General features: G+C 55.5%; 96 protein-coding genes, 1 tRNA gene, 3 rRNA genes and 1 pseudogene (1 of these 101 only partly in view). 38 read left to right on the top strand and 63 right to left on the bottom strand.

Features of this window, described 5'->3' with window-relative positions; translation table 11 throughout:
- From VW41_01030 to VW41_01000, 7 genes are all read left to right on the top strand, one after another.
- On the top strand, nt 1-39 hold the final stretch of the coding sequence (locus VW41_01030) for a transcriptional regulator (protein AJZ87727.1). 852 nt of this gene lie to the left of the window's left edge; the window shows 39 of its 891 coding nt (coding positions 853-891); its start codon lies beyond the left edge, outside the window; its stop codon occupies nt 37-39.
- Nucleotides 40-94: 55 nt separating this feature from the next.
- Nucleotides 95-1,030: a D-allose transporter subunit gene (locus tag VW41_01025; protein ID AJZ87726.1), complete on the top strand. Its 936-nt coding sequence runs from the start codon at nt 95-97 to the stop codon at nt 1,028-1,030.
- Nucleotides 1,031-1,098: 68 nt separating this feature from the next.
- The gene (locus VW41_01020) at nt 1,099-1,281 is read left to right on the top strand and encodes a hypothetical protein (GenBank protein AJZ87725.1); all 183 of its coding nucleotides are present in this window, start codon (nt 1,099-1,101) and stop codon (nt 1,279-1,281) included.
- 143 nt (nt 1,282-1,424) lie between these two features.
- Nucleotides 1,425-2,957, top strand: a complete 1,533-nt coding sequence (locus VW41_01015; protein AJZ87724.1) for a D-allose transporter ATP-binding protein — start codon at nt 1,425-1,427, stop codon at nt 2,955-2,957.
- The gene (locus VW41_01010; GenBank protein AJZ87723.1) at nt 2,936-3,916 is read left to right on the top strand and encodes a D-allose transporter subunit; all 981 of its coding nucleotides are present in this window, start codon (nt 2,936-2,938) and stop codon (nt 3,914-3,916) included. Before VW41_01015 ends, VW41_01010 begins: the two co-directional genes overlap by 22 nt.
- Before the next feature lie 75 nt (nt 3,917-3,991).
- On the top strand, nt 3,992-4,687 hold the full coding sequence (locus tag VW41_01005; GenBank protein AJZ87722.1) for an allulose-6-phosphate 3-epimerase: 696 nt from the start codon (nt 3,992-3,994) through the stop codon (nt 4,685-4,687).
- Nucleotides 4,671-5,615, top strand: a complete 945-nt coding sequence (locus tag VW41_01000) for a sugar kinase (GenBank protein ID AJZ87721.1) — start codon at nt 4,671-4,673, stop codon at nt 5,613-5,615. The genes VW41_01005 and VW41_01000 overlap by 17 nt, the downstream gene beginning before the upstream one ends.
- On the opposite strand, the gene VW41_00995 is transcribed toward VW41_01000, so the two are convergent.
- Complete coding sequence (locus tag VW41_00995) at nt 5,548-8,130, bottom strand: histidine kinase (protein AJZ87720.1); 2,583 nt, start codon at nt 8,128-8,130, stop codon at nt 5,548-5,550. The two genes, VW41_01000 and VW41_00995, sit on opposite strands and share 68 nt — an antisense overlap.
- A 332-nt stretch (nt 8,131-8,462) precedes the next feature.
- Here VW41_00995 and VW41_00990 point away from each other — a divergent pair, with 332 nt between their 5' ends.
- The 4 genes from VW41_00990 to VW41_00975 all read left to right on the top strand — a co-directional run bounded on the left by VW41_00990 (nt 8,463) and on the right by VW41_00975 (nt 12,774).
- Nucleotides 8,463-9,986 carry a D-ribose transporter ATP-binding protein gene (locus VW41_00990; GenBank protein ID AJZ87719.1) on the top strand — a complete coding sequence of 508 codons (1,524 nt, stop codon included), beginning with the start codon at nt 8,463-8,465 and terminating at the stop codon, nt 9,984-9,986.
- Nucleotides 9,979-10,971, top strand: coding sequence for a ribose ABC transporter permease (locus VW41_00985; GenBank protein AJZ87718.1), 993 nt, complete (start codon nt 9,979-9,981; stop codon nt 10,969-10,971). The genes VW41_00990 and VW41_00985 overlap by 8 nt, the downstream gene beginning before the upstream one ends.
- Before the next feature lie 35 nt (nt 10,972-11,006).
- On the top strand, nt 11,007-11,951 hold the full coding sequence (locus VW41_00980; GenBank protein ID AJZ87717.1) for a transcriptional regulator: 945 nt from the start codon (nt 11,007-11,009) through the stop codon (nt 11,949-11,951).
- Nucleotides 11,952-12,090: 139 nt separating this feature from the next.
- On the top strand, nt 12,091-12,774 hold the full coding sequence (locus tag VW41_00975; GenBank protein ID AJZ87716.1) for a sugar ABC transporter: 684 nt from the start codon (nt 12,091-12,093) through the stop codon (nt 12,772-12,774).
- Here VW41_00975 and VW41_00970 read toward each other — a convergent pair.
- On the bottom strand, nt 12,771-13,880 hold the full coding sequence (locus tag VW41_00970; GenBank protein AJZ87715.1) for a hypothetical protein: 1,110 nt from the start codon (nt 13,878-13,880) through the stop codon (nt 12,771-12,773). The two genes, VW41_00975 and VW41_00970, sit on opposite strands and share 4 nt — an antisense overlap.
- 99 nt (nt 13,881-13,979) lie before the next feature.
- On the opposite strand from VW41_00970, the gene VW41_00965 reads away from it, so the two are divergent.
- On the top strand, nt 13,980-14,792 hold the full coding sequence (locus VW41_00965) for an AraC family transcriptional regulator (protein ID AJZ87714.1): 813 nt from the start codon (nt 13,980-13,982) through the stop codon (nt 14,790-14,792).
- Between the two features lie 3 nt (nt 14,793-14,795).
- On the opposite strand, the gene VW41_00960 is transcribed toward VW41_00965, so the two are convergent.
- Complete coding sequence (locus VW41_00960) at nt 14,796-15,530, bottom strand: histidine kinase (GenBank protein AJZ87713.1); 735 nt, start codon at nt 15,528-15,530, stop codon at nt 14,796-14,798.
- A gap of 294 nt (nt 15,531-15,824) precedes the next feature.
- Here VW41_00960 and VW41_00955 point away from each other — a divergent pair, with 294 nt between their 5' ends.
- Together VW41_00955 and VW41_00950 are read left to right on the top strand one after the other, a co-directional pair.
- Nucleotides 15,825-16,244 carry a spermidine/putrescine ABC transporter substrate-binding protein gene (locus VW41_00955; GenBank protein ID AJZ87712.1) on the top strand — a complete coding sequence of 140 codons (420 nt, stop codon included), beginning with the start codon at nt 15,825-15,827 and terminating at the stop codon, nt 16,242-16,244.
- A 48-nt stretch (nt 16,245-16,292) separates the two neighbouring features.
- Entirely contained in the window at nt 16,293-17,972 is a 1,680-nt protein-coding gene (locus VW41_00950; GenBank protein AJZ87711.1) for a formate dehydrogenase, read from the top strand.
- Nucleotides 17,973-18,114: 142 nt separating this feature from the next.
- On the opposite strand, the gene VW41_00945 is transcribed toward VW41_00950, so the two are convergent.
- Nucleotides 18,115-19,428 (bottom strand): glutamate:protein symporter, encoded by a 1,314-nt coding sequence (locus VW41_00945; protein AJZ87710.1) that lies wholly within the window; start codon nt 19,426-19,428, stop codon nt 18,115-18,117.
- Nucleotides 19,429-19,854: 426 nt separating this feature from the next.
- Between VW41_00945 and VW41_00940 the strand changes: the two genes are divergently transcribed.
- From VW41_00940 to actP, 3 genes are all read left to right on the top strand, one after another.
- A complete protein-coding gene (locus VW41_00940) occupies nt 19,855-21,813 on the top strand; it encodes an acetyl-CoA synthetase (protein ID AJZ87709.1) in 1,959 nt (652 codons plus the stop codon).
- A gap of 79 nt (nt 21,814-21,892) precedes the next feature.
- A complete protein-coding gene (locus VW41_00935; protein ID AJZ87708.1) occupies nt 21,893-22,207 on the top strand; it encodes a membrane protein in 315 nt (104 codons plus the stop codon).
- Nucleotides 22,204-23,853, top strand: coding sequence for an acetate permease (gene actP, locus VW41_00930; GenBank protein AJZ87707.1), 1,650 nt, complete (start codon nt 22,204-22,206; stop codon nt 23,851-23,853). The genes VW41_00935 and actP overlap by 4 nt, the downstream gene beginning before the upstream one ends.
- Nucleotides 23,854-23,888: 35 nt before the next feature.
- Here the strand turns inward: actP and VW41_00925 are convergent, their stop codons facing one another.
- Entirely contained in the window at nt 23,889-24,578 is a 690-nt protein-coding gene (locus VW41_00925; GenBank protein ID AJZ87706.1) for an LrgB, read from the bottom strand.
- Nucleotides 24,571-24,996 (bottom strand): LrgA, encoded by a 426-nt coding sequence (locus tag VW41_00920; GenBank protein AJZ87705.1) that lies wholly within the window; start codon nt 24,994-24,996, stop codon nt 24,571-24,573. The genes VW41_00925 and VW41_00920 overlap by 8 nt, the downstream gene beginning before the upstream one ends.
- Before the next feature lie 101 nt (nt 24,997-25,097).
- Between VW41_00920 and VW41_00915 the strand changes: the two genes are divergently transcribed.
- Complete coding sequence (locus VW41_00915; GenBank protein AJZ87704.1) at nt 25,098-25,997, top strand: transcriptional regulator; 900 nt, start codon at nt 25,098-25,100, stop codon at nt 25,995-25,997.
- A gap of 5 nt (nt 25,998-26,002) precedes the next feature.
- Here the strand turns inward: VW41_00915 and VW41_00910 are convergent, their stop codons facing one another.
- The 4 genes from VW41_00910 to VW41_00895 all read right to left on the bottom strand — a co-directional run bounded on the left by VW41_00910 (nt 26,003) and on the right by VW41_00895 (nt 31,094).
- Nucleotides 26,003-27,649 (bottom strand): sodium:proton antiporter, encoded by a 1,647-nt coding sequence (locus tag VW41_00910; GenBank protein AJZ87703.1) that lies wholly within the window; start codon nt 27,647-27,649, stop codon nt 26,003-26,005.
- Between the two features lie 148 nt (nt 27,650-27,797).
- Entirely contained in the window at nt 27,798-29,147 is a 1,350-nt protein-coding gene (locus VW41_00905; protein AJZ87702.1) for a permase, read from the bottom strand.
- A gap of 345 nt (nt 29,148-29,492) precedes the next feature.
- Entirely contained in the window at nt 29,493-30,161 is a 669-nt protein-coding gene (locus VW41_00900; GenBank protein ID AJZ87701.1) for a glutathione S-transferase, read from the bottom strand.
- Nucleotides 30,162-30,638: 477 nt separating this feature from the next.
- On the bottom strand, nt 30,639-31,094 hold the full coding sequence (locus tag VW41_00895) for a transcriptional regulator (protein AJZ87700.1): 456 nt from the start codon (nt 31,092-31,094) through the stop codon (nt 30,639-30,641).
- Between the two features lie 80 nt (nt 31,095-31,174).
- Here VW41_00895 and VW41_00890 point away from each other — a divergent pair, with 80 nt between their 5' ends.
- Nucleotides 31,175-31,498, top strand: a complete 324-nt coding sequence (locus VW41_00890) for a transcriptional regulator (protein AJZ87699.1) — start codon at nt 31,175-31,177, stop codon at nt 31,496-31,498.
- A gap of 65 nt (nt 31,499-31,563) precedes the next feature.
- A complete protein-coding gene (locus VW41_00885; GenBank protein ID AJZ91812.1) occupies nt 31,564-32,184 on the top strand; it encodes an esterase in 621 nt (206 codons plus the stop codon).
- On the opposite strand, the gene VW41_00880 is transcribed toward VW41_00885, so the two are convergent.
- On the bottom strand, nt 32,158-33,774 hold the full coding sequence (locus tag VW41_00880) for a signal peptide protein (protein AJZ87698.1): 1,617 nt from the start codon (nt 33,772-33,774) through the stop codon (nt 32,158-32,160). The two genes, VW41_00885 and VW41_00880, sit on opposite strands and share 27 nt — an antisense overlap.
- Before the next feature lie 440 nt (nt 33,775-34,214).
- Here VW41_00880 and VW41_00875 point away from each other — a divergent pair, with 440 nt between their 5' ends.
- Nucleotides 34,215-34,496, top strand: a complete 282-nt coding sequence (locus VW41_00875) for a membrane protein (GenBank protein AJZ87697.1) — start codon at nt 34,215-34,217, stop codon at nt 34,494-34,496.
- 45 nt (nt 34,497-34,541) lie between these two features.
- Here the strand turns inward: VW41_00875 and VW41_00870 are convergent, their stop codons facing one another.
- From VW41_00870 to VW41_00850, 5 genes are all read right to left on the bottom strand, one after another.
- The gene (locus tag VW41_00870; GenBank protein AJZ87696.1) at nt 34,542-35,246 is read right to left on the bottom strand and encodes a molybdenum ABC transporter substrate-binding protein; all 705 of its coding nucleotides are present in this window, start codon (nt 35,244-35,246) and stop codon (nt 34,542-34,544) included.
- On the bottom strand, nt 35,246-36,298 hold the full coding sequence (locus VW41_00865) for a hypothetical protein (GenBank protein ID AJZ87695.1): 1,053 nt from the start codon (nt 36,296-36,298) through the stop codon (nt 35,246-35,248). The genes VW41_00870 and VW41_00865 overlap by 1 nt, the downstream gene beginning before the upstream one ends.
- 102 nt (nt 36,299-36,400) lie before the next feature.
- On the bottom strand, nt 36,401-36,886 hold the full coding sequence (locus VW41_00860) for a hypothetical protein (GenBank protein AJZ87694.1): 486 nt from the start codon (nt 36,884-36,886) through the stop codon (nt 36,401-36,403).
- On the bottom strand, nt 36,886-37,479 hold the full coding sequence (locus VW41_00855; GenBank protein AJZ91811.1) for a hypothetical protein: 594 nt from the start codon (nt 37,477-37,479) through the stop codon (nt 36,886-36,888). The genes VW41_00860 and VW41_00855 overlap by 1 nt, the downstream gene beginning before the upstream one ends.
- 114 nt (nt 37,480-37,593) lie before the next feature.
- Complete coding sequence (locus tag VW41_00850) at nt 37,594-37,803, bottom strand: hypothetical protein (GenBank protein AJZ87693.1); 210 nt, start codon at nt 37,801-37,803, stop codon at nt 37,594-37,596.
- A gap of 201 nt (nt 37,804-38,004) precedes the next feature.
- On the opposite strand from VW41_00850, the gene VW41_00845 reads away from it, so the two are divergent.
- Both VW41_00845 and VW41_00840 read left to right on the top strand, forming a co-directional pair.
- Nucleotides 38,005-39,390 (top strand): diaminobutyrate--2-oxoglutarate aminotransferase, encoded by a 1,386-nt coding sequence (locus VW41_00845; protein AJZ87692.1) that lies wholly within the window; start codon nt 38,005-38,007, stop codon nt 39,388-39,390.
- 14 nt (nt 39,391-39,404) lie between these two features.
- The gene (locus VW41_00840; protein AJZ87691.1) at nt 39,405-40,877 is read left to right on the top strand and encodes a 2,4-diaminobutyrate decarboxylase; all 1,473 of its coding nucleotides are present in this window, start codon (nt 39,405-39,407) and stop codon (nt 40,875-40,877) included.
- A gap of 59 nt (nt 40,878-40,936) precedes the next feature.
- Here the strand turns inward: VW41_00840 and VW41_00835 are convergent, their stop codons facing one another.
- Both VW41_00835 and VW41_00830 read right to left on the bottom strand, forming a co-directional pair.
- Nucleotides 40,937-41,932, bottom strand: a complete 996-nt coding sequence (locus tag VW41_00835; protein ID AJZ87690.1) for an esterase — start codon at nt 41,930-41,932, stop codon at nt 40,937-40,939.
- A 19-nt stretch (nt 41,933-41,951) separates the two neighbouring features.
- On the bottom strand, nt 41,952-42,887 hold the full coding sequence (locus tag VW41_00830) for a 2'-hydroxyisoflavone reductase (GenBank protein AJZ87689.1): 936 nt from the start codon (nt 42,885-42,887) through the stop codon (nt 41,952-41,954).
- Nucleotides 42,888-43,030: 143 nt separating this feature from the next.
- On the opposite strand from VW41_00830, the gene VW41_00825 reads away from it, so the two are divergent.
- Together VW41_00825 and VW41_00820 are read left to right on the top strand one after the other, a co-directional pair.
- Nucleotides 43,031-43,942: a transcriptional regulator gene (locus VW41_00825; protein ID AJZ87688.1), complete on the top strand. Its 912-nt coding sequence runs from the start codon at nt 43,031-43,033 to the stop codon at nt 43,940-43,942.
- A 184-nt stretch (nt 43,943-44,126) separates the two neighbouring features.
- Nucleotides 44,127-45,260 carry a major facilitator transporter gene (locus tag VW41_00820; protein AJZ91810.1) on the top strand — a complete coding sequence of 378 codons (1,134 nt, stop codon included), beginning with the start codon at nt 44,127-44,129 and terminating at the stop codon, nt 45,258-45,260.
- On the opposite strand, the gene VW41_00815 is transcribed toward VW41_00820, so the two are convergent.
- Nucleotides 45,207-45,824, bottom strand: coding sequence for a hypothetical protein (locus VW41_00815; protein AJZ87687.1), 618 nt, complete (start codon nt 45,822-45,824; stop codon nt 45,207-45,209). The genes VW41_00820 and VW41_00815 overlap by 54 nt on opposite strands.
- A gap of 119 nt (nt 45,825-45,943) precedes the next feature.
- Entirely contained in the window at nt 45,944-46,474 is a 531-nt protein-coding gene (locus VW41_00810) for a single-stranded DNA-binding protein (GenBank protein AJZ87686.1), read from the bottom strand.
- Nucleotides 46,475-46,695: 221 nt separating this feature from the next.
- Between VW41_00810 and VW41_00805 the strand changes: the two genes are divergently transcribed.
- Nucleotides 46,696-49,521, top strand: coding sequence for an excinuclease ABC subunit A (locus VW41_00805; GenBank protein AJZ87685.1), 2,826 nt, complete (start codon nt 46,696-46,698; stop codon nt 49,519-49,521).
- On the opposite strand, the gene VW41_00800 is transcribed toward VW41_00805, so the two are convergent.
- The 5 genes from VW41_00800 to VW41_00780 all read right to left on the bottom strand — a co-directional run bounded on the left by VW41_00800 (nt 49,522) and on the right by VW41_00780 (nt 54,846).
- On the bottom strand, nt 49,522-49,875 hold the full coding sequence (locus VW41_00800) for a hypothetical protein (protein ID AJZ91809.1): 354 nt from the start codon (nt 49,873-49,875) through the stop codon (nt 49,522-49,524).
- Between the two features lie 138 nt (nt 49,876-50,013).
- Nucleotides 50,014-50,727 (bottom strand): acid phosphatase, encoded by a 714-nt coding sequence (aphA, locus tag VW41_00795; protein AJZ87684.1) that lies wholly within the window; start codon nt 50,725-50,727, stop codon nt 50,014-50,016.
- Between the two features lie 215 nt (nt 50,728-50,942).
- The gene (locus tag VW41_00790) at nt 50,943-52,136 is read right to left on the bottom strand and encodes an aromatic amino acid aminotransferase (GenBank protein ID AJZ87683.1); all 1,194 of its coding nucleotides are present in this window, start codon (nt 52,134-52,136) and stop codon (nt 50,943-50,945) included.
- A 58-nt stretch (nt 52,137-52,194) separates the two neighbouring features.
- Nucleotides 52,195-53,274: an alanine racemase gene (alr, locus tag VW41_00785; GenBank protein AJZ87682.1), complete on the bottom strand. Its 1,080-nt coding sequence runs from the start codon at nt 53,272-53,274 to the stop codon at nt 52,195-52,197.
- A gap of 165 nt (nt 53,275-53,439) precedes the next feature.
- The gene (locus VW41_00780) at nt 53,440-54,846 is read right to left on the bottom strand and encodes a DNA helicase (GenBank protein AJZ87681.1); all 1,407 of its coding nucleotides are present in this window, start codon (nt 54,844-54,846) and stop codon (nt 53,440-53,442) included.
- Between the two features lie 79 nt (nt 54,847-54,925).
- On the opposite strand from VW41_00780, the gene VW41_00775 reads away from it, so the two are divergent.
- Nucleotides 54,926-55,909 (top strand): quinone oxidoreductase, encoded by a 984-nt coding sequence (locus VW41_00775; GenBank protein AJZ87680.1) that lies wholly within the window; start codon nt 54,926-54,928, stop codon nt 55,907-55,909.
- 208 nt (nt 55,910-56,117) lie between these two features.
- On the opposite strand, the gene VW41_00770 is transcribed toward VW41_00775, so the two are convergent.
- From VW41_00770 to VW41_00760, 3 genes are all read right to left on the bottom strand, one after another.
- Nucleotides 56,118-57,122 carry a tRNA-dihydrouridine synthase A gene (locus VW41_00770; protein AJZ87679.1) on the bottom strand — a complete coding sequence of 335 codons (1,005 nt, stop codon included), beginning with the start codon at nt 57,120-57,122 and terminating at the stop codon, nt 56,118-56,120.
- Nucleotides 57,123-57,207: 85 nt separating this feature from the next.
- Nucleotides 57,208-58,515 carry a conjugal transfer protein gene (locus VW41_00765; GenBank protein AJZ87678.1) on the bottom strand — a complete coding sequence of 436 codons (1,308 nt, stop codon included), beginning with the start codon at nt 58,513-58,515 and terminating at the stop codon, nt 57,208-57,210.
- Between the two features lie 171 nt (nt 58,516-58,686).
- Entirely contained in the window at nt 58,687-59,190 is a 504-nt protein-coding gene (locus VW41_00760; protein AJZ87677.1) for a cupin, read from the bottom strand.
- A 95-nt stretch (nt 59,191-59,285) separates the two neighbouring features.
- Between VW41_00760 and VW41_00755 the strand changes: the two genes are divergently transcribed.
- The gene (locus tag VW41_00755; GenBank protein ID AJZ87676.1) at nt 59,286-59,798 is read left to right on the top strand and encodes a zinc uptake transcriptional repressor; all 513 of its coding nucleotides are present in this window, start codon (nt 59,286-59,288) and stop codon (nt 59,796-59,798) included.
- Nucleotides 59,799-59,869: 71 nt separating this feature from the next.
- Here VW41_00755 and VW41_00750 read toward each other — a convergent pair whose 3' ends face one another.
- The 4 genes and pseudogenes from VW41_00750 to VW41_00735 all read right to left on the bottom strand — a co-directional run bounded on the left by VW41_00750 (nt 59,870) and on the right by VW41_00735 (nt 62,813).
- On the bottom strand, nt 59,870-60,079 hold the full coding sequence (locus VW41_00750) for a hypothetical protein (protein ID AJZ87675.1): 210 nt from the start codon (nt 60,077-60,079) through the stop codon (nt 59,870-59,872).
- Between the two features lie 235 nt (nt 60,080-60,314).
- Nucleotides 60,315-61,648: pseudogene (locus VW41_00745) on the bottom strand (damage-inducible protein).
- A gap of 78 nt (nt 61,649-61,726) precedes the next feature.
- Nucleotides 61,727-62,335 (bottom strand): LexA repressor, encoded by a 609-nt coding sequence (locus VW41_00740; protein ID AJZ87674.1) that lies wholly within the window; start codon nt 62,333-62,335, stop codon nt 61,727-61,729.
- 109 nt (nt 62,336-62,444) lie between these two features.
- Nucleotides 62,445-62,813, bottom strand: a complete 369-nt coding sequence (locus VW41_00735) for a diacylglycerol kinase (protein AJZ87673.1) — start codon at nt 62,811-62,813, stop codon at nt 62,445-62,447.
- 131 nt (nt 62,814-62,944) lie between these two features.
- Here VW41_00735 and VW41_00730 point away from each other — a divergent pair, with 131 nt between their 5' ends.
- On the top strand, nt 62,945-65,374 hold the full coding sequence (locus VW41_00730; protein AJZ87672.1) for a glycerol-3-phosphate acyltransferase: 2,430 nt from the start codon (nt 62,945-62,947) through the stop codon (nt 65,372-65,374).
- 56 nt (nt 65,375-65,430) lie between these two features.
- Here VW41_00730 and ubiA read toward each other — a convergent pair whose 3' ends face one another.
- The 5 genes from ubiA to VW41_00705 form a co-directional block, all read right to left on the bottom strand.
- Nucleotides 65,431-66,303 carry a 4-hydroxybenzoate polyprenyltransferase gene (gene ubiA, locus VW41_00725; GenBank protein AJZ87671.1) on the bottom strand — a complete coding sequence of 291 codons (873 nt, stop codon included), beginning with the start codon at nt 66,301-66,303 and terminating at the stop codon, nt 65,431-65,433.
- The gene (gene ubiC / locus VW41_00720; protein ID AJZ87670.1) at nt 66,303-66,812 is read right to left on the bottom strand and encodes a chorismate--pyruvate lyase; all 510 of its coding nucleotides are present in this window, start codon (nt 66,810-66,812) and stop codon (nt 66,303-66,305) included. The genes ubiA and ubiC overlap by 1 nt, the downstream gene beginning before the upstream one ends.
- A gap of 438 nt (nt 66,813-67,250) precedes the next feature.
- A complete protein-coding gene (locus VW41_00715; GenBank protein ID AJZ87669.1) occupies nt 67,251-68,201 on the bottom strand; it encodes a maltose-binding protein in 951 nt (316 codons plus the stop codon).
- A 99-nt stretch (nt 68,202-68,300) separates the two neighbouring features.
- Nucleotides 68,301-69,623, bottom strand: coding sequence for a maltoporin (gene lamB, locus VW41_00710; GenBank protein AJZ87668.1), 1,323 nt, complete (start codon nt 69,621-69,623; stop codon nt 68,301-68,303).
- A 42-nt stretch (nt 69,624-69,665) separates the two neighbouring features.
- A complete protein-coding gene (locus VW41_00705) occupies nt 69,666-70,775 on the bottom strand; it encodes a maltose/maltodextrin transporter ATP-binding protein (protein AJZ87667.1) in 1,110 nt (369 codons plus the stop codon).
- A gap of 374 nt (nt 70,776-71,149) precedes the next feature.
- Between VW41_00705 and malE the strand changes: the two genes are divergently transcribed.
- From malE to malG, 3 genes are all read left to right on the top strand, one after another.
- Nucleotides 71,150-72,340 carry a sugar ABC transporter substrate-binding protein gene (gene malE, locus VW41_00700; GenBank protein ID AJZ87666.1) on the top strand — a complete coding sequence of 397 codons (1,191 nt, stop codon included), beginning with the start codon at nt 71,150-71,152 and terminating at the stop codon, nt 72,338-72,340.
- A gap of 544 nt (nt 72,341-72,884) precedes the next feature.
- Nucleotides 72,885-74,429 carry a maltose transporter membrane protein gene (gene malF, locus VW41_00695; protein ID AJZ87665.1) on the top strand — a complete coding sequence of 515 codons (1,545 nt, stop codon included), beginning with the start codon at nt 72,885-72,887 and terminating at the stop codon, nt 74,427-74,429.
- A gap of 10 nt (nt 74,430-74,439) precedes the next feature.
- The gene (gene malG, locus VW41_00690; GenBank protein AJZ87664.1) at nt 74,440-75,330 is read left to right on the top strand and encodes a maltose transporter permease; all 891 of its coding nucleotides are present in this window, start codon (nt 74,440-74,442) and stop codon (nt 75,328-75,330) included.
- Between the two features lie 102 nt (nt 75,331-75,432).
- On the opposite strand, the gene VW41_00685 is transcribed toward malG, so the two are convergent.
- The 6 genes from VW41_00685 to pgi form a co-directional block, all read right to left on the bottom strand.
- Nucleotides 75,433-75,840, bottom strand: coding sequence for a phosphate-starvation-inducible protein PsiE (locus VW41_00685; GenBank protein AJZ87663.1), 408 nt, complete (start codon nt 75,838-75,840; stop codon nt 75,433-75,435).
- A gap of 81 nt (nt 75,841-75,921) precedes the next feature.
- Nucleotides 75,922-78,018: a membrane protein gene (locus tag VW41_00680; protein ID AJZ87662.1), complete on the bottom strand. Its 2,097-nt coding sequence runs from the start codon at nt 78,016-78,018 to the stop codon at nt 75,922-75,924.
- Entirely contained in the window at nt 78,018-78,755 is a 738-nt protein-coding gene (locus VW41_00675) for a hypothetical protein (protein AJZ87661.1), read from the bottom strand. The genes VW41_00680 and VW41_00675 overlap by 1 nt, the downstream gene beginning before the upstream one ends.
- The gene (locus VW41_00670; GenBank protein ID AJZ87660.1) at nt 78,752-79,390 is read right to left on the bottom strand and encodes a hypothetical protein; all 639 of its coding nucleotides are present in this window, start codon (nt 79,388-79,390) and stop codon (nt 78,752-78,754) included. The genes VW41_00675 and VW41_00670 overlap by 4 nt, the downstream gene beginning before the upstream one ends.
- A gap of 62 nt (nt 79,391-79,452) precedes the next feature.
- Nucleotides 79,453-79,704, bottom strand: a complete 252-nt coding sequence (locus VW41_00665) for a hypothetical protein (protein ID AJZ87659.1) — start codon at nt 79,702-79,704, stop codon at nt 79,453-79,455.
- A gap of 367 nt (nt 79,705-80,071) precedes the next feature.
- A complete protein-coding gene (pgi, locus tag VW41_00660; protein AJZ87658.1) occupies nt 80,072-81,721 on the bottom strand; it encodes a glucose-6-phosphate isomerase in 1,650 nt (549 codons plus the stop codon).
- A 688-nt stretch (nt 81,722-82,409) separates the two neighbouring features.
- On the opposite strand from pgi, the gene VW41_00655 reads away from it, so the two are divergent.
- Entirely contained in the window at nt 82,410-83,759 is a 1,350-nt protein-coding gene (locus tag VW41_00655; GenBank protein ID AJZ87657.1) for an aspartate kinase, read from the top strand.
- Between the two features lie 53 nt (nt 83,760-83,812).
- On the opposite strand, the gene VW41_00650 is transcribed toward VW41_00655, so the two are convergent.
- The 3 genes from VW41_00650 to VW41_00640 are packed head-to-tail and all read right to left on the bottom strand — an operon-like array spanning nt 83,813 to nt 86,963.
- On the bottom strand, nt 83,813-84,601 hold the full coding sequence (locus VW41_00650; protein AJZ87656.1) for a nucleotidyltransferase: 789 nt from the start codon (nt 84,599-84,601) through the stop codon (nt 83,813-83,815).
- 3 nt (nt 84,602-84,604) lie between these two features.
- A complete protein-coding gene (locus VW41_00645; GenBank protein ID AJZ87655.1) occupies nt 84,605-85,831 on the bottom strand; it encodes an RNA ligase in 1,227 nt (408 codons plus the stop codon).
- 4 nt (nt 85,832-85,835) lie between these two features.
- A complete protein-coding gene (locus tag VW41_00640) occupies nt 85,836-86,963 on the bottom strand; it encodes an SPFH domain / Band 7 family protein (protein ID AJZ87654.1) in 1,128 nt (375 codons plus the stop codon).
- 430 nt (nt 86,964-87,393) lie between these two features.
- Between VW41_00640 and VW41_00635 the strand changes: the two genes are divergently transcribed.
- The 3 genes from VW41_00635 to VW41_00625 all read left to right on the top strand — a co-directional run bounded on the left by VW41_00635 (nt 87,394) and on the right by VW41_00625 (nt 90,437).
- The gene (locus VW41_00635; GenBank protein ID AJZ87653.1) at nt 87,394-88,971 is read left to right on the top strand and encodes a transcriptional regulator; all 1,578 of its coding nucleotides are present in this window, start codon (nt 87,394-87,396) and stop codon (nt 88,969-88,971) included.
- Between the two features lie 169 nt (nt 88,972-89,140).
- A complete protein-coding gene (locus VW41_00630; GenBank protein AJZ87652.1) occupies nt 89,141-90,073 on the top strand; it encodes a bile acid:sodium symporter in 933 nt (310 codons plus the stop codon).
- Between the two features lie 91 nt (nt 90,074-90,164).
- Nucleotides 90,165-90,437, top strand: a complete 273-nt coding sequence (locus VW41_00625) for a hypothetical protein (GenBank protein ID AJZ87651.1) — start codon at nt 90,165-90,167, stop codon at nt 90,435-90,437.
- A gap of 1 nt (nt 90,438) precedes the next feature.
- Here VW41_00625 and VW41_00620 read toward each other — a convergent pair whose 3' ends face one another.
- The 5 genes from VW41_00620 to metH form a co-directional block, all read right to left on the bottom strand.
- Nucleotides 90,439-91,317 carry a 23S rRNA pseudouridylate synthase gene (locus VW41_00620; protein AJZ87650.1) on the bottom strand — a complete coding sequence of 293 codons (879 nt, stop codon included), beginning with the start codon at nt 91,315-91,317 and terminating at the stop codon, nt 90,439-90,441.
- 65 nt (nt 91,318-91,382) lie between these two features.
- On the bottom strand, nt 91,383-91,697 hold the full coding sequence (locus VW41_00615; GenBank protein ID AJZ87649.1) for a taxon MazF: 315 nt from the start codon (nt 91,695-91,697) through the stop codon (nt 91,383-91,385).
- Nucleotides 91,697-91,960 carry a post-segregation antitoxin CcdA gene (locus tag VW41_00610; GenBank protein ID AJZ87648.1) on the bottom strand — a complete coding sequence of 88 codons (264 nt, stop codon included), beginning with the start codon at nt 91,958-91,960 and terminating at the stop codon, nt 91,697-91,699. The genes VW41_00615 and VW41_00610 overlap by 1 nt, the downstream gene beginning before the upstream one ends.
- A 36-nt stretch (nt 91,961-91,996) precedes the next feature.
- Nucleotides 91,997-93,628: a membrane protein gene (locus tag VW41_00605; protein AJZ87647.1), complete on the bottom strand. Its 1,632-nt coding sequence runs from the start codon at nt 93,626-93,628 to the stop codon at nt 91,997-91,999.
- A 144-nt stretch (nt 93,629-93,772) separates the two neighbouring features.
- On the bottom strand, nt 93,773-97,456 hold the full coding sequence (gene metH, locus VW41_00600) for a B12-dependent methionine synthase (protein AJZ91808.1): 3,684 nt from the start codon (nt 97,454-97,456) through the stop codon (nt 93,773-93,775).
- A 192-nt stretch (nt 97,457-97,648) separates the two neighbouring features.
- Here metH and VW41_00595 point away from each other — a divergent pair, with 192 nt between their 5' ends.
- Complete coding sequence (locus VW41_00595; protein ID AJZ87646.1) at nt 97,649-98,482, top strand: transcriptional repressor IclR; 834 nt, start codon at nt 97,649-97,651, stop codon at nt 98,480-98,482.
- Here the strand turns inward: VW41_00595 and aceK are convergent.
- The 10 genes from aceK to btuB all read right to left on the bottom strand — a co-directional run bounded on the left by aceK (nt 98,479) and on the right by btuB (nt 112,691).
- Nucleotides 98,479-100,221: an isocitrate dehydrogenase gene (gene aceK / locus VW41_00590; GenBank protein ID AJZ87645.1), complete on the bottom strand. Its 1,743-nt coding sequence runs from the start codon at nt 100,219-100,221 to the stop codon at nt 98,479-98,481. The two genes, VW41_00595 and aceK, sit on opposite strands and share 4 nt — an antisense overlap.
- Before the next feature lie 49 nt (nt 100,222-100,270).
- Nucleotides 100,271-101,578 (bottom strand): isocitrate lyase, encoded by a 1,308-nt coding sequence (locus VW41_00585; protein AJZ87644.1) that lies wholly within the window; start codon nt 101,576-101,578, stop codon nt 100,271-100,273.
- 32 nt (nt 101,579-101,610) lie between these two features.
- Entirely contained in the window at nt 101,611-103,209 is a 1,599-nt protein-coding gene (locus VW41_00580) for a malate synthase (protein AJZ87643.1), read from the bottom strand.
- A 245-nt stretch (nt 103,210-103,454) separates the two neighbouring features.
- A complete protein-coding gene (locus VW41_00575) occupies nt 103,455-104,384 on the bottom strand; it encodes a homoserine O-succinyltransferase (GenBank protein AJZ87642.1) in 930 nt (309 codons plus the stop codon).
- 265 nt (nt 104,385-104,649) lie between these two features.
- A 5S ribosomal RNA gene (locus VW41_00570) occupies nt 104,650-104,765 on the bottom strand.
- Between the two features lie 71 nt (nt 104,766-104,836).
- A 23S ribosomal RNA gene (locus tag VW41_00565) occupies nt 104,837-107,771 on the bottom strand.
- A gap of 203 nt (nt 107,772-107,974) precedes the next feature.
- Nucleotides 107,975-108,050 (bottom strand) — tRNA-Glu (locus tag VW41_00560).
- Nucleotides 108,051-108,126: 76 nt separating this feature from the next.
- A 16S ribosomal RNA gene (locus VW41_00555) occupies nt 108,127-109,681 on the bottom strand.
- The 16S, 23S and 5S rRNA genes sit together here with 1 tRNA gene alongside, the layout of an rRNA operon.
- 372 nt (nt 109,682-110,053) lie before the next feature.
- Nucleotides 110,054-110,836 carry a glutamate racemase gene (locus VW41_00550; protein AJZ87641.1) on the bottom strand — a complete coding sequence of 261 codons (783 nt, stop codon included), beginning with the start codon at nt 110,834-110,836 and terminating at the stop codon, nt 110,054-110,056.
- 13 nt (nt 110,837-110,849) lie between these two features.
- The gene (gene btuB / locus VW41_00545; GenBank protein AJZ91807.1) at nt 110,850-112,691 is read right to left on the bottom strand and encodes a vitamin B12/cobalamin outer membrane transporter; all 1,842 of its coding nucleotides are present in this window, start codon (nt 112,689-112,691) and stop codon (nt 110,850-110,852) included.
- Nucleotides 112,692-113,072: 381 nt separating this feature from the next.
- Here btuB and VW41_00540 point away from each other — a divergent pair, with 381 nt between their 5' ends.
- Nucleotides 113,073-114,173 (top strand): tRNA (uracil-5-)-methyltransferase, encoded by a 1,101-nt coding sequence (locus VW41_00540; protein ID AJZ87640.1) that lies wholly within the window; start codon nt 113,073-113,075, stop codon nt 114,171-114,173.
- 40 nt (nt 114,174-114,213) lie between these two features.
- Here the strand turns inward: VW41_00540 and VW41_00535 are convergent, their stop codons facing one another.
- Complete coding sequence (locus VW41_00535; GenBank protein ID AJZ87639.1) at nt 114,214-114,570, bottom strand: hypothetical protein; 357 nt, start codon at nt 114,568-114,570, stop codon at nt 114,214-114,216.
- A gap of 11 nt (nt 114,571-114,581) precedes the next feature.
- Nucleotides 114,582-115,226, bottom strand: a complete 645-nt coding sequence (locus VW41_00530) for a transcriptional regulator (GenBank protein AJZ87638.1) — start codon at nt 115,224-115,226, stop codon at nt 114,582-114,584.
- Nucleotides 115,227-115,343: the final 117 nt, after the last annotated feature.

Below are 115,343 nucleotides of genomic sequence, written 5' to 3'. Positions count from 1 at the left end.
GCTATTGTGGATTTCTTTTCACCTGGTGCGCTGAAGTAAAAAAGAGATCCCGCATCGGCGGGATCTGACTGTACCCTACACTGAGAATATTATTATGAATAAATATCTGAAAATATTCAGCGGCGCTGCTATGGGCCTGATGTTATCCACCAGCGCTTTTGCGGCTGCCGACTATGCGGTGGTATTAAAAACATTATCTAACCCTTATTGGGTGGATATGAAAAAAGGTATTGAAGATGAAGCCAAAACGCTGGGCGTTAGCGTAGATATTTTTGCTTCACCTTCGGAGGGTGATTTCCAGTCACAATTACAGCTTTTTGAAGATTTAACGAATAAAAAATACAAAGGTATCGCTTTTGCACCGCTCTCCTCGGTAAACCTCGTGGTGCCGGTTGCTAATGCCTGGAAAAAAGGCATTTACCTGGTCAATCTCGATGAAAAAATCGATATGGATAACCTGAAAAAAGCCGGCGGTAACGTCGAAGCCTTCGTCACTACCGATAACGTAGCGGTCGGCGCGAAGGGTGCAGGCTTCATCATCGATAAGCTCGGTGCCGCAGGCGGCGACGTGGCCATCATCGAGGGCAAAGCGGGGAACGCCTCCGGTGAAGCCCGCCGCGTGGGGGCCAGCGATGCGTTTAAGAAAGCCACCCAGATCAAACTGGTTGCCAGTCAGCCTGCCGACTGGGACCGCATCAAGGCGCTTGATGTAGCCACCAACGTGCTGCAGCGTAACCCGAACCTGAAAGCCTTCTACTGTGCGAACGATACCATGGCAATGGGCGTCGCTCAGGCGGTAGCCAACGCAGGGAAGACCGGGAAAATACTGGTTGTCGGCACCGACGGCATCCCGGAAGCCCGTAAGATGGTGGATGACGGACAGATGACCGCCACCGTGGCCCAGAACCCGGCAGATATTGGCGCGACAGGCCTGAAGCTGCTGGTGGATGCCGCGAAAACCGGCAAAGTGATTGCGTTGGATAAAGCCCCGCAGTTTAGCCTGGTGGATTCTGTGCTGGTGACGAAATAGTTAAGGTCTGAGTGGCTTTATCCCCTCACCCCGACCCTCTCCCCAAAGGGGAGAGGGAGAAAGAAGGAGTGGCCCTCTCCCATAGGGAGAAAGTGGAAAAAGGGGTAGCTCTCTCCCACAGGGAGAAAGTGAAAAAAGGGGTAGCTCTCTCCCACAGGGAGAAAGTGGAAAAAGGGGTAGCTCTCTCATACAGGGAGAAAGTGGAAAAAGGGGGCCTGCGCCCCCGGGCAAAGGTGCGAAAAGAGTACTAAAAGAAAAGCAGTGGCAGCAGTTATTCCCTCTCCCTTCCGGGACGAGAGAGAAAATCAACATCAGCTCGGTGCCGTCCCCTCTCCCCTGTGGGGAGAGGGTTAGGGTGAGGGGAAACCTTCGCTAAAAATGATTGAGGCTCGTCATGGTCACGCCATATATTGCAATGGCGGGGATCGGCAAATCCTTTGGTCCGGTTCACGCATTAAAATCGGTTGATTTAACAATATTTCCCGGCGAAATTCATGCGCTGCTCGGGGAAAACGGTGCAGGTAAATCAACCCTGATGAAAGTCCTGTCGGGTATTCACGAACCGACCACAGGCACCATTACGATTAATAACGTTAATTATGAGAAACTTGATCATAAATTAGCGGCACAGCTCGGCATTGGGATTATTTATCAAGAACTCAGCGTTATTGATGAATTAACGGTTTTAGAAAATCTTTATATTGGTCGCCACACAACCAAAAAAGTCTTCGGGATTAATATTGTTGACTGGAAAGAGATGCGTATTCGCGCCGCGATGATGCTTTTACGTGTTGGCTTAAAAGTGGATCTCGATGAAAAGGTGGGTAATTTATCCATCAGTCACAAGCAAATGTTAGAAATTGCTAAAACATTAATTCTGGACGCCAAAGTTATTATTATGGATGAGCCCACCTCTTCTTTAACCAATAAAGAAGTGGATTATCTTTTTCTGATCATGAACCAGCTGCGTACAGAAGGCACGGCGATGGTGTACATCTCCCATAAGCTCGCCGAAATCCGCCGCATCTGCGACCGCTACACGGTGATGAAGGACGGCAGCAGCGTCTGCAGCGGCCTGGTCAGCGAGGTCACCAACGACGACATTGTGCGCCTGATGGTCGGCCGCGAGCTGCAAAACCGCTTTAGCGCGATGAAAGATAGCGCCGGAAACGTTGAGCCTGACGTGGTGTTTGAAGTGAAAAACGTCAGCAGCCGTGATCGCAAAAAAGTGAAAGATATTTCGTTTAGCGTCAATCGTGGCGAGATCCTGGGCTTCTCTGGCCTGGTGGGCTCCGGGCGTACCGAGCTGATGGACTGCCTGTTCGGCGTGGACAAACGTTCGGCCGGGGAAATCCTGCTTAACGGCAAAAATATCTCGCCCAGTTCGCCGATGGACGCGCTGAAAAAAGGCATGGGTTACATCACCGAAAGCCGCCGCGATAACGGCTTCTTCGCCAACTTCTCCATCGCGCAGAACATCGCCGTCAGCCAGAGCCTCAAGCGCGGCGGTTATAAAGGCGCTATGGGTCTGTTTAACGAAGCCGAGGAGCGCCAAACCGCCGAAGATCAGCGCCAGTTGCTGGCGTTGAAGTGCCACAGCGTCGACCAGAACATTACCGAACTTTCCGGCGGCAATCAGCAGAAGGTGCTGATTTCTAAGTGGCTGTGCTGCAACCCGGAAGTGATCATCTTCGATGAGCCTACGCGCGGCATCGACGTCGGCGCGAAGGCCGAAATATACAAAGTGATGCGCCAGCTGGCGGATGACGGAAAAGTCATCCTGATGGTGTCGTCTGAGCTTCCCGAAATTATCGCCGTCTGCGACCGCATTGCCGTGTTCTGCGAAGGGCGACTGACGCAAATCCTGACCAATCGCGACGATATCAGCGAAGAGGAGATCATGGCATGGGCATTACCACAAGAATGAAACGCGAAGAAAGCGAGAAAAAACCGTTCAATTTCGCCCAGTTTTGGGACAAATACGGCACCTTCTTCATCCTCGCGATTATCGTCGCCATCTTTGGCACGCTCTCCGCTGAGTACTTCCTGACGGCCAGCAACATCAGCGCCATCTTTGTGCAAAGCTCGGTGACCGTGCTTATCGGCATGGGGGAATTCTTCGCCATCCTGGTCGCGGGGATTGATCTGTCGGTCGGCGCGATTCTGGCGCTTTCCGGCATGGTCACCGCCAAATTGATGCTGGCGGGCGTCGATCCTTTCCTCGCGGCGCTGATTGGCGGCGTGATTGTCGGCGGGCTGCTCGGCGCAATTAACGGCTGCCTGGTAAACTGGACGGGGCTGCATCCGTTCATCATCACCCTCGGCACCAACGCCATCTTCCGCGGCATCACGCTGGTTATCTCTGACGCCAACTCGGTGTACGGCTTCTCGTTCGACTTCGTGAATTTCTTCGCCGCCACGCCGCTCGGCATTCCGGTGCCGGTGATCTTCTCGCTGATTGTCGCCGGGATACTGTGGTTCCTGACCACCCGCACGCGCCTCGGCCGCAACATTTACGCCCTCGGCGGCAATAAGAACTCGGCGTTCTACTCCGGCATCGACGTGAAGTTCCACATGCTGGTGGTGTTCATCATCTCCGGCATCTGCGCCGGGCTGGCGGGCGTCGTCTCTACCGCGCGTCTTGGTGCCGCGGAGCCGCTGGCAGGCATGGGGTTTGAAACCTACGCCATCGCCAGCGCCATTATCGGCGGTACCAGCTTCTTCGGCGGCAAGGGCCGGATTTTCTCGGTGGTGATAGGCGGCCTGATCATCGGCACCATCAACAACGGGCTCAATATTCTCCAGGTACAAACCTATTACCAGCTGGTGGTGATGGGCGGGCTTATCATCGCCGCGGTGGCCCTGGATCGGTTAATCAGCAAGTAAATTAGTCGTCTTTCGAACGGCAGATGCGTGAGCCGCACCCGCTGTCAGAAATCCATAGAATTACTGGAGCTTGTAATGAAAATTTCCCCCTCTTTGATGTGCATGGATCTGGCAAAATTCCAGGAACAGATTGAGTTTATCGACCTGCACGCGGACTACTTCCATATCGACATTATGGACGGTCACTTTGTGCCAAACCTGACGCTGTCCCCGTTCTTCGTCGGCCAGGTCAGAAAGCTTGCCAGCAAGCCGCTGGACTGCCATCTGATGGTCACCCGCCCGCAGGATTACATCGTCCCGCTGGCGGAGGCCGGGGCGGACATAATTACCCTGCACCCGGAAACCATCAACGGGCAGGCCTTCCGCCTCATCGAAGAGATCCGCCGCCACGGTATGAAAGTTGGCCTGATTTTGAACCCGGAAACGCCGGTCGAGGCGATGAAGTACTACATTCATAAGGCAGACAAGGTAACGGTGATGACCGTTGACCCTGGGTTTGCCGGCCAGCCGTTTATCCCCGAAATGCTGGAAAAAGTGGCCGAGCTGAAAGCCTGGCGCGAACGCGAAGGGCTGAGCTACGAGATTGAAATTGACGGTTCCTGCAACGCGGCAACCTATGAACGACTCATGGCCGCTGGGGCAGATGTGTTTATCGTTGGCACTTCCGGACTGTTTAACCACGCCCGGGATATCGACGAGGCCTGGCAGGTGATGAGCGAGCAGATCCTGGCGGCCAAAAACGAGGTTATGCCCCATGCCAAAACCGCTTAACGTGGTGGCCGGAGTGGATATGGGCGCCACCCATATCCGCCTGTGTTTGCAGGATGAGTCCGGCACGGTGCTGCACTGTGAAAAACAGCGCACGGCAGAGATTATCGTCGGCGGCGTGGTCTGCGGGATAGCCCAACTGCTGAACGACCGGTTAGGCAGCTTTAACGCCCGCTGTCGCGGCATGGTGATGGGGTTCCCGGCGCTGGTGGGCAAAGACAAGCGTACGGTTATCTCCACGCCGAATTTGCCGCTTTCCGCGCAGGAACTGAACGAGCTGGCGGCCAAGCTGGAGGATGCTATCGGCTGCCCGGTCGAGTTTGCTCGGGATGTAAACCTGCAGCTCTCTTTCGACGTCGCGCAAAATGACCTGCAGCACCAGCAGGTGCTCGGCGCCTATCTTGGCACCGGCATGGGCTTTGCCGTCTGGCTGAACGGCGCGCCATGGACCGGCGCTCACGGCGTTGCCGGCGAACTGGGCCATATCCCGCAGGGCGATATGCACCTCACCTGCGGCTGCGGGAACGCCGGTTGCCTGGAGACGGTGTGCTCGGGAATTGCCCTGAAACGCTGGTACGACGCCAGCCAGAAAACGTATGAGATTGGCGAGTTGTTTACCTTTGCTGCTCAGGAGCCGTTTGTCGTTGCCCTGCTCGACCACGCGGCGCGCGCCATCGCCACCAGCATCAACCTGTTTGACCCTGATGCGGTGATTCTCGGCGGTGGAGTTATGGACATGGTCGATTTTCCGCGTGAGGCGCTGGTGGCGCAGACTAAACGCTATCTGCGCCACCCTTTGCCGCATGATGCCGTGCGCTTTATTAACGCCTCTTCCTCAGCCTTTAACGGCGCCCAGGGGGCGGCTACGCTAGCCCGCGCCTGCTTCCTGCCCGCGCTTTACGCAGCGCCTCAGCAAGCTGCACTCGGGTAAACGGCTTGCGCAGCAGTTCCACCTCAGGCAGGTGCTGCTCGCTGCGGCGTAAATCCTGGCCGCTGATCAGCAGCAAATTCAGGTGAGGATGGTGCCGGCGAGCCTGCTGCAGCACATCCGCGCCGCTGAGCTCGCCGGGCAGCATCAGGTCGCTGACAACGAGGCTAATGTCCGGCACCTCCGCCATCAGCCGCAGCGCCTGCTGGCTGTCGCTGGCTTCCAGCGTCAGGTACCCCAGCTCATGCAGCTGCTCGCACAGCGTCTGGCGCACGTCCGGTTCGTCTTCCAGCACCAGCACAAGCTGGTCGGCAATATCGGCCTGCTCACCGGCCAGCGGCACGGCCTCCGGCTGCACCTCCGCAGACGCACGAGGTAGCTGCAATATGACCCGAGTCCCGTTCCCGGGCTCGCTTTCTATTTGCACCCGCCCGCCGGACTGGCGCACAAAGCCACACACCATCGACAGCCCCAGCCCGCTGCCGCTGCCGGTCTGCTTAGTGGTGAAAAACGGCTCAAACACCTGCGCTTTCACTTCGTCCGTCATGCCGTGTCCGGTATCAGCCACTTCCACCACCACCATATCCTGTTTCCGCCCTTCGCCGCGGACCACGCGCTGGTTCCAGGTACGGATCTTAATTTCACCGCTGCGGCCCTCCATTGCGTCTCTGGCGTTCATCACCAGGTTAATGATTGCGTTCTCTAGCTGGTTGACGTCGATCCACGCGGGCCAGGCGGGCTGCTGGGCCTCAACGGTAAGCGTGAGGTGGGCGGGCAAAGAGTGGCGCATCAGCGGATCGAGGTTTTCCAGCAGGCTTTTCATCGCCACCGCCCGGGGGTGCAGCGACTGTTTGCGGGAAAAGGCGAGCAGCCGCTGGGTCAGCTGTGCGCCACGCTCGGCGGCCTTAAGCGCACGCTGAATACGCACGGCATCCGGCGAGTCGGTCGCGGTCAATTCAAGGCTGCCGATAATCACCGCCAGCAGGTTATTGAAGTCGTGCGCCAGGCCGCCGGTGAGCTGCCCCACCGCCTTCATTTTTTGACTATGCACCAGCGCCTCTTCCAGCGCTTTTCGCTCGCTGCGTTCCAGCACCACGTTCACGATGCCCCGCCCCGGCACCGGGCTAAAGCGCAGCTCGATGGTTCGCCCGTCCGCCAGCCTCAGTTCCTGCGGCTTTGGCAGTGGCCGGGAGAGATTACCCAACATATGCTCCTGCAGCGGCGTGACCTGCTTGAGCAGCCCGAGATAGTGCTGGCCGCGCTGCAGGCGCTGCGGATCAAGCCCCAGCAGCAGCGGGTACTGCTGATTCCACACCACCAGGAAGCCGTCACTGTCGAACAGCGCAAAGCCATCGCGCATGGCATGGAAGGTCGTTTCCAGCAGGGTGCTTTTCTCTTTCAACAGGCGAGAAGTGTGCTCCAGCGACGCGGTATTGCGGGCAAAAACGTTGAACGCCCTGGCCAGTTCCCCCAGCTCATCGCGCCGCTGCTGGGCGGGCACGCTGACCTCTTTTTCGCCCTTTGCCAGCCGCGTCATCGCCTGGGAAATGGCCGTTAAGTTAGAGCCCAGATTGCGGTAGATATACAGCCCGGCGAAGCCGGTGATCACCAGCGCCAGCAGGGCAAACAGGCCGATAAACGCGATGATGGACTGCAAATCCCGGTGACTTTGCTGGCTTCGCTGCCGGGACTCTTCCCCCACCTTTTGCACGTACAGATTGATGTCCTGATTCAGAAAAGCCACCAGCGCTTTGATGTGGTACATATGCCAGGCGATGCCCAGATCGCTCTCCTCAAGCTGGGTGGAAAGCGGCGGCAGCTGGTGCAGACCATTTCTGAACTGCTGCAAAATGCTGTCCGCCAGCGGCGACGATGCCCGCTCGGGCAGAAGCTGCATCACTTCGCTAAGCTGGCGTACCGCCGGCCTCGGCGAGGAAGACTGAATCGCCACCAGGATCAGGCGATCCATTTCTTTCAGCAGCGCCGCATCCGGCACGTTCAAGCCTTCGCGCGCGTTAACGTCCTGCAGGTGCTCAAGGTAGCTCTGGTTCTGGTACAGGGCGCTCAGCAGCAGGTTGCGCTGCAAATGGCGGCGGTGCCCCATCACCAGCATGTTGGTGACGCTGCTTTCCAGCTCATTGCTGCGGTCGATGATCCGGCTGACCAGATGCGGTTCGCGCCTGGCCAGCGGCGCGGTGGCCAGATGAGACAGTGAGTTTTGCAGCGAAAGCTGGGTCTGTTTCAGGCTCTCCGCTTCGCTCTGGTATTCAAGCGCGCCGACAACCTGAGAAAGCCTGACCGCCGCCGTCGCCACGTTAGAGGTGTCGCGCGCCAGTTCCATACTGCCGGACATGTCGAGCAGCGTTTGCCCCTGCACCTGTTCCTGCAGGCGGCTGGCGTGCTCAAAGCCGAGCACGGCCACCCCGCAGACCATTAGCGTGACCGCCACTACCAGCAGGTTGAAAAACAGCAGTCGGCCACGGGCGCTGGCGAAGAAGGACGGGCGAGGCTGGGTCATAGAGGCTCCGTGGTTGTTTTTCCCCTCACCCTGACCCTCTCCCCAGAGGGGAGAGGGGAGAAAAAGAGGGCAATCTCTCCCTAATATAAACTGGGGCCAAAGAATTACGCGCCGTCTTTCCCCCCTCTCCCTTTCAGGGAGAGGGCCGGGGTGAGGGTCACACATGCACTCCAGTTAAGCAGAGCACGGATTTTGATAAATATTTCCGCACCGGGAATGTGATCCAGGTTAACTATTCAACTCTATGACAAATATGAATGGCCGCTGACATTTTGCATTTACCGGCGTGTGGTTGACTGGCGCTTATTGATAACCACCCCAGGCGCCGCACCATGAGCAGAGTTCCCATTCTGGAAATGCGCAATATTGCCAAGTCATTTGGCAAATTTTATGCTCTAAAAGGCGTCGATTTAACGGTCTTTCCCGGTGAAATCCATGCGCTAATGGGCGAGAACGGCGCAGGCAAAAGTACCCTGATGAAGATCCTCGCCGGGGCTTACATCGCCACCAGCGGCGAAGTGCTGATCGACGGTGAACCCTACGTCATCAAAGGCCCAAAAGATGCCCTTAATGCGGGCATTACGCTGATTTACCAGGAGATGCAGCTCGCGCCAAATCTTACCGTTGCGGAGAACATTTTCCTCGGCAGCGAACTGGCGCGCGGCGGCCTCGTGCAGCGTAAAGAGATGGCGCAACAGGCGCAGGCGGTGATTGACCGCCTCGGCGCGCAGTTCAAAGCAACCGACCTCGTGATGAAGCTCACTATTGCCGAGCAACAGCAGGTTGAGATTGCCCGCGCGCTCCAGCGCAACAGCCGCATCCTGGTGATGGATGAACCCACCGCCGCCCTCTCATCCCGCGAAACGCACCGCCTGTTTGAGCTGATTTTCCGCCTTCGCGATGAAGGCATGGCGATTATCTACATCAGCCACCGTATGGCGGAAATCTACGAGCTGTCTGACCGGGTCAGCGTCCTGCGAGACGGCCAGTACGTCGGCAGCCTGACGCGCGAAAACCTTAACGCCAGCGAACTGGTCAAAATGATGGTTGGCCGGCCCCTTAGCGACTTGTTTAACAAAGAGCGTGATATCCCGCTGGGTAGTCCTCGCCTCAACGTTCATCATCTGACGGACAACGACAAGGTTCAGCCGGTGAGCCTGCACGTCCGTTCCGGGGAGATAGTCGGCCTGGCCGGGCTGGTTGGCGCGGGACGTTCAGAGCTGGCGCAGCTGATCTTCGGCGTGCGTAAGGCCACGGGCGGATCGGTTGAGATCGACGGTGAGCCGGTGACTCTTCACTCACCCCGCGAGGCGATTCAGCACGGCATCGGCTTTCTGACCGAGAACCGCAAAGAGCAGGGGCTGTTCCTTGAGCTGGCCGCGCAGGACAACATCACCATGGCCACGCTTGAGCGTGACGCCCACTTCGGCATGCTCGACCGCAAAAAAGCCCAGACCATTTCCGACGACGCCATCAGCCTGCTGAATATCCGCGTCCCTCACGCGCAGGTTCGTGCCGGCGGCCTTTCCGGCGGCAACCAGCAAAAACTGCTGATTTCCCGCTGGGTTGCGATTGGCCCGCGCATTCTGATCCTCGACGAGCCTACACGCGGCGTGGACGTGGGCGCTAAGAGTGAGATCTATCGCATCATGAATCAGCTGGCCCGCCAGGGCGTGGCCATCTTAATGATTTCCAGCGAGCTGCCCGAAGTGGTGGGCATGAGCGACCGGGTGTATGTCATGCGCGAAGGCAGCATTGCCGGCGAGCTGCTGCGCCACGACATTACTCAAGAAAATATTATGACCCTGGCTACCGGCGTGACCGAGGCCCATAAGAAAGAGGTTCACCATGACTAACTCAGGCACGCAACCGGTGGCAAAATCCGCCTCGCTTAAAAAAGCCCTGTTCGGCGATTTGATGCAAACCGTCGGTATTTTGCCGATTCTGGTACTGATCATCGCGGTATTTGGCTTTGTGGCACCTAACTTCTTCACCGAGTCTAACCTGCTCAATATTGCCCGCCAGTCGTCCATCAACATCGTGCTGGCGGCGGGGATGACCTTCATCATTCTGACCGGCGGCATCGACCTGTCAGTGGGCTCCATCCTCGGCACCACGGCCGTGACGGCGATGGTCGTGTCGCTGATGCCCGGCTGGGAAGGCCTGTCGATTCCGGCGGCGCTGCTGATGGGCACCGGGCTGGGGCTATTTAACGGCATGCTGGTCGCCTGGGCGGGGCTGCCGCCGTTTATCGTCACGCTCGGCACCTATACCGCGCTGCGCGGCGCGGCATATCTGCTGGCCGACGGTACGACGGTGATTAACTCCAATATCAACTTTGAGTGGATTGGTAACGCCTATCTCGGCCCGGTGCCGTGGCTGGTGGTTATCGCCCTGCTGGTGATTGCGGTGTGCTGGTTCATTCTGCGCCGCACCACGCTGGGTGTTCATATCTACGCGGTAGGCGGCAACATGCAGGCGGCACGCCTGACCGGCATCAAAGTGTGGATGGTACTGCTGTTCGTGTACGGCATGAGCGGGCTACTTTCCGGCCTGGGCGGCATCATGAGTGCGTCACGTCTTTACAGCGCCAACGGTAACCTCGGCGTGGGCTATGAGCTGGATGCCATCGCCGCCGTTATCCTCGGCGGAACCAGCTTCGTGGGCGGGATTGGCACCATCACCGGCACGCTGGTGGGGGCGCTGATTATCGCCACGCTCAATAACGGTATGACGCTGATGGGCGTCTCCTATTTCTGGCAATTGGTGATCAAAGGGGCGGTGATCATCATAGCGGTGCTGATCGACAAATACCGTACCCGTCACAATCAAAGTGCATAACAACAAAACCCTACCCTACGAGTGAGGAAAACAGCATGCGTTTGAAACCCATAGTTACTGCGTTACTGGCTGGTGCAATGATCGCCGGCGCGCCGTTTGCCCAGGCGAAAGAGTTGAAGTCGATCGGCGTGACGGTGGGCGATCTCGCCAACCCGTTCTTCGTGCAGATCACCAAAGGCGCCGAGCTGGAAGCCCGTAAGCTCGCCGGCGACAACGTGAAAGTGACGCTGGTCTCCAGCGGGTACGATCTTGGTCAGCAGGTCGCGCAGATCGACAACTTTATCGCCGCGAAGGTGGACATGATCATCCTTAATGCCGCAGATTCCAAAGGGATCGGCCCGGCGGTAAAACGCGCGAAAGACGCCGGGATCGTCGTTGTCGCGGTAGACGTTGCGGCAGACGGGGCCGATGCCACGATCACCTCCGATAACACCCAGGCCGGGCAAATGGCCTGTAAGTACATTTCGGATCGTCTGAAAGACAAAGGCAATGTGGTGATCATCAACGGGCCACCGGTTTCCGCCGTGCAGAACCGCGTTGAGGGCTGCGAAACCGAGTTCAAAAAACACCCGGACATTAAGATCCTTTCCTCTAATCAAAATGCTAAGGGCAGCCGCGAAGGTGGCCTGGAAGTGATGACCTCGCTGCTGGCGGCGAATCCGAAGATCGACGGCGTATTTGCGATCAACGATCCGACGGCGATCGGGGCCGATCTGGCGGCAAAACAGGCTCAGCGTAACGAGTTCTTTATTGTCGGCGTGGACGGCAGCCCGGACGGTGAAGAAGCCCTGAAGCGCGGCGGCAGCTCGCTGTTTGTGGCGACGCCGGCACAGGATCCGCAGGTCATGGCGGCGAAGGCGGTCGAGATTGGCTATGACATTTTGCAGGGCAAACCCGCGCCGAAAGGCCCGGTGCTGATCCCGGTGACGATGATCGATAAGAGCAATATCGGCAGCTACAAAGGGTGGACGGTGAAGTAATTTTCCCCTACCCCGGCCTTCTCTCCAAAGGGGAGAGGGCGAAAAATCGTCAGTTGCCTCTCAGATTCAGAACGCCGTCAGTCCCCTCTCCCTTCCAGGGAGAGGGTTAGGGTGAGGCTCCACATCAAAGGAAGGCCAGATGAAACGCTCCGAGGTTAACCAGTACCTGAATGAAACCCGGCAGTTTTTTGCCCGCCACGGTGTGCAACTGCCGCCGTTCGGTAGCTTTTCGCCGCAAAAATGGCTGCAGGTAAACCCCCGTAGCTGGCAGGAGGTCTTCGATCTGAAGCTCGGGTGGGACATTACCGACTTCGGCGGCAGCGACTTCCTGACCATGGGCCTCACGCTGTTTACCCTGCGCAATGGCTCCCCGGAAGGCACGCCCTACGCCAAATCCTACGCCGAGAAAGTCATGCACGTACGTGATAACCAGATGACGCCGATGCATTTCCACTGGAGCAAGCAGGAGGACATCATCAACCGCGGCGGCGGTAATTTGATTGTCGAACTGTGGCACTCTGACCCATTCGAACAGCCTGATGAGGCGGATATCACAGTAGTGATTGACGGCTGTCGCCAGACGCACGCGGCAGGCAGCCAACTGCGCTTATCGCCGGGAGAAAGCATCAGCCTGGTGCCCGAGATGTACCACAGCTTTTGGGGTGAACCCGGTTACGGCGACGTGCTGGTCGGCGAAGTGTCGATGGTCAACGATGACGACCACGACAATCGCTTTTTAAAGCCTCTGGAGCGCTTCAGCACCCTTACCGAAGATGCCGCCCCGGCTCTGCTTTTGTGCCATGAGTACCGGCAGTTTATCTAGCCGGAAAGCCTCGCGGCCGCTATGGCGGAATCTGCAACGGCCGCGTTGCCTCTGGCAAGCATCAGGCGTTCATAATCAGCTATACCGGACAGGCCCTTGCCGTGAAGCGCGGTGGCCAGGTCGGCGGCATCTCTCAACGCAGTATTAGCCCCGATACCACCAGCCGGACTCATGGCGTGGACAGCATCGCCCAGCAGCGTGACGTTTCCGGGCTGCCAGGCAATATTCGGATTGCCGTAGCGGACCGGCAGCGTCGCGGTATGCTCCGGCCGCGTGCTTTCCATGAGCTTTTGCAGCGCCGGGGGAAGAGACAGGTTGCCAAAAGGGACGGCTAACCGTGAACCGGGGCCGATCAGCGCCCAGTAAAGATAATCCTCGGCCTGCGTGAGCCTGCCGTCACAACCCGCCTTTGCCGCAAGCGCCGTGAAATCCTGGCGAAAACGCATTTCATCAACAATGGCGCTGAACCCGTCGCAAAACAGCACGTTAGTGCCTTCGTACAACGCCTTGTCCGCCGTTAAAGCACTTTTCCCATACAGGCAGAGATAGCCGGAATCCGCCGGCACAGCGTCCGGGGCAAGCTGCGCCCTGACCCGGGAATTCACGCCATCTGCGCCGACCAGAAGCCGGCAGCTTGCCTCAGCCGTATGTGTAAATCTTAGCCCTACCCGGCCTTCACTCTCCCGGTGGTACCCCTCCAGGGCGTGCCCATAGCAGATGGATCCCTCGAGGCCGCACATCAGGATTTCCCGCAGCGTCTGGCGATGAATGCTTAAATCTGGGGCAAGATCGGGGTTTTGTTCGGCCCGATGCCAGCCTTCAGGCTGACGGCCATTGGCCTGTTGCCCGGCTCTATCCAGAAAACGCCCTTCCGTACTGGCTACCGAGGCCGTTTGTCGAAAGAGTTGATAAAGCGCAGGGGGCAACACCCTGGCAAGCGCCTGCTGCCCCTGGGCGTCGATTCTAATCCGGTAGCCCTGAATACGGCTGTCGGACGCCGAATCCGCCTCGTAAACGGTGGCGCTGATGCCACGGCTTTTCAGACCCTGAGCCAGCGCCAGCCCGCCCAACCCCGCACCAATAATTGCAACGCTTGAAGTACTCATGAGGCATCCTCTGTGGCCTGATTAGGTTCCACAAAAGAGTTGCACGGCTCGTCAACGCAAGGATAACGTTATACGGACGATAAATAGTGAAAACTGGCCATGATAAAAAATTCCCCCCAGCCGGCTGCCCCCGATTACAGCGAATGGCTTAGCGGCCCGGCGCTGATTGCCCTTGCAGGCAGTCTCGCCCCTGAAAGTGAATATCTGCTCGGCACGCGGGAGGTGGCCTGGCATCAGCATCTGCGCGGCCAGGTTTTTTGCGTGGAGTCCGGTTTACTGCACGTTCACACCGCTGACGGGGCCTGGTTTTTGCCTCCCCATCGCGCCAGCTGGCTGCCGCCGGGCGTAACCCACAAGGTCAGCATCAGCGGAGCCGTAAAAGGCTGGACGCTGCTGATTACGCCTGAAAGCTGCTCGGGGTTGCCGGAAAAGCCCTGCGTGATTGCCGTCTCGGAGGTGCTTCACGCTCTCGCTCGCCGCGCCTGTGGATGGGACAAGCAGGCAGAGCCTGAACCGGAGCAGCAGCGTATAGCCGCCGTTATCTACGATGAGATCTGCCGCGCGCCGCACGAGGCGCTGCATTTGCCAATGCCGACAGATCATCGGCTGAAAAAAGTGGCCTCTGCGCTGCTGGCCAACCCCGGCGATGAGCGGACTTTCGAAGCGTGGGCGGCATTCGGGGCGCTTTCGCCTCGTACCCTGCGTCGCCTTTTTGTTGCGGAAACCGGCCTGAATTTTGCCCAATGGCGTAGGCAGGCCCGGCTGACCCACGGGCTGGATAAGCTGGCACAGGGAATGTCGGTGTCGGAGGTGTCAGAATTTCTGGGCTATGCCTCGCCGGGCAATTTTATTCATATGTTCAAAAATGCCTTTGGCACTTCACCGGCCCGCTACTTTTCGACCGGGAAATAAACGTTAAACCGCATTATTCTCGCCGGGGGTAATGTCAGCGGCAAAGACATAGCCCACGCCGCGAATGGTGCGAATAAGCGTGGGCTGGTGCGGGTTGACCTCGATTTTGCGCCGCAGCCGCATAATTAATACGTCGATGGTGCGGTCAAACACTTCCAGGCTTTCGCTGTGGGTGAGCTCAAGCAACTTTTCCCGCGACAGCACTTTCCTGGCGTTCTGCACCAGAGAAAGCAACAGGCCATATTCCCCCTGAGTCAGGTCAACCTGCTGCTGCCGGGCATTCATTAACTGGCAGCGGTCGGTGTCCAGCCACCAGCCGTTAAACTGCAGCCCGCGGGTTTTGGTCGGGCTGCTTTCCAGCGCCAGCGCCCCGCTACGCCTCAGCACCGCTTTGACTCGGGCCACCACCACGCGGCCATTGAACGGTTTAGCGATGTAATCATCCGCCCCCATTTCCAGGCCCACCACCACATCGGACTCGCTGCCCATGCCGGTCAGCATCACCACCGGCAAAGAGGGACGCAGTTTTTGCACCTGCTGAAGCACCAGCAGGCCGTTGGTATCCGGCAGCATCATGTCCAGCAAAATAAGCGCAATAGAACGCTCTGCCGCAACGGTCTGCAGCGCTTCATTACCGGTATGGCACACCAGCACGTCAAAGACGTGTTCACTGAGCACATCGCGCAGCACGTCGCAAATGGCCTTGTCGTCATCCACCACCAGGATTGCAGGTTTCATTATTTTCTCCGGAGGTGAGGAGGTTCTTTTTAGTTTGAGCGATTGTTGATTGAGCGCCGCGGAAAGAACACAGATCCGTGCGGAATTTTCTATCACTGTCACAAATGGCCGTCAGTTCGACACGTCATTTATGACGAAATCCTGCTTCTCTCGTCAGCCTGTTCCCCAGATGCCCCTGAAACCCACGCCATTACCCACTCACTCTATGTGGCATAGATAATGCATTTAGTGGCGCAGCGAGGCGGTTTAATCAGATAGCCGCACTCAAATGACAGCATTGACTGGAGCAACATGATGAAAAAAATCGTCACGGTTTGCCCCTATTGCGCCTCAGGTTGCAAGATAAACCTGGTGGTGGATAACGGCAAAATCGTCAAGGCGGAAGGCGCACAGGGTAAAACTAACCAGGGCGACCTGTGCCTGAAGGGTTATTACGGTTGGGATTTTATCACTGACACCAAAATCCTTACCCCGCGCCTGAAAACCCCGATGATCCGCCGCGAGCGCGGGGGCAAGCTGGAAGCCGTTTCCTGGGATGAAGCGCTGGATTACGTCAGTTCACGCCTGAGCGAGATCAAAGCCAAATATGGCCCGAACGCCATTCAAACCACCGGCTCCTCACGCGGAACAGGCAATGAAACCAACTATGTAATGCAAAAATTTGCGCGCGCCGTTATTGGGACCAATAACGTCGATTGCTGCGCACGCGTCTGACACGGCCCATCGGTTGCAGGTCTGCACCAGTCGGTCGGTAATGGCGCGATGAGTAACTCTATCGTCGAGATTGAGGATACTGATTTAGTCTTTGTGTTCGGGTACAACCCGGCAGATTCACACCCTATCGTGGCTAATCGCGTGATTAAGGCGAAGCAGAAAGGGGCTCAGATTATCGTTGTCGATCCGCGCAAAATTGAAACCGCGCGCATTGCCGACATGCATTTAAGGTTACGGAACGGTTCGAACATCGCACTGCTGAACGCGATTGGCCACGTCATTATTGAAGAGAATCTTTACGACCACGCGTTCGTCGCTGCTCGTACCGAGGGCTTCGAAGAGTATCGCAAGATCGTTGAAGGCTACACGCCGGAGTCCGTGGAAGAAATCACTGGCGTCAGCGCCGCGGAGATCCGTGCGGCCGCGCGTATGTACGCTAAGGCCAAAACGGCCACCATCCTGTGGGGCATGGGCGTGACCCAGTTCTACCAGGGCGTGGAAACCGTGCGCTCACTCACCAGCCTGGCGCTGATGACCGGCAACCTCGGCAAGCCTAACGTGGGCGTGAACCCGGTTCGCGGCCAGAACAACGTGCAGGGCGCCTGCGATATGGGTGCGCTGCCGGACATGTTCCCCGGTAACCAGTACGTTCGTGACGCGGCGACGCGCAGCAAATTTGCCGCCGCCTGGGGCGTGGACGCGCTGCCGGAAGCTAACGGTTACCGCATCAGCGAACTGCCTCACCGGGTCGAGCACGGTGAAGTCCGCGCCGCCTATATTATGGGGGAAGATCCGCTGCAAACCGACGCCGAGCTTTCAGCCGTGCGCCAGGCGTTTGCCGGGCTTGAGCTGGTGATTGTGCAGGACATCTTCATGACCAAAACCGCCGCTGAGGCCGACGTTATTTTACCGTCCACCTCCTGGGGCGAGCATGAAGGGGTCTTCACCGCCGCCGACCGTGGCTTCCAGCGCTTCTTTAAAGCGGTTGAGCCGAAGTGGGATCTCAAAACGGACTGGCAGATTATCAGCGAAATCGCCACCCGCATGGGCTACCCGATGCACTACCGCAATACCCAGGAAATCTGGGACGAACTGCGTCATCTGTGCCCGGACTTCTACGGGGCGACCTACGAGAAGATGGGGGAACTGGGCTATATCCAGTGGCCTTGCCGGGATACCTCCGACGCGGACCAGGGCACCTCTTACCTGTATGAGAGCAAGTTCGAGCGCCCTAACGGCCTGGGGCAGTTCTTCACCTGCGACTGGGCACCGCCTATCGATCGCGTCACCGACGAGTACCCGATGGTGCTTTCCACGGTGCGTGAAGTCGGCCACTACTCTTGCCGCTCAATGACCGGGAACTGTGCCGCGCTGGCGGCGCTCGCCGATGAGCCGGGCTATGCACAAATCCACGTCGAAGATGCCGCCCGGTTGGGTATTGAAGATGAGGCGTTGATTTGGGTGAATTCGCGTAAAGGCCGGGTTATCACCCGGGCGGCGGTCAGCGAGCGTCCGAATAAAGGCGCGGTGTACATGACCTATCAGTGGTGGATTGGCGCCTGTAATGAGCTGGTAGCGGAGAACCTGAGCCCGATAACCAAAACGCCGGAGTACAAGTACTGCGCCGTGCGCGTCGAGCCGATCGCCGACCAGCAGGCCGCCGAGCAGTATGTGATTGATGAATACAATAAGCTGAAGGCCCGTCTGCGCGAAAGCGCGAGGGGGTAATACATCCCCTCACCCTAACCCTCTCCCCATAGGGGAGAGGGGATAAAGCACATGTTTTCCCCCTCGTCCCCGTGGGGGAAGTGGATAAAGCACATGTTCTCCCCCTCTCCCTCCGGGAGAGGGCCGGGGTGAGGGGCTTTACTTAACTACTGGCTTTACTGTCAAACTTCCCAAAAAGCTCACGCTCATAGGCCTGGGCTTTTTTATGGTCGAATTTGTGCTCCCACTTGGCGATAACCAGCACCGCCAGCGCGTTGCCGACCACGTTCAGCGCGGTACGCGCCATATCCAGAATACGGTCAACCCCGGCAATAAACGCCAGCCCTTCCAGTGGAATACCGACGCTGCCAAGCGTCGCCAGCAGCACCACGAAGGAGACGCCCGGCACGCCAGCAATCCCTTTTGAGGTCACCATCAGCGTCAGCACCAGAATGATTTCCTGCCACAGCGACAGCTCAATCCCGTATAGCTGGGCGATAAAGATCGCCGCGATGCTCTGGTAAAGCGTGGAGCCATCCAGGTTAAACGAATAGCCTGTTGGTACCACGAAGCTGGTGATAGACGCCGGGGCGCCATAGGCTTCCATCTTCTCTATGATGCGCGGCAGCACGCTCTCAGAGCTGGCGGTAGAAAACGCCAGAATCAGTTCGTCCTTCAGGATCCGCATCAGAATGATGATTTTCAGCCCGCACAGGCGCGCCACGGCACCCAGTACTACCAGCGCAAAGAAGGCAATCGCCACGTACACCAGCACGACCAGTTTCAGCAGCGGCCAGAGCGAGGCGAAGCCAAAGTTAGCCACGGTCACGGAAATCAGGGCGAAAACGCCCACAGGTGCATAACGCATTACCATATGCGTCACTTTGAACATGGTTTCAGAGATGGAGCGGAAGACTGTCACCAGCGGCTCGCGGTGGGTAGCGGGCAGCGAGGATAATCCCAGGCCAAACAGCACCGAGAAGAAGATGATCGGCAGCATCTCGCCCTTCGCCATTGACGCAACGATGTTAGTGGGTACAAGCGACAGAATGGTGCCCATCAGGCCGTGAGAATGGCTTTGTACATCCTGAGCCGTGTGCTGGTATTTCGAAATATCCACGGTAGCAAGCTGCGACATATCTATGCCGTGGCCCGGCTGGAATACATTCGCGAGCGTAATACCCAGAATGATGGCAACCGTCGTGATCACTTCGAAATAAATGATGGTTTTAGCCCCAATGCGGCCAAGCTGCTTTGCGTCGCCAACGCCCGCGATCCCGACCACCAGGGTAGAAATCACAATCGGCACGACGATCATTTTGATCAGGTGGATAAAGATATCGCCCGCCGGTGACAGCAGGTTAGCGACCAGCCACTCACGGCTATCACTTTGATAATGCAGAAAACTTCCCAGGATAATGCCCAGCACCAGCGCCAGCAATATTTGCCAGGCCAGGCTAATTTTAAAGTTTTTCATAACGACGACAGTTCCTCAAAAAAACGCCATTCCCATGCTGTTGACTCAGGAGAAGGTCACAAACTGAAAGGGGGTATGACAAACATCAGGTGTTAAGCGGGGTTTTTTAAAGCGCCGTATCAGTACCATCCCGATAGCCTGCTGCGCAACCCTTCATTTTTAGGGTTATGCACTTACATTGCATAGATAAACAGGATTTTGATGAGAATTATGAATATAACTTATTGTTATGGAAAAAAATTCATTACCCGTTTTTGGAAATAAGTACCAAAGGTAATTATTTCTTATGATTCATCTGTTTGAACAATTTTTGCGCAATTATTTTAATGCGTGATCTGCCGCCCAAAAAGTAAACAAAGCTGCCAATACCCCTACTATTAACGTTTGTGTGACATATTATTAACATCCAAAAGGAGAAAAAAAGCCATGAGCCAAGTACACAAACACGCTATTCCCGCAAACATTGCGGACCGTTGCCTGATAAACCCGGAGCAGTACCAGGCCATGTATCAACAGTCGATACAGGACCCGGATGCGTTTTGGGGCGAACAAGGGAAAATTCTCGACTGGATAAAACCGTATCAAAAGGTGAAAAATACCTCTTTTGCGCCGGGAAACATCTCTATCAAGTGGTATGAGGACGGTACGCTCAATTTAGCCGCCAACTGCCTCGACCGGCACCTGAAAGAACGGGGCGATCAAACCGCCATTATCTGGGAAGGAGATGACGCGACCCAGAGCAAAAACATCACTTATCGCGAGCTGCATCGCGATGTCTGCCGTTTTGCCAATACTTTGGTCGAACTGGGCATTAAGAAAGGCGATGTTGTCGCGATTTATATGCCAATGGTGCCGGAAGCTGCCGTTGCCATGCTGGCCTGCGCGCGCATTGGCGCCGTGCATTCCGTTATCTTTGGCGGCTTCTCGCCGGAAGCCGTGGCCGGACGCATCATCGACTCCAGCTCCCGGCTGGTGATCACCGCCGATGAAGGCGTGCGCGCTGGCCGCTCCATCCCGCTGAAAAAGAACGTGGATGACGCGCTTAAAAATCCAAATGTGAAAACGGTCGAGCACGTTATCGTGCTGAAGCGCACCGGTGGTAAAATCGACTGGCAGCAGAACCGTGACCTGTGGTGGAGCGAACTGGTAGAGAAAGCCAGCGACCAGCACCAGCCCGTGGAAATGAATGCCGAAGATCCGCTGTTCATCCTCTATACCTCCGGCTCTACCGGGAAGCCAAAAGGCGTGCTGCACACTACCGGCGGCTATCTGGTGTATGCCGCGACCACTTTTAAATATGTCTTCGACTACCATCCGGGCGATGTGTACTGGTGTACCGCGGACGTGGGCTGGGTGACCGGGCACAGCTACCTGCTTTACGGCCCACTGGCCTGCGGCGCTGTCACCCTGATGTTTGAAGGCGTGCCTAACTGGCCGAAGCCAAACCGCATGGCGCAGGTGGTCGACAAGCATAAAGTGAACATTCTCTACACCGCCCCCACCGCCATTCGCGCGCTGATGGCCGAAGGGGATAAAGCTACCGAAGGCACCGACCGCTCTTCGCTGCGCATTCTTGGCTCCGTGGGCGAGCCTATCAACCCGGAAGCCTGGGAGTGGTACTGGAAGCACATCGGCAATGAGAAATGCCCGGTGATGGACACCTGGTGGCAGACGGAAACCGGCGGCTTTATGATCACCCCGCTGCCCGGCGCGACCGAGCTGAAAGCGGGCTCCGCTACTCAACCGTTCTTTGGCGTTCAGCCTGCGTTGGTGGATAACGAAGGCAATCCGCAGCTGGGCGCCACCGAAGGCAACCTGACCATTACCGACTCCTGGCCAGGCCAGGCGCGCACGCTGTTCGGTGATCACGAACGCTTCGAGCAGACTTACTTCTCCACCTTCAAAAACATGTACTTCAGCGGCGACGGCGCTCGCCGGGACGAAGACGGCTATTACTGGATAACGGGCCGCGTGGACGACGTGCTGAACGTGTCCGGCCACCGCCTCGGTACCGCAGAAATCGAATCGGCGCTGGTGTCCCATCCGAAGATTGCCGAAGCCGCCGTGGTGGGTATTCCGCACAACATCAAAGGCCAGGCGATTTACGCCTACGTGACGCTGAACCACGGCGAAGAGCCGACGCCGGAGCTGTACGCCGAGGTGCGCAACTGGGTGCGGAAAGAGATTGGCCCGCTTGCCACCCCGGATGTGCTGCACTGGACCGACTCGCTGCCAAAAACCCGCTCCGGCAAGATCATGCGCCGTATTTTGCGCAAGATTGCCTCCGGCGACACCAGCAACCTGGGCGATACCTCTACCCTCGCCGATCCGGGCGTAGTGGAAAAACTGCTGGAAGAAAAACAGGCCTTAACCATACCTTCGTAACCTTGTTCTCCCCCCTCTCCCTTCCGGGAGAGGGAATAACTACAAATACCTACCCTACAAAACCTCTGGAGATTCTGTGATGAATGACACCATTTATCAGCGGATAGAAAGCAGTGCGCATTTCAGGGAGTTGGTTTCCAAAAGGCAACGGTTTGCCGCCATTCTGTCACTGATTATGTTAGTGATTTACGTTGGTTTTATTTTGCTGATTGCCTTCGCGCCCGCGTGGCTTGGCACCCCGCTTCATGAGGGCACCAGCGTCACGCGGGGCATCCCTATCGGCATCGGCGTTATCGTGATTTCCTTCCTGCTGACCGGGGTTTATGTCTGGCGTGCTAACGGCGAATTTGACCGCCTGAATAACGAAGTGCTGCGTGAAGTGGGGGTTAAATGAAACGTTTTCTTGCGGTCTTTGCCGCTTTGCTGCCCGCCGGTGCCTTCGCCGCCGATGCCATAACCGGCGACGTGCAGCGCCAGCCAACTAACTGGCAGGCGATCATCATGTTCCTGATTTTCGTCGCTCTGACGCTGTATATCACTTACTGGGCGTCCAAGCGCGTTCGCTCCCGCAGCGACTATTACACCGCGGGTGGCAACATTACCGGTTTCCAGAATGGCCTGGCGATTGCCGGTGACTTTATGTCGGCGGCCTCCTTCCTCGGGATTTCTGCGCTGGTGTACACCTCGGGCTACGATGGCCTGATTTACTCCCTGGGCTTCCTGGTCGGCTGGCCGATTATCCTGTTCCTGATTGCCGAACGCCTGCGTAACCTGGGCCGCTATACCTTCGCCGATGTAGCCTCTTACCGGCTCAAGCAGGGGCCAATCCGCACGCTGTCGGCCTGTGGCTCGCTGGTCGTCGTTGCCCTTTATCTCATCGCCCAGATGGTTGGCGCCGGGAAACTTATCGAGCTGCTCTTCGGTCTCAACTACCACGTTGCCGTGGTATTGGTGGGCGTGCTGATGGTGATGTACGTGCTGTTTGGCGGCATGCTGGCGACGACGTGGGTGCAAATTATCAAAGCCGTGCTGCTGCTGTTCGGCGCAAGCTTCATGGCGTTTATGGTGATGAAGCACGTCGGATTCAGCTTCAACAACCTGTTCAACGAGGCAATGGCGGTTCACCCGAAAGGCGCGGCGATCATGAGCCCTGGCGGGCTGGTGAAAGACCCAATTTCTGCGCTATCTCTGGGCCTCGGCCTGATGTTTGGTACCGCTGGCTTGCCGCACATTCTGATGCGTTTCTTCACCGTGAGCGACGCCCGCGAAGCGCGTAAAAGCGTGTTTTACGCCACCGGCTTTATGGGTTACTTCTACATTCTGACCTTTATCATCGGTTTTGGCGCCATCATGTTAGTAGGTGCTAACCCTGCGTTTAAAGACGCGGCGGGCGCGCTGATCGGCGGCAACAACATGGCAGCGGTTCACCTTGCCGACGCGGTGGGCGGGAACCTCTTCCTCGGCTTTATCTCTGCGGTTGCCTTCGCCACTATCCTCGCGGTTGTGGCCGGGTTAACGCTGGCGGGCGCTTCGGCGGTGTCTCACGACCTCTACGCCAACGTCTTCCGCAAAGGCGCTTCCGAACGTGATGAGCTGAAAGTGTCGAAAATCACCGTTCTGGTGCTGGGTGTGGTGGCTATCCTGCTGGGTATTCTGTTTGAAAAACAGAATATTGCCTTCATGGTAGGGCTGGCATTCTCCATTGCCGCAAGCTGTAACTTCCCGATTATCCTGCTGTCGATGTACTGGTCGAAGCTGACCACGCGCGGCGCGATGGTTGGCGGCTGGCTTGGCCTGCTGACCGCGGTGGTACTGATGATTCTTGGCCCGACTATCTGGGTGCAAATCCTCGGCCACGAAAAAGCGGTCTTCCCGTATGAGTACCCGGCGCTGTTCTCTATTCTGATTGCGTTTGTTGGCATCTGGCTGTTCTCGATTACCGATAACACGCCGGAAGGGAAACTGGAGCGAGAGAAGTTCCGCGCGCAGTTTATTCGCTCTCAAACCGGCATCGGCATCGATCAGGGGCGGGCTCACTAGTTAGTAAGCACTTACCGGGGCTATGCCCCGGTAGGTTAAAACATCAGCCAGCTAACCAGCGGTGCGACGAGTACCGTCACCACGCCGGACAGCATCATCACCAGGCTGGCAATCACCCCTTCCTGCGGCCCCAGCTCATAAGAGCGAGCGGTGCCCGCACCGTGAGAAGCCGCGCCGAAACCGGCGCCTTTGGCTATCCCTTCCCTGATCGACAGGCGCAGAAACAGCACGTCCCCTACCGCCATACCGAACACGCCGGTGATCACCACAAACAGCGCCACCAGTTCCGGCTCGCCGCCGATGGGTTTAGCGGCCGCCAGGGCAAAAGGCGTAGTAATTGAACGCACGGCAAGGCTGCGCTGAATGCCGTCCGGCAGGGTAAATAAGCGGGCCAGCCAAATCGAACTGGTCACCGCCACCACCATGGCCGTGAGCACGCCTGCAGAAAGCGACATCCAGTGGCGTTTAATTACCCGGAGGTTGTCGTAAACCGGCACGGCAAACGCGATGGTGGCAGGTCCAAGCAGCCACAGCAGCCAGTGCGCCTCCCCCATGTAATTGCTGTAAGAGATATGGCCGAAGACAAGCATCCCCACCAGCAGTACCGGCGTAAAGACCAGCGGCATCAGCGGTAGTTTGCGAAAACGGCGATACAGGCGTTTGTTGGCGAAGTAGAAAACCAGCGTGACCACAAGGCACAGCAAGCTTAGCTGGAAGTTAGTCATTGCGGGACTGCCTGCGGGCTTCGCGTGCCAGCTCGAAGCGGTAGACTTTTTCCACCACGAAGGCCGTACTGCCGAGCACCAGCACGGTGCTGACCGCAATCACGGCAAAAATACGCCAGCCTTCCACCATCAGCAGCTGCGAGTAGTTCACCACGGCAACGACAGCCGGGACGAAGAACAGCAGCATCTCGGCCAGTAGCCATTTAGACCCTTCTCTGACCCATTTCAATGGCACAATGCGGCATACGATGAGCGCCAGGAGCAGCAGCATCCCCACCAGATTCGCGGGCAGCGGCAGATGCCCCCACGTAACCAACTGTTCGGCAAAAACAAAAAGCCCGGCGTACAGGGCAACCTGCACGGGGACACGCAGGCTATGCATTACAGCAGGCCTAAAACGGCCTAACGCCAAAGCCATGATCGGTGCTCCAGAAAAAATACCAGCCCCGATTATAGAGAGCGGTTCATCGCTACTGAAATGAATTAAAATCATTGCAGGTATAGTTAACGGGAATAGTTATGGACATCAGAACGCTGCGTTATTTTGTTGAGGTCGTCCGCCAGCAGAGCTTCACCAGGGCGGCGGAGAAGATGTTTGTCACTCAGCCCACCATCAGCAAAATGCTGCGCAACCTCGAGGATGAGCTGAACTGCACGCTGCTGATCCGCGACGGCCGCCGCCTGCTGCTGACCGATACCGGCCAGGTGGTGTTCCAGCGCGGGCTGGCCATCCTCGCAGAGTTTCGCCAGCTTGAGGCAGAGCTGAGCGACATCAAGCAACTCACCAATGGCGTGCTGCGCCTCGGTATTCCGCCGATGGTCGGCACGCTGATGACCGGCCCGATAGGCGTGTATCAGCATCGTTACCCCGGCGTGGAGTTCAAGATCTCCGAGTTCGGTGGCCTGACGGTGCAGCAGGCGGTGCTTAACGGCGACCTGGATCTGGCGGTAACGGCCATCCCCGTCGAAGACGAAGGCGCGCTGACGGTGATGCCGCTGTTCCGCCATCCGCTCTGCGTGCTGGTGCCCCGCTCCGGCCCGTGGATTGGCCGCACCAGCGTCGACCCGGCAGAACTGGCGGAGCACCCGCTGCTTATCTACAACGAAGATTTCTCCCTTAGCCGCCAGCTTATGCAGCTGTTTGCCGACAACGGCTTTACCCCGCGTATCGCGGTGCGCAGCGGGCAGTGGGACTTCCTGGCGGCGATGGTTCAGGGCGGCGTGGGGATTGCCGTGTTACCGGAACCGATTTGCCGCAAGCTCGACCGCACCACGCTGATGTGGCTACCGCTGAACAGCAACCTGAGCTGGCAGTTAGGGATGATTTGGCGTGAAGGGGTTTATATTTCGCAGAGCGCGCAGGCGTGGATTGATTGTTGCAGAGAGTTCTGGCCGGAAGTGGAAACCGGCCAGAACTAGCGGGATTACTCTTTCTCGATCAGCAGCGCTTCCAGCAGGTCGAGATCGTGCAGGAGTTTTTGCAGGGTCTCGTTGCTGATTTGCTGGGTGGCGCGCAGGTGATAAAGCTCGGCGCGCTCAGAACGCAGCGCCGTCAGACGGAAGCGGCGCTCCAGGTTCTCTTCAAGCTCGCTGCTTTCAACGTCATTGCGCCCGTCGGCCCGGCGGCGTAAGTTCCCGATAACCCGCGAACTCACCTCTTTCAGCAACTGGTCGTCGATGTTCTCTTTGCTGTCCGTGGCCAGGCGCTCTTCCATTTTTTGAATGGCGACAATCGCCACTTCCGCCGTGGCGGAACGGGCCAGCCGTTCTTCTTTACGCGCCAGAGATTTATCCCCGACCTCAACGTTTCGCAGCAGAATCGGCAGCATGATAACCCCGGCAAACAGCGAGAACAGGATCACGCCTGCGGAGAGGAAAATCAGCTCATAGCGCGCCGGGAAAGGCGTGCCATCGTTCAGCAACAGCGGAATGGAAAGCACACCGGCCAGGGTAATAGCCCCGCGCACGCCGGCAAAAGAGGCAATGCCCAGTTCCCGGGTGGTGAAGGAGCCAAACTCCAGCGGACGCTTTTTCAAAAAGCGCAGGCTCAGGCGCTTCATCGACCACAGCCACAGGAAGCGCACCGCAATCAGCGCGAAATAAATCATCGCGACGTCGAGGAACAGCATCCACAGCTCAACGTTCGGATCGGCATTGGCCGCCGCAACGGATGTTTCGAGGATGCCCGGCAGCTGCAGGCCCAACAGCAGGAATACCATGCCGTTGAACACAAACTCCAGCATCGCCCAGACGCTGTTCGCCCGCAGACGCATAGTCAGCGGGGCACTGCGCAGCACGCCAGAACGGGTAATCGTCATCCCCGCCGCAACCGCGGCCAGAATGCCGGAAACCCCGATGTGTTCAGCAATCAGATAAGACGCGAACGGCAGCAGCAGCAGCAGCAGGATTTGGGTGGCCGGTTCATCGCCGCTCCAGCGGCTCATCAGACGCAGCGATTTACCGTACAGCCAGCTGACCGCAATCCCCGCCAGCAGGCCGCCGACGGCCACTTTGAAGAACTCCAGTGATGCGCCGCCAACGCTAAAGGCCATCGCCCCAACGGCGACCGCCACCGCAAGTTTCAGGGACACCAGGCCAGAGGCGTCGTTCATCAACGCTTCGCCCTGCAATATCCCCATGATCTTCTTCGGGATCCGCCCTTCGCCGACAATCCCGGAAAGCGCCACGGCGTCCGTCGGTGACAGTACTGCGGCCAGCGCAAAGGCCGGAACCAGCGGAATGCCAGGCACCAGGAAGTAAATCAGGAAGCCGATCCCGACCACGGTAACCAGGACCAGTACCAGCGCCAGGCCAATAATTTCCCGGCCATGATGGAGAAATTCGTGGGTGGGCGTCTTCCAGCCATCGGCAAACAGCAGCGGCGGAATGAACAGCACCAGGAACAGCTCAGGGTCGAATTCAACGTGTAAGCCAAAGTGCGGCCAGGCGAGCAGCGCCCCAATGGCGATTTGCATTAACGGGAGTGGGATCTGAAACGGCAACATACGTGTTACCACCCCAGAGAGGGAGACCACGAGGGTCATAATCAAAATGGTGAAGAAAATTTCCATGTTTTCCCTGAACGTGATGTGTGATTTAAAGCGTACTCTTAACGGTTGTTTTTATAATAAAACAACTTTTTGCATCACATTGGAACCGGAAATACCTGAAGCGGGCGAAAGCGGCGGGTTACAGAGCGCAACCCGCACGAATTGAAAATCAGATAGCCCAGCCGCCGGCGTAGAACGCCACCAGCGCAACGGCAATAACCACGGTCCCGATGTTCAGCTTGCGCCATTCACCGGACACTACGCGGCCAATAACCAGAGAAGCAAAGCCGATCATGATGCCGGTCACGATGTTACAGGTCAGCACGATGAACACCGCGGTAATCAGCCCGGCCATCGCATCCACGAAGTCCGCAAAGTCGATTTTAGCGACGTTGCTCAGCATCAGCAGGCCAACATACATCAGCGCAGGCGCCGTGGCGTAAGCCGGCACGAGGTAAGAGAGCGGCGACAGGAACAGGATCAACAGGAACAGCACGCCAACGACGATCGCGGTCAGGCCAGTTTTACCGCCTGCTGCGGTGCCCGCTGCAGATTCGATGTAGACCGCTGCCGGGGATGCGCCCACCAGACCTGAGAACACGCTGCTCAGGGAGTCGGTGGTCAGCGCTTTGCCGCCGTCGATGATCTGCCCGTCTTTGTCCAGCAGGTTTGCCTGGCCAGCTACCGCACGGATAGTCCCGGTAGCGTCAAACACGGCGGTCATCACCAGCGCCAGTACGCTTGGCAGAATGACAGGGTTCAGCGCGCCCATGATATCCAGGCTGCCAATCAGCGAGTTGCCTTTGTCATCGCTCAGCGACGGCATGGCGAAAAAGCCGGAGAAGTGTACGTTCGGGTCGAAGATCAGGCCGACGATGGACACGCCAATGATGGTCAGCAGAATGCCGCCCGGGACCTTCAGTTTTTCCAGACCAATGATCACCGCCAGGCCAATCAGCGACATGATCACCGGGAAGCTGGCGAAATGGCCCAGCGCGACCGGCAGCCCGTCCAGCGGGTTTTTAATCACCAGGCCGACGCCGTTTGCGGCAATCAGCAGCAGGAACAGGCCGATACCAATCCCGGTGCCGTGCGCCACGCCCATTGGCAGGTTGCGCAAAATCCAGCTACGAATGCCGGTAGCAGAGATAATGGTAAACAGAACGCCCATCAGGAATACCGCGCCAAGGGCGACCGGCACGCTGATGTGCTGGCCGAGCACCAGGCTAAAGGCGGTGAAGGCGGTCAGCGAGATAGCGCAGCCGATGGCCAGCGGCAGGTTCGCCCACAGGCCCATCACGATGGAGCCCACGCCCGCCACCAGGCAGGTTGCCACAAAGACCGCCGCCGGTGGGAATCCGGCTTTACCGAGCATCCCTGGCACAACGATCACGGAATAAACCATGGCAAGGAAGGTTGTCAGACCGGCGACAACTTCCTGACGCACGGTGCTACCGCGTGCAGAGATTTTGAACCAGGCGTCGAGCGAACCGCCGGCGCGCGGAGAAGGTGTAGACATAGTGAAAAATCCCCTGAGATTTTTAGAATGACGTTTGCCAGGGTGGTGGACAACCCGCTGCCAGTTAAACGTTGTCTCCCTGCGCTACGATTGTGACAAAAGGGGTGTCACAAAAAAGCAATCGTTTAACTCCACACAGACAAATCGGTGTATCAAAATTAAGGCAAACGATTATCCAGCCATCCTGACGGGATTTTCAACTTAACTTTTGCGATTTTCGCGGAAAATATGCTCAGCTGATGAATTAATCGCCATGCGGTGCGCAAACGTTATCGTCAATGCGCAATTTAACGACAAAAACGCAAAAGGCCGGGCTGGTTTTCTGTCGCTTTGTTCCGGCGGCGATCACGCGCCAGGGATCTCAAAAGGGCCCCCTTGATTTAGTGCTCGCTGCCAGGCCGGCCGAGTCTGCACATTTTTCATCCATGCGTGGGTGTGCGGCATATCGTTTACTTCACCTCTGGCCAGGAGCGCGGCCACCGGGAAACTCATCTGAATATCTGCCGCGCTAAACTGCTGCCCGGCGAACCATGGGTGCTGGCTCAGGTGAGCCTCGATAAAACGGGCATGGGTGGTGATTTGCTTATTCAGCCAGGCTTTCTGGACGCCCTTCCCCAGCGCGTTGCCCACCGGGCGCAGCGGCCAAGGCACCGGCGCTTTGCCGAGGCTGCCGAACACCAGCTTCATTAAAAGCAGGGGCATCAGCGACCCTTCGGCGTAATGCAGCCAAAATCGGTACTGGATTTTGTCGTTAGTTTCCTGCGGCTTCAGGCTGTTTTCGCTGTCGTAGGTTTCCTGCAGATACTCAAGAATGGCGCCTGATTCCGCCAGAATATGGCCGTTGTCTTCTACTACAGGAGATTTGCCCAACGGATGAATTTTTTTTAGCGCTTCCGGGGCAAGCATGGTGGGCTCCCGCTGGTAACGCACGATCTGATAGGGCTGTGCCAGCTCTTCCAGCATCCAGAGTACGCGCTGGGAACGGGAGTTATTGAGGTGATGAACCGTGAGCATGAGGTAACCCTCTGTTTAGTCTGATGCAATAACTATAGGAGAGCCCCCAGCTAATCACATGTCAAAAAAATGAACAAAAAAAGAACAATTGACCTTGCAAAGTGAAGGGGCAGGCCTACACTTAAATTGTCGGTGCAAACCGGAACCTCCAAAGTCAGTGAAGTGTGTACGTATGTATGTGTAAGCGTTATCGAGGGGTGCCGACGTCGGGGGAAACCCTCCTGTCAGAACGGGATAGAGCGAAAGACAAAGACCGGAAAACAACTAAAGCGCCCTTGTGGCGCTTTAGTTTTATGAGGCTACTGACGATTATGAGGCGAGAAATGAAGTTCTGAGAGCAGCCTCAGTAAACCGGGAAAATCAATTTATGGATTTTTCGGCTGATAATCACACCGAGGGATAAACCACGCTTTTTCCCTCTGTGCCGGCAGTCCTGAGCGCCCTTGTGGCGCTTTCGTTTTTGTATGAGAGATAATTTTAATCTTCCAGCAGCCTTGCGCCGGTGCCCTGCTCGCCCAGTTTATCTCCCGGGTTACGCAGCGGGCATTCTGCCCCGGATAAACAGCCGCAGCCAATGCAGCCATTCAGTTCATCGCGCAACGCGGTCAGCGTGGCAATGCGGTGGTTCAACTCCTCGCGCCATTGGGACGACAGTTTCTTCCAGTCGTTTTTATTGATCGAGTGGCCGTCGGGCAGCACGCCAAAAGCATCCCCGACGGTACTCAGCGGAATGCCGATGCGCTGCGCAATTTTAATTATCGCAACCGTTCGCAGCACATCACGCTGATAACGCCGCTGATTACCTGCATTTCTTGTACTTTTTATTAGACCTTTGCTTTCATAAAAGTGAAGCGCGGAGACGGCCACGCCGCTGCGCTTCGCCACTTCACCGGGCGTTAACAGCGTTTTTATTCGGGGCAATTTCTTTTCCATAATGCTCTTTACCTCAAGTTAACTTGAGGAATTATACTCCCTGGCAATGAAACTAGCTAACCCGGAAATGAGGACGACTCATGGCTCACCAGGACATCATTTATACGTTGACTGAATGGATTGATGAACATATTGACCAGCCGCTGAACATCGACGTGGTGGCGAAAAAATCAGGTTATTCAAAGTGGTACTTACAGCGTATGTTTCGTACCGTCATGCACCAGACGCTGGGTGACTACATCCGCCAGCGCCGCCTGCTGATGGCCGCCACGGAGCTGCGCACCACCCAGCGCCCTATTTTTGATATCGCGATGGACTACGGGTATGTTTCGCAGCAAACCTTCTCCCGCGTGTTCCGCCGTGAGTTTGACCGCACGCCAACGGATTACCGCCATCAGGCATAAAAAAACCAACAGGAGTGGGAGTGAAAAAGTTAAGTTTCGCCATTTTGGCCATCGGGTTTGCCTCAATGGCCGCTCAGGCTGCAACCGTTTATACCGAATTCCCGGACAACGTTAACCCGAAACAAAAATACGTTTTTTATACGCATGGCAAGGTGTTAGAGGGGAACACTGACCGGCCGAGTAATCCGAACAAACCGCAGTGGGGCGTTTACGATTTCCCGGCGGTAAAAGAGAAGCTCAGCGATGACGGCTACAACCTGATTGCCTATCATAGGGCCAAAGATACTCAGCCAGATCAATATGCCGACAAGCTAAAGCATGATGTGAATACGCTGATTGCAAAGGGCGTCCCGGCTAAGAATATTACGCTTGTCGGTTTCTCACGCGGCGGCGAAATTACCATTCTGGCGGCAAGCAAATTGCAAAATAAGGCACTCAACGTCGCCATTCTGGCGGGATGTACGCATTCCATTCAGGATGACGCCCACAATCGCCTGTACGGTAATGTGCTTTCCATTTATGAAGCGTCAGATGAAGTGGGTTCTTGCCAGACGATTGTTAACCACAGTCCGGGGATAGCTCACTTTAAAGAGATAAAAATCTCTACCGGCCAGCAGCACGGGGCATTTTTCCGCCCTAACCCAGAATGGGTCGTTCCTTTAAAGCAGTGGATCGCGAGTAACTGAAGCCTGGCGAACAGGTGACACAGGGATCCCGCCTGGCGTATACAGCCAGGCGATAAACTCTTGCGGAGGCAGCGCCTTCGCAAAATACCAGCCCTGGCAATACTCCACGCCGTGATCCACCAGCCATGCCACCTGCGCTTCGGTTTCAACCCCTTCGGCAATCGTCGTTAAATTCAGGCTGTGGGCAATTTCAATGATGTGCTCCACCAGCAAATGGCTGGCCCGCTCGCTGGCGAGAGAATCAATAAAGCTTTTATCGATTTTTAAAATATCGACGTTCAGGTACTGCAGATTATGCAGATTCGAATACCCGGTGCCAAAGTCATCGATGGCGACTTTAAAGCCCGCGTTGCGGAACTCCTGAATAAACGGTCTGGTTTTTTCAACGTCAATAAATCCTCGTTCGGTCACTTCGATTTTTATCTGCCCCGAACGCATGTTGTAAGTTTTAATGCGCTCCGACAGCACGGTGATTAAACGTGAAGAGTGAAAGTCGGACGCCGATAAATTAATCGAAATATAAAGCCCCGGGTGGTCTGCAAGAAATTCACCAAAATCTTTAAATACGGCATCAACGACATAGTCCGATATTTTGTGAATCAGGCCTTCTGACTCTGCCAGCGGAATAAACGTCCCGGGACTGATGGTTTGCCCGTTAAAATTCACCCACCGCAGCAGCGCTTCGGCCCCGACACAATAGCCGTTCTGGATGTCAATGATCGGCTGGTAGTGAAGCTTGAGTTGTTTTCTGGCCAGCGCCCTTAAAAGCATCCGACGCGGTGAATTTAACTGCTGACGAGTTCGGGACCACATAATTAATATCAGCAGGCTGCAAATAACGCCTAACGGAAGCGTCAACGTAAGCTGGTGATACCACTGGCGGTTAAACAAGGTTTCTGAAGTGGAAACAATCACCGCAATCGGCCTTTTAGAGGACTGGTCAACGGCGTAAAAACGATTGTCTTCGGTAAACGCTTTTTCTTTACGCAGAATAAAACGGTGCAGCAGGTCGCTGTCGGCCCCCGGACTTAAAGAGAAAAAGCTGCGGGTAACGGTGTCGTACACGCCATAAATCAGCGAGTCATCTTCGGACAATACTTCTGACCAGGTGAGCGGGTTAATTACCGCCATATAATGCCCACGCTGCATGTAGGTCATTTTATGTCCGGCGTAAAACGGCGTATCCAGATAATAATAAATTGCTACGTCCGGTTTACGGGTATAAGAAGGGAGCGGCGTCGGCAGCGGTTTTAAGGGCTTGTAGCTGGTCGAACACAGTAGTTTATCGCCGCTAACGTAAATTAAATCCGCGATAAAAAGTTTACCACGCACAATATCGAGCATATTTTCCATATGCCGGGGGCTGCATATTTCTCCTGAAAAACGTTCCGCCTCGCTGCGCGCTTCATTGACATGGCTGATGACGATTTCCGTTTTTTCCATCACCAGTTTGCCAAAAGAGTGCAGGTGCTGCTGGGTATCACTGGTGGCACGAACATGGGCAAAATAAATTGCCAGCATTATCGGCAGGCAAACTATCAGGACAAAACCTGAAGTACGCAACGCCTTAAGATAAACTCGTTTCACCATGATGCTCACACGTCTCTGTTTTTATGCGCCTGTTTTTATGCTTTATTGGAACAACCTGATGACCGCCGATTACGTTGCATCATAAAGCCCGCTTTAGCAATAGCCTTCAGCCGTTAACTCTGCGGAAATTAATTTGCGCAACAATGAGATAAGAGGAACCGGGATGCTGTTTAGCTTAAGATTTAACCCCCCGCGCTAATATGAGTTTTTCTGGGGTTAAAGCAGCAGGGAATGATTATTTAAACGAAATTGTGGTAAACGTCAGATAAACAAAATGTTCACGCCATTCCCGCCCTTGCTTCCCTAAAAATGCCCTCTTTCTCGCCTCAAAAACGCGCAAAAAAACGCCACAAGACTGGTGATTAAATGCTCAAAAGTGATACACTTCACACTATAAGTGCAACAAAATAAAAAATTGCAGCTTTTGAGGAATAAGGTTCATGGCAACAATCACCACCGGCGTCATGCTTATGCGCTGGCCGCTGTTCAGTGCAGTTTTGATGTTTTTGGCAAGCAGCCTGAATATTCAGTTTCGCCGCTCGGATTACCGCGCATTAGCCTTGGTTAGCAGCGGGTTAGGTATTGCCGCATCGTGCTGGTTTGCCATGGGATTACTGGGCCTGACGCTCGGCGATTTCCCGGTTATCTGGGCGTCTTTTAAAGCGGGGTTGGTCGATATCATCGCCAGAATGCCGGCCGAATGGCCGACCATGATGCCTTAACGGGCAGAAACATGAAAAACCGCTCTTATCGGCGGTTTTTTGTTTTCAGGTGACAAAGCCGTAATCCCGCAGTATCTGCCGCGCCGCATCCGAGATCAGAAAATCACGCAATGGGGCTGCTCGTTCGTCGCACACCGCCAGCCCATAATCGGCCTGAATATTGTAGCGAGCCGGGATCTCAAACACCCGCAGTTCACTGTGGGCCTTCAGCGCTGCGGTATAGCTTCGGTAGCCCATCATCAGATCGGCCTGCCCGCTGGCAATAAGCCACTGAGCCGCGAGCATGCCGTCGGGCACGGCCTGTGTGTCCGGGCCGCCAACCAGCGGCAAGGCTCGCGGCTGCAGGTCGATGCCGAATTCAGCTTCAAATCTGGCAAAGAACTGCCAGGTATAGTCCCCGGACGGATCGCTCCCCGGCGTGGACGTGCCAATACGTAAGGCCGGATCGCTCAATAGCGTTAGCCAGGTACTTTGCTCATCAACGCAGTGTGCTGCCGCCGTCAGGCAAAGGGCATTCCCGGTAAACCGCTGAACCGCTCGCGCTTTGCCCTGTTCCAACAGCGTGTGCGGGTGCGCCATGTTTGCCGAAGCAAACAGCGAGCATGGCTCTCCGGCCTCAATACGCGCCCTCAGCAGGCCCGCAGGCCCAAACTGCGTCTCAGTCAGCAGGCCAGTTTCCCGCTCAAATTTTTCCATAAGCGGTTGCCAGACTCGCCGCAGGCTTCCGGCCGCCAGGATCTGTAAGGTCATTACTCCACGCCTTCATAATGGGTGCGGTAAAAACGCTGATACCAGCTGTCGGCCACTTTCTTCATGTCGATGTCTTTGAATCTGGCGGGATACAATTTTTTCGCCATCCACAGCTCGCCAATCGCCATCGCTTCCGGCATCGGGTAGCCCCAGGCTTTGGCGTATTCCGGCATCAGCCAGACCCGATGGTTTTTTACCGCGTCGATCGGCTGCCACTCGGATTTGCTGACGATCTCATCCACCACTTTGGGGTAACGATCCTGCACGAAGATCACCTGCGGATCCCAGGCGATCACCTGCTCCATCGACACCTGCTTGAAGCCTTTTACAGTAGATGCCGCCACGTTCAGCGCCCCCGCGTGGGCCATCATCAGGCCGGTATATTTCCCGGAGCCGTAGGTGGTCAGGTCAGGGTTGGCCATGTAGGCACGCACGCGTTGGTCTGCCGGGATATCTTTCAGGCGGTCGCTGACCAGCTTGCGCTCGGCAAAAGTGGCGTCGATCAGCGCTTTGGCCTGCTTCTCTTTATTAACGACTTCGCCAATCAGCTCAATGCCTTCTTTCAGGCCGAGGTTGTAGGCCTGTTCTTCGTCCTGCATCGACGGGTTCAGCTTGTCCTGCTCGCCCGGTGCATCATGGCGTAGCGAAATGGCGATAACCGGAATGCCGAGTTTGCTAATGCTGTCGATCATCTCCTGCGGCGCATAGTTGGTGACGAACACCACCTGCGGGTGCAGCGCCACCAGCTTTTCGGTGTCCACGCTGGTTAAATCCCCCAGTTGGGCTTTGTGCTCAAGCTCCGGGGCCAGGCGAGCGTAGCCGCTACCAAGCTGCTGCTTCCAGTTCGCCAGAATGCCGACCACTTTATCGGTGGCGTTCATTTGCACCAGCAGATTGAGCGTTTGGTGCTGAAGCACCACCACGCGGTCAACCTCATCGGGGATCGTGACCTGGCGGCCAAGCTGGTCGGTAAGCGTGCGGTTCGCCAATGCGGCGAGCGGGGAAAGAACTAATAATGCGCCCAGCGTCAGGCGGCGAGTAAATCGGTTCACGGCGGGAGTCCTTATGATCGTTGTGTATAAAAATATACAGCGATGACTCCCCCGCGCCCAGCGATTTTAAGGGGTAGAAAAGCCCCCTCTTCTGCCAACGACTCAATCCATCCAGGCTTTACGCGTTTCTTTCAATGACGCGTCCTTCAGTAACGCAGGGTCGATGGCACAAACCGTTTTCTGAATCAGCCCTGCAACGGAGTCTTGAGGAAAAGTTTGCCACTGCCCTATTGGATCTGTCTTCGCAACAACCTTTCCTTCACCGTATAGCTCAGACAAGTAGACTCGGTCAAAAACGCTCCGTTCCGGACGCTCGCAGTTGACGACATTAATCGCCCTCGAGCTACGTACAAAGAGGTTTTCCTTTTCGGACATTAAAGAAGGTTTAACGTAATTATTAATAAGGTAGAACTGACGCAGATGCGGATTTCCCTGGTACAACGCGACACTGAGCATGGAGATGTAAGCTGTGATATCTTTATCCTCCATGATTTTAATCATTCCAGTCGGGCGAGGTTCAGGCTGTTTAACCGGCTTTGCGCAGCCGCTAAGCAGCAGAAGGACCGACAATATTAAGGCTCTTTTCATTATTTATTTCCCGCAGCAATATCCGGACGTTCCTGGTGAAGCAGAGCCTCATCAATGCTGCCTTGCAGCGAACAGGACAAGCGTGATTTACCATTGCTGGTTTCCAGCATGACTAATTTTTCCGCGCTTCCTTCCACAGGCGCAATACCCAAAGCGGCCGCGACATTCGGTTTCCAGGCCGAAGAAGCGTCCACTTTGATTTGTGGGTTGGCGATATAGCCATTGTCGCTCTTCTGCCAGCTTGCAGTAGGGAATGTGCCTTTGATCTTTTCCAGAGGTTCTTCAATCATCACCCCCCAAAAGTAATATTTCCCCATTTTCCCCAAGTCAAACTGTTGCTCATAATAGCCTGTCAGCGTCAGCGCCCCGTCGCGAACTGGCTGACTGAACCAGGTCACATGAGATTCTTTATCCGCTACTGCTACCCAAGCGTTACCTTTGTTATCTGTTTCCACTGGAGAGACTTTTTTGAGGGCTGAGCGGTGCTGATAGAGCGTTTTAAAAAACTGCGGGGAGCATTGCATCAGCGCTTCTGAAAGCGCAACCGTTGCAGCGTGGCTTGCCGGAGTAATAATCAGTGATGTAATAAGCAGTGTTCTTGCAAAAGACATAATTCTTCCCTTTTATACAGCTTTATCCCAGGCGCTTTTTATCGTTTAACGCCTCCGATGTAACATCAGTTTCTATCGACAATCTTACCCATAACTTTACCCAGCCTCCCCCCCAAAAAATGGTACCGCTTCGCTCGCAGTCTGAGGCCCAACAGGTAACATTTTGTGCTTAATTGTTTCCAAACCCTGCCAAATCTGGTCTGGCCAGCGAATTTTGTTCTGGTAAATAAGTCCCTTAAAGGGGCTTTTTTTCATGCACTTGCCAATAGTTGACAGATCGGATGTCTGGATACCGGTCAAAAGCATCTGCAATACATTGATTTTAAATTAAAAAAATCGAAAAAAATAAATGATTGAGCGGGGGGGTAAAAAGCCATATATTGGCGGCGTTTTATGCACCCTAAACGACATTTATACTCTGGATAATTCGAGTTTCAACTTGAAGCATGACGAGTATAGTTTACTTAATTCAGCCGCTGCGCTCATGCCGACGGTTGTAGGAGAGATATGATGACGGATAAAGTCCGTATTGATACTTTAGATGCAAAATCTGCAAACGCTACCAACGAAACCTATTTGGCACGACAGGCTGAATTCGAATCGAATGTCAGAAGTTACCCGCGCAAATTACCGTTCGCTATAGCCAAAGCCCAGGGCGCCTGGATCATCGACGTTGAAGGTAACCGTTACCTTGACTGTCTGGCCGGTGCGGGCACGCTGGCGCTTGGCCACAACCACCCTGACATCCTGCAAAGCATCCAAAACGTCATTACCAGCGGCTTGCCGTTACATACTTTGGATCTGACTACCCCGTTAAAAGACGAGTTCTCAGAATACCTGCTCTCTTTACTGCCGAGCCAGGGTAAAGAGTACTGCCTGCAGTTCTGTGGCCCATCCGGCGCGGACGCAGTAGAAGCCGCTATCAAGCTGGCTAAGAAACACACCGGCCGCAGCGGCGTGATCAGCTTCTCCGGCGGCTACCACGGGATGACCCACGGCGCGCTGTCCGTGACCGGCAACCTGTCTCCGAAAGCAGCCATCAACGGCCTGATGCCGGAAGTTCAGTTCCTGCCATACCCGCACGAGTACCGCTGTCCGCTGGGCATCGGCGGCGACGCGGGCGTGAAAGCGCTGACCTATTACTTCGACAACCTGATCAACGACGTTGAAAGCGGCGTGCGCAAACCTGCGGCCGTGATCCTCGAAGCGGTTCAGGGCGAAGGCGGCGTGAACCCGGCCCCTGCCGAGTGGCTGCAGCGCATCCGTAAAGTGACCAAAGAGCACGGCATCGTGCTGATCATCGATGAAGTTCAGGCTGGCTTTGCCCGTACCGGCAAGCTGTTCGCCTACGAACACGCTGGCATTGAGCCAGACATCATCGTGATGTCCAAAGCCGTTGGCGGCGGTCTGCCGCTGGCCGTACTGGGCCTGAGAAAAGAGATCGATGCCTGGGAACCTGGCCACCACACCGGCACCTTCCGCGGCAACCAGCTGGCAATGGCGACCGGCCTGACCACCCTGAAGTACCTGAAAGACAACAAAGTCGCTGACAAAGTTGCCGCTCAGGGCGAATGGCTGAAAAGCAAACTGTACGATCTGCAGAAACGCTACCCGGCAATCGGCCACGTTCGCGGCCTGGGCCTGATGCTCGGGATTGAGATCGTGAAGCCAGAAGAAGCACAGGATCACATGGGTTGCTACCCGGCGGACGGCGCGCTGTCTGCTCTGATCCAGAAAAAATGTTTCGAAGCGGGCCTGATTCTGGAGCGCGGTGGCCGTAACGGCTGCGTGCTGCGCCTGCTGCCGTCCCTGCTTATCAGCGACGACGAGCTGGAAATCTTCCTGAGTAAATTTGAAAAAGCCTTGTTAGCCGCTGGCGCAAAAGCTGTCTGACTGGAGTAATAAATATGTCCCGATCTAACCCGATTCTGGCCTCCTCTGCCCAGAGCATTGAGGAATACCAGCAGGCGATCGCCCAGACCAGCCAGGCCGTAGTGGAGTGGCTGCAGCAGCCCCAGATGTACCAGGGCAAAACCGTCGCCGAGCTGAAAGAACGTATTCAGCTCGACTTCAATCCTCAGGGCCTGGGCAACCAGGTCGCGATTGAACGCGCGATTGAATACTTCTTAAAAGACAGTCTGCTGGTGCATCACCCGCAGTGCGTGGCGCACCTGCACTGCCCAAGCCTGGTGGTTAGCCAGGCCGCAGAAGTGCTGATCAACGCCACCAACCAGAGCATGGACTCCTGGGACCAAAGCCCGTCGGCGACCATCATCGAGATGAAGCTGATCGAATGGCTGCGTGCGCAGGTGGGTTACCAGCCTGGCGACGCGGGCGTGTTCACCAGCGGCGGTACCCAGAGCAACCTGATGGGCCTGATGCTGGCGCGTGACGCTTACTTTGCGCGTCAGGGCCACTCTGTTCAGCAGGATGGTCTGACCGGTGATATCCGTAAAATCAGAGTCCTGTGCTCTGAAAACGCTCACTTCTCCGTGCAGAAAAACATGGCGCTGATGGGCATGGGCTACCAGGCAGTTACGCTGGTGAAAACCGATGAGTTTGCCCGCATGGACGTTACCGATCTGGCGGCTAAAATCGCCCAGGCGAAAGCGAACGGCGAGCAGATCATGGCTATCGTCGCCACTGCCGGTACCACCGATGCAGGCGCTATCGACCCGCTGAGCGACATCGCGAAGCTGGCCGCAGAGCACCAGATCTGGGTCCACGTCGATGCAGCCTGGGGCGGCGCGCTGCTGCTGTCCGAGAAGTATCGCGATTATCTGAACGGCCTGGAGCTGGTGGATTCCGTTACTCTGGACTTCCACAAACAGTTCTTCCAGACCATCAGCTGCGGCGCGTTCCTGCTGAAAGATGCTCGCCACTACGAGCTGATGCGCTACCAGGCGGCCTACCTGAACTCCGAGTTCGACGAAGAGCAAGGCGTACCTAACCTGGTCTCCAAGTCGCTGCAGACCACCCGACGCTTTGATGCCCTGAAGCTGTGGATGGGCCTGGAAGCGCTGGGGCAGAAGCAATATGCCGAAATCATCGATCACGGTGTGACCATGGCGAAGAATGTGGCGGCCTATGTGGCTGACCACGCTTCTCTGGAGCTGGTGATGCAGCCTCAGCTGGCGAGCGTGCTGTTCCGCTTCCGTCCGGCAAGTCTGGCTGACCGCAGCGATGCTGAAATCGCGCTGCTGAACCAGAAAATCGGCGATGCGCTGCTGGAGTCTGGGCGTGCGAACGTTGGCGTGACCGAGCATAACGGCGTCACCTGCCTGAAGCTGACCCTGCTGAACCCAACCGTCACCCTGGAGGACGTCAAAGTCCTGCTGGCGCTGGTGGAGAAAACCGCAGAGCCGCTGCTGAACGCGTAATTTTTTACGTATGAATAAAAGCCGGTCGCGAGCCTTCGCCACCGGCTTTTTTATTGCTTTTAGTCCGCCAGCCTGAGCTGACGGCGGATAAATTTCGCCACCTCTGCAACCAGCTCTCCGTCTTCAGGCGCGCCCATAAATCCACCGTGCGGCATTGCTTCAAAGACGTGCAGTTCGGCGTCGACGTTCGCTTTTCTCAACGCCCGGTGTAGCCTCACCGCATTAGACAGGAATAAATCCCGCGTGCCGCTTTGAATAAACGTTGCCGGGAAACCACGGGTAAAATCGCCAAACAACGGCGAAAGATAAGGATGCGTTAACTCAGCGCCGGCGGCGTAAAGCAGGTTGTTTTCCCTCAGCGACCCCGGCAGCACCACATCCACAAGCTGGTTCACCTGGAAGCTGTCGCCGGACTCGGTCAGGTCTGCCTCCGGGGACAGCAGCACTAACGCCCCTGGCAACGGCAAGCCTTCATCACGCGCCCGCAGCACCATCGCAGCGGCGAGATTACCGCCCGCTGAACGTCCGGCAATCACGATATTCTCCGGGGCATAGCGCTCCAGCAGGTACCGGTATGTGGCCAGGCAATCATCCAGCGCGGCAGGATAAGGATGTTCAGGCGGCATTCGGTAATCGACGCTGTAACAGCGGAGCCCATACTGCAAAGCCTGGGTGCTGGCGCTGGCCTTGCAGGCCTCTCCGCCACCAAAGGTAAATGCCCCGCCGTGGAGATCCACCAGTACGTGATGTTCCGAAACCGCCACGCCAGGCGCGGCAACATGCACCGTGGCCCGCTCAATTTGCAGCGTTTGGGGTTCCGCCTCGCGGCTCGCTGGCCGGGACTTCATGGCTTCGGCATACCAGGCCGCCGAAGTGGCCTGAATCTGCTTCCAGGCTTCGCCGTCGGTGTGGGACGGCATCCCAAAGCGCGCGTTATGGGGCACGCCGCTCTCATCCACCTGGCGACGCAGAACCGCCTGTGCCTCATCGCTGATCGAGCGAGGGAACGGGATAATGTGCGCGGGGCGCAGGACGCCATCAATTTTGTCTTTCATCGTCTGACCTGTGCTTAATTTATGCTTTCAGATGCAACTGCAGCCAGTGGGTCACATCCTGAACCGGGATTTTTTTACTGAAGTTATAGGTTTTTTCCATTGGCCACCAGACACCTTCGCCTCGGGCAAAGGCGGTACGATAACGCAGCATGACGTCATCCGGATGGCGGCTAAGCTCGGCCTGTAAGTCCGGCAGGCTCAGGACCGCTTTGCTGAGCGTCTTCCCGCTGGTACGCTCGACAATCTCTGCCAGTCTGCCGTAGGTAAGCGTTTCGCTGGCGATGAACACCACCTGGTTAGCCACGCGAGGCTGTTCAAGATAAATGGCGGTCGTGAGCCGGCCGATATCTTCCGGTGAAGTGACGGTAACCTGGGTATCCCAGCCCCCCAGCGCGTTGACGGTTTGCTTCTCCAGGTTGACCACATCAAACGCGGGCTCAAACAGGAAGCTGGTGAACATCCCCGTGGAGACAATCACCCACTCGGTCACGCTCTGGCTTCGCAGCAGCGTTCTGACATCGTGCTGTTCGTCCCATACCGGCTGCCCGCTGCCTTTGCCCACCACATCGTAATCGACGCCAAACTGCCACGGAAAATAGCGGCTGACGCCAGCCTGAATCACCGCGCGGCTAATTTTAAGCTGCGTACCTTCGCCTGCGACAAACCCCATGCAGTTGATGACGGTGTCGAAGTGCTGAAACAGCGGCACCAGAGCCTCGCTCTCGTTGGCCGCGATATCCAGCGCGATAAACTCGATCCCGGCTTCGGCATACTTTTGGTGACGCAGCGAAACCGGCCGACCGTGCTCATTGAGCGATCCCGGCGACACGCTGGCGGTTATCGTCCTGCCCAACCCCGAGACGGCCGGCTGCAGCGCATCCAGAATTGCCGCGCCCAACTGTCCCACTCCCAGCACCAATATCTTCTCACCTGTATTCTCAGTATTGATATTCATATCACTCTCCGGCCCTTTACTTGCAGCAGAATTGCTACATTATTGGAGAGTCTACCGGCGTGATTAGCGAGCGATAAGCCGTCCTGTCCGGGTTAGACTATTCGCAAAAATGGCACAATTTCGCCGAACTGACGGAGGATTCAATGGACAAACTGGAAGCCATGCGGGTCTATCGCCATGTGGTTGAAACGCAAAGTTTCGCCCGGGCCTCGGAGCTACTTGGGCTGCCGAGATCAACCGTCTCCCGCATCATTAAAGATCTTGAAAACTATCTGGCGGTGCAGCTTCTGCAGCGTACGACGAGAAAACTAAGCGTCACCACCGACGGCCAGAACTATTACGCCGAATGTAAAAAAATCCTCGGTGATATTGCCGCCCTGGAATCCTCCTTCCCCGGAAAAACCGGGCAGCCGCGAGGACGCTTTAAGATTGGTATGCCGCAGTCGCTGGCCCGGCATTGTATTTTGCCAGAAATACAGAGGTTTATGGCGTGCTACCCTGAGCTGGAACTGGTGCTTTGCTCAAGCGATCGGGTTACGGATTTAGTGCAGGAGGGATTTGACTGCGTTATCCGGGCTGGCGCGGTAGAGGATTCCACCACGCTGGTTGCCCGCCCGTTAGCGCGTTTCAGGTGGTCGGTGCTGGCTTCCGGGCAATACATATCTCAATACGGAGCGCCGCAGTCCCTGGACGATTTGCAACATCATCACGCCGTGGGCTATCTCTCCCACGCCACAGGGCGCACAACCGAATGGCATTTTGACAATCAAGGCCGCGACGTCGCCATAAGAATGAAAGAAACGCTGATTGTTGATGATACCGACGCCTATATTCAGGCCGGTCTTCAGGGAATAGGGTTAATTCGTGTGGCCAGCTACCTGGTGAGTTCCTACTTATCCACCGGCGCGTTAATTTCCTGCCTGGAAGAGTACGCCGTCGATATGCCTTTGTATCTGGTTTACCCGCAAAGCCGCCATATTTCCCCGGCAGTAAGAGCGTTTTATGAATGGAGCAAGGAAGTGCTCGGCACGATTTCTCATTCCCCCACCAGCTAATATTGGCGGGATACTTTCACTACAAAACCAAACATAATGGCGCGCGATAATAATGATAAGGAGTGCCATTCTTAATATGAAAATGACCTCTCCGCTCGCGATATACCGTGGTTTACCCCAAGACGTGTATTTTATTGCCTTATCTAAATTTGTACTTGGTTTAGGCAATTTTATTATTCCTTTTATGATTTTGCTGTTAACGCAAAAACTAGGCTATTCCACGACGGTTGCCGGAAGCCTGGCAATGGGAGTGACCGGGCTTTATCTACTGGGGAATCTTGTCGGCGGTAAACTCTCCGATACCTACGGACATAAAAAGGTCATGCTTTGGGGGGAGACGATCGGAGCTTTTATCCTGATAATTAGCGGTTTTTTTGCCAACTGGCACATCGCTATCCCCATCTTGCTCTTTATCAGTTATCTGTTTTTCGGTATTGCCCTTCCCGCCAGTAATGCTCTGGTGGCAGATCTCTCATCCCCAGCCAACAGAAATGCCGTCATGTCCCTGAGCTACCTGACCTATAACCTGGGATCGGGCATTGGCCCGGTACTGGCCGGATATTTATTCTGGAATCATACGGCCTGGGTATTTTGGGGCAATGGCCTCGCGGGGTTGGCCGGCGTCGTGATTGTGTTGTTCTTCGTGGCGGATAAAAACACGCCTGACAATATTGCCCCGAATGCATTTTCAGGCCGTGAGAAAGCGGTGGATGGCACCGTCTGGCAAGTATTCAGGCAGCGGCCCCAGCTACTTATTTTCGGCGTGCTTTGCACCTTACTCTGGCTTGCACTGCAGCAGTTAACCATGACCACCCCGCTTTATTTGAGCCATGTATTTGGCAAACAGGGGCCAATTTTATATGGCCAATTGATGACCTACGCCAGCATTCTGGTGGTGATCATCACGCCATTAATCATACGCCTGACCGCCAGAGTGGATGATATGAAAAACCTGGCGCTTGCCGGATTCTTGTTTGCACTGGGCTATCTTTTAGTCCTCGCGGACAAATCCGTGGGGATGCAGTTTCTGGCCTGGAGCTTCCTGACCGCGGGTGAAGTGCTGCTTATCACGAAAGAATCGGTTTACCTTGCGAATAACTCGCCGAGCAGCCATCGGGGGCGAATCAGCGGCGTACTTTCCACCATGAGGAGCTTTGGCCTGATGCCAATGTATGCCGTGATGGGCGCCTATATCGATACCTTTGGCTATCTCAGCACCTGGTTATTGATAGTGGGTGTCTCAACGATGGCCGCGATTTTGTTCTTACTGCTGGCCGGCTGGCAACACGGCCGCCAGCTTTCGTTGGACAGAGAGTAACGTGCACCGCCTGATCCAGCCGCTGGCCGGGCGAATAAGCACCCAATAGAGAGCGAACAGGGCTTTCACACGCGGCGTTGGGCAATAGACAAAGGTTTCGGTGCGTAATACCGTCGTGCCATTGTGCCCAGGCGTGAGATCAAAGCGCAGAACCAGTTTAGCCGCGCGCGAGTCGGCAAAACGCTGGAAGGCTTCGGCATCTTTCAGCGACGCAACGTCAAGCAACGGCCTCCAGAAACGCCCGGCTAAACCGAATGAGACTCCGCGGCTGCTTTGGTGAAGCAGAGTGAAAGATCCAAACCCAAATGCATCGGCCGGCTCAGCGCTTCCTGACTTAAAGCAGGTCCGGCGCAGGCGGCGAGGCAGCTGGCGCAAACGGAGTAATCGGCGGATAACCGGATCCTCTTCCATATTCAGCGCCAGAACGGCCTGAATAATGGCTTCGGGTGCCCCCTCAATGGGCGGGGACAGATGCTTTTCATAAAAGCTAAACGAAGGCAGGTGGGGTGTGGCGTCTGCCTGGCGCTGAGATTCACTCTCACTGACAAAACCTAAAAATGCCACGGCATCTTCCTTATCCGAGGGGTCGCCTGTCCGGCTGGTTTCATACTGCCATAATAAAAAAAACCCTGCCAGGCAGGGTTTTATTTGTTCTTCGCGTCCAGGTTCATACCCGGAGGGGATCAGAACGGGATATCGTCGTCGAAATCCATTGGTGGTTCGTTAGATGGCGCTGGCGCGCTCTGCTGCTGCGGGCGAGACTGCGCGCCGCCGCTGAACTGGTTGCCGCCCTGAGGCTGCTGAGGCTGACCCCAACCACCCTGCTGCTGGCCGCCGTTGCCGCCCGCTGGTGCACCGCCGCCCTGACGGCCGCCGAGCATCTGCATGGTGCCGCCAACGTTAACCACGACTTCGGTGGTGTATTTTTCTACGCCAGCCTGGTCGGTCCATTTACGGGTTTGCAGTGCGCCTTCGATGTAAACCTGAGAGCCTTTACGCAGGTATTCACCGGCCACTTCTGCCAGTTTGCCGAACAGCACAACGCGGTGCCACTCGGTTTTTTCTTTGGTTTCGCCGGTTTGCTTATCACGCCAGGACTCTGACGTGGCCAGTGTAATGTTGGCAACGGCGCCCCCATTTGGCATATAGCGTACTTCCGGGTCCTGACCCAGATTCCCAACGAGAATCACCTTGTTTACGCCTCTGCTGGCCATGTTCGTGTCTCCTGAAACGTTTTTAAATAGTCTAAACCGGGGATTCTACACTATGCCACCCACAATGTTTATAGCTGCGAGGGACATTCCAGAATGTCGGCTAAGTATAGCTCGTTTCATTAAAACACTGGATATTCATTCAGGTTTTATTGTGTCATAATTAGCCGTTTCTGGCCGTCGGTTGTACCAGGCGCATGTAGTCATTATTCCGGGAAAGGTGAATGGATAAGATCGAAGTTCGGGGCGCCCGCACCCACAATCTCAAAAATATCAACCTCGTCATCCCGCGCGACAAACTGATTGTTGTCACCGGGCTTTCGGGTTCAGGCAAATCCTCGCTGGCATTCGACACCCTGTATGCTGAAGGTCAGCGTCGCTACGTTGAGTCTCTTTCGGCGTACGCGCGTCAGTTCCTGTCGCTGATGGAGAAGCCGGACGTCGACCACATTGAAGGGTTGTCCCCTGCGATTTCTATTGAACAGAAATCCACGTCCCATAACCCGCGTTCTACCGTCGGTACCATCACGGAAATCCATGACTACCTGCGTCTGCTTTACGCCCGCGTAGGCGAACCGCGCTGCCCGGATCACGACATCCCGCTCGCGGCACAAACCGTCAGCCAGATGGTGGATAACGTGCTCGCGCAGCCGGAAGGCAAACGTCTGATGCTGCTCGCGCCGATCATTAAAGATCGTAAAGGTGAACACGCCAAAACGCTGGAAAACCTGGCCAGCCAGGGCTATATCCGCGCCCGTATCGACGGTGAAGTCTGTGACTTGTCCGATCCGCCGAAATTAGAGCTGCAGAAGAAACACACCATTGAAGTGGTCGTCGACCGCTTTAAAGTGCGTGAAGACATCGCCCAGCGCCTGGCCGAGTCGTTTGAAACCGCGCTGGAGCTGTCCGGCGGGTCTGCCGTTGTCGCCGACATGGACGATGAAAAAGCGGAAGAACTTCTGTTCTCCGCCAACTTTGCCTGCCCGGTTTGCGGCTACAGCATGCGTGAACTGGAACCGCGCCTGTTCTCCTTTAACAACCCGGCCGGTGCCTGCCCGACCTGCGACGGCCTGGGCGTTCAGCAATACTTCGATCCTGACCGCGTGGTGCAAAATGGCGAGCTGTCGCTGGCCGGCGGCGCCATCCGCGGTTGGGATCGCCGTAATTTCTACTACTTCACCATGCTGCGTTCGCTGGCCGAGCACTACAAGTTCGACGTGGAATCTCCGTGGAACGAGCTAAGCGACACCGTGAAGAAAGTCGTCCTGCACGGCTCCGGTAAAGAAACCATCGAATTCAAGTATATGAACGATCGCGGGGACACCTCTGTGCGCCGCCATCCGTTCGAAGGCGTGCTGCATAACATGGAGCGCCGCTACAAAGAAACCGAATCTTCCGCCGTGCGCGAAGAGCTGGCGAAATTCATCAGCAACCGGCCTTGCACCAGCTGCGAAGGAACGCGTCTGCGCCGTGAAGCGCGCCATGTGTTTGTGGAAAACACCGCGCTGCCGACGATTTCTGACATGAGCATCGGCCATGCGATGGAATTCTTCCAGAACATGAAGCTCAGCGGTCAGCGCGCGCAAATCGCGGAAAAAGTGCTGAAAGAGATCGGCGATCGCCTGAAGTTCCTGGTGAACGTCGGTCTGAATTACCTTTCTCTCTCCCGCTCGGCGGAAACGCTGTCCGGCGGTGAAGCCCAGCGTATTCGCCTGGCAAGCCAGATTGGCGCCGGGCTGGTGGGCGTGATGTATGTACTGGACGAGCCGTCCATCGGCCTGCACCAGCGCGATAACGAACGTCTGCTGGAGACCCTGATTCACCTGCGCAACCTCGGTAACACGGTGATTGTGGTTGAGCACGACGAAGACGCCATTCGCGCCGCCGACCATATTATCGACATTGGCCCTGGCGCGGGCGTTCACGGCGGCCAGGTGGTTGCGGAAGGCACCATGAAGGATATTATCGCGGTGCCGGAGTCCCTGACCGGGCAATTCCTCAGCGGCAAGCGCGAAATTGCGGTGCCGAAACAGCGCGTTGCCGCCGACCCGTCAAAAGTGCTCAAGCTCTCCGGCGCGAAGGGGAACAACCTGAAGGACGTCACGCTGACGCTGCCGGTGGGGCTGTTTACCTGTATTACCGGGGTGTCCGGCTCCGGGAAATCGACGCTGATTAACGATACCCTGTTCCCGATTGCCCAGCGGCAGCTGAACGGGGCAACAATAGTCGAACCCGCACCGTACCGCGAAGTTCAGGGCCTGGAGCATTTCGATAAGGTCATCGACATCGACCAAAGCCCGATCGGCCGTACACCGCGCTCCAACCCGGCTACCTACACCGGGGTGTTCACCCCCGTTCGTGAGCTGTTTGCTGGCGTACCGGAAGCGCGCTCACGCGGCTATACGCCGGGGCGCTTTAGCTTCAACGTTCGCGGTGGGCGCTGTGAAGCCTGCCAGGGCGACGGCGTAATCAAAGTGGAAATGCACTTCCTGCCGGATATTTACGTGCCGTGCGACCAGTGCAAAGGCAAACGCTATAACCGTGAAACGCTCGAGATTAAGTACAAAGGCAAAAGCATTCACGAAGTACTGGATATGACCATTGAAGATGCCCGTGAGTTCTTCGATGCCGTTCCGGCGCTGGCGCGTAAGCTGCAAACGCTGATCGACGTGGGCCTGTCCTATATCCGGCTTGGCCAGTCGGCGACCACGCTATCGGGGGGTGAAGCCCAGCGCGTGAAGCTGGCGCGTGAACTGTCTAAACGCGGCACAGGGCAGACGCTGTATATCCTCGATGAGCCGACCACCGGCCTGCACTTTGCGGATATCCAGCAGTTGCTGGAAGTGCTGCATCAGCTCAGGGATCAGGGCAATACCATTGTGGTCATCGAACATAATCTCGACGTGATTAAAACCGCAGACTGGATTGTGGACCTGGGGCCGGAAGGCGGCAGCGGCGGCGGTGAGATTCTGGTCTCCGGCACGCCGGAAACCGTCGCCACCTGCGAAGCCTCCCATACCGCGCGTTTCCTCAAGCCGTTGCTGAAGTAGTCAAACCGACAATTGCTGCCTGAGCTGTTCAGGCAGCAAGGCTAAGGCCTGCTGATACGAAGCATCCACCAGATAGTAAATTTGCGAGCCGGGCAGCGAACCGTCCAGGTAGAGCGTGCTCCAGTGCGCCTTATTCAAGTGGGCGCTGGGGAACACGTCCTGGTGCTGCTGACGCAGAAGCTCTGCCAGATCGGGCGTGGCCTTGAGGGACACCGCCGGGCGCTGGTTCTCCGCATGTACCATCGCGAACAGCACATCGCCCACTTTGATTTGCGTGGCCTTCCAGTCGCTATGCACGCTCTGCTCTGCGCCGGGTTTTTTCATGCAGTACTCTAAAAGATCCGAATTGGTCATCTTAATTTCCTCGTCCTGAACGTTTACCGGAAGCATTCGCGGCAGCATTAAGTGTGCGCCAAAAGCGCATAACAGACGAGAAAATTGATTAAAAAAACGGCAGCCCATTTACATGAGCTGCCGTCTTTCTTACCGGGATCAGTACTCGGAGTTAACGATAACTTCTTCGCCAAACGAGCCTGCTTTCGGCAGAGGCTGGTAGCTGGAGTTCGAAGCTCGCAGGATACGAATGCCGCGGGCGCCAACGTCCTGGGCGGCGGTGATGTCGTTGTCTGAGTCGCCGTAGAAGATTTTGATTTTCTTATCTTTCAGCCACTGCGTTTTGGTGTTCTGGCCTTCTTTATCGCCGGCAAAGATCACCGGATTGACGCTCGGTTCGGGGATCAGGAAGTCGCTTTGCAGCGTTTTGGTGACGGTTTCAGTTTTGGTCTGACTGCGTCCGGTGACAAAATACACGCTGTCGCCGCGCTTGAGGTGCATAGTGATCAGGCTTTTTGCCACCTCTTTGGGCATGCTGAACTCATCCCAGCCGTTGTTCATCTTTTCCCAGAATGCCGGGTTTTTCAGGTAGTCCTGCTTACCCGGAGAGAACTCTTTTTGCCCGCGGTAAAAGCCAGGGCTGGAAAACAGCACGGTATCGTCGATATCAAACCCGACGGCGATAGGTGCGCGGCCAAGCAGGCTGTTTTCAATTTGTGCCACGGAAACCCAGTGGATTGGCACCTGCTGTGCCAGCTGTGCCACGGTGACGCCGGGATTCAGCGGGGCGGGTGCGGATTCGGTTGCCAAAGCGGCGTGATTTAAGCCTACCAACAGGCAGGCGGCACTGAGTGCCAGAGCGATTTTACGCATTGTTTTCCCTTTAATGTTCTGTTTTTAATCGTTTTTAAAATGAGCAGCCTTGCCATAAAGCCTTCCGACCATACCTGCCAGGGACTGATCTACAAAGGTTTTTTTCAATTTTATGTCAGATAAAACAGGCAGGGTCACAGAACGGTGGGGTAATTTCCTCTCCCGAACGGGAGAGGAAAAAGGGTATGCAGCAATCAAACAAAGTTAGCGAGTACTTACATTACCGCAGCGAACGCCTGCGCCACGCGCTGGACGTTGCCGTGGTTAAGCCCGGCAACGCAAATGCGGCCGCTGGCCAGCAGGTAAATACCAAACTCATCGCGCAGGCGGTCGGCCTGAGCCGCGCTTAACCCGGTGTAGCTAAACATACCGCGCTGTTTCACCAGGTAATCAAAGTTACGCCCCGGCACGGCTTTGGTCAGCACCTCCACCAGCACCTGGCGCATTTCCAGAATACGCACGCGCATGGTTTCCACTTCGGCAATCCAGCTGGCTTTCAGTTGCTCGTCGTTCAGGACGGTCGCCACCACCTGCGCCCCAAAGTTTGGCGGGCTGGAGTAGTTGCGGCGCACGGTGGCTTTCAGCTGACCCAGCACGCGCCCTGCGGCGTCGCTGTCTTCGCAAACCACGGAAAGCCCGCCTACGCGTTCGCCATACAGAGAGAAGATTTTTGAGAAGGAGTTGCTCACCAGCATCGGCTGCCCGGATGAGGCGATAGCGCGGATGGCATAGGCATCCTGCTCCATGCCCGCGCCAAAGCCCTGATAAGCGATGTCGAGGAACGGAATCAGATTACGTGCTTTGAGAATCTCGGTGACGGCATCCCATTGGCTGTCGGTAAGGTCAGAGCCGGTTGGGTTGTGGCAGCATGGGTGCAGCAACACGATGCTGAGTTCAGGCAGCGTTTTCAGTTTTTCCAGCAGCGCCTCAAAGCGCACGCCGTTGGTTTCACTGTCAAACCACGGATAGGTATTCACGGTGAAACCCGCGCCTTCAAAGATAGCGACGTGGTTTTCCCAGGTTGGATCGCTGACCCACACCTGGGAATCAGGGAAATACGTTTTCAGGAAGTCAGCACCGATTTTTAAGGCGCCGGAACCCCCGAGCGTTTGCACGGTGGCAATGCGGCCTTCCACCAGCGCCGGATGGTTTGCGCCAAATAACAGCGGCGCAATGGCGCTGCGGTAGCCGTTCAGGCCTTCCATCGGCAAATAGAGAGAGGCACCGTGAGGCTGAGCGTTCAGGCGAGCCTCTGCTTCTGCCACGGCCTGTAACTGCGGGATCACCCCGTCTTCATTGTAATAGAGGCCGATGCTGAGGTTGACCTTGTCGCTGCGCGGATCGACTTTAAAGCGTTCCATGAGGGAAAGGATCGGGTCGCCAGCATAGGCGTCAACTTTTTGAAACACGGTGAGGTTCTCCTGGTTTACAGTTCGCGGATTTCCACTGTAAACCAGGCGAGGACACTCAGTCCAGATACTTCATTGTAACCCTTGAAGTCAGGCGAGTGATAAGTTCGTAAGCACTTACATTTGAGTGTTCGGCGATGCGCTCGACCGGTAAACCTTCGCCCCAGAGCACCGCGCTATCGCCCGGTTTATCTGCGGCATCCGGCCCTAAATCGACACAAATCATGTCCATGGCAACGCGCCCTACGATGGGCACTTCGCGGCCATTGACCAGCACCGGCGTGCCGGACGGGGCGCTGCGCGGATAACCATCGCCGTAGCCCATGGCCACCACGCCAAGGCAGGTGTCACGCTCGGCAGTCCAGGTGCCGCCATAACCTACCGGCTCCCCGGCTTTATGGCCGCGAACCGCGATCAGGCTCGAGGTCAAAGACATCACCGGCTGGAAACCAAAGTCCTCACCCCACGGCTTTTGTTCCAGCGGCGAAACGCCGTACAGGATGATGCCGGGGCGAACCCAATCCATATGCGAGTCGGGCCACAGCAGAATGCCGCCCGATGCGGCGATAGAGCGCTGCCCCGGCTTGCCTGCGGTGAAAGAATTAAAGATATCCAGCTGACGCGGCGTGGCGTCGGACTCAGGCTCATCGGCACGGGCAAAATGGCTTACCACGTTCACCGGCTGGCTAACGTTTTTGCAGGCCACCAGGCGCTGATAGAAGGCTTCAGCCTCTTCCGGGCGCACGCCGAGGCGGTGCATCCCGGTGTCCAGCTTCATCCAGACGGTGATGGGCTGGCTGAGATCGGCCTGCTCTAGCGCTTCCAGCTGTTGAATGCTGTGGATCGCCGTCTGGAAGTTCTGGGTGGCAATCACCGGCAGATCTTCCGCATTGAAGAACCCTTCCAGCAGCAGAACGGGTTTCGTGATGCCGCCTTCCCGCAGGCGCAGGGCTTCTTCGAGGCGGGCCACGCCGAAAGCATCGGCGTTTTCTAAGGTGCGGGCGGTCTCCAGCAGACCATGCCCATAGGCGTTTGCTTTCACGACTGCCACCATGCGACTGTTCGGAGCCAGTTCGCGGAGGCGTTGCAGGTTGTGTCGCAGAGCGCGGCGGTTAATGACGACGGTTGCCGCTTGCATGTTCGTTCCTTGCTCAGTGTTTGGATTAAATGCTACCCATCCTCTAAATCATCCAAGTCACAGCAAGGCGGCAGGAGAACTCGGCCCGATGAGCTTACTAAAGTAAGTGATTCGGGTGAGTGAGTGCAGCCAGCACCTCTGTGGCTTGAAGGATGACGAGGATTTTTATTCTTCGTCGTACTGCGGCCCGGCATAGTTATCGAAGCGCGACCACTGGCCGTTAAAGGTCAGGCGCACGGTACCGATCGGGCCGTTACGCTGCTTACCGATAATGATTTCCGCGATACCTTTCAGGTCGCTGTTTTCGTGGTAAACCTCGTCGCGGTAGATAAACATGATCAAGTCGGCATCCTGCTCGATGGAGCCGGATTCACGCAGGTCGGAGTTGACCGGGCGTTTGTCGGCACGCTGCTCCAGGGAGCGGTTAAGCTGCGACAGCGCCACCACCGGCACCTGAAGCTCTTTTGCCAGCGCCTTGAGAGAGCGGGAAATCTCGGCGATTTCCAGAGTACGGTTGTCGGACAGCGACGGCACGCGCATCAGCTGCAGGTAGTCGATCATGATCAGGCTCAGGCCTTCATGTTCGCGGTAGATGCGGCGGGCGCGGGAACGCACTTCCGTCGGCGTCAGACCTGAGGAGTCGTCAATGTACATATTGCGCTTCTCCAGCAGGATGCCCATGGTGCTGGAGATACGCGCCCAGTCCTCATCGTCCAGCTGGCCGGTACGGATTCGGGTCTGGTCCACGCGCGACAGCGACGCCAGCATACGCATCATGATCTGCTCGCCGGGCATCTCGAGGCTGAAGATCAGCACCGGTTTATCCTGCAGCATGGCGGCGTTTTCACACAGGTTCATCGCGAAGGTGGTTTTACCCATCGACGGACGGGCCGCCACGATAATCAGGTCAGAGCGCTGAAGGCCCGCAGTTTTCTTGTTCAGATCCTGGTAGCCGGTATCCACGCCCGTTACGCCGTCGTGCGGCGTCTGGTACAGGGACTCGATACGCGACACCGTGGCTTCCAGAATTTGGTCGATGCTTTTCGGGCCTTCATCTTTGTTGGCGCGGTTTTCGGCAATCTGGAAGACGCGGGATTCTGCGAGATCCAGCAAGTCTTCACTGGTACGCCCCTGTGGGTCGTAGCCGGCATCGGCAATTTCATTGGCGACCGCAATCATTTCGCGCACAACCGCACGTTCGCGAACGATATCCGCATAGGCGCTGATGTTTGCCGCACTTGGCGTGTTTTTAGAAAGCTCCGCGAGATAAGCAAAACCGCCGACGCTCTCGAGCTGGCCCTGGAGTTCCAGGGATTCCGAAAGCGTAATCAGGTCGATGGGTTTGCTCATTTCGAGCAGGCGCTGCATTTCGGTGAAGATCATGCGGTGCGGACGGCTGAAGAAGTCGTTGGCGACCACGCGCTCGGCGACGTTATCCCAGCGTTCGTTGTCCAGCATCAAACCGCCCAACACCGACTGCTCCGCCTCAAGCGAGTGCGGCGGCATTTTCAGCCCTTCTACCTGACGGTCGCGGGGTTCGTTCGGTTTGTTGAAGGGTTTATTTCCTGCCATAGTGAGGGAGCTACCAAATTCATAGTGAGAGACCGGGAAGTATAACCATTCTTGTCACTCTTCGACACAAGGAGTTTCCATGGCAACGCGCATCGAATTTAGCCAACACGGCGGGCCAGAAGTACTGAAAGCCGTTGAGTTTACGCCGAAAGATCCGGCGGAGAACGAAGTTCAGGTTGAGAATAAAGCTATAGGTATCAACTACATTGACACCTATATTCGCAGCGGGCTTTATCCGCCTCCGGCGCTCCCGAGCGGGCTGGGGACCGAAGCGGCTGGCGTTGTCAGCAAAGTTGGCAGCAAAGTCACTCACCTGAAAGTTGGCGACCGCGTGGTTTACGCGCAGTCTGGCCTCGGGGCCTACAGCAGCGTCCATAATGCGCCGGCCGATAAGGTCGCTAAAATCCCGGATGTTATCTCTTTCGAACAGGCCGCAGCCTCTTTCCTGAAAGGCCTCACCGTGTTTTACCTGCTGCGCAAAACCTACGAAGTCAAAGCCAATGAAACCTTCCTGTTCCACGCGGCGGCCGGTGGCGTGGGCTTAATCGCCTGCCAGTGGGCGAAGGCGCTCGGTGCCAAATTGATTGGCACCGTCGGCTCGGCACAAAAGGCCGATCGCGCTCTGCAGGCCGGAGCGTGGCAGACCATCAACTATCAGCATGAAAACATCTCTGAGCGCGTCAAAGAGCTGACCGGCGGCAAGAAAGTCGCGGTGGTTTATGACTCCGTCGGGAAAGAGACCTGGGAAGCGTCGCTGGATTGCCTGCAGCGCCGGGGGCTGATGGTCAGCTTTGGTAACTCTTCCGGGCCGGTGACCGGCGTGAACCTGGGCATTCTGAACCAGAAGGGATCGCTCTATGTCACACGCCCTTCTCTGAACGGCTATCTCACCACCCGCGCAGAGTTCGATGAAGCCTGCCATGAGCTGTTTTCGCTGATCGCCAGCGGTGCCATTAAGGTGGATGTAGCGGAAAACCAGAAGTTTGCGCTGAAGGACGCGGTGCTTGCTCACCAGACGCTGGAGAGCCGCGCAACGCAGGGCTCAAGCCTGTTGATTCCGTAACTATCTCAAAATCTGGAAAGAATTAGGGCTTCCCGGAGGAAGCCCTTTCTTTTTTGTTCGTGCTGTATGTAGGGTACAGCGCGATGAATTCTTGTTACTGCCGAAGGATAGTCGCAGATTTAATAAGTAAAAGAAATGACGCCCGCGGGATTAAGTTCAGGCTTGTGATCGGCTCCGCAATACCTGAATTATCCCGATACGTTTACGACTAAAGCTGACGTTTATCGGCGACCAAAGACAGCGCGTGCTCAACGACTTCAATGCCCGCCCCGGCTTTATGCGCGTTCTCGCTTAAGTAACGGCGCCACTGACGCGCGCCCGGAATTCCCTGGAACAGGCCAAGCATGTGGCGAGTCACATGGCCAAGGTAGGTGCCGTTTGCCAGTTCACGTTCAATATACGGATACATCGCCCGCACCACGGCTACAGGATCGCTGTCCACGACGTCAGCCCCGAAAATTTCGCGATCGACCGTCGTCAGCAAGCCTGGGTTTTGGTAAGCCTCACGCCCGACCATCACGCCATCCAGATGCTGGAGGTGCGTTTGTGCTTCTGCCAGCGTCTTGATACCGCCGTTAATCGCCATGGTCAGCTGCGGGAAATCACGCTTGAGCTGATAAACGCGCGGGTAATCCAGCGGCGGAATTTCACGGTTTTCTTTCGGGCTCAGGCCAGAGAGCCAGGCTTTACGCGCGTGGATGATGAACATCTCGCATTCACCCTTGCCTGCCACCGTGCCAATGAAATCGCAGAGAAATTCGTAGCTGTCCTGGTCGTCTATGCCGATGCGGGTTTTTACAGTCACCGGGATAGAAACCACGTCGCGCATCGCTTTAATACAATCGGCAACGAGCTGCGCCTCACCCATCAGGCAGGCACCAAAGCGCCCGTTCTGCACCCGGTCAGAAGGGCAGCCCACGTTCAGGTTAATTTCATCGTAGCCGCGCGCTTCGGCAAGTTTCGCACAATGCGCCAGCGCCTGCGGGTCGCTGCCGCCCAGCTGCAGCGCAATCGGATGTTCTTCTTCGCTATAGGCCAGATAGTCCCCTTTACCGTGGATGATCGCCCCGGTGGTCACCATTTCGGTGTACAGCAGCGTGTGGCGGGACAGCTGACGCAGGAAATAGCGGCAGTGGCGATCGGTCCAGTCGAGCATCGGCGCAATGGAGAAACGGTGCGGCTGGAAAGGAGTCTGGTTGCTTTGTGAGGACATACGTTTACGCAGGCTACGATTAAAAAAGGGTCGCTACTATAGCATAAAGCAGCGCCGGGGCATCAGGCTGCCCCGGCATTCAGTATCAGAAGGCCACGCTCAGCTGCGCCCCTGCGCCCCAGGTTTGGTCCTCGCCGTACAGGCCCATCAAATCGATATTAACGTGCTTGCCGGCCGCGAACCCTACCCCACCGGTAAAGACGTTGCTGTCATTGCTTTTCACATCCGCACGGTAGCCGGCACGCAGCGCCAGCCAGGAAAGCGGTCTCACCTCAGCACCGACACCCACGTACTGGGAATTGGCCTCGCTTTTAAAGCCTTTGGTTTCGGTCAAGTCACCGTCAGCGCTCAACGTCACCAGTTCGTTATGCCAGGCTACGCCGGCGGTCACCAGCGGGCTGATTTGATAAGTATCTTTGTAGTTGCGAACTTCGCCGGTACGCCCGTTAGTAATGCGAATATCTTTCGTGTCGATATCCCGGGACACCAGGTTCTGGCCGCTCAGGCCAACCGTCCAGTTGTCGCCAAAATCGGCCGCCACGCCGGCATCAAGGTTAAATCCGGTGTCATCGTTGCGGTACTGGCTGTTCTTCCAGTCGCCGCTGCGATAGTCGTAAATGGACGTTGTGTAGTTATAGAGCCAGGTTTTCTGCAGTTTCGGTGTGACGCCAACGGAAACCGGCACGCCACCAATATCGAACCTGTGGGCCAGGGCAATACCGTAATCAGAAACGATGGCCGCGCGGCCGGAAGCGGTCGAATTCAGGTTACGGGTGATCTGGTCGGAGCCATTTAACGCCGCATCAATCGCCACGCTTCCCGCTACCGCGCTGGAGTTCTGAATACTGCGTAGATAATTGATATCATTTTGGTCGATAGAGGAGCTGACTTTTGCCCGCGCGTAAGCCTTCGTGACGAAAGCAACGGAAAGAGTGTCATTTGGAATGCTGACCGCAATACCCGCGGCAGCTTTGGCATTCGCCGTTTCGCCTCGCAAATCTTCAAGTTCACCGGCTAAATCTCCGGCTGCGCTGCGAAACTGATTTAACGTACCGTTCGGATTTAAAAGAATATCTCGCGGCGTTAACGACCCAATGGCCTGTTTATAGTTATCAACTTTGTCGCTGATATCATCAATGCGGTCCTGGAGATTGTCTTTATCCGTAATTTGCGCCCCGATGGAAGGCAGAATAACGGTAATATCGGCATCTGGTTGGGCACGAGCTAATAGCGCCGGGTTGATTAATACACCGCTGCCATAATTAGCAGAAGCAACACCTGTTCCCCCCATCGCATCGTTTCGCGCTTCGGACCAGGTCCCTGCTGCCCCGGCCTGATGGGCAATAAATAACGTTGCGGCGAGTGTCGCCACCGAAGATTTTATTTTATTCATTCACAGCACGCCTGTCTGATTGTCAGATGAAGTAATTCGCCCCTGACAGTTATGACTGAACAGAGGCAGACTATTGCTGTGAATAGCGCGATAAAAAGATGGATATTTGAACCATCGGGATCCCAAATATATCCTTAGGGTTAGCGTCTCATCGTTTCCTTGCTAATTAATTTATAGTTTACCCTTGGGCTTTCGTGAAGGCAGGCCGTTATGCGGACCAAAGAATTGAGGGGGATGATCTATCCAGCGATCCTTACGCTGCATGGCGTAAGACTGATTTAGCGGGTAATAAATTTTATTTTCAGCTTTATTTGCTTCACCAATGACTAATAACCGCACATCCTGTTCGGTATTATTAATAAAGGTATGGCAAATGCCGGTCCCGGCAGGGAATCCCACGCTATCGCCGGGCTCAAGCGCCCAGAGATGACCATTGATCCACACTTCAGGATGCCCTTCGAGAACATAGGCAAACTCTTCTTCGCTGCTCTCCGCGTGGGGATAAGAGGTTCTGCGGCCAGGGGGAATGCGCTCGTGGTGGATACCAAGGCGAGTTAAACCTAAATGACGGGCCAGAGGAGCGCCAATAGAAAACAGCTCCGCGCTGTCCGGATACGTTGAGTCATCCTCACCTTCCAGCTCACGCCAGTGACGAATACAATCGGGTTTTTGCATCACTTCCTCCTGGGTAGATAGGGTCATTATGTACCAGGATTCGGCGTTTTATACGCCTTATGGTAAAGTATTGCGTCAATGACCGGGAGAGGCTGATGGACACCATAACTTCGCAAAACGTGTTAGCTCAGGCTGAAAAGCTCTGCCTGCAACGCAATGTACGCCTGACGCCACAGCGCCTTGAGGTTTTGCGCCTGATGGCCGAGCAAACCGGCGCCATAAGCGCCTATGACCTGCTCGATCTCTTGCGCGTCAGCGAGCCACAGGCTAAGCCTCCTACCGTTTACCGTGCGCTGGACTTTCTGCTTGAGCAGGGTTTTGTGCATCGCGTGGAATCCAACAACAGCTACGTACTGTGCAATTTTATCGACCATCCCACCCACTCTTCCGCCATGTTTATCTGTGACAGATGCGGCGCTGTGAAAGAGCAAGCCGCTCAGGGTGTGGAAGATATTATGCAAAAGCTGGCGTCAAAAATGGGGTTTGCCCTGCGCCACAACGTAATTGAGGCCCACGGATTGTGCGCTGATTGCTCGGAAGTTGAAGCTTGTCGCCACCCCGGCGCCTGCGATCACGATCATTCAGTGCAGCCGAAGAAAAAGCGTTAAGAGGGAGTGGTACGTCCTTGTACCCGGGCAGGATTGGTCTTACTGATTAGCACATGTGAGGGGGGCGGAGGTTACCAGCGATATTTGTTACCTGACTCCCAGTCCTTCACCTCTTTCTCTGCCTGGTCTCTGGCGTAGCCGTAGCGCTCCTGGATTTTACCCACCAGCTGATCGCGCTTGCCTTCGATGACGGTCATATCGTCATCGGTCAGCTTACCCCATTTCTCTTTGATAGTACCTTTGAACTGCTTCCAGTTACCGCCGATTTCGTCCTTATTCATAGTCATCTCCTCATCGTTCGGTTTCGGTTTTTGCATCCTGACTGCAGGATGCAGTCTTGCCGGAAAACATCCACTGTCTGCTGGATGTAGAGATAATTGTAGCCAAGGATTCTGGGTTACATTTAAAACTCAGAATCTTTAACCATTTTTAAAAACGACGGCATGCTGACGCCTCATTTTAAAAACGAGAAATCAGCATGATAGAAGATGGATTAACGGAGTGCGGGGAGTCTACTCAATGCCCGCCCGGCGCGGCAAACCAGGTATTGTTGCGCCAGTGTCGACGCCAGATAACCCCGAGTGACAGGCCACGCAAAGCTAAAAACACCGCCAGCGACAGCCACAGGGCGTGGTTACCAAGCAACGGCAGCGTAAGCAGCGTCACGCCAAAGCCCAATGCCGCAACCGCCATGCTATTTCGCATCTCAGTGCCTCGCGTAGCGCCGATAAACATACCGTCCAGCAGGTAGCACCAAACGCCCACGACCGGCAAGATCACCTGCCAGGCAAGGTAATGATTTGCCAGAATACGAAGCTCCGGCAGGGAGGTAAGCAGCGCGACGATTTGCTCCCCGGCAAAGGCATAAATAGCCGCAAACGCTATCGCAACCAGCCCCGCCTGCCTGCACGCGGCCCCCAAACCTCAAGCAATTGCCCACGATTGCCCGCCCCATAAGCCTGGCCCGAATGGGCTTCCACGGCGTAAGCAAAGCCATCCAGGGCATAGGCGGTGAAGGTTAACAGCGTCATCAGCACGGCGTTGACCGCTACAATTTCGCTGCCGAGACGAGCGCCGAAGATGGTGATAGAAGCAAAGCAAATTTGCAGCAGCAGCGAACGCAGCATGATGTCCCGGTTGAGCGCCAGCAGCTTGCGTACATCCCCTTGCCAGGCCGTTTTGAGGCGAGCCCAACTGATGCCCCGCAGCTTCATAACTTTACGCACCATCAGCAGGCCGATGATAAACGTGGCGTATTCAGATACCGCCGTGGCCAGCGCGGCCCCCTGCACGTTCATGTGCAGCCCCATCACCAGCCAGAGGTCGAGCACGATGTTAATCAGGTTCCCAACCACCAACAGGATCACCGGCGCCCGCGCGTACTGAACGCCAAGCAGCCACCCCAGGAGCACGAGGTTAGCCAGCGATGCAGGGGCGCTAAGCCAACGGATTTCAAGGAACCGCCTTGCCTGATACAGCACCTCGTCGTTGCCACCAACAACGTGTAGCGCAAGGTTAATCAGTGGATACCGCAGAACCACGATAGCGATCCCGGCTATCAGCGCCAGCATCAGGGGCTGAACCAGTGCCCGCGCCAGCCGCTGCGGGTCGTTCGCCCCAAACGCCTGCGCCGTTAACCCGGTGGTGCTCATACGCAGGAATAGCAGCAGCATAAAGAGGAAGCTGGTCGCCGTGGCGCCGATAGCCACCCCGCCAAGATAGGTTGGGCTATCAAGATGGCCAATGACTGCGGTATCGACCAGGCCCAGCAGCGGCACGGTGATATTGGAAAAAATCATCGGCAGCGCAAGACGCCACAGCGCACCATCCGTTGACGAAAAGAATCGCATGAGAATGATCCAGAGGGAAAATAGAGGGGTGTTTAATGCAGGTGGCACGGCAGATTTACCGCACCACCGAAAGAGATGTTACAGCCATTCACCGTTGCGGATCACCCCGACGGCCAGGCCTTCAATGCTAAAGTTCTGCTCACGAAGATCGACCACAATCGGCTGAAATTCGCTGTTTTCCGGCAGCAGATGCACGGTATTACCCTGCTTTTTCAGGCGTTTTACGGTTACTTCATCATCGATTCGCGCGACAACGACCTGGCCGTTACGCACGTCCTGGGTTTTGTGTACCGCTAATAAATCACCGTCCATGATGCCGATATCTTTCATCGACATGCCGCTTACGCGCAGCAGGAAATCGGCATTCGGCTTGAACAGCGATGGATCAACCTGGTAGTGACCTTCAATGTGCTGCTGCGCCAGCAGCGGCTCGCCCGCGGCAACGCGCCCCACCAGCGGCAGGCCGTTTTCTTCTTCAACCAGCAGACGAATACCGCGGGATGCACCAGAAACAATCTCGATGACACCTTTGCGCGCCAGCGCTTTGAGGTGTTCTTCCGCGGCGTTTGGAGAACGGAACCCCAGACGTTGTGCAATCTCGGCGCGCGTAGGTGGCATGCCGGTTTGGTTGATATGATCCCGAATGAGATCAAACACCTCTTGCTGCCTGGTAGTTAGTGCTTTCATTCCGCCCCCTGGGTGTTTATACAGTTATGCTGTGAGTATATACAGCCCCGGGCGAATTTGAAACCACAAATTAAGCAAAAAACCAGCGACTTAAACTATTCTGGAAGGGTTATCGCAAATGTGGCCAAAGCAAGGTGGCCCAGGTCGCGACCGCAAGGATAATCGCAATCAGTACGGCGGCTGACCCCATATCTTTAGCTCGTCCCGAAAGCTCGTGGTACTCGGTGCCCACACGGTCAACCAGCGCTTCAATGGCGCTGTTGAGGATTTCGACAATCATCACCAAAACAACCGAGCCAATCAGTAAAATACGCGTGATAGGGTCCACATTCAGCCAGCAGGCGATGGCGATAGCGATAACTGCAGCCACGCCCTCCTGACGAAAGGCGGCTTCGTTGATCCAGGCGGCACGTAGCCCCTTCCACGAGTAGCCTGCAGCTTTAATAATGCGGGTGATGCCGGTGGTATTATTCGCCATTCAAGGAAACCTTTTTATAGATTGAGCGTCAATGCTCATTGAGTCTAAATCGCAGCGCCACAGAAATTCCCCAGAGTTTCTGATATCCTTGCGGCGCATTTGCATTATTAACCTGAGGCTTTACATCATTTATGTCAGGCTGGCCAAGAATTTACTACAAATTACTGAATTTACCATTAAGTGTTCTGGTAAAGAGCAAGTCTATCCCGGCGGATCCGCAAACCGAACTCGGTCTGGACCCTTCACGCCCCATTATGTACGTCCTGCCCTACAATTCTAAGGCAGACTTACTGACGCTGCGTGCCCAATGCCTGGATCACGACCTGCCCGACCCGCTGGAACCTCTGGAAATTGACGGCGTACTGCTGCCGCGCTACGTGTTTATCCACGGCGGGCCGCGCGTCTTTACCTATTACACGCCAAAAGAAGAGTCGGTAAAACTGTTCCACGATTATCTGGATCTGCACCGCAGCAATCCCGATCTCGATGTACAGATGGTCCCGGTTTCCGTGATGTTCGGCCGCTCTCCAGGGCGCGAAAAAGGGGAAATCAACCCACCTTTACGGACGTTGAACGGCATCCAAAAATTCTTTGCGGTTTCGTGGCTGGGCCGCGATAGCTTCGTGCGCTTCTCGCCGCCGGTTTCGCTTCGCCGCATGGCAACCGAACACGGCACGGACAAAATTATCGCCCAAAAGCTGGCTCGCGTGGCGCGCACCCACTTTGCTCGTCAGCGCCTTGCCGCCGTTGGCCCTCGCTTGCCGGTTCGCCAGGATCTCTTCAACAAGCTGCTGGCATCAAAAGCAATTGCCCGTGCGGTAGAAGATGAAGCCCGCAGTAAGAAAATATCCCATGAGAAAGCGCAGCAAAATGCCGTCGCACTGATGGAAGAGATTGCCGCCAACTTCTCCTACGAAGCCGTGCGTCTGACGGACCGCGTTTTAGGGTTAACCTGGAACCGCCTCTATCAGGGCATTAACGTGCACAACGCCGAACGCGTGCGCCAGCTTGCGCATGACGGCCATGAAATTGTCTATGTGCCCTGCCACCGCAGCCACATGGATTACCTGCTGCTCTCCTACGTGCTTTATCACCAGGGGCTGGTTCCGCCGCACATCGCCGCCGGGATCAACCTGAACTTCTGGCCGGCCGGCCCGATTTTCCGCCGCCTGGGCGCGTTCTTTATTCGCCGTACTTTCAAGGGCAACAAGCTTTACTCCACGGTGTTCCGCGAATACCTCGGCGAACTGTTCAGCCGCGGCTATTCCGTTGAATACTTTGTCGAGGGTGGCCGTTCCCGCACCGGTCGCCTGCTCGATCCGAAGACCGGCACGCTGTCGATGACGATTCAGGCGATGCTGCGCGGCGGTACTCGTCCGATTACTCTGGTGCCAATTTACATCGGCTACGAGCACGTCATGGAAGTGGGTACCTACGCGAAAGAGCTGCGCGGGGCGACCAAGGAAAAAGAGAGCTTCATGCAGATGGTGCGCGGCCTGAGTAAGCTGCGTAACCTAGGTCAGGGTTACGTCAACTTCGGCGAACCGCTGCCGCTGATGACCTACCTGAACCAGCATGTGCCGGAATGGAAGGATTCTATCGATCCTATCGAGTCGATTCGCCCGGCATGGCTGACGCCAACGGTGAACGATATCGCAGCCTCCCTGATGGTGCGCATCAACAACGCAGGGGCAGCTAACGCCATGAACCTGTGCTGTACCGCGCTGCTTGCTTCACGCCAGCGCTCGCTGACCCGTGAGCAGCTCACTGAACAGCTCGACTGCTACCTGAACCTGCTGCGTAACGTGCCGTATTCTCCGGATGCCACCGCACCAACGGTTTCCGCCGATGCGCTGATCGACCACGCGCTGCAGATGAACAAGTTCGAGGTGGAGAAAGACACCATCGGCGACATCATCATTCTGCCACGCGAACAGGCCGTGTTGATGACCTATTACCGCAACAACATCATGCACATGCTGGTGTTGCCGTCGCTGATGGCGTCCATCATCACTCAGCATCGCCACATCTCACGCGCGGAACTGCTGCGCCAGATAGAGGTGGTTTATCCGATGCTGAAAGCCGAGCTGTTCCTGCGTTGGGAAAAGAGCGAGCTGGGCAGAGAAATTGACGCGCTGATCGCCGAGATGGAGCGCCAGGGTCTGGTGATGGTTGCCGGTGATGAGGTGCAGATCAACCCTAACCGCTCTCGTACTCTGCAGCTTCTGGCGGCGGGCGTACGCGAGACAATTCAGCGTTATGCCATCACCTTCTGGCAGTTGAGCGCCACCCCGTCTATCAACCGCGGGACGCTGGAACGCGAAAGCCGCACCGTGGCGCAGCGCCTGTCCGTTCTGCACGGCATTAACGCCCCGGAATTCTTTGATAAAGCGGTCTTTACCTCGCTGGTGCTTACCCTGCGCGATGAAGGCTACATCAGCGATACCGGCGACGCGGACGCAACCGAAACCATCAAGGTTTACCAGATGCTGGCCGATCTTGTGACCTCGGATGTACGCCTGACGATTGAGAGCTCAGCGTCCCAGGACGCGGTTTCTTAATTTAGCAAAAACGAAAAAGGCGGGTGATGCACCCGCCTTTTTTATTGCCTGAATACTCAGAAATGCAGGTAACTCAACGCCAGGCCCAGGAACAGCACCAGCCCCACATAGTTGTTATTCATAAACGCTTTAAAGCAGCCTTCACGCTCGCGTTTGGCGATCAGCTTCTGCTGATGTACAAACAGCCCGCCCGCCAGCAGAATTGACCAGTAAAACGTGCCGCCCAGCCCGTTGAGCCAGCCCACAACGCCCATTAACAGCATGGTGGCGATTTGCAGCAGGCCGATGATCAGCTTGTCGTTGCGGCCAAACAGGATAGCCGTCGACTTAATGCCTATCTTCAGGTCATCGTCGCGGTCCACCATTGCATACTGGGTGTCGTACGCCACGGTCCAGCAAATATTGGCGAGGAACATCAGCCAACAGCTTAGCGGCACCGATTCGCTGGCGGCGGCAAAAGCCATGGGGATGGACCAGCCAAAGGCCGCACCCAGCACCACCTGAGGTAAATGGGTGTAGCGTTTCATAAACGGATACACCCACGCCAGCGCCAGCCCCGCCACGGACAGCAGGATAGTCATGGTGTTGAGCGTCAGCACCAGCAAGAAGGCGAGGCCAACCAGCACCACAAACAGGACTTTCGCTTCTTTCTCAGAAACAGCACCGCTTGGCAGCGGGCGCTGCGCGGTACGCTTTACGTGGCCGTCAAATTTGCGGTCGGCATAATCGTTCACCACGCAGCCCGCGGCACGCATCAGCCAGACGCCGGCGATAAAAACAACCAGATTCAGCAGCGAGGGTAAGCCCGGGGTTGCCACCCAAAGCGCCCACAGCGTAGGCCATAGCAGTAACAGAGCGCCAATGGGCTTATCGGTACGCATCAACCGGTGATAAGCCAGAAGTTTTCCCTGCTTAAGACTCCACTCCATTATTTTTCCTCTTCATACAGCGGAGACGCCGCCAGGAACAGTTCCGTCAGCATCAAAGGCTTACCGGAAAGTCTCAGCCGGGAACGCCGTCCCCACAGTTCGGCGCTGCGGCCAACCTCAATATAGTCACGCGTCAGGGTTGATGAACTAAACAGGTAGCGCCCGAGCGGCGTGTCGCCAAGCTTTTGCAACGCCAGCTCAGGGCCATCAAGTGTGCTTTCAGGCACCACGGTGCGGCCCAGCAGCCAGGGTTCGTCATCCCCGCAGAGAATAATTTCCCGCAGCCAGTAACGCTCAGAGGCAGGTAATAAATCAGCTTCGGGCAAATCGCTGCCGGCCGGGACAAAACCTTCACGCACGATGCGAACGGTGACTTTTCGACAGTGCTGTTCGAAGCGTTTAGTCATCGAATCTTCCAGCAGCAGCCAGTCGAGATAATCGGAGCTTAGCCCTTGCGGGACCTCCGTGTAGAAATTCAGGGCGCGCAACGGCGACAGCGCGTCGGACATGGGAACACTCTCCGAGACATAACCTGAAGGCATTGTAACGCAGAACATCATCATGCGGGCAGACAATGGCAACACGCGCGGCAAATACCGCAACAATTGAGCAACAGGAAATGCTGCCCCCTCTTTCCCCTAAATAATTCCAGCCACAGGTAGGCGGCAAGGGAGTGACAAATTCGCGTAAGCGACTTTGAACGCAGTTTACTGCGGCCCCGTAGGGGGAATAATCCCCAGGGGCTTATATAAATAAGTGACGGGGGTGACAAATCTGCCGGGAGCAGATTTGAACGTAGCCAGCAACGGCCCTGAAAGGGTGAAGCTCATGGATGAGCTGAATAACCAGAGTGCAGCCAACACCCCTGTGGCTTGAATTATGACGGGGAAAAAAAAGGTGCGCCTGAGCGCACCAATACTTCAAGCATCAGCAACGTGGGGAAGTGATTACCCCTTGCCTTTTACACTGCTGATAAAAGTTTTACGGGCGGAGGTGGAACCCAGACGCTCGGCTTCATTCAGCAGTTTCAGGGCTTTATCGATGTCGCCTTTATCCACAGCCTGTTTAATCGCGTGGTTAAAATAGCTTTCCGTATCATTGAGCATTGGCTCGCTCTTCGCGGCCGGTGCCGGCGCAGGTGCTGCCACCGGGGCCGGAGCGGCGGCCGGTGCAGAGTAAGCCGTCGGCGGCGCTACGTTACCCACCACAACAGGTTTCGCATCAGACCCGCCGAAAATCTTGCCGATCATGATGTTGCCGCTGTTCTGCTCGGTTTTGACCTGTACCGTCAGCGCACCCTGCCCACTGTGGCGGGCAACCGGGTCGGCAACGTCAGGAATGGCGTTACTTGCCCCTTCGGCATAGAGCTTCGCCGGGTTAATCATGCGGGTGGTTTCCGTCAGGTCACGTTTGGTGGTGTACACCAGCATATAGATCTGTTTCTGGCCCATCATCGGGGTCAGCTTCATGACATTTTCCAGACGATTGCCGGAGGTCATGCCTGGCTTTTGGTACTGGAAGTAACTGCTCGGGAAGAAAGCTGAAGGCTGCATCTGCCCGTCGAGAATCAGAACGTTGGGCGCATAAACGCTTAAGTCTTTAACTACGCTGGATAGCGTGATTTCCAGTGAACCCTGATCCGCTGGCAGCACGAAGGCGGCCACGCCCCCGGTGAGTTCCCCGACGTTAATACTGGCCGAAGAGGCGTTCAGCACTACGTCCTGGCTGACGGGCGGTATCAACGGAGTCCACGGCAGGCTTTGTAATTTGTCCGCAGGAATAGACGGTGCGGTAGAGACGTTTTGTGGGTTAATCGCCGTGTTCGCAGCAAAAGCAGCCGGTACGGACGTTAAGCCCAGAACGGGAAGCAGGCAAAGCGCAAGAAGATGTTTTTTCATTGTTTTATCCTCGGAGCGAACCCGTCTCCTTCAGGCAAAAAAGAGACGGGTCAGGCATTTGAAACTGGCGGGCGCTATGCACCCGCACAGCGGGTTAACTTACCACCAGGCTTCCATCTGAATACCGAAGGTCACTTCGCTATCGTTGCCACGGCTGAAGGTACGGGCGCTGGTATCACTGAAAGCAATACCGGATGGCGTGTTCGCTACGTAGTTAGCATCACTGGCATCACTGGAGGAATAGCCCCACTTCTCATCCCACTTGGCGTAGGTTGCGAAGACGCGGATAGCCGGACGAGACCAGATGCTGTTACCCGCCTGCCACTGCTGTGCCAGGGTGATTTTGTACTGGTTGTTGCTCTTGTCGGTCATCTGAGACTTCACGTTGTCGTAGCCAACTTCCATCAGGGTGCTCATGATTGGCGTCCATTTGTACATAGGACGAACGCCCACGGTCCACCACTTGGTGCCGTTGTTATCATCGCGGTTGAGATCCTGGTACATACCCACGTACATCAGGCCCCAGGTATCGTTGAAGTCGATTGCCCCGTGGTCAATGATGCGCAGCATTTTGCCATCGTTGTTTCTGGAAGTATCCGGACGACCGGTACCGTTGGTTTGCGCCATCGCGTTAGTACCGTACTGCACCACAAATTTGTTCAGGCTGGTACCAAGGAAGGTCTGGGTATGTTCCACGGTACCCAACCAACCGTTTTTAGTCGCATCCTGCACGCCAAAATCGTAGTGCTTGGTGGTGTTGGCGCGACCGTAGTCAAAACCAACTTCCAGAGAACCACCTGGGTTAACTTGCATCTGGCCTAAACGCACGTCGAAGATATCGTTCGCCAGATCTTTGTTTTTGGTTTGGCCGTTGATAAAGGCCTCTGAACCACCGGCTTCACCATTACGGGTTGCAGCCAGGGAGATTTTACCGAAGCCCAGATCGATATCTTCGATACCACCGCCAGGGCCTGAAATATCCCAGTAGTAGAAGTCGATCATGTGGACGTCATGACGTTTGTAATAACGCTTACCTGCCCAAATGTTCGCCCCCGGCAGCGCGTCAATCAGGTTTTTACCCACCACGTTCATCTGGCGTACGCGAGGGCCACCGTCGGTGTCTTCAACGTCGTTCAGCTGGCTGGTGGCGTAACCAATCATGGTATCAACGTAGAAGCTTTTTTCGCCTTCCTGCCAAACTTGCTGACCTAACTCAACTTCAGCATAAGTTTCACATTCGTTACCCAGACGGTATTTAGAGCCTGCACCTGTCGCTTTAAAACATTGCTGCTCGCCGCCGCTACCTGTCCAGCCAATACCAGAACGTGCATAGCCCTTGAAATCAACGGCGCCAGCCTGTGCAGACACGATGCCTGCAATCACGGCGATCGCCAGAGGGAGTTTGCGCAGAGTAATCATCATTCTATCTCCTGAGATCATTGCTTTTCTTTTTTATGGGAATGCTTAAACGCCGGGCTCTTGATGCAACCGACGACATGCGGTGCCATCTTCTCGGAACAGATGACAGCGCTCTGGCGGCAGGCCAATAGCGAATGTGGCACCCTCTTTTACCAACACCACGTCGTTCTGGCGGTAAACCAGGTTTTGACGAATGGCGGGGATTTGGATGTGAATCTGAGTCTCATGTCCCAACTGCTCAACGACCTGCACTTCCCCTTCAAGGGTGACGTCAGCAATGTCGCTCGGCAGCAGGTGTTCCGGGCGGATGCCAAGTGACATATTGGCGCCTACCTGAACGTTGCGGCTTTCCACCGGCAGCCAGACATGCTGACGGTTAGGCAATTCCACCTGCACCTGGTCAATGGCCGTCGCGGTCACTTTTACCGGCAGGAAGTTCATTTTTGGCGACCCGATAAAACCCGCCACAAAGCGGTCTGCCGGGTAGTGATACAGCTCTAGCGGTTTCCCGACCTGCGCAATGCGACCGGCATCCAGCACGACGATTTTGTCGGCCAGGGTCATCGCCTCAATCTGGTCGTGAGTCACATAAATCATCGTGCGGCCCAGGCGCTTGTGCAGGCGCGAGATCTCAATGCGCATCTGCACGCGCAGCGCGGCATCAAGGTTTGAAAGCGGCTCATCCAGCAGGAAGACTCGCGGCTCCGCGACCAGGGTCCGGCCAATCGCCACGCGCTGGCGTTGCCCCCCGGACAGTGCCTTCGGGCGGCGCTCCAGCAGATGCGCGAGCTGCAAGGTTTCGGAAACCTGATTCACACGCTGGTTGATATCGTCTTTTTTTGCCCCGGCAAGCTTCAGGCCGAAGGACATGTTTTCCGCGACGGAGAGGTGGGGATAGAGGGCGTACGATTGAAACACCATGCCAACGCCGCGTTCAGCGGGTGGGATGTCGTTCATGCGCTTTTCACCAATCAGCAGCTCGCCGCTGGTGATGGTTTCAAGGCCCGCAATCATGCGCAGCAGCGTTGACTTACCACAGCCTGACGGCCCGACAAAAACCACGAACTCTCCCTCATCGATGTCGAGATTGATGTCTTTCGACACCACCACGTCACCCCAGGCTTTTGTTACGTTCCGTAGCTGCACGCTCGCCATTACCACTCCCTCATTACTGCCGCCTGCCGTCGGACAGGTGATTCAAGATGTGTCCGACTATGAGGGATAGCTACATTTGGTAAATCCTCCGCCCTAAGGCTTTTTTATGGGGGAGGAGGCGGGAGGATGAGAGTGAGGTATCTGCAACCGGTTGCAGGTGGCATAAGGGATTTTCGTGATCGCGGTTTCAATTTTCGCTGCGTTTTTATGTGCGCCAGGACACATAACGCTCAGTTATGCAAAGCAGATCACAGATAACTGACCAGGGGCGTAGAACAAAGGAGGATGAGAAGCGCTTGCCATCTCCGCAGACTTAACGCCGTGAATCTGCACTACCCTATGAAGCGCACACCACCACTCAAAAGGATGGGAACATGAAAATTAAAACCGGCGCCCGTATCCTCGCTCTGTCAGCTCTGACGACGATGATGCTTTCCGCCTCTGCACTGGCAAAAATCGAAGAAGGCAAACTGGTCATCTGGATTAACGGCGATAAAGGTTACAACGGCCTGGCCGAAGTCGGTAAGAAGTTTGAGAAAGATACCGGTATTAAAGTCACCATTGAACATCCTGATAAACTTGAAGAAAAATTCCCTCAGGTAGCAGCAACCGGTGATGGCCCGGACATTATCTTCTGGGCTCACGACCGCTTCGGGGGCTATGCCCAGTCCGGCCTGCTGGCCGAAATCTCCCCAGACAAAGCCTTCCAGGACAAGCTCTATCCGTTCACCTGGGACGCCGTGCGTTACAACGGCAAGTTCATCGCTTACCCGATTGCGGTAGAAGCGCTGTCGCTGATTTATAACAAAGACCTGGTGCCAAACCCGCCGAAAACCTGGGAGGAGATCCCCGCCCTGGATAAAGCGCTGAAGGCAAAAGGTAAGAGCGCGCTGATGTTCAACCTGCAGGAACCGTACTTCACCTGGCCGCTGATTGCGGCAGACGGCGGGTATGCCTTCAAGTTCGAAAACGGCAAATATGATGTGAAAGATGTGGGCGTAGACAGTGCGGGGGCAAAAGCCGGCCTCGGCTTCCTGGTCGATATGATCAAGAACAAGCAGATGAATGCCGATACTGACTACTCCATCGCCGAAGCCGCGTTCAACAAGGGCGAAACAGCGATGACGATCAACGGCCCGTGGGCCTGGTCTAATATCGACAAGAGCAAAATCAACTACGGCGTGACGCTGCTGCCAACCTTCAAAGGCAAGCCGTCTAAACCGTTCGTGGGCGTACTGAGCGCCGGCATTAACGCCGCCAGCCCGAATAAAGAACTGGCGAAAGAGTTCCTTGAAAACTACCTGTTGACCGATCAGGGTCTGGCGGAAGTGAACAAGGACAAACCGCTGGGTGCCGTGGCGCTGAAATCGTTCCAGGAACAGCTGGCCAAAGATCCACGCATTGCCGCCACCATGAATAACGCCCAGAAGGGCGAGATCATGCCAAATATTCCTCAGATGTCTGCCTTCTGGTATGCCGTGCGCACGGCGGTTATCAACGCCGTTAGCGGCCGCCAGACCGTTGATGCTGCGCTGAAGGATGCTCAGGGACGTATCACTAAGTAAACCTTGCCCCTCACCCCGACCCTCTCCCCAAAGGGGAGAGGGAGGAATTCGGATTGAGTCCGGCCCTCATCCACAAGGGAGAGAAGGAATTCGGACTGAGTCCGGCCCTCACCCACAAGGGAGAGGGAGGAATTCGGATTGAGTCCGGCCCTCACCCACAAGGGAGAGAAGGCATTCGGATTGAGTCCGGCCCTCACCCACAAGGGAGAGGGAGGAATTCGGACTGAGTCCGGCTCTCACCCACAAGGGAGAGAAGGCATTCGGATTGAGTCCGGCCCTCACCCACAAGGGAGAGGGAGGAATTCGGACTGAGTCCGACTCTCACCCACAAGGGGGAGGGAGGAGTTCGGACTGAGTCCAGCCCTCACCCACAAGGGAGAGAAGGAATTCGGATTGAGTCCGGCTCTCACCCAAAAGGGAGAGAAGGCATTCGGACTGAGCCCGGCCCTCCGCTGGGGTGAGAAAACTGGCCCTTTCTGTCCCCTCTCCCCTCTGGGGAGAGGGTTAGGGTGAGGGGAAATAACACGCTGTAGAGGAAAACCCCATGGATGCAGTTAAAAAGAGCCGCTGGTGGCAAAACGAGGGACTGAAATGGTCAGTCATCGGGGCATTGGGCCTGCTGGTCGGCTATCTGGTGGTTTTAATGTACGCCCAGGGGGAGTACCTGTTCGCCATAATGACGCTGATTTTAAGCTCGCTTGGCCTCTATATTTTTGCTAACCGCAAGGCCTATGCCTGGCGCTACGTATACCCCGGCATGGCCGGCATGGGGCTGTTCGTCCTCTTTCCGCTGATCTGCACTATCGCTATCGCTTTTACTAACTACAGCAGCACCAACCAGCTAACCTTTGAACGCGCGCAACAGGTGCTGATGGACCGCCAGTACCAGGCAGGCAAAACGTTCAACTTTGGCCTTTATCCCAACGGCAATGAATGGACGTTAGCACTCACCGACGGGGAAAGCGGTAAACAGTATATCTCGGCCCCGTTTACCTTTGGTGGTGAACAAAAACTCCAGCTGAAAGAAGCAGAAGCGCTGCCGACAGGCGAGCGCGGCAACCTACGTGTCATCACCCAAAACCGCCAGGCGCTGAGCCAGATAACCGCCGTGCTGCCGGATGAAAGCAAGGTGGTTATGAGCTCGCTGCGCCAGTTTTCCGGCACTCGCCCACTTTACACCCTGGCGGAAAACGGCGAACTGACCAATAACCAGACCAGCGTAAAATACGCCCCGAACGACCATATCGGTTATTACGAGTCGGTAAACGCCGACGGGAGCTGGGCAGGCGAACAGCTAAGTCCGGGCTATACCGTCACCATCGGCTGGAAAAATTTCCTGCGCGTTTTCCACGATGACGGGATCCAAAAACCATTCCTGGCTATCTTCGTCTGGACGGTGATTTTCTCCGTACTGACGGTGATTCTTACCGTCGCGGTGGGGATGGTGCTGGCCTGCGTGGTGCAGTGGGAAGCGCTAAAAGGCAAGGCGGTGTATCGCCTGCTGTTGATTCTTCCCTACGCGGTGCCTTCGTTTATTTCCATTTTGATTTTCAAAGGTTTATTCAACCAAAGCTTTGGTGAAATCAATATGATGCTGAGCGCGCTATTCGGCATTAAACCCGCCTGGTTTAGCGACCCTACCACCGCCCGCTCGATGATCATCATCGTCAATACCTGGCTAGGCTATCCGTACATGATGATCCTGTGCATGGGCCTGCTGAAAGCCATTCCTGACGACCTTTATGAGGCATCGGCCATGGATGGCGCAGGCCCGTTCCAGAATTTCTTTAAAATTACGCTACCGCTGCTGATTAAGCCGCTCACGCCGCTGATGATTGCCAGCTTCGCCTTTAACTTTAATAACTTCGTTCTGATTCAACTGCTGACCAATGGTGGCCCGGACAGGCTTGGAACGACCACCCCAGCCGGTTATACCGACCTGTTGGTGAGCTACACCTACCGCATCGCCTTTGAAGGCGGCGGTGGCCAGGACTTTGGCCTGGCGGCGGCTATCGCAACGCTTATCTTCCTGCTGGTGGGCGCCCTTGCGATTGTGAACCTGAAAGCCACCCGTATGAAGTTCGATTAAGGAGACGACGATGGCCATGGTGCAACCCAAATCTCAAAAGCTGCGTCTGTTCCTCACGCACCTTCTGCTGCTGCTGTTTATCGCAGCAATCATGTTCCCGCTGCTGATGGTCATCGCCATCTCGCTGCGTCCGGGTAACTTTGCCACCGGGAGTCTGATCCCGGACCAGGTTTCATGGGAGCACTGGAAGCTGGCGCTGGGCTTTAGCGTGGAACACGCGGATGGTCGCGTCACGCCTCCGCCATTCCCGGTTCTGCTCTGGCTGTGGAACTCGATAAAAATTGCCGGGATCACGGCGATAGGTATCGTCACGCTTTCTACGACCTGTGCCTACGCTTTTGCCCGAATGCGCTTCCCCGGCAAAGCCACGCTGCTGAAAGGGATGCTAATTTTCCAGATGTTCCCGGCGGTGCTGTCTCTGGTGGCGCTATATGCCCTGTTTGACCGCCTGGGTCAGTACATTCCGTTTATCGGCCTGAACACACACGGCGGGGTGATTTTTGCTTATTTAGGCGGGATCGCGCTGCATGTCTGGACGATTAAGGGCTATTTCGAAACTATCGATGGTTCGCTGGAAGAGGCCGCCGCGCTGGATGGCGCGACGCCGTGGCAGGCATTCCGTCTGGTGCTGTTGCCGCTGTCGGTGCCGATTCTGGCGGTGGTCTTTATTCTGTCGTTTATTGCCGCGATTACCGAGGTGCCGGTGGCCTCGCTGCTGCTCCGCGACGTAGACAGCTACACGCTGGCCGTGGGTATGCAGCAATACCTTAACCCGCAAAACTACCTTTGGGGTGATTTTGCCGCCGCTGCCGTGCTCTCCGCGATACCGATTACCGTTGTGTTCCTGCTGGCCCAGCGCTGGCTGGTGAGCGGCCTGACCGCTGGCGGGGTGAAAGGTTAACGTTTATCCCTGAAAGTCATTTGCTTCATCTTGATGTCATACCACTGCAACCCTCACTTTGACCTTAGCACTTTATTCAGGCGGCCCCAGGGCCGCCCTTTTTTATTCCCGTTTCAGGCGCTGGCTGTTACATAGCCAAAGGGTAATGACCAGCACCAGAATCGCTGCCGAATAAATCAGCACGTCGATCGGCGATTTATGGTCGATGATAATCAGGCGCACAATCGCGGTAATACCGATGTACACGAAGTAGCGCAGCGGGAAGTGATAGCCCGACTGAAAGTACTTCACAATCAGTGCGATAAATTCGAAATAGAGGAAATAGACCACCAGCCCTTCGATGAACAGATACGAGCTGGCATCCTCTCCGGGCGTAAACAGCACGGTGGCCAGGTGAATGGTCTCCTTGCCCAGGAAGATAATCAGAATCAGCCCAAGGGCTAGTAGTCCCAGATTAAGCACCGTCTGCATGACGGTAGAAATCCAGGCAAAACGCTGTGACGCAGGCATAACGGCCTCTCATTATTATTGTGGTCTTGAGAGGCTGTTATACGTCTAAAATGTGATCTTGATCTAGTTTATTTATCGGCGCTAGTGGAAATTCTCGCTGCGATCGCTGGTCACCCCATACAGGTCAAACTTACGGCCCAGCATCTGCCCGCCGTCACGCGTCAGCGGCGTCCAGGTCACCTGAGCCCGGCTCCGGGTCGGGTAAGCCGAGAAGATATCCAGCGGCACATTGATGTAGAAACCTTTGGTGAAGTCCCCTTCGCCGTACTCTTTCTTCGACACGTTGGTGATGGTGGCGTAGGTGCCCACCACAATCCCGCTGTCAAAGTGTTTGGAGATCTCCAGCGTGCCCCCCTTATCCTGCGCCAGATACTGGCCGATGCTGAGCTTAACCAGCACATCCTGGGCAAACGGCGGCGTCCAGTAGCCGGTGATATGGCCCGTTTTGGCGCTGTAGTCGGTAAATTTCATCATATCCTGCGCGCTACGCCAGTCGCGCTGCTTAACATAGTTACCGTTGATGCCAATCGCCCAGTTGCTGTCCACCGGGCGGTAAAGCAGCTCGGCCCCCGCACCGCCGTACATGGTTTCCAGGTAGCCCGCATAAACCTGGCCGTAGACCCCGTGCCCGAAGTACTGGAAGTAGTTAGCCTGCAGGTTGTTGATGTAGACATCGTTTTCTACATATTCACGAACGTGGGTACGCACGCGCGGCAGCGTAGAATCCGTTGGCGGATTAGTGTAGTTAAATTTGTCGTAGTTATTGGCGACGTTAGCAAACAGGCTGCCGCTGGTTAACAGGTGATCCGTCAGCCAGTAGTCCACGTTTCCCATCACCCCAAGCTGGTACATGTAGAAGCTTTCCGGGCCGCCGATGGACTGATTGAGAATAGGATCTATTGAGTAGTTGAAGCGCGACTTCTCGATGTAATACCCCTGCTCGGTGCTTTCTGGCACGATAGGCTCAACGCGTTTTTGTACCAGCTGAGTTTCCTGCCCCAGCGGCTCCCCCTCGAGGTGTCGACGCAGACTGGCAACGTCCGTTTCAGTGGTGACCTGCGGCATATTGAGCCGGCTTTCAGTAATGCGGATAGTACGGATATTATCCGGCAGATCATTCATAACGATGCGGTTGGCGCGTTCGATACCTTCGCGGGAATTGCGGTATTTCACCTGCTCACCCGTCACGTAGAGCGTGTCACCTTTGACCTGGATGTTAGGGTTGATCAGCCCGGCGTTGTATTTCAGGTCGGTCAGTTGGTTGGCCACCACGTTGTGCTGCAGAATTTCGTCCTGCGGGTGCGGCTGATATTCAGGCCGGCGGGCGTCGCTGTAGCCCGACTTAAGATCGTTAAAATTGGTGCGAAGCGTGACGCCGAACATAAAGGTGTTACCGCGCTCATAGCTCATGTTCACGTCTGCCCAGTCGGTAACCCGGTAGATAGCGCCCACGTTAACGCTGCTGCGCTGGTCTATTTTTCCAGCAAATTCATGGCTGTAGTTGTTTCCCTCATACTCCACTTTCAGCCTGAGCGGCTGCCACGGCGTTTGGTACTCCACGCCGCCAAACAGCGATGTCGGGCCGTGGAACATGCCGCTAAAGTTAAAGGAGCCCGCCATTTGGTAGCTGTTATCACGATGGCAGTACTTGTCGCTGTATTCACAGAGGGGGTTTTTGATGTTGCCGCTGGTGCCTAAATATCCCCAGCCCATACCGAGGCTGAAGTCGAACGGCCCCCACGCTTTGCTTGCCACGACATATTCGCCGTCAAACAGGCCGGTACCGCCCAGGTCACGAATACCGGCGGAGACCTGAGGCAGCCAGTAACCTTCTTCCCAAAGGCGGAATTTGACGTCAAACGCTTTGTCTTTATAGGTCTGGTCTCCCGAGAATGCCTTCACGCTACTGTAGTGACGAGTCCGCACGTCGGTATAGCGAAGCGTGGCCTCCATCCAGGGGAAAAGCTGCATGGAAGAGGAGTAGAAGCGGTACTGGTCGTTATCACGATAGTTAAGGTTAAATTCGCCTTCAGGCGCCATACGCGCCGTCGGCGTTTGTAACAGACCCACGCCGCCAAAATCTGCCTGAGAAGGGCCAACGGGTGCCGGATACGTTTCGGCGCGGCAGGCGGAAGTCACCGCCAGCGCAATCAGGCTATACAGGTAACGTTTTTTCATTAATCCGGTATCCGATGGGTCAGGGTATTAAGAATTTGCTGGTTCAGCTCATCAAACGTGGAGCTGAAAAGGCGGTCGGAGAAACCCACAAAGATGAGGCTGCCTGGTGAGGGCTCAATATGGCGCTTATTCCAGTACGCAACCGGCGCTTTTTCGATTTTGCCGTCCGGGTAAATAACCCAGGCATAACTTCTTTCGGCACCGCTCAACAGGCTGATGTCATCCAGATAGTCATCCACGCTGCGCCCGGGGGTAAAAGGTTTCACGCCGGGGGAGCTGACTAACCCCACCAGCGTAATCGTTGTGGGCTGCGGCCCGGCCCACAGGCTGTACTCTCCCTCAAGCGGCACGTTCGCTTGTGGACGAAGGCGAACCCAATCGGGGTCCAGATTGACAAACTGCCGCCCGGTCACATGCATAGCGCTGAGCTGCTGGCGCAGCCCGTTAATGGCAGCGCCGTCATCCCCACCTTCGTCTGCGGCCACCTCAGCAAGACGGGCCAGCAACTGTTGGTGTTTTTGTTCTTCTGCCGCACTTGCCTGCCGGGAGCTAATCACCGCCGCAGGCCACCAGGTGCGGCTTAAGGTAGGGTTAGTCACCAAATCTACCAGCCGCGCGGCGTCTTTAATCACCCTCGGCTGCGTTTGCGGTTGGGTATAAATCGTCACGGTACTTTCTGCGTGAGTGAACGCGCAGGTGAAAAGCAGACTGAGCAACGTAAAGGGGATTTTTTTCATTGTTTTGCCGCCTTCACAAGAAGCGTGGTGATAGGCCAGTACCCAGGGCCAAGGTACTGTTTTGATTTGCGGATTTGCCCTTCATCGTCCACCCAATAGCGGTTCGTCCAGCGCTTCCCGAGCGCAGTCACTTCTTCTTCAAGTACGCGCACTTTGGTTACGCTGCTGCCGAGTTTCACCGTGTCGGTGCCGTCAAATTCAAAGGTGGACGTTGCGGTGGCGTAGCGAACCTGCTGGTGCTCAGTCCAGGCCATCTGCCGGGTCCAGCTCGCGCCATCCCGAATCTGCTTCACGTTCACCAGCGGATCGCGGGTGAGGTTAGTGACCTCTGTGAGGTTGTCGCCAAGCCCGGACGTTTTCACAATACGGCCGTTTTGCGTGACGATAACCGACCTGTCCTGCGTCACCCACTTCTGCTGGCCGTCTTCGTTATAAGCGAGCACCACGAACAGCTGAGGGCCGTTGTTGATACTCATGTATTGGCTCGCGTAGCGCATCTCAGCAATTTCATCGTCGGTAAGCTGTACGCCCCCGCCTCCAGCAATGCTGTTCCAAAGCGAGGTACCCAGCCCTCTGGTGGTGGCTGAGCACGCCTGGAGTAACAGACAGACAAAGAGTATTGCGAGTCGCTGCACGGTGGTTCCCCGGTTTAAAATAACCACACCGAAGTGTGGTTATGGTTAAAAACACCCAAACGTTAACGGGTGGTGGTGCTGGTTGTAGTGGTTGTGGTGGTCCCGGTGTTAGAACCGTCGCCGCCACCGGTTGCGGCTAATGCCACACCGACCGCAGAACCAACAGTGCTGGCGCTGGTTGCAGCAGAACTGCCTGCAGACACAGACGTTGCCTGCGCGCCGGCCGCGTCGCCCACTGCTACAGGGTCAGCATTCGCCGCGCCGGCGGCTGCCAGCGTAAATATGGCTAAAGCGCCATAAAGGGTCTTTCTCATTACAATTTCCCTTCATTGAATGAATGGAGATTTACCTGAAAAGGTTTCAGGCGCGATCGAGTATACACAACACAATGTGATGAATTAGCCTGTGATAAATAAGGAAGGGATTTTAAGAATAAGAGTAAAAATTAAGATGCAAATTGTATTAAGTAAAAAATAAATTCACTAAAAACAATTAATTATAAAAATAACAGAAAAAAACAAATTCAATTTAATCTTAAATTAAAGACCTGAGACAGAGGTGGTGAAACCGTTTTTCGGATTAACCTCAGGGTGACAATATTGAGAATTATGACGGCAAGGGGATAACTCTTATAAAAAATATGCCAGCACAAGGCTGGCATATTTTCATCATGCGGTTTAATTAATCACGCCATGCTTTATAGCGGTTAATCAGGCCATTGGTTGAGCTGTCGTGGCTGGCGATTTGTTTATCGTCGCCCAGCTCCGGCAGGATGCGGTTAGCCAACTGTTTACCGAGCTCCACGCCCCACTGGTCGAAGGTGAAGATGTTCAGGATCGCGCCCTGGGTGAAGATTTTGTGCTCGTAGAGAGCAATCAGCGCGCCCAGGCTGAACGGCGTAATTTCACGCAGCAGGATGGAGTTGGTCGGGCGGTTGCCTTCGAACACCTTGAATGGCACCACATGGTCCAGCGTGGCCGGATCTTTGCCCTGGTCACGGTATTCCTGCTCAACCACCTCACGGGATTTACCGAACGCGAGCGCTTCGGTCTGTGCGAAGAAGTTAGACAGCAGTTTTGGATGGTGATCGGACAGTGGGTTATGGCTGATGGCCGGCGCAATAAAGTCGCACGGCACCATTTTGGTCCCCTGGTGAATCAACTGGTAGAACGCGTGCTGGCCGTTGGTGCCCGGCTCGCCCCAGATAATTGGGCCAGTCTGGTAGTCCACGGCGTTGCCGTTGCGGTCAACGTACTTACCGTTGGACTCCATGTTGCCCTGCTGGAAGTAAGCCGCAAAGCGGTGCATGTACTGGTCGTAAGGCAGAATCGCTTCAGTTTCAGCGCCGAAGAAATTGTTGTACCAGATGCCGATCAGCGCCAGCAGAACCGGCAGGTTTTGCTCGGCAGGCGTGGTGGAGAAGTGTTTGTCCATCGCGTGCGCGCCGGACAGCAGCTCAACAAAGTTGTCGAAGCCCACGGACAGGATGATGGACAGGCCAATGGCGGACCACAGAGAGTAGCGGCCACCAACCCAGTCCCAGAATTCGAACATGTTCGCGGTGTCGATACCAAATTCACCGACGGCTTTACCGTTAGTGGACAGCGCAGCGAAGTGCTTCGCCACATGCTTCTCATCGCCAGCGGCGCGCAGGAACCAGTCGCGCGCGCTGTGGGCGTTGGTCATCGTTTCCTGAGTGGTGAAGGTTTTAGAAGCTACCAGGAACAGCGTGGTTTCCGGGTTAACTTTCTTCAGCACTTCGGCAATGTGGGTACCATCAACGTTAGACACAAAGTGCATATTGAGATGGTTTTTGTAGGGGCGCAGCGCTTCGGTGACCATGAATGGGCCGAGGTCAGAGCCGCCGATACCGATGTTAACCACGTCGGTGATTGCTTTACCGGTGTAGCCTTTCCAGCTCCCGCTGATGATGCTTTCAGAGAAGGCTTTCATCTTCTCAAGCACCGCGTTCACTTCCGGCATCACGTCTTTGCCATCGACCACGATAGGCGTATTGCTGCGGTTACGCAGCGCAACGTGCAGCACGGCGCGGTCTTCGGTGCGGTTAATTTTCTCGCCGGCGAACATGGATTTGATCGCGCTCTGCAGATCGGTCTCTTTCGCCAGGGCCTGCAGTTTTTCGAGGGTTTCGGTGGTGATGCGGTTTTTGGAGAAATCCACCAGCATCAGATCATCGAAGGTCGCGGAGAACTTGCTGAAGCGGTCGTTATCTTTCGCGAACAGATCGGAAAGGGTAACGTCTTTCATCTCATCGTAGTGTTTCTGGAGTGCCTGCCAGGCAGAGGTCTGCTTCGGGTTGATGTTTTTCATAGCAATACTCTTCTGATTTGAGAATTGTGACTTCGGTCGATTGTAGCGCCTGCAGGCAAAAATTGTGATTGATTTTATGCCATTAAGGGAGGGTTTCCCGTAACCCCCTAAAAAGCGGCAAAAATACCCTCTTATACTCTAAATAATTCGAGTTGCAGGAAGGCGGCAAGACCGGGAATCCTCAGGAGCATAGCTAACTATGTGACTGAGGTGAGCGGGTGCAGGCAACGCACCTGCGGCTTGAAGTATGACGAGTATATTAGTTAAATTCCTGATTCCGGATTTAACATGAAAAATCCGCATAACCCCGCAGTTGACATGCCTTCGCTGAAGCTTTATTTATTAGGCGCTACCTGCGCGTGCGCAGGCCAGAAGAGGCGCGTTGCCCAGAAAATCGTATCCGAGGAACCAGTAACAAGGACGATACGTGAGGGGGAGCAACGCCGAGATGATAAAGCGGCTGGTCACGCTTATTGTCGGCTGCAGGGGCTGAATCCTCTGGGTTGTCACCAGAAACGTTCGCAGTCGAGCGTTTCATATCCGGCTCAAAAGGCTGGATAGACAAGGTGGAGCACTTCTGGGTGATATCGTAGTTCTCCTGCTCTGCGCCCACCCGTTTACCGCTCTTCCCTTGTGCCAAGGCTGAATACTTTTTTGCCAGTTGAATGGCCCCTGACACGAGGTAGTTATGTCTCAAACCGTAGTCGCCAAATTTGGCGGGACCAGCGTCGCCGATTTCGACGCGATGAACCGCAGCGCCGATGTGGTGCTGGCCGATAGCCACGTCCGCGTGGTTGTGCTTTCCGCCTCCGCTGGCGTGACTAACCTGCTGGTTGCTCTGGCTGAAGGCCTCGAAGCGACCGAACGCTTCGTTAAGCTCGATGCCATCCGCAAAATCCAGTACAACATCGTCGAACGCCTGGCGAATCCAGACGTTATTCGCGAAGAGATCGACCGCCTGCTTGAAAACATCACGACCCTTGCGGAAGCGGCCTCTCTTGCGACCTCCACCGCGCTGACCGATGAACTGGTTAGCCACGGTGAACTGATGTCCACCCTGCTGTTTGTGGAAATCCTGCGCGAGCGCCAGGTTGAAGCACAGTGGTTCGATATTCGTAAAGTCATGCGCACCAACGATCGCTTTGGCCGTGCCGAGCCGGATATCGCCGCGCTAGCTGAACTGGCAAGCCTGCAGATGCTGCCACGCCTCGCGGAATCCCTGGTGATCACCCAAGGCTTTATCGGGAGCGAAGAGAAAGGCAGAACGACCACCCTTGGCCGCGGCGGCAGCGACTATACCGCGGCGCTGCTCGGCGAAGCATTGAATGCCGCGCGCGTGGATATCTGGACCGACGTGCCAGGCATCTATACCACCGACCCGCGCATGGTACCTGCGGCAAAACGCATTGACCGCATCGCCTTTGAAGAAGCCGCTGAAATGGCCACCTTTGGGGCGAAAGTGCTGCACCCGGCCACGCTGCTGCCCGCCGTACGCTGCGACATTCCGGTATTTGTTGGCTCCAGTAAAGATCCGGCCGCTGGCGGGACTTTGGTGTGCAAAAAAACGGAAAATCCGCCGCTTTTCCGCGCCCTTGCGGTGCGTCGCAAGCAAACGCTGCTGACGCTACACAGCCTGCATATGCTCCATTCCCGCGGTTTCCTGGCGGAAGTGTTTAGCATTCTGGCTCGCCACAATATTTCCGTGGATCTGATAACCACCTCCGAAGTGAGCGTGGCATTGACCATGGACACCACCGGCTCTACCTCCACCGGCGACAGCCTGCTGACCACCGCGCTGCTGACCGAGCTTTCATCGCTGTGCCGCGTAGAAGTCGAAGAGAACCTGGCGCTGGTTGCTATCATCGGTAATAAGCTGTCCCAGGCCTGCGGCGTAGGCAAAGAAGTGTTCGGCGTGCTCGATCCGTTCAACATCCGCATGATTTGCTACGGCGCATCCAGCTACAACCTGTGCTTCCTGGTGCCCGGTGATGATGCCGAGCAGGTCGTGCAGAAGCTGCACCGCAACCTGTTTGAATAACTAAATAACCGAGAAGAAAAAGGCCCGGCAACATCGCGTATACCGGGCCTTTTTTATGTGTTCAATACGGTTTTCATCAACAGCCGGTCGAGTTCGCGGCTATCGCCCTCGCGGCTGTCCGGCAGCGCGGGCGGGATTTCGCCTCGCGCCAGCTCAGAGACGATAAACTCATGCAACAGCGGCCGGCGCGGGCCGTATTTCGCTTCCCCGACGCCCCGTTTGATCTCCAGCAGCTCGTCCACTTCCTTACGCAGAGACGCATCCAGGTTACTTCCCGCCAGCAATTCAGCAAAACGCATCGGCGGGACGCCCTTTCCTTCTTCTACCCAACGCACAGCCAGCAGCGGGCGCAGCACGTAGAAGTACTTTTTCAGACGCACTTCATCGCCCTGCAGGTAGCCGCGAAAGTTTTTACGCGCCATGGAGTAATAGTGCCAGCGAGCCCGCAGCGGCGAAAACCAGCGGGGAACCTGCGCTTTCAGCTCGGCGATTACAGCCTCATCCTGCTGATAAACAACCGGCGAATCCAGCCACTCGATAAGCGTCGGGTTCGCGCCCTTCAACAGACCGAGCGCTTTACGCCATTCCCAGCCGCAGACATCCAGCTCATCATCAATAGGCAATTCAATCACATCCCTGCCGGCATCAACCCGCAGATACCATTCCGGGAGATGAACGTATAAAAACCGCACGTCATAATCGCTGTCCGGGGAAGCAAAACCCCAGGCCCGGCTGCCGGACTCGCAGGCATAAAGCACCCGTACGCCAAAGCGCCGTTCTACTTCTGCTAATTGATGCCGTACCCGCTCGCGCATTGCGGCATCTACTCCGTTGTAAGTCATTTTTTATCCTTTTACACAGACGACCTGCCGGAGCGTATGCACAATTTCCACCAGCGAAGACTGCGCCGCCATGACGGCATCAATGTCTTTATAAGCCATCGGAATTTCATCAATCACTTCACTGTCTTTACGGCACTCAACATGGGCGGTGGCGCGTATCTGATCCTCAACGGTAAAGCGATTTTTAGCCGCCGTTCGGCTCATGGAGCGCCCGGCGCCGTGGCTACAAGAGCAAAAACTTTGTTCGTTTCCCAGTCCACGCACGATAAAGCTTTTGGCCCCCATAGAACCTGGAATGATGCCCATCTGGCCTTTCTGTGCCGAAACAGCCCCCTTACGGGTGACCAGCACTTCCTCACCAAAATGCGTTTCCTGTTGCACGTAGTTATGATGGCAATTCACCGCTTCCTGCTGCGTCATAAACGGTTTGCTAACAATACGCGACAGCGCGGCCAGCACGCGAGACATCATGACCTCCCGATTATGGCGGGCAAAGTCCTGCGCCCACTCCACCGCTTCGATGTAATCATCGTAGTGCTGGCTGCCTGCCTGAAAGTAAGCCAGGTTTTTGTCCGGCAGATTGGCCATGTGCTGCTGCATATCCTTCTGCGCCAGGGCGATAAAAAGATTCCCGATGGCATTTCCCACACCGCGCGATCCGCTGTGCAGCATCACCCATACTCTCTGCTGCTCATCCAGACAAACTTCAATAAAGTGGTTACCGGTGCCCAACGTCCCCATATGTTGATAATTGTTGGTTTTCAGCAGCTTCGGGTATTTGTCCGTCAGGCGCTTAAATCGTGGTGCCAGCTGCGACCAATGCCCGTCAACCTCTTCAGGCGGTGTGCTCCACGCGCCTTTATCACGGCGAGAGCGCGTGTTGGTTCGGCCATGAGGCACCGCCTGTTCAATCGCACTGCGCAATCCGCTGAGGTTATCCGGCAGATCGCCCGCCGCCAGCGAGGTGCGCACGGCAATCATTCCACAACCAATATCGACCCCAACCGCCGCCGGTATAATGGCGCCTTTGGTGGGAATAACGCTGCCGATAGTTGATCCTTTTCCGAGATGCACATCCGGCATCACCGCCAGATGTTTAAAAATAAACGGCATCTTCGCCGTGTTCAGCAATTGCTCGCGCGCCTCCGGCTCAACCGGTACGCCGTGGGTCCACATTTTTATCGGCGCGCTGTTTTCCGCCGCCAACAGTTGAAATTCGTTATTCTGCATTTTCTTATCCTTTGAGATTAACCAGTCCGTGTAGAACCTGATCCAGGCCGCCAAATACGGAAATTTTATCAATACGTTCCGCGACTCTTTCGAGCGTTTCCAGTTCCTTTAAGCGCAACGCTACCGGGTTGTTTTCCATCACCTTTGCGGTATTCAGCAGCGAACGCGTGGCCGCCGTCTCTTCACGCCGACGAATTACATTGGCCTGCGCCGATTTCTCAGCCTCTACAAGCCGGGACAGAATGGTTTTCATGTCGCCCGGCAACACAATGTCTTTTACGCCCAGCGAGGCTATTTCGATACCGAACGGGGCTGTGCGGTTTTTTACCTGTGCGCTGACGACCTCATCAATAACTTGCTTATCCTCCAGCAACTCGTCCAGCGTTCGCGTCCCTACCGCTTCTCGCAGCGCAAATTGCAGCTCACGATACAAATGCTCTACTGGTTTAGTTAATTGGCCAAAAGCCTGTAACACATCGTTGTAGCGCCAGTTTGCGGCCATGTTTAAACGCAGGTTTACCTTATCTTTGGTCAGGATCTCCTGCCCACCGACCTCCAGAGCCTGCAGGCGGGTATCCACCACTTCGGCTTCAACCAAATGATTTATTTTCCACCATGCGGTCATGCCCGGCGGTAACAGCGCCTGAGTTTCACCATCAATTTTTATGACGCCAACGTGCCAGGCTGGCACAGAAACGACCAGGATGGCATCTCGCCCTTTCACCGCGCCGCTTCGACGTGGCTGCAGAACTGCATTCATTATTTCGGCGGGCACCTGTACGGTTTGGGTATCGATGCGTGCCAGCGTCAACGTCTCCCCGGCCTGCCAGAACAAACGCTGCGTTAAAGGGGGTAAAATTTCCTGCAAAATGCCGTTTACCGACAAAGCGCCGATTTCGCCATCCGCCAGATCCACGGTCAGGCAGTAGCGTTCAACCCAGTCGGGCTGGAAACGACGTAAATACAGCGCGAGCATTTCAGGAACTTCGCTGCCATCCAGATTCACCACCAGCACTTCCGGCTGGCTAAACCAAGGCAGCCGGTGTTCACCCGCTTCCAGAACCTGATAGTAATCGCCCTGCTTCGCCAGCAGCCCCAGTTGACCTTTGCGTATTGTTATTTTCTTCATCATTTTCCTGTTCCTTAAAAATCAGGCGCGGGTAAGGGAGCGAGACTGCAGGGGAATTCCTTTTTGCCTGCGGCCCGGCGCCATTACCGGCGACCCTCTTCGGAGCTTGCTGACAGCTCAAGGCTCCTGTGTGACTTTCTTCGTTAACAACCAGTTATGAATTGGGAATCGAACCCTTGTCTGTGCGTTCTCACCTACGGAACACGCCCGAAAAACAGTCTGTACCGTTCCTGGCGTGCCGGTGGGGTTTAACCCCCTTTGTGCTAAACACATTTACGTTATTGCCAGAAGCGTGCCAGAAAATAAAAAAGATAAATAAATCCCATAATATGATGATTAATAAATATTTTAAAAATAAACCCTGGTTCAAGCCTTGTCGGATATAGCGCTATTTTTTATCCTTTAATATCGATATTTATCTTTTAGGATAAAAATGAAAAAACGGCGTGTGGTGATTGGCGTGCTGGGCACGGTGCTGGATAAACGCGGCAAGCGGGCAAATCGTTTCCATAAATGGCGACCAACGGTTGGCCTTTGCCAGCAGCCGGACTTCCCCGTTGACCGGCTCGAGCTGCTTTATCAGCCGAGAGATTCCGGCATGACGGAGCAGTTATCAGACGATATCGCGCGTGTTTCGCCCGATACGGAGGTACGCAGGCATCAGGTCACAATCAAAGATCCGTGGGACTTTGAAGAGGTGTACGCCGCCTTTCTTGATTTTGCTACCCGGTACGATTTCGATACCGAAAATGAAGAGTATTTGGTGCATATCACCACCGGAACGCATGTCGCACAAATTTGCTGGTTTCTTTTAACGGAGGCGCGCTACCTCCCCGCCAGCTTGCTGCAAACCAGCCCGGCCCAGAAAGGCACCCCAGAAGAAGGCTCTCCCGCAGGAACTTACTCGGTTATCGACCTCGATTTAAGTCGCTATACCACCTTAACCAGTCGCTTTCAGCGCGAGCAGCAACGGTCCATTTCTTTCCTGAAAGCGGGCATCGACACGCGAAATGCCACCTTTAACCAGCTTATCGATCGCATTGAGCGGGTTGCGCTCCGATCCGCGGCCCCCATGTTACTTACCGGCCCTACCGGGGCGGGCAAATCTTTCCTGGCAAAACGCATTTACCAGCTCAAGCAAGCTCGCCACCAGGTTGGCGGCAAGTTTGTGGCGGTAAACTGCGCCACGCTGCGGGGTGATAACGCGATGTCCACGCTATTCGGGCACGTCAAAGGGGCGTTCACCGGCGCGTTGACGGCACGTACAGGGCTATTACGTGAGGCCGACGGGGGCGTACTGTTTTTGGACGAAATCGCCGAGCTGGGGCTGGACGAACAAGCCATGCTGCTTAAAGCTATCGAAGAAAAAACGTTTTTTCCGTTTGGCTCCGATAAAGAGGTACAGAGCGATTTCCAGCTAATTGCAGGCACCCACCGGGATATGCGCCAGTGGGTTGCGGCGGGCCGCTTTCGCGAAGATCTCTATGCCAGGATTAATATGTGGAGTTTTGCCCTGCCGGGTCTGGCGCAGCGGCGGGAAGACATTGCGCCCAACGTAGAGTACGAACTGCAACGCTTCTCTACCGAAGCACAAACGCAGATACGTTTTGATAAAGAGGCCAGGGACCATTATCTGAATTTTGCCTGTTCTGCACAGGCACAATGGCGCGGTAACTTCCGCGAGCTCAGCTCGTCCGTATCACGTATGGCGACCCTGTCCGAGCAAGGGCGGATCGCGCTGGACACTGTGCAAGAAGAGATCTCGCAGCTTAAAGAGAGCTGGCAAATCGCCTCTCCCGAAACAACGCTCAATCCAGATATAGACTTGTTCGATAGGCGCCAACTTGAAACCGTGCTGGAGGTTTGCCGCCGCACCCAGTCGCTTTCCGAGGCCGGACGCGAACTCTTTGCCGTCTCGCGGTTGAAAAAGGCAAACCCTAATGATGCTGACCGCCTGCGTAAATATCTGGCGCGTTTTAACCTTAGCTGGGAGAGCGTCCACGACGGCTAAAGCGCATAATTTGTTTGAATAATCTTCCTTGCCGCGATAAACAATACCCAGGGCCAGGCTCGATCCTGGCCCGCAATAATAAGCCAACACAACACAAACGCCGATTCGTTCATGGCCTACCACCGCATAGTGGCCAGTCTGGCGACGAGGCATTCGCAAGGAAAATAACATGTTCGCCACTCTAACCCGGCTGTTCCCGCTCTGGGCACTGCTGCTCTCCGTCGCTGCGTATTATACCCCCTCAACCTTTACGCCGATTGGCCCGTGGGTCAGCACGCTGCTGATGCTCATTATGTTTGGTATGGGCGTGCATCTGCGACTTGAAGACTTTAAACGCGTGCTGTCGCGCCCGGCACCGGTGGCCGCAGGGATTTTTCTGCATTACCTGGTGATGCCGCTGGCGGCGTGGCTGCTGGCGATGCTATTCCATATGCCGCCCGATCTTTCAGCCGGGATGGTGCTGGTCGGCAGCGTAGCCAGCGGCACGGCGTCCAACGTCATGATTTATCTTGCGAAAGGCGACGTTGCGCTCTCCGTGACAATCTCATCGGTTTCCACGCTGGTCGGCGTTTTCGCCACGCCGCTGCTCACCCGTCTCTATGTAGATGCCGACATTAAAGTCGATGTGATGGGCATGCTGGTCAGCATTCTGCAAATCGTCATCATCCCGATTGGCCTTGGCCTGATTGTGCATCACCTTTTCCCACGCCTGGTGAAGCGGGTGGAACCGTGGCTGCCCGCGTTTTCCATGCTCTGCATTCTCGCCATCATTAGCGCGGTTGTGGCAGGTTCGGCATCACACATCGCCTCCGTTGGTCTGGTAGTGATTGTCGCGGTCATTCTGCATAACACCATTGGCCTGCTCGGCGGCTACTGGGGCGGGCGGCTGTTTGGCTTTGATGAATCCACCTGCCGGACGCTGGCCATCGAGGTGGGGATGCAGAACTCCGGTCTTGCGGCCACGCTGGGCAAAATCTACTTCTCCCCGCTCGCAGCGTTGCCTGGCGCGTTGTTCTCCGTCTGGCACAATCTTTCGGGCTCTCTGCTGGCCGGTTATTGGTCTGGAAAAGCGATAACGCCGAAGCCAGACGACAAAAAATAATCGCTAAAAGCCTGCTGATGCAGGCTTTTTTGTCTCGTCGGCGCGGTGGGTTTGTTTTACACTGAACGTCCTTTCCCGGGAGATTGCAACGATGGCTACAGCCAGACTGACACAGCAAGACATGACGGAAAGCGAACAGCGTGAGCTAAAAACGCTGCTGGATCGCGCCCGCATTGCCCACGGTCGTACGTTGACCAACTCAGAGACTAATCAGGTAAAAAAAGAGTACATCGACAAGCTGATGGCGGAACGTGCGCTGGCGGCTAAGAAAGCTCGCCAGCTGAAGAAACAGAATGCATTAAAGCCGGATACCACGACCACCTATTCATGGTCAGCCAATAACCACACGCGAGGCAAACGCTAGCTTAACGGCCTTTCTTCTTCCTGCCCGGAGAAGCAAAGCGTTTACGCGAGGCAAGCTCAGCGGGCGTTTTTGCTGAGCTTTTCGGACCGCTTACCAACGGTTTTTTCACCGCCGGGCTGGCCGCTTTTGGCTTCGCTTTTTTGGCCGGTTTAGCCTCTGAGGATGAATCCTCAATCAGCTTAAACAGCTCAATAAGTTCATCGTCGGTCAGGTCACGCCATTCCCCCAGCGGGATCCCGGTGAGATTGACGTTCATGATGCGCGTGCGCTCCAGCTTCGTCACTTCGTAGCCAAAGTGTTCACACATGCGGCGGATCTGCCGGTTTAGCCCCTGAACCAGGGTGATACGAAACGCAAACGGGGCTTCTTTTTTGACTTTGCATTTCTTGGTGACGGTGCCCAGAATCGGCACGCCTGCCCCCATACCACGGATAAACTCGTCGGTAACCGGCTTGTTCACCGTGACCACGTACTCTTTCTCATGATCGTTCCCGGCACGCAGGATTTTGTTCACCAGGTCGCCGTGGTTGGTGAGGAAAATCAGCCCCTGAGAATCTTTGTCCAGCCGACCAATCGGGAACACGCGCTTGCTGTGGTTCACATAGTCAACGATGTTGTCTTTCTCGCCGTCTTCCGTGGTGCTTACAATCCCCACCGGCTTATTCAGCGCAATCAGCACCAGGTCTTCTTCGTTGCGGGGTTCAATGAGCTGACCATTCACCTTCACGCTGTCGCCGGCAAAAACCTGATCGCCAATTTTGGCGCGCTTGCCGTTAATAAAAACGTTGCCCTGTTCGATGTAGCGATCGGCGTCACGGCGTGAGCAGATCCCGCTCTCGCTGATGTATTTGTTAAGACGAATAGATGAATTAGTCAGCATGGCTCCTCCGAAAACCCAGGACTATACCTTACCCGCAGGGCGTTGCGAACCGTAAAATGGGCTTGTTAGTAACCCTGAATCATAAAATCAACGGCGCCACACAGCTCATCTCTGTAATGCGTCAAATCAGCGACCGAAGCACCGAGTTCTTTAAGCGGAATACCTGCCATCATGTGAGTCATCGCCACGCAAGGCCGCCCCTCAATAGTCACGATGGGGCAGATTTTTTCTGGAGGCATGGCCCCCAGTAATTCGCGCTCAATAACGGGAATGACCAGGGCATGCTTTAAGGCATCAGCAATGGGATGCTGCATATTGATGAGATAAGGATACGTTTTCTTCCCTGCGCCAGTATTCTCGTAGGCGTGAAACTGTTCCATCAGAAGGTCCTCTGAAAATCACTGAACGAGCCGTGCTCCTCAACAAACTCATTAAGCACGGCGATCTTTTCCTGATTGTCCCTGAGCCACTCTGCCCGAGCGTTTTCGCGAAATTTCTCGATTAATGCCTCGGTCAGTACCGCCGAGATGTTTAACTTCAGCTTACGGGCCTCATCCAGAATCTCCGGCGCGAGCGTGACATTCACCGATTTTTTGGCGGCTACACCTTCAACACGCATATTAACCCCCATAACAATGCGCATACATTGTTCAATTATAGAGCGATGCCGGGTTAACGATCAATACTCATCCCGCTCGTCGTCATCGTCCGGCTGGTCCAGCACGCTGTAGGCGACGGAACAGAACAGCGAATTCAGGCGTTTCATGTCCCCCAGCAGCCCGAGGTGCAGCGAGCTGGTCTCGATGCTCTGCACGTTCTGCTGGTGCAGGCGATCGACGTGGGCATGGGAGTAGCGGCGGTTCATGATGCGGAAGCGGTGTTTGTTCCGGCGCAGCCGGCGGGCACTGCCCAGGTCGCTCGAGAAGAACACCGACAGGCTCAGCTGCAGGTTGCTGATCAGCTGCTGGAGCAGGTTATCCAGCTCGGTCAGGCCGTCCGGCGAGAAAGCCCGGCGCGCGGCAAGAGATTTATCCGCCACTTCGCTGCCCATACGTTCGATGATGTCTGCCGCCTGCTCCAGGTTAAGCGACATTTCGATGATTTCTGCCCAGCGACGCGATTCCATTTCAGCCAGATCTTCCTTCGGCATCTGCGCGAGGTAGAGTTTGATGGCGGTATACAGCACATCCACGTCGTCGGCCAGCTTGCGCAGCTCTTTTTCCTGACGCGGCTCGCCGTGCATCACCTTGCTCCAGGTTTCCAGCATTTGCTCCAGCACGTCGCCCATTCTCAGGGTTTCACGCGCGGCGTTGGACAACCCCAGCGCGGGAGTATCCAGCGCCGTCGGGTCGAGGTGCTTCGGCTTCATCCGGGCATCGACTTCCGGCGCTTCGCCGATCACCCGACGGCAGAAGCGCGCCATCGGTTCGGCAAAGGGCACCATCACCAGGCAACGAATCAGGTTGTAGAACACGTGGAAGTAGATAACCAGCTCAGATTCCGGCAGCGGCAGGTGGTGCATCAGCCGGGCCAGGACATGCACGAACGGCAGCACCAGCAGACTGCCCACCAGCTTGAACAGCAGGCTACCCAGCGCCACGCGGCGGGCCGCAGCATTGGCAGCGCTGTTATTGATCATCGCCAGCAGCCCGGAGCCGAGGTTGGCCCCGATAACCAGGCACAGCGCCACATCAAACGAAATTACGCCGGTGGAGGTCAGCGTGGCCGTCAGCAGAACCGCCGCGAGGCTGGAGTAGCTGATGATGGCGAACATCGCCCCAATCAGCGCGTCGAGCATGATATCGCCGGTCAGGGAAGCGAAGATCACCTGGACGCCGTTCGCCTGAGTAATCGGCGTGACGGCCCCCACAATCAGCTCAAGCGCCAGCAGAATCAGGCCCAGGCCAATGCCCACGCGGCCAAGCTGCCCGGCACGGGTCTGCTTGCGGCTGAGGAAGAAGATAACGCCGATGAAAATCAGCAGCGGCGAAAGCCATGAGAGATCGAAGGTCAGGACACGCGCCATTAGCGCGGTACCCACATCAGCCCCCAGCACAATCACCAGCGCAGGAGCGAGCGCCACCAGATCCTGGGCAACGAACGAGGTCACCAGCATGGTGGTGGCATTACTGCTCTGCACCAGCGCGGTAACACCGATCCCGGCGCAGAAGGCGAGCGGTTTCTTTTCTACGCTGTGGCTAAGCACGCTGCGCAGGTTGGCACCATAAACGCGCATGATCCCGGTACGCACAATGTGCGTCCCCCAGACCAGCAGCGAAACGGCGGACAGCAGGTGTAACAAGGTCAGCACGGATTCTTGTTCTCCTTATGGTTTTTAGGGTTCCTGAGGCAAAAATAGCCACCATCCTTCAGTATAAGGGGTTAACTTCAATAAAGAGACAAGGCGCCCCCAGAGCGCCTTGTAAGTTGTAAGGAAAGATAACAGGTTTGTGAGTCAGTCGGCGTCGTACCCGAGGTTCGGCGCAAGCCAGCGTTCAACCTCGCTGACCGGCATTCCTTTGCGTCGGGCGTAGTCTTCGACCTGATCGCGCTGAATCTGTGCGACGGCGAAGTACTTGCTGTCCGGGTGGCTGAAATACCAGCCGGAAACCGACGCGCCGGGCCACATGGCGTAAGACTCGGTGAGCTTCATGCCAATCACGTTTTCGACGTCCAGCAGCGCCCAGATCGCGGCTTTTTCCGTGTGCTCCGGGCAGGCCGGGTAGCCTGGAGCCGGGCGAATGCCCTGGTAATTCTCGCGAATCAGTTCCTCGTTGCTGAGGTTTTCCGTGGCCGCGTAGCCCCAGTAGACTTTACGCACGCGCTCGTGCAGATACTCAGCAAAGGCTTCGGCCAGGCGGTCGGCAACCGCTTTCACCATGATTTTGTTGTAATCATCGTGCTGCGCATCGTAGGCCCCCGCCAGCGCGTCTTCTTCAATACCGCCGGTGACCGCAAAAGCACCGATGTAGTCGGCTTTACCGCTGTGTTTAGGCGCAACAAAATCGGCAATGCAGTAGTTCGGGAAGCCGTTCTTTTCCGTTTGCTGGCGCAGATGGCGGCTGAAGCCTTTAACCTGGGCCCGTGTTTCATCGGCATAAATTTCCACGTCGTCCCCCACGCGATTTGCCGGGAACAGGCCGACCACGCCTCGCGGCGTCATTGTTTTCGTCCGGTGGAGCATATCCAGCATGTCGTTAGCGTCTTTAAACAGGCGCTTCGCCTCCTCGCCAACAACCTCATCTTCCAGAATGCGTGGGTACTTCCCGGCCAGCGACCAGGTCATGAAGAACGGCGTCCAGTCGATGTAGTTGCGCAGCGTTTCAATGCTGGCGGTCACTTCCTGCACGCCCAGCCGATGCGGAACCGGAGGCGTGTAGCTTTCCCAGTCGAAAGGCTGATCGTTATCCCGCGCGACCTCCAGCGTAACCGGCGGCGTGCGTGGTTTTTTACGCGCGTGCTGCGTTCGCACCACTTCGTACTCTTTGCGGGTGCGGGCGACAAATTCATCGCGCTGGGTTGCTGAAAGTAGAGCAGAAACCACGCCGACGGTGCGCGAGGCGTTCTGCACGTAGACGGTTGGCCCACTATAGTTCTGCTCGATTTTCACCGCAGTATGGGCCTTTGACGTGGTCGCGCCGCCAATCAGCAGCGGCAGCGTAAAGCCCTGGCGCTCCATCTCTTTGGCCACGTTGACCATTTCGTCCAGCGACGGGGTTATCAGCCCGGACAGGCCAATGATATCGGCCCCGACTTCACGGGCGGTTTTCAAAATTTTCTCCCCGGGCACCATCACCCCAAGGTCAATAATCTCGTAGTTGTTGCATTGCAGCACCACGCCGACGATGTTCTTGCCGATGTCATGCACGTCGCCTTTGACGGTTGCCAGCACGATTTTACCGTTGCTGCTGCCCTGCTCTTTGCTGGCTTCGATGTACGGTTCCAGGTAAGCCACCGCCTGCTTCATCACGCGGGCCGATTTCACCACCTGTGGCAGGAACATTTTCCCTTCGCCGAACAAATCCCCCACCACGTTCATTCCGGCCATCAGCGGGCCTTCAATCACTTCTATTGGGCGAGTCGACTGCTGGCGGGCCTCTTCGGTATCCGCTTCGATAAACTCGGTGATGCCTTTCACCAGGGAATATTCCAGGCGCTTCGCCACGTCCCAGCTGCGCCACTCCGCCAGTTGGGCATTGGCGCCGTCATCGCTTTTGCTGCCGCGATATTTTTCGGCCAGCTCCAGCAGCCGTTCGGTGCTGTCGTCGCGGCGGTTAAGAATGACGTCTTCGACGGCATCCCGCAGCTCGGCGGGGAGATCGTCGTAAATCGCCAGTTGTCCGGCGTTGACTATCCCCATGTCCATGCCGTTGCGAATCGCGTAATAGAGGAATACCGCATGAATGGCTTCGCGCACCGGCTCATTGCCGCGGAATGAGAAGGAGACGTTAGACACGCCCCCGGAGATCATCGCATGGGGCAGCTCGCGCTTAATGTCTTCGCAGGCGCCGATAAAATCCTGAGCGTAGTTGTTGTGCTCTTCGATGCCGGTCGCTACCGCGAAGATGTTCGGGTCAAAGATGATGTCTTCCGGCGGGAAGCCCACCTCTTCGGTAAGAATTTTGTAGGCCCGGCGGCAAATCTCGATTTTACGCTCGCGGGTATCCGCCTGGCCCACTTCGTCGAACGCCATCACCACCATCGCCGCGCCGTAGCGGCGTACCAGCTTCGCATGATGGATAAACGGCTCAATGCCTTCTTTCATGGAAATCGAGTTAACGATGCCTTTGCCCTGAATGCACTTCAGCCCCTGCTCGATCACTTCCCATTTCGAGGAGTCGATCATGATAGGCACCCGCGCAATATCCGGCTCACCGGCAATCAGGTTCAGGAAACGCACCATCGCCGCTTCGGCATCCAGCATCCCCTCATCCATGTTGATGTCGATGATCTGCGCGCCGCTGGCAACCTGCTGCAGGGCCACGTCCAGCGCTTCACTGTATTTTTCTTCTTTGATCAGACGCTTGAATTTAGCCGAGCCGGTAACGTTGGTTCGTTCGCCGACGTTAACGAACAGGCTGTCCGCGCCGATATTCAGCGGCTCAAGCCCGGCCAGGCGGCAGGCAACCGGCAGCTCAGGGAGTTTGCGCGGCGCAACGCCTGCTACCGCCGCGCTCATTGCGGCGATATGCGCAGGCGTCGTCCCGCAGCAGCCGCCGACAATGTTCAGAAACCCGGCCTGCGCCCATTCCCCTATTTGCTGCGCCATCACTTCCGCATCGAGATCGTACTCGCCGAAAGCGTTCGGCAGCCCGGCATTGGGGTGAGCGGTCACGTAACACTCGGCAATGCGCGACAGTTCCGCCACGTACTGCCGCAGTTCGTCCGGCCCCAGCGCACAGTTCAGCCCGAACGAGAGCGCGTCGGCGTGGCGCAGGGAGTTATAAAAAGCTTCCGTCGTCTGGCCGGACAGCGTACGGCCTGACGCATCGGTAATAGTACCGGAAATCATGATCGGCAGGTCAACCCCGAGCGCGTCAAATTCCGCCTTTACGGCGAAGATAGCCGCTTTGGCGTTCAGGGTATCGAACACGGTCTCGATCATTATCAGGTCGGCACCGCCTTCCACCAGCGCTCTGGTAGATTCACGGTAAGCGGCGACCAGTTGATCAAAGGTGATATTGCGGAAGGCCGGGTCGTTCACGTCCGGGGAAATCGATGCCGTGCGGTTGGTCGGGCCAAGGACACCGGCGACATAGCGCGGTTTTTCCGGCGTGCGCGCCGTCCATTCGTCGGCACAGGCACGCGCCAGCTTAGCGGCTTCGTAGTTAATTTCCGCCGACAGCGACTCCATTTGGTAATCCGCCATCGCAATGGTGGTGGAGTTAAAGGTGTTGGTTTCGACGATGTCGGCGCCCGCTTCAAAGTAGGCATAGTGAATCGCGGCGATAATTTCTGGTTTGCTGAGCACCAGCAGGTCATTGTTGCCCTTGAGATCACACGGCCAGTCGGCAAAACGCTCGCCGCGGAAATCGCTCTCATCAAGGCGGTAGCTTTGGATCATGGTCCCCATACCGCCGTCCAGCACCAGAATGCGCTCACCCAGTTGTTGCTTCAGCTTCTCTACGTTGTTGCTCACGCTCACTCCCACCTGTTTTCCCTGCCTGACGGATATGCCATCCCATACTTGCACAATCTATAGGGTCGTAAAAGCCGCACGTCGGGAACATGAGAGATGTTCAGCATCACTCCTCCGATCAGTCTGAGTAGCGGTTGCAAATTCGCCAAATAAAACGAAAATGATTTCCACGATACGAAAAAGGAGTCCAGTATGGTTGCTACAGTCCCCGCTAAACGAGGTAAGAAACCCCGCGCCTCAGCCGCTGCGGCTCCGGCTGCTACCGGGCAAGTGCAGTCCCTGACCCGCGGCCTTAAGCTGCTGGAGTGGATTGCCGAATCTCACGGTAGCGTGGCGCTTACCGAGCTTGCCCAGCAGGCCGGTTTGCCCAACTCCACAACCCACCGCCTGCTCACCACAATGCAGCAGTTAGGCTTTGTGCATCAGGTGGGCGACCTGGGCCACTGGACGATTGGGGCACATGCTTTTGTCGTCGGCAGCAGCTTCCTGCAAAGTCGTAACCTGTTGGCCATCGTGCACCCTATTCTGCGCAAACTGATGGAAGCCTCCGGTGAAACCGTCAACCTCGCGGTGCTCGACAAGAGCGATCATCAGGCGATTATTATCGACCAGGTTCAGTGCACGCAGCTGATGCGTATGTCGGCGCCTATTGGCGGCAAACTGCCGATGCACGCGTCCGGCGCGGGCAAGGCATTTCTGGCCCAGCTGGACGACGACGAACTGGCCGGTCTGCTGCACCGCAAAGGCCTGCACAGCTACACGCCGGCAACGCTGACTTCGCCGCTGCATTTAAAAGAAGATTTAGCGCAAACCCGCAAGCGTGGTTACTCGTTTGACGATGAAGAACATGCCCTGGGGCTACGCTGCGTAGCCTCGTGCATCTATGATGAACACCATGAGGCCTTTGCCGCGATCTCCATTTCCGGCCCAATTTCACGCATCACCGATGACCGCGTGACGGAGCTGGGGGCGTTGGTCATTAAGGCTGCGAAGGAAATTACTCTGGCTTACGGCGGCGGGCGTTAGCCCGCTCGCTTCACTTCCCCAAACCGCTGGCTAAAGCGCTGGCGGCGGCGATAAGCATAAACATCTTCGACATAGCCATCACGGATGCGGGTTTGCAAAGCTCGCCAAAAGTCGGCGCGGAACAGGTCGGCATGCATTTCATCGAATAGCGGGCGAATGCGCTTGTCCGCGCAAAGATAGTGACGGAACTCTTCCGGAAAGACATCTCCCGGCGAGATGCTGTACCACGGCTCTGAAGAGAGTTCATCTTCAGGGTAACGAGGCGGCGGAATATCCCGGAAATTCACCTCGGTCATATAGCAAATTTCATCGTAATCGTAGAACACCACTCGCCCGTGGCGCGTCACGCCAAAGTTTTTAAACAGCATATCACCGGGGAAGATATTGGCCGCCGCCAGCTGACGAATCGCGTTGCCGTACTCTTCCACCGCATCCCTTAGCTGCTGGCCTTCTACCTGCTCCAGCCACAGATTAAGCGGCACCATTCGCCGCTCGATGTAAAGATGGCTGATGGCAATGCGGTCGCCAAGATCGGTCAGTTTTTCAGGAACTTCTTCCCGCAACAGCGCCATGAGATCGGGGCTTATTTGCCGCTTATTCAGCACGAAGTTTTCAAACTCCTGGGTATCCGCCATGCGCCCCACACGGTCGTGCTCTTTTACCAACTGGTAGCAGGCGCGGACCCTTTCAGCGGTGACTTCTTTCTGCGGTGCGAATTTGTCTTTTATCACTTTAAACACGCGATCAAAGCCCGGCAGCGTGAACACCAGCATCACCATACCGCGTATGCCGGGTGCCTCAATAAACTGCTCGGCCGTGCTGTGAATGTAGGTCAAATACTCGCGATAGCTTTCGGTTTTGCCGTGTTTCTGGCAGCCGATCGCCATATACAGTTCGGCGGTAGTTTTGCCCGGTAAAATCTCGCGTAGCCATTCGACAAGCGCGGCGGGGAAAGGGGCATAAACCATGAAATAGGAACGCGCAAAACCAAAAACGATACTGGCTTCGGGCGAGCTGGTCAGGCAGGTGTCCACCATTAACCGGCCATCATCGGTGCGATGAATCGGCAACAAAAAGGGGATTTTTCCTGCAGGCAAAACCAGTTTACCAACCAGCCAGGCGGCTTTATTTCGATAAAACAGTTCATTAGCCACTTCCAGCGTGGCCGTCCGCAACGTTTCTGCGCCGAACGTTTCATGTAGATGGGCGAGGATGAAACCAACATCCCTCGCCACATCCTGCCAGGGCAGACGCAGCGGGAGATCGGAGAGCAAGGTAGTGAGCAACGTCGTCCAGCCCAGCTCCGGGGAAAAAGTTTTTGCCAGCGGGCGAGGCAGCGGTCGAAGCTGCTTGCCCGCCTGCGAGCTGAAGATAAAAAGCCGCTCGGGAGTAAGCGAGCGGTGGTCGAAGAGCCGACAATAGACAGAATTAAAAAAGCTTTCGGCAATTTCAAAACGCGGGTAATCCGGCAGCAAGCGGGTGTATTGCTCTTTGACACGCAGTAAAAAGGCCGCGTCGGTATTCTGCCCGCCGGTAATGCAGCGAAGCTGTTCTACGACGAGACCTACGTGGTGATCGTACAGGTTGATGCGGCTTTTCATCGCCTGCTGAACGGCGTGCCAGTCAGCCTGTTCAAAACGCTGCTGGGCACCCGCGGTGACCTCGAGAAATCGACCGTATTGCGCGTCGAACCCCTGCAGTATGGTGTGGGCAATGAGAAGTTCCAGGCCACGCGTCATTGGCATCTCCGCTGTTTTCCCTCTCCCGGTGAGGAGAGGGATTTTAGGATCAGAACTGCTCTTCTTCAGTCGAACCGGTGAGCGCCGTAACGGAAGAAGCGCCGCCCTGGATGATGGTGGTTACGCGGTCGAAGTAGCCGGTGCCCACTTCTTGCTGGTGAGAAACGAAGGTGTAGCCTTCGGAAGCGGCGGCAAATTCAGGCTGCTGTACCTTCTCAACATAGTGGCGCATCCCCTCACCCTGCGCATAAGAGTGCGCCAGGTCGAACATGTTGAACCACATGCTGTGGATCCCCGCCAGGGTGATGAACTGGTATTTGTAGCCCATGTCCGATAGCTCTTGCTGGAAGCAGGCGATGGTTTTGTCATCGAGGTTCTTCTTCCAGTTAAACGACGGCGAACAGTTGTAGGCCAGCAGTTTGCCCGGGAAGCGAGCGTGAATGGCTTGCGCAAAGCGACGGGCCTGGTCCAGGTCGGGTTTAGAGGTTTCACACCACACCAGGTCGGCATAAGGCGCGTAGGCCAGGCCGCGGCTGATAGCCTGCTCAATGCCAGCGCGGGTGCGGTAGAAACCTTCCTGGGTACGCTCACCGGTGATAAATTCGCGGTCGTATTCATCACAGTCGGAGGTAATCAGGTCCGCAGCATCGGCATCGGTACGGGCGATCAGCAGCGTAGGAACCCCCATCACGTCAGCCGCCAGGCGAGCAGCAATCAGCTTCTGAATAGCCTCCTGAGTCGGGACTAATACTTTCCCGCCCATGTGACCACACTTTTTCACCGAGGCAAGCTGGTCTTCAAAGTGCACCGCAGCGGCACCGGCCTGAATCATCGACTTCATCAGTTCGAAGGCGTTCAGCACGCCGCCAAAACCCGCCTCTGCATCGGCAACGATCGGCAGGAAGTAGTCAACGTGGCGTGGATCGCCCGGTTCAATATTGGATGCCCACTGGATCTGATCCGCGCGCTGGAAGCTATTGTTGATCCGATCGACTACCGCAGGAACGGAGTTAGCCGGGTAGAGGGACTGATCCGGGTACATGCTGGACGCCAGGTTAGCGTCCGCCGCAACCTGCCAGCCGGAGAGATAAATGGCTTCGATGCCGGCTTTAGCCTGCTGCAAGGCCTGGCCGCCGGTTAATGCCCCCAGACTGTTGACGTAGCCTTTTTTCGACTCACCGTGCAGCAGGCGCCAGAGTTTAGCCGCCCCGTGCTGTGCCAGGGTACATTCCGGGGTCAGCGAACCGCGCAGTTTCACCACGTCTTCTGCGCTATAGGTACGCTGAATGCCTTCCCAACGCGGCTGTGTCCATTCTTGTTGTACTTGTTGAATCTGTTGGCTACGAGAGGTTTTCATTTCAGATGCTCCATTTTTTTATAGGGTTAGGTTCAGGCAAGCAGGCGGTAGCCCGGCAGCGTCAGGAAGTCGATTAACTCTTCTGAGGTGGTAATTTGTTCCATCAGCCGCGCAGCTTCATCGAAGCGTCCCTGGCTAAAACGCTGGTCGCCCAGCTCGTCCTGAATCACCAACATCTCTTCGGCAAGCATCTGGCGGAACAGCGCTTTCGTCACGGTCTGGCCGTTACTCAGCGTCTTCTGGTGGTGGATCCATTGCCAGATGGAAGTACGGGAAATTTCAGCGGTCGCGGCATCTTCCATCAGCCCGTAGATAGGCACGCAGCCGTTGCCAGAGATCCACGCCTCGATGTACTGCACCGCAACGCGGATGTTGGCGCGCATGCCTTCTTCAGTGCGTTCGCCGGGGCAAGGCTCAAGCAGCTGGGCGGCTGTAATGGGCGCATCTTCGCTGCGGCTGATATCCAGCTGGTTCTGGCGCTCACCCAGCGCTTTGCCAAATACCTCCCCAACCGTGTCCGCAAGGCCCGGATGCGCAATCCAGGTACCATCATGGCCGTTGTTGGCCTCCATCTCTTTGTCCGCTTTGACTTTGTTCAGCACCCATTCATTGCGCGCGCTGTCTTTGCTCGGGATAAAGGCCGCCATGCCGCCCATCGCAAACGCACCGCGACGATGACAGGTTTTGATCAGCAGGCGCGAGTAAGCATTCAGGAAAGGCTTATCCATCGTCACGGATTGTCTGTCCGGCAGGACGCGATCCGGATGGTTTTTCAGGGTTTTGATGTAGCTGAAAATGTAATCCCAGCGCCCGCAGTTCAGACCCACAATGTGATCTTTCAGGGCGTGCAGGATCTCATCCATCTGGAAGACAGCAGGCAGCGTTTCAATCAGTAAAGTCGCTTTAATGGTGCCGCGTGGCAGATCGAAGCGATCCTCCGTAAAGCTGAATACTTCGCTCCACCAGGCCGCCTCCTGCCATGACTGTGTTTTTGGCAGGTAAAAATAGGGACCACTGCCTTTGGCCAGCAGGGCATCCACGTTGTGGAAGAAATAGAGCCCGAAGTCGAACAGACTGCCCGGAATAGCTTCCCCGCGCCAGGTCACATGTTTTTCAGGCAGATGCAAACCGCGCACGCGACAAACCAGTACCGCCGGGTCTGGCTTCAGCTGATAGATTTTTCCTGCCTCGTTTGTCCAGCTTATAGTGCCGGTAATCGCATCACGCAGGTTGATTTGGCCGTCGATCACTTTACTCCAGCTTGGGGCCAGGGAATCTTCAAAGTCAGCCATAAAGACTTTTACGTTAGCATTCAGCGCGTTGATCACCATCTTGCGTTCAACCGGCCCGGTAATTTCTACCCTGCGGTCGAGCAGATCCTGAGGAATACCCCGAATCTGCCAGTCACTTTTACGAATGGAATCGGTTTCCGAATTAAAATCAGGAAGCTTTCCGCCGTCGATGGCCTGCTGTTCAGCAATGCGAGATGCCAGCAGCTTGTTGCGCTGTGGGGTAAAGCGGCCCACCAGATCGCTGAGGAATTCTACGGCTTCCGGCGTGAGGATCTGCTTCTCTTGCTCGCCAAACGGCTGGCTAAAGGCCAGCTCTTCGCTAACTGTCTGTTGTGTCATTCGGTTACTCCTTCGTCTTATCCCGTCGAGACGGCCAAAAGTGAATCGCGCACGGCTGTGCAGTTTTCATGCAACAGAATTAAGACTACTTCATGAATTTTTAAAATCAAAAACAATTTCCATTTTTGATTTTAAATTGATTTATCGCATTGATATTTATGAAATTAAAGTTTGAACTGGGAGGGAAGTGATTTTCAGAATAAAAAAAAGGCGCCGAAAGCGCCTGGGATGGGAAGCTGAAACGCTTAATCGAGCGTCGGATTCATATGGCGCAGGTCGAACGGTGTAATCTGGTAGACGTAATAGTTCAGCCAGTTGGTGAACAGCAAATTGCCATGGCTGCGCCAGGTCGCGTGAGGTTTTTTCGCCGGATCGTTGCCCGGGAAGTAGTTATACGGCACTTCGGGCTGAAGCCCCGCATCGACATCGCGGAAGTACTCACCGGACAGCGTCAGCGCGTCATATTCCGGGTGGCCGGTCACAAACGCAATACGCTTATCCCTGCTGCCAAACAGATAAGCATCTCCCTGTTCCGTTTCGGCAAAGATCTCCAGATCGGTGTAGTCCCGGATCAGTTGCGCAGGGAAATCAGCATAACGAGAGTGAGGCGCCAGGAATGAATCATCAAACCCGCGCGTCAGCAAAGCATGGGGCTGAGTAACATGGTGCTCGTAGACGCCAGAAAGTTTTTCATCCCGGGTTTGTTTAGGAATACCATATAAAATATTCAGCGCGGCCTGGACGGCCCAGCAGACAAACAGCGTCGAGGTGACATGATCTTTGGCCCATTCCAGCACCTGCTGGATCTGCGGCCAGTAAGCCACATCATTGAATTCAACCAGCCCAAGTGGCGCCCCGGTGACGATCAATCCGTCATAGTTGTCGTGTTTAATATCATCAAAATTGCAGTAAAAATTATTGAGATGCTCGCTGGGCGTATTGCGAGATTCACGGCTGTCGATACGCAGCAGCTGGATATCCACCTGCAGTGGAGAGTTGGAGAGCAGCCGCAGGAACTGGTTTTCCGTCTCAATTTTCTTCGGCATCAGATTCAGGATCAGTACCTTTAACGGACGTATTTCCTGATTGCTGGCGCGCGATGATGTCATCACAAAGACGTTTTCTTCACGCAGGAAATTGACGGCTGGTAGCTCGTCCTGCACCCGAATCGGCATAACCTTATATCCTCAAAGCATACGTTTAAACGTTTAGACATCCAGACAGCTGACGATACCGAGTTTAGGGATCAATGTCGAGTCTGAAGCGAAAAGGTGAAAATGTTTCATTTAAGAACTATGGGTGACGATAGAGAATGATGCCGTTTATAAACAATGTAGTGGTTTATTTGGCTATTTCTGTCAGGAGGGCCGGGCATTTTTTAGAGATCGTCAGAAAGCAAAAAACCCCGGCCTTTCGGTCGGGGTTATTGCTTAATTTGATGCCTGGCAGTTCCCTACTCTCGCATGGGGAGACCCCACACTACCATCGGCGCTACGGCGTTTCACTTCTGAGTTCGGCATGGGGTCAGGTGGGACCACCGCGCTACGGCCGCCAGGCAAATTCTGTCATTGACCGTCACTCCCGTGACCATCAATCTAATCCTGAACTAAGCTGAAAATCTCTCTAAAAACACCTTCGGTGTTGTAAGGTTAAGCCTCACGGATCATTAGTACTGGTTAGCTCAACGTATCGCTACGCTTACACACCCAGCCTATCAACGTCGTAGTCTTCAACGTTCCTTCAGGACTCTCAAGGAGTCAGGGAGAACTCATCTCGGGGCAAGTTTCGCGCTTAGATGCTTTCAGCGCTTATCTTTTCCGCATTTAGCTACCGGGCAATGCCATTGGCATGACAACCCGAACACCAGTGATGCGTCCACTCCGGTCCTCTCGTACTAGGAGCAGCCCCCCTCAATTCTCCAGCGCCCACGGCAGATAGGGACCGAACTGTCTCACGACGTTCTAAACCCAGCTCGCGTACCACTTTAAATGGCGAACAGCCATACCCTTGGGACCTACTTCAGCCCCAGGATGTGATGAGCCGACATCGAGGTGCCAAACACCGCCGTCGATATGAACTCTTGGGCGGTATCAGCCTGTTATCCCCGGAGTACCTTTTATCCGTTGAGCGATGGCCCTTCCATTCAGAACCACCGGATCACTAAGACCTGCTTTCGCACCTGCTCGAGCCGTCACTCTCGCAGTCAAGCTAGCTTATGCCTTTGCACTAACCTCACGATGTCCGACCGTGATTAGCTAACCTTCGTGCTCCTCCGTTACGCTTTAGGAGGAGACCGCCCCAGTCAAACTACCCACCAGACACTGTCCGCAACCCGGATCACGGGTCTACGTTAGAACATCAAACATTAAAGGGTGGTATTTCAAGGTTGGCTCCACGCAGACTGGCGTCCACGCTTCAAAGCCTCCCACCTATCCTACACATCAAGGCTCAATGTTCAGTGTCAAGCTATAGTAAAGGTTCACGGGGTCTTTCCGTCTTGCCGCGGGTACACTGCATCTTCACAGCGATTTCAATTTCACTGAGTCTCGGGTGGAGACAGCCTGGCCATCATTACGCCATTCGTGCAGGTCGGAACTTACCCGACAAGGAATTTCGCTACCTTAGGACCGTTATAGTTACGGCCGCCGTTTACCGGGGCTTCGATCAAGAGCTTCTCCTTACGGATAACCCCATCAATTAACCTTCCGGCACCGGGCAGGCGTCACACCGTATACGTCCACTTTCGTGTTTGCACAGTGCTGTGTTTTTAATAAACAGTTGCAGCCAGCTGGTATCTTCGACTGCCTTCAGCTCCACCCGCGAGGGGTTTCACTTACCGACAGCGTGCCTTCTCCCGAAGTTACGGCACCATTTTGCCTAGTTCCTTCACCCGAGTTCTCTCAAGCGCCTTGGTATTCTCTACCTGACCACCTGTGTCGGTTTGGGGTACGATTTAATGTTACCTGATGCTTAGAGGCTTTTCCTGGAAGCAGGGCATTTGTTACTTCAGCACCGTAGTGCCTCGTCATCACACCTCAGCGTTAACAGAAGTCCGGATTTACCTAAACTTCCCGCCTACATGCTTAAACCGGGACAACCGTCGCCCGGCTAACATAGCCTTCTCCGTCCCCCCTTCGCAGTAACACCAAGTACAGGAATATTAACCTGTTTCCCATCGACTACGCCTTTCGGCCTCGCCTTAGGGGTCGACTCACCCTGCCCCGATTAACGTTGGACAGGAACCCTTGGTCTTCCGGCGAGCGGGCTTTTCACCCGCTTTATCGTTACTTATGTCAGCATTCGCACTTCTGATACCTCCAGCAAACCTCACAGTTCACCTTCAACGGCTTACAGAACGCTCCCCTACCCAACAACACATAGTGTCGCTGCCGCAGCTTCGGTGCATGGTTTAGCCCCGTTACATCTTCCGCGCAGGCCGACTCGACCAGTGAGCTATTACGCTTTCTTTAAATGATGGCTGCTTCTAAGCCAACATCCTGGCTGTCTGTGCCTTCCCACATCGTTTCCCACTTAACCATGACTTTGGGACCTTAGCTGGCGGTCTGGGTTGTTTCCCTCTTCACGACGGACGTTAGCACCCGCCGTGTGTCTCCCGTGATAACATTCTTCGGTATTCGTAGTTTGCATCGGGTTGGTAAGCCGGGATGGCCCCCTAGCCGAAACAGTGCTCTACCCCCGAAGATGAGTTCACGAGGCGCTACCTAAATAGCTTTCGGGGAGAACCAGCTATCTCCCGGTTTGATTGGCCTTTCACCCCCAGCCACAAGTCATCCGCTAATTTTTCAACATTAGTCGGTTCGGTCCTCCAGTTAGTGTTACCCAACCTTCAACCTGCCCATGGCTAGATCACCGGGTTTCGGGTCTATACCCTGCAACTTAACGCCCAGTTAAGACTCGGTTTCCCTGCGGCTCCCCTATACGGTTAACCTTGCTACAGAATATAAGTCGCTGACCCATTATACAAAAGGTACGCAGTCACCCCATAAAGAGGCTCCCACTGCTTGTACGTACACGGTTTCAGGTTCTTTTTCACTCCCCTCGCCGGGGTTCTTTTCGCCTTTCCCTCACGGTACTGGTTCACTATCGGTCAGTCAGGAGTATTTAGCCTTGGAGGATGGTCCCCCCCATATTCAGACAGGATACCACGTGTCCCGCCCTACTCTTCGAACTCACAGTATGTGCATTTTAGTGTACGGGAGTATCACCCTGTACCCTGCGACTTTCCAGACGCTTCCACTAACACACAAACTGATTCAGGTTCTGGGCTGCTCCCCGTTCGCTCGCCGCTACTGGGGGAATCTCGGTTGATTTCTTTTCCTCGGGGTACTTAGATGTTTCAGTTCCCCCGGTTCGCTTCATTACGCTATGTATTCACGCAATGATAGTGTGACGAATCACAACTGGGTTTCCCCATTCGGAAATCGCCGGCTATAACGGTTCATATCACCTTACCGACGCTTATCGCAGATTAGCACGTCCTTCATCGCCTCTGACTGCCAGGGCATCCACCGTGTACGCTTAGTCGCTTAACCTCACAACCCGAAGATGTTTCACTTCAGATTATGAAAATTTGAGAGACTCGAACATGTCTTAACCTCATTCTTTATTACGGAAGAACGAGACGACATGTCGTTTCAATTTTCAGCTTGTTCCGGATTGTTAAAGAGCAAATATCTCAAACGTGACTCTTTCAAGTCAGTTTTGAGATATAACGGCACGCAACTTTCACTTACATACCAGCAAGTGGCGTCCCCTAGGGGATTCGAACCCCTGTTACCGCCGTGAAAGGGCGGTGTCCTGGGCCTCTAGACGAAGGGGACACTGAAGTCTCAATCGCAAGACGCCTTGCTTCTCTACATCTATCAGACAATCTGTGTGAGCACTACGCGGGTTGTATCTATTAGGTAAGGAGGTGATCCAACCGCAGGTTCCCCTACGGTTACCTTGTTACGACTTCACCCCAGTCATGAATCACAAAGTGGGTAAGCGCCCTCCCGAAGGTTAAGCTACCTACTTCTTTTGCAACCCACTCCCATGGTGTGACGGGCGGTGTGTACAAGGCCCGGGAACGTATTCACCGTAGCATTCTGATCTACGATTACTAGCGATTCCGACTTCATGGAGTCGAGTTGCAGACTCCAATCCGGACTACGACGCACTTTATGAGGTCCGCTTGCTCTCGCGAGGTCGCTTCTCTTTGTATGCGCCATTGTAGCACGTGTGTAGCCCTACTCGTAAGGGCCATGATGACTTGACGTCATCCCCACCTTCCTCCAGTTTATCACTGGCAGTCTCCTTTGAGTTCCCGGCCGAACCGCTGGCAACAAAGGATAAGGGTTGCGCTCGTTGCGGGACTTAACCCAACATTTCACAACACGAGCTGACGACAGCCATGCAGCACCTGTCTCAGAGTTCCCGAAGGCACCAATCCATCTCTGGAAAGTTCTCTGGATGTCAAGAGTAGGTAAGGTTCTTCGCGTTGCATCGAATTAAACCACATGCTCCACCGCTTGTGCGGGCCCCCGTCAATTCATTTGAGTTTTAACCTTGCGGCCGTACTCCCCAGGCGGTCGACTTAACGCGTTAGCTCCGGAAGCCACGCCTCAAGGGCACAACCTCCAAGTCGACATCGTTTACGGCGTGGACTACCAGGGTATCTAATCCTGTTTGCTCCCCACGCTTTCGCACCTGAGCGTCAGTCTTTGTCCAGGGGGCCGCCTTCGCCACCGGTATTCCTCCAGATCTCTACGCATTTCACCGCTACACCTGGAATTCTACCCCCCTCTACAAGACTCAAGCTTGCCAGTTTCGAATGCAGTTCCCAGGTTGAGCCCGGGGATTTCACATCCGACTTAACAAACCGCCTGCGTGCGCTTTACGCCCAGTAATTCCGATTAACGCTTGCACCCTCCGTATTACCGCGGCTGCTGGCACGGAGTTAGCCGGTGCTTCTTCTGCGAGTAACGTCAATCACTAAGGTTATTAACCTTAATGCCTTCCTCCTCGCTGAAAGTACTTTACAACCCGAAGGCCTTCTTCATACACGCGGCATGGCTGCATCAGGCTTGCGCCCATTGTGCAATATTCCCCACTGCTGCCTCCCGTAGGAGTCTGGACCGTGTCTCAGTTCCAGTGTGGCTGGTCATCCTCTCAGACCAGCTAGGGATCGTCGCCTAGGTGAGCCATTACCCCACCTACTAGCTAATCCCATCTGGGTTCATCTGATGGCAAGAGGCCCGAAGGTCCCCCCTCTTTGGTCTTGCGACGTTATGCGGTATATAGCTACCGTTTCCAGTAGTTATCCCCCTCCATCAGGCAGATCCCCAGACATTACGTCACCCGTCCGCCGCTCGTCACCCAGGAGCAAGCTCCCCGTGCTACCGCTCGACTTGCATGTGTTAGGCCTGCCGCCAGCGTTCAATCTGAGCCATGATCAAACTCTTCAATTTAAAAGTGTTTGATGCTCAAAGAATTAAAACTGTTTATAAAATCAGTAGTCACTCTTCAAGACTTGATATTTGTTTGCATCCTAAGATGCTGAGATATCAATCCTGCGAGTGCCCACACAGATTGTCTGATAAATTGTTAAAGAGCAGTGAGTCAGTCGCTTTCGCTTGCTAACTCGAGGTGGCGTATAATACGCTTTCCTCTTTCAGAGTCAAGCGTTTATTTTCGCTTTCATCTGACTGACTCCCGGGTTGTTAAGCCGCTTTTGAAGCCGCTTCGCCGTGTCAGTGGAGGCGCATTATAGGGAGTTCTCAGAGTCTGACAACCCCTAATTTGAAAAAAACTTTCAAGCGCCGTTTTTTTACTCAAAAAGGCGCTAAAGTGCCAGTTTTTCGAGCCTTTCAAAGCCGTAACGTTGTAAAACGGGCATTAATTGCGCAGTTTCAGGCGTGAACGCCATACAATAAGCAATATTCTGATCTGCGGACGCTGCATCCGGTGCTTCATGCTCCAGTAACCAAACGGTACGCCTTGCAATCGCGGCACCGGAATCAATCAGTCTTGTGCCTTCAGGCAACACTTCCAGCAGCTCTTCCTGTAATAGAGGGAAATGCGTGCAGCCTAATACAACCGTGTCCGGCGGCTCTGACATACGCAACCAAGGGCGTAGGATCTTACGCAGCTCGTCCAGCGGCACGGGCTCACCATGAAGTTTGGCCTCTGCCAGTTCCACCAGCTCAGCGGACCCCAGCATTTCTATTTTGCATTCGGTCGCGAACCGGGAGATAAGCTCGTGGGTATAAGGCCGCTTTACCGTACCGCGAGTTGCGAGCAGACCTACAACGCCATTTGTCGTCAAACGCGCAGCCGGCTTAATGGCAGGCACAACGCCAACAACAGGGAAGTCGAACTTTTCACGTAAGGCGGGGAGAGAAACTGTGCTTGCGGTATTACAGGCGATAACAGCGAGGGCTAAAGGATAGTGCTGCTGCACGGCAGTCACTATTGAGACCACCCGGTCAACGATAAACTCTTCGCTCTTTTCGCCGTATGGAAACGCCACGTTGTCGAAGGCGTAGATGTAATGAAGATCCGGCAGAAGCTGCCGAATCTCATTGTAGACGGACAACCCACCGACGCCGGAGTCAAAAACCAGCACGGTGGGATGTGCATCAGAAGGTGTAGCTGCCAGACAAGGTGTATTCCCGTCCTGCAGTTTGATAGCCATAAACCGTCTCGTAATCTTTATCGAACAGGTTAGCTATTTTACCACGAACTGTAAGATGTGAGGTGACCGGATAAGACAAACCAACATCCCACAGGCTAACCCCGCCCATTTTTACATCACGTCCATTATCAAAGTCGTTATCGTAGCGCTGCCCGATGTACTGGTAAGCGACATTCCATCCTAAGTCGTAGACTTGCCCAGTGACTTCATATTTCACCTGCTGCTTCGCCCGGCGGTAGAGGACTTTATTAGTTTCATCATCTCGTGGATCTACATATTGCAACGTAAGGTGGTGATCGATCGGACCTGTCGTCACGTTACCCGTCCACTCCACTCCTTTAATCGTCGCCGCCTTGACATTGTAATAAGCATTATTGTTGTAACTGATGAGGTTTTGAATCTCATAGCGATACGCAGAAAGACGCCAGTCAACTGGGCCACTCAGCCCTTCTAGTCCTGCTTCCCACTGCTTTGACTCTTCCGGCTTCAGGTTAGGGTTAGAGGCAATACCAAAACGCTCAGCGCCAAATTGCTCTCCAAGCGACGGAGCCAGGAAACCAGTGCCGTAGGACAACGTCGCGCGGTAGCCATCAACAAATTCCCATCCAGCGGCCGTTTGCCAGGTACTGTGCCAACCAAACTGCTGGTCATGGTCTTCACGCCCGGAAGCTTCCAGCGTCACACTGTCTATTTGCTGCTGCCCGGTGAGATACAGCCCGGTGGTATCACGCTTGTAGACATCGGTGCTGGTTGTACCGCTTGATTGAAGCTTCTCTTGCTTCCAGTCAACACCGCCGCTAACGGCCCCGTGGCCAACGGCAATATTGTTGCCCCACTGAATATAGCGCTGTTCCGTATTATCCAGCGTTGAGCCTGGCGCATAGCGCCCATTCAGGCTGCTGTAGTTGTAATCTTTGATGCGCTGATAGTTGGCCACCAGTTGAGAAGAATAGTCGCCAGAGTTGAAATGCAGGCCGGTATCCCATGATTGAGTATCATTCTGGTGCTCATCATTGCCACCAGCATAGCCCCAGGATCCTTGATCGTAATCAGCATTCGCCGAGTAACCATAGCTGCGGAAAAAACCGGAGAAATTATCGTTAAACTTGTGCTGAACACCGCCCCAGAACAATGAATTTCTATATCCATCGCGATCGCTGTCACCGCTATATGGAGAGTTAGGCTGAATATTAAAGCCCTTTGTTGTTTGGTATGCCCCCGCGGCAGTCACCACCGTATCACCGAAGCGATGATTAAAGGTGCCATCGTACTGTTGATAACCATGCGTTCCCACGCCCGCATTGACCTGAGAATGTTCGTTATCCGCCATCGTAATAATGTTAACTACGCCGCCAATTGCACCGGAACCATAAACCGCAGAGCGTGGCCCGCGAATATATTCGATGCGCTGCACCAATGAGACAGGGATCTGACCGATATCGATTGTATTGACGATACCAGAGCGTGGCACCGGGATACCATCAATCAGGACCAACACATGACGAGCCTCTGTACCACGGATAAAAAGCGAGGAGCTTTGACCAAGGCCGCCGTTCTGAGCGATATCCACGCCCGGCAATCTGCGCATCACGTCGTTTAAATCTTTTGACTGCCAGCGGTCGATATCTTCGCGCGTGACCACCGACGTCGGCGCCAGAACGCTATTCACCGGCTGCTGAAAACGATTCGCAGTGACTACCAGAGTATTGTCGGTATTGCTATCCTGCGCCCAAACTGAAAAAGCCGTTGCGGACAAAGCCGTCAACAGCGAAACCTTCTTTATCATCATTTATATAAGCATCCGCTTTCGAATAGGATGCCGCAGATATGGCAAATAGCACGCGATAGCCATATCACTTGCGACGTCATTCCGGCAGGTCTTCGGGCTTGGGGGCTTAAATAAGATGAGGACTTCCCGCTTATATAAGAAAGCAGTGTCTGCATAATGCTTTCATCTTGCCGTTCCTTACCGCTGCGCGTCAGCCCCAGAATTACACTGGGTTCCCTTTTAACTCTCAGGAGGCCGGAAAAGCCATGCTACCGTTAGGCTTATATGGGTGTCCAGACTTCCGGCTGAACTTCTTAACGCGATCGGGCTGGACATCCCGGGTCGAATCCCTACAATCGCCGCGTAGTTTGTATTCATTGACCGACTGGATAGCTAGCCATGACCCCTGAACACCTCCCGACAGATCAGTACGACGCGCAGCTGGCGGAAAAAGTCATTCGCCTCGAAGGCATGATGGCGCCTTTTGCCGCACCGGCCCCGGAGGTATTCCGCTCACCGGTAAGCCACTACCGCATGCGGGCTGAGTTCCGCATCTGGCATGAAGGTGACGACCTTTATCACATCATGTTCGATCAGCAGACCAAAAGCCGCATCCGGGTCAACAGCTTCCCGGCGGCCAGCGAACTAATCAACGCCCTGATGCCAGCCATGCTGGACTGCGTTCGTGATATTCCAGCCCTGCGCCACAAGCTGTTCCAGATTGACTATCTGACGACCTTAAGCAATCAGGCCGTGGTATCTCTGCTCTACCACCGCAAACTGGATGATGAATGGCAGCAGCATACCCAGGCGCTGCGCGACAGCCTGCGTGCCCGTGGCTTCAACGTACACCTGATTGGCCGAGCGACTAAAACCAAGATTGAGCTGGACCAGGATTTTATCGACGAGCGTCTGCCGGTTGCCGGCAAAGAGATGATTTACCGCCAGGTTGAGAACAGCTTCACTCAGCCAAATGCGGCCATGAATATTCAGATGCTGGAATGGGCGCTGAGCGCGACAGAAAACTCAACCGGCGATCTACTGGAGCTCTACTGCGGTAACGGCAACTTCTCGCTGGCTCTGGCCCGCAACTTCGACCGCGTGCTGGCGACCGAAATCGCTAAACCGTCCGTGGCTGCGGCCCAGTACAACATCGCGGCCAACAATATTGATAACGTGCAGATTATCCGCATGGCGGCTGAAGAATTTACCCAGGCGATGAATGGCGTGAGGGAGTTTAACCGCCTGCAGGGAATCGATCTCAAAAGCTATCAGTGCGAGACCATTTTTGTCGATCCGCCTCGCAGCGGCCTGGATGCTGACACGGTAAAAATGGTGCAAGCCTACCCGCAAATTCTTTATATCTCCTGCAATCCACAGACACTGTGCGAAAACCTTGAGGTATTATCCCAGACACACAACATCACCCGACTGGCTCTGTTTGACCAGTTCCCATACACGCATCACATGGAATGCGGCGTACTGCTCACTCGCAAATAAAAAAAGGACGCCGAGGCGTCCTTTTTGCTTTGTATCGGGCTTACTCAACCGCTTCTGATTTGCGGGAGCGAACTTTAAACACAATCCAGAACAGCACAACCACCGACAGAATCGAAGGAACAAAGTTAGACCCAATCGCCGGGTATTCAACGCGAACCACTGAACTATAAAGCAGCACGCCTAACACAAAACAGGCCGCGGCAAGGCTCGGCAACCCAACTGGCATCGTACGGTTCTGATAACGCTGATGCAGACAATAAACCGCCAGCACCAGAGCGATAATAGGGAACATCGAGAACGGAACAACCGAGCTGAACAGCGCGGCAAAAGCTCCGTTAATCGACAGCCCAGCGATAAACGCCAGCGCCAGCGTACCTCTATCTTGTAACTGTTTCATTGCTCGTTCCTTCACTCCTCGGATAAATGAGCCAGTGCCATTTTTTCTTGTTCCCGGCGATACCAGTAGTATGCCCCTTTCGAGATCATACGTAGCTGCAACACCAGTCGCTCTTCGAGCTGGCGACGCTGTTCGATATCAACGTCCAGCGCTTCGGCACCTGCACTAAACACAATCGTGACCATCGCTTCAGCCTGCGCTTCGGTGAAGCTGCGAGGCATGCGATTTTCGAGTTCTAAATAGTCGGCAAGTTCCGCAATAAAGTGCTGAATTTCACGGGCAACCGCGGCACGAAACGCCGCAGATGTGCCTGAACGCTCACGCAGCAAAAGACGGAAGGCGTTAGGGTTATTGCCGATAAACTCCATGAACGTTGACACTGACGTACGGATCACGCTGCCGCCTTTAGCAATGCGCTGACGCGCCTGCCGCATTAACTGCCGCAGCATCAGGCCACTTTCGTCTACCATAGTGAGACCGAGCTCATCAACATCGCGGAAATGGCGATAAAATGACGTTGGCGCAATACCGGCTTCACGGGCAACTTCACGCAGGCTCAGGCTGGCGAAGCTTCTCTCGGCGCTTAGCTGGCTAAATGCCGCCTCGACTAAAGAACGCCTGGTTCTCTCTTTTTGTTGCGCTCTTACACCCATCATATTGCCTGAATCCTTCAAACAGAGCTGGAACTATATCAGAGAATCAAGCTACCGCTTTTATAGTGTATTGTGAATGATTGTTTACGGAACATTGACCTACCCAGGCGGGAAAAAGCA

Source organism: Klebsiella michiganensis, from assembly GCA_000963575.1.
Classification (GTDB): domain Bacteria; phylum Pseudomonadota; class Gammaproteobacteria; order Enterobacterales; family Enterobacteriaceae; genus Cedecea; species Cedecea michiganensis_A.
Note: the sequence above shows the minus strand (reverse complement) of the source record. Positions and strands in the feature narration are given on the sequence as shown.

Excerpts from the sequence above, each read along its gene's own strand:
- VW41_00880 (AJZ87698.1), bottom strand. The coding sequence starts at position 33,774 with ATGGTGAAACGAGTTTATCTTAAGGCGTTGCGTACTTCAGGTTTTGTC.
- VW41_00765 (AJZ87678.1), bottom strand. The coding sequence starts at position 58,515 with ATGAATAAAATAAAATCTTCGGTGGCGACACTCGCCGCAACGTTATTT.
- VW41_00675 (AJZ87661.1), bottom strand. The coding sequence starts at position 78,755 with ATGAAAAAAATCCCCTTTACGTTGCTCAGTCTGCTTTTCACCTGCGCG.
- VW41_00635 (AJZ87653.1), top strand. The coding sequence starts at position 87,394 with ATGAAAAAACGGCGTGTGGTGATTGGCGTGCTGGGCACGGTGCTGGAT.
- VW41_00640 (AJZ87654.1), bottom strand. The coding sequence starts at position 86,963 with ATGATGAAGAAAATAACAATACGCAAAGGTCAACTGGGGCTGCTGGCG.
- VW41_00980 (AJZ87717.1), top strand. The coding sequence starts at position 11,007 with ATGCGTTTGAAACCCATAGTTACTGCGTTACTGGCTGGTGCAATGATC.
- VW41_00875 (AJZ87697.1), top strand. The coding sequence starts at position 34,215 with ATGGCAACAATCACCACCGGCGTCATGCTTATGCGCTGGCCGCTGTTC.
- VW41_00990 (AJZ87719.1), top strand. The coding sequence starts at position 8,463 with ATGAGCAGAGTTCCCATTCTGGAAATGCGCAATATTGCCAAGTCATTT.
- VW41_00740 (AJZ87674.1), bottom strand. The coding sequence starts at position 62,335 with ATGAAAGCACTAACTACCAGGCAGCAAGAGGTGTTTGATCTCATTCGG.
- VW41_00530 (AJZ87638.1), bottom strand. The coding sequence starts at position 115,226 with ATGATGGGTGTAAGAGCGCAACAAAAAGAGAGAACCAGGCGTTCTTTA.
- VW41_00535 (AJZ87639.1), bottom strand. The coding sequence starts at position 114,570 with ATGAAACAGTTACAAGATAGAGGTACGCTGGCGCTGGCGTTTATCGCT.
- ubiA (AJZ87671.1), bottom strand. The coding sequence starts at position 66,303 with ATGGAGTGGAGTCTTAAGCAGGGAAAACTTCTGGCTTATCACCGGTTG.
- VW41_00885 (AJZ91812.1), top strand. The coding sequence starts at position 31,564 with ATGGCCGCTCAGGCTGCAACCGTTTATACCGAATTCCCGGACAACGTT.
- VW41_00540 (AJZ87640.1), top strand. The coding sequence starts at position 113,073 with ATGACCCCTGAACACCTCCCGACAGATCAGTACGACGCGCAGCTGGCG.
- VW41_00760 (AJZ87677.1), bottom strand. The coding sequence starts at position 59,190 with ATGCAAAAACCCGATTGTATTCGTCACTGGCGTGAGCTGGAAGGTGAG.
- VW41_00840 (AJZ87691.1), top strand. The coding sequence starts at position 39,405 with ATGTCCCGATCTAACCCGATTCTGGCCTCCTCTGCCCAGAGCATTGAG.
- lamB (AJZ87668.1), bottom strand. The coding sequence starts at position 69,623 with ATGATGATTACTCTGCGCAAACTCCCTCTGGCGATCGCCGTGATTGCA.
- VW41_00755 (AJZ87676.1), top strand. The coding sequence starts at position 59,286 with ATGGACACCATAACTTCGCAAAACGTGTTAGCTCAGGCTGAAAAGCTC.
- VW41_00895 (AJZ87700.1), bottom strand. The coding sequence starts at position 31,094 with ATGGAAAAGAAATTGCCCCGAATAAAAACGCTGTTAACGCCCGGTGAA.
- VW41_00995 (AJZ87720.1), bottom strand. The coding sequence starts at position 8,130 with ATGACCCAGCCTCGCCCGTCCTTCTTCGCCAGCGCCCGTGGCCGACTG.
- VW41_00940 (AJZ87709.1), top strand. The coding sequence starts at position 19,855 with ATGAGCCAAGTACACAAACACGCTATTCCCGCAAACATTGCGGACCGT.
- VW41_00585 (AJZ87644.1), bottom strand. The coding sequence starts at position 101,578 with ATGAAAACCTCTCGTAGCCAACAGATTCAACAAGTACAACAAGAATGG.
- VW41_00735 (AJZ87673.1), bottom strand. The coding sequence starts at position 62,813 with ATGGCGAATAATACCACCGGCATCACCCGCATTATTAAAGCTGCAGGC.
- pgi (AJZ87658.1), bottom strand. The coding sequence starts at position 81,721 with ATGAAAAACATCAACCCGAAGCAGACCTCTGCCTGGCAGGCACTCCAG.
- VW41_00835 (AJZ87690.1), bottom strand. The coding sequence starts at position 41,932 with ATGAAAGACAAAATTGATGGCGTCCTGCGCCCCGCGCACATTATCCCG.
- malG (AJZ87664.1), top strand. The coding sequence starts at position 74,440 with ATGGCCATGGTGCAACCCAAATCTCAAAAGCTGCGTCTGTTCCTCACG.
- VW41_00975 (AJZ87716.1), top strand. The coding sequence starts at position 12,091 with ATGAAACGCTCCGAGGTTAACCAGTACCTGAATGAAACCCGGCAGTTT.
- VW41_00945 (AJZ87710.1), bottom strand. The coding sequence starts at position 19,428 with ATGAAAAACTTTAAAATTAGCCTGGCCTGGCAAATATTGCTGGCGCTG.
- VW41_00625 (AJZ87651.1), top strand. The coding sequence starts at position 90,165 with ATGGCTACAGCCAGACTGACACAGCAAGACATGACGGAAAGCGAACAG.
- btuB (AJZ91807.1), bottom strand. The coding sequence starts at position 112,691 with ATGATAAAGAAGGTTTCGCTGTTGACGGCTTTGTCCGCAACGGCTTTT.
- VW41_00645 (AJZ87655.1), bottom strand. The coding sequence starts at position 85,831 with ATGCAGAATAACGAATTTCAACTGTTGGCGGCGGAAAACAGCGCGCCG.
- VW41_00935 (AJZ87708.1), top strand. The coding sequence starts at position 21,893 with ATGAATGACACCATTTATCAGCGGATAGAAAGCAGTGCGCATTTCAGG.
- VW41_00960 (AJZ87713.1), bottom strand. The coding sequence starts at position 15,530 with ATGAAACCTGCAATCCTGGTGGTGGATGACGACAAGGCCATTTGCGAC.
- VW41_00845 (AJZ87692.1), top strand. The coding sequence starts at position 38,005 with ATGATGACGGATAAAGTCCGTATTGATACTTTAGATGCAAAATCTGCA.
- VW41_00805 (AJZ87685.1), top strand. The coding sequence starts at position 46,696 with ATGGATAAGATCGAAGTTCGGGGCGCCCGCACCCACAATCTCAAAAAT.
- aphA (AJZ87684.1), bottom strand. The coding sequence starts at position 50,727 with ATGCGTAAAATCGCTCTGGCACTCAGTGCCGCCTGCCTGTTGGTAGGC.
- VW41_00830 (AJZ87689.1), bottom strand. The coding sequence starts at position 42,887 with ATGAATATCAATACTGAGAATACAGGTGAGAAGATATTGGTGCTGGGA.
- VW41_00850 (AJZ87693.1), bottom strand. The coding sequence starts at position 37,803 with ATGCTTTTGACCGGTATCCAGACATCCGATCTGTCAACTATTGGCAAG.
- VW41_00915 (AJZ87704.1), top strand. The coding sequence starts at position 25,098 with ATGGACATCAGAACGCTGCGTTATTTTGTTGAGGTCGTCCGCCAGCAG.
- VW41_00970 (AJZ87715.1), bottom strand. The coding sequence starts at position 13,880 with ATGAGTACTTCAAGCGTTGCAATTATTGGTGCGGGGTTGGGCGGGCTG.
- VW41_00820 (AJZ91810.1), top strand. The coding sequence starts at position 44,127 with ATGATTTTGCTGTTAACGCAAAAACTAGGCTATTCCACGACGGTTGCC.
- VW41_00775 (AJZ87680.1), top strand. The coding sequence starts at position 54,926 with ATGGCAACGCGCATCGAATTTAGCCAACACGGCGGGCCAGAAGTACTG.
- VW41_00920 (AJZ87705.1), bottom strand. The coding sequence starts at position 24,996 with ATGGCTTTGGCGTTAGGCCGTTTTAGGCCTGCTGTAATGCATAGCCTG.
- VW41_00905 (AJZ87702.1), bottom strand. The coding sequence starts at position 29,147 with ATGTCTACACCTTCTCCGCGCGCCGGCGGTTCGCTCGACGCCTGGTTC.
- VW41_00620 (AJZ87650.1), bottom strand. The coding sequence starts at position 91,317 with ATGCTGACTAATTCATCTATTCGTCTTAACAAATACATCAGCGAGAGC.
- VW41_00615 (AJZ87649.1), bottom strand. The coding sequence starts at position 91,697 with ATGGAACAGTTTCACGCCTACGAGAATACTGGCGCAGGGAAGAAAACG.
- VW41_00715 (AJZ87669.1), bottom strand. The coding sequence starts at position 68,201 with ATGAAAAAACATCTTCTTGCGCTTTGCCTGCTTCCCGTTCTGGGCTTA.
- VW41_00910 (AJZ87703.1), bottom strand. The coding sequence starts at position 27,649 with ATGGAAATTTTCTTCACCATTTTGATTATGACCCTCGTGGTCTCCCTC.
- VW41_00655 (AJZ87657.1), top strand. The coding sequence starts at position 82,410 with ATGTCTCAAACCGTAGTCGCCAAATTTGGCGGGACCAGCGTCGCCGAT.
- VW41_00770 (AJZ87679.1), bottom strand. The coding sequence starts at position 57,122 with ATGTCCTCACAAAGCAACCAGACTCCTTTCCAGCCGCACCGTTTCTCC.
- VW41_00680 (AJZ87662.1), bottom strand. The coding sequence starts at position 78,018 with ATGAAAAAACGTTACCTGTATAGCCTGATTGCGCTGGCGGTGACTTCC.
- VW41_00650 (AJZ87656.1), bottom strand. The coding sequence starts at position 84,601 with ATGACTTACAACGGAGTAGATGCCGCAATGCGCGAGCGGGTACGGCAT.
- alr (AJZ87682.1), bottom strand. The coding sequence starts at position 53,274 with ATGCAAGCGGCAACCGTCGTCATTAACCGCCGCGCTCTGCGACACAAC.
- VW41_00705 (AJZ87667.1), bottom strand. The coding sequence starts at position 70,775 with ATGGCGAGCGTGCAGCTACGGAACGTAACAAAAGCCTGGGGTGACGTG.
- VW41_01025 (AJZ87726.1), top strand. The coding sequence starts at position 95 with ATGAATAAATATCTGAAAATATTCAGCGGCGCTGCTATGGGCCTGATG.
- VW41_00750 (AJZ87675.1), bottom strand. The coding sequence starts at position 60,079 with ATGAATAAGGACGAAATCGGCGGTAACTGGAAGCAGTTCAAAGGTACT.
- actP (AJZ87707.1), top strand. The coding sequence starts at position 22,204 with ATGAAACGTTTTCTTGCGGTCTTTGCCGCTTTGCTGCCCGCCGGTGCC.
- VW41_00580 (AJZ87643.1), bottom strand. The coding sequence starts at position 103,209 with ATGACACAACAGACAGTTAGCGAAGAGCTGGCCTTTAGCCAGCCGTTT.
- malE (AJZ87666.1), top strand. The coding sequence starts at position 71,150 with ATGAAAATTAAAACCGGCGCCCGTATCCTCGCTCTGTCAGCTCTGACG.
- VW41_00860 (AJZ87694.1), bottom strand. The coding sequence starts at position 36,886 with ATGAAAAGAGCCTTAATATTGTCGGTCCTTCTGCTGCTTAGCGGCTGC.
- VW41_00985 (AJZ87718.1), top strand. The coding sequence starts at position 9,979 with ATGACTAACTCAGGCACGCAACCGGTGGCAAAATCCGCCTCGCTTAAA.
- VW41_00800 (AJZ91809.1), bottom strand. The coding sequence starts at position 49,875 with ATGACCAATTCGGATCTTTTAGAGTACTGCATGAAAAAACCCGGCGCA.
- VW41_00890 (AJZ87699.1), top strand. The coding sequence starts at position 31,175 with ATGGCTCACCAGGACATCATTTATACGTTGACTGAATGGATTGATGAA.
- VW41_00730 (AJZ87672.1), top strand. The coding sequence starts at position 62,945 with ATGTCAGGCTGGCCAAGAATTTACTACAAATTACTGAATTTACCATTA.
- VW41_00665 (AJZ87659.1), bottom strand. The coding sequence starts at position 79,704 with ATGAGAAAGACCCTTTATGGCGCTTTAGCCATATTTACGCTGGCAGCC.
- malF (AJZ87665.1), top strand. The coding sequence starts at position 72,885 with ATGGATGCAGTTAAAAAGAGCCGCTGGTGGCAAAACGAGGGACTGAAA.
- VW41_00925 (AJZ87706.1), bottom strand. The coding sequence starts at position 24,578 with ATGACTAACTTCCAGCTAAGCTTGCTGTGCCTTGTGGTCACGCTGGTT.
- VW41_00780 (AJZ87681.1), bottom strand. The coding sequence starts at position 54,846 with ATGGCAGGAAATAAACCCTTCAACAAACCGAACGAACCCCGCGACCGT.
- aceK (AJZ87645.1), bottom strand. The coding sequence starts at position 100,221 with ATGACGCGTGGCCTGGAACTTCTCATTGCCCACACCATACTGCAGGGG.
- VW41_00955 (AJZ87712.1), top strand. The coding sequence starts at position 15,825 with ATGAAAAAAATCGTCACGGTTTGCCCCTATTGCGCCTCAGGTTGCAAG.
- VW41_00965 (AJZ87714.1), top strand. The coding sequence starts at position 13,980 with ATGATAAAAAATTCCCCCCAGCCGGCTGCCCCCGATTACAGCGAATGG.
- VW41_00610 (AJZ87648.1), bottom strand. The coding sequence starts at position 91,960 with ATGCGCATTGTTATGGGGGTTAATATGCGTGTTGAAGGTGTAGCCGCC.
- VW41_01010 (AJZ87723.1), top strand. The coding sequence starts at position 2,936 with ATGGGCATTACCACAAGAATGAAACGCGAAGAAAGCGAGAAAAAACCG.
- VW41_01015 (AJZ87724.1), top strand. The coding sequence starts at position 1,425 with ATGGTCACGCCATATATTGCAATGGCGGGGATCGGCAAATCCTTTGGT.
- VW41_01005 (AJZ87722.1), top strand. The coding sequence starts at position 3,992 with ATGAAAATTTCCCCCTCTTTGATGTGCATGGATCTGGCAAAATTCCAG.
- VW41_00575 (AJZ87642.1), bottom strand. The coding sequence starts at position 104,384 with ATGCCGATTCGGGTGCAGGACGAGCTACCAGCCGTCAATTTCCTGCGT.
- VW41_00900 (AJZ87701.1), bottom strand. The coding sequence starts at position 30,161 with ATGCTCACGGTTCATCACCTCAATAACTCCCGTTCCCAGCGCGTACTC.
- ubiC (AJZ87670.1), bottom strand. The coding sequence starts at position 66,812 with ATGTCCGACGCGCTGTCGCCGTTGCGCGCCCTGAATTTCTACACGGAG.
- VW41_00630 (AJZ87652.1), top strand. The coding sequence starts at position 89,141 with ATGTTCGCCACTCTAACCCGGCTGTTCCCGCTCTGGGCACTGCTGCTC.
- VW41_00950 (AJZ87711.1), top strand. The coding sequence starts at position 16,293 with ATGAGTAACTCTATCGTCGAGATTGAGGATACTGATTTAGTCTTTGTG.
- VW41_00810 (AJZ87686.1), bottom strand. The coding sequence starts at position 46,474 with ATGGCCAGCAGAGGCGTAAACAAGGTGATTCTCGTTGGGAATCTGGGT.
- VW41_00595 (AJZ87646.1), top strand. The coding sequence starts at position 97,649 with ATGGTTGCTACAGTCCCCGCTAAACGAGGTAAGAAACCCCGCGCCTCA.
- VW41_01000 (AJZ87721.1), top strand. The coding sequence starts at position 4,671 with ATGCCAAAACCGCTTAACGTGGTGGCCGGAGTGGATATGGGCGCCACC.
- VW41_00825 (AJZ87688.1), top strand. The coding sequence starts at position 43,031 with ATGGACAAACTGGAAGCCATGCGGGTCTATCGCCATGTGGTTGAAACG.
- VW41_00685 (AJZ87663.1), bottom strand. The coding sequence starts at position 75,840 with ATGCCTGCGTCACAGCGTTTTGCCTGGATTTCTACCGTCATGCAGACG.
- VW41_00870 (AJZ87696.1), bottom strand. The coding sequence starts at position 35,246 with ATGACCTTACAGATCCTGGCGGCCGGAAGCCTGCGGCGAGTCTGGCAA.